The organism is Actinobacillus genomosp. 1 (assembly GCF_029774175.1).
Lineage (GTDB): Bacteria > Pseudomonadota > Gammaproteobacteria > Enterobacterales > Pasteurellaceae > Actinobacillus.
In genome coordinates this window covers 2,088,015-2,203,357 of the sequence record NZ_CP103834.1, presented here as the reverse complement: position 1 = coordinate 2,203,357, position 115,343 = coordinate 2,088,015, and the positions used below count along the sequence as shown (strand labels likewise).

Here is a 115,343-nt window from a genome sequence, read left to right as displayed (position 1 = left end):
TCGATAAACAAAAAACGCTACGATCTATCTTCAAAACTCGTGAAATGATGGAATATAAAATGAATCTGGATAAATACTATTTGAAAATGGATGAACATTTTCTGTATGTGCCTTACTACAATCATCATCGCCGTATTCGTGTGCTGTTGCCGAAAGATTATCACAAAGAAAATTGGCAAACCTATCCGGTATTGTATATGCACGACGGGCAGAATGTGTTTTATAGCAAAGAATCTTATTCCGGCTATTCATGGAAAATTATTCCGACCATTAAAAGTCACCAGGAATTTCCGAAACTGATTATTGTCGGAATTGATAATGCGACGGTACACCGTCTGGACGAATACGCTCCGTGGCGTACCGATGTCGGACATACTCCCGAGGCGCGTAATGCCGGTGGTATGGGAGCGGAATACGGACATTGGGTAGTGAATACGGTAAAGCCGTTTATTGATTCACATTACCGAACCAAACCGCAACGTGAGCATACGCTATTAGCCGGCAGCTCGATGGGTGGCATTATTACCGCCTATATGGGGGCGGCTTATCCGGAGACATTCGGGCATTTGGGCGTATTTTCTTCCGCCTCTTGGTTTAGCGAATCCGCCTTCTTAGATTTTGTCCACCGTCATCCGCTCAATAAAGCAAGCAAAGTGTTTATTCAGGTAGGTACGAATGAAGGCGATGATATGGATGCGCAATACATTTCGAATATGAATCAGGCATATATCAATAGTTCGCTTTATTACTATCAAGCATTACTTCGCACTTATCATCCGATTGATAACATTCGGCTAAAAATTATGGCGAATGAAACCCATCATGAAGTATATTGGGCGAACCATTTTGTAGAGTTCTTAAGCTTTGCATTAATGGGAAGATAACCGACAAATAAAAGTAAACAAGCGGTTGGATTCTGCAAGTTTTTTGCAAATTCCAACCGCTTGTATTTTGGCAAGAAAAGAGTTTAGATAATATTTTGCTCCGCCAATTTAGCTAAGAAATACGGCATCATTTTACGCCATGACGGCCAGTCGTGTTCCACATCATGTCCCCAGTAATCAAACCACGCTTGAATCCCTTTCGCATTAAACGCTTCTTGTAAACGACGGGTGTCTTCCACGTGTTGCTCTTCCCATGCGCCTTGTCCGACCGCAATAATAAAATGATTTTGGCGGTAACGATTTAAGAACCAATCGTCATTTTGCCCCCAAAGCGAATCGATAGACGAATTAAAATAGACGGTCGGATCGCCGTAAAATTCACCGGTAAAGAAACGAGCGTCATAAACGCCGCTCAGTGCAATGGTAGTATCAAACAAATCAGGGTGACGAAGTGCGAAATTGACCGAATGGAATGCCCCCATACTGCAGCCGGTGGCGATCATCGTGCCGTTCCAGTTCGATTCGTGACGGATTAACGGCACTAATTCGTGGACGATATAGCGGTCGTAAGCATTATGCGCCAACGCCATATCGTGTCCGGATTTATGTAACGCCAACCACGATTCGCTATCGTAGGAATCCGGTGTGTAGAACTTGATTAAACCACGATCAATAAATTCACGACAGGCTTCAATCATACCGAAGTTACCGTATTCGTTTTGATTACCTCCCGAGGAAGGAAACACGATAACCGGTTTGCCGGCATGACCATACACATTAAAGTGCATTTCACGACCTAATTCACCACTCCAATGACTTCTTCTTTCAAAATGCATGGTTAGCTCCTTTACTGTTTTTGTTGTGCAAAACGGACAATTTCACGTAACTGTTCCATGGTTTCGGTGCGGACTAAAATTCCGTGCTCACCCATAATTTTGGCAAATACGCCCGGCACGGTTTGTACGCTGATAATATTGTCGGCATATTTATGGCAAACGTCTTCAATACTATTCGTATAATTTTGGTTCGCTTTACGTGAGATATATACGACATTCCACGGGTGGGTAATGTCTGCATAGAATTTGTTTTCCGTCACGATATTGGCGTATTCACGGAACACATCAAAATCATTCGCATAATTCCACATATCGATGGTTAAACCGCCCGGCGGACGGCAGTTGATTTCAAGCGGTAATAATTCGCCGGTTTTTTTCACACGGAAAAACTCAAAGTGGAAGAAACGTTCACGTACTTTAAAGGCTTCCACACAAATTTTGCCTAATTCGACTAATTTCGGTGAGATTTCACGTGGCACGTAATAGAACATATCGCCGTCTTTTTCCACGGTGTCTAATACCGCTTCAGAATATTCAAGGCTGGAGTAGAATACGATATTGCCTTCGTGATCGGTTAAACCGTCAAAGGTCACGATATCGCCGTCAATAAATTCTTCCATAATATATTCAACCTGCGGATTTTGAACGGCGAAGAATTCATTTAACTGCGCTTCGTTACGCACTTTATAAGTGTCTGAAGCACCAACCCCTGAATTCGGTTTAATGATCACCGGGAATTTCAGTTCTTTTGCTAATTGACGTGCGTCCTGCTCGTCTTTAAACACACGGCCTTTCGCTACTTTTAAACCGGCTTTACGAAAGACTTCTTTCATTTGCGCTTTGGTTTTAATCGTGAGCATATCCTCATTTTTATAACCGAACACGTTGAAGTCGGTACGCAATTTAGCATCCAGTTCAAGCCAGTATTCGTTATGCGATTCAACACGGTCGATACGTCCGTATTTGTGAGCGAAATAGGCTACCGCACGATAAACCTGATCGTAATCTTCCATATTATCCACACGATAATATTCGGTTAAATTCGCTTTTAAGGTATCACTGAGTTGCGCATAAGGCGTGTCGGCAATCCCTAACGTATTAATGCCCTTTTCCTTCATTCGGACGGCAAACGTCTCGAAATTGGTCGGAAAGTGCGGTGAGATCATCACAAAGTTGAGTTGTTTTGACATAAATTCATTCCATATATAAGAAAGTTTATTAGAAGTGAGAAAAATTATCGGAACTTTTATAAAGTTGATCAGATTCTAAGCGACTTTTATGCTTTTTGATACTCTTTTATTCATTTATCTAGTAACAAAAAAGCGGTCGGATTCTTTGCAAAATTTGCAAGAAAACCGACCGCTTTATGCCTATCTATTCAAATAATTATTTATTTTCAATCGCAATACTTTTATTGTCCGCAATATGCAGATGCATTTGATTGTACGGAATCTCAATTCCCGCTTTATCAAATTCTAATTTCACCGCTTCGGTAATACCCCAGTAAGCCGTCCAGTAATCACTGGTTTTAACCCAAGGACGTACTACAAGTTGTACGCTATGTGCAGATAATGCACCAACCGCAACCACGAATGCCGGATCTTTTAAGACCAAAGTATCGTTTTCTAAAATACGAGAAACGATATCTTTCGCCTCTTTTAGGCTGGATTCGTATGAAATATCAAAAGTAAAATCAATACGACGCACATCATTTGCCGAATAGTTTACGATGCTGTCCGAGAACACTTTACCGTTTGGAATGAGTACGGTTTTGTTATCGCCGGAACGAAGTTCCAACACTAATAAACCCATTTGCTCAACCGTACCGGTCATACCGCTGGTTTCAATTAAATCGCCTTTGCGGAACGGTTTGAAGATTAATAACATCACGCCCGCCGCAAAATTTTGTAATGAATTTTGTAACGATAGACCAATGGCTAGACCTGCCGCACCGATTAACGCTACTAATGAACTGGTGTTAATGCCTAATTGTGAAAGTGAGGCGATCACCACAATCAATAACAATAAGAAATAGCTGATCGAACTAACGAAACTTTGCAACATTTCGTCTTTGGTTGAAGCTAAAGCCGCTTTGCCTAATAATTTACTGATTAAGCGAGCGAAAAATTTACCGACGACAAAAATAACAATCGCCAATAATACTTTAGTACCGTATGGAATAACCCAATCGTTTAATAAGGTTTGCATATCCATCGTGCTGACTTTATCAATCACTTTGGTAGTTTCCGCCACCACATCAACTGGTGGAGCTGCTTCAGCGGTTTTTTCTGCTGACATTTTACTTTTCCTTTATTTCGTAAGAGAGAGAAATTCCTTAGCTAAATACTAAGGAATCAAAAAATTTGAGGTGCGCATTTTGCACAAAATGCGTACTAATGACAATAGAAATTATGATTAGTGCGGGCTATTTGTAAAATTTTCGATAAATCCGACCGCTTATCTGCTTTGCTTCGAGCGATTATGCTAAAATTAGCACCAATTTTTTATGAAGAAGTAGAACAATGACCACAGAAAAAGTAATCAGTGCCAGCGTACAATTTTTCACGATCAGTGACGATGAAGCCGGACAACGTTTAGATAATTTCCTACTCGCCAAATTGAAAGGCGTACCGAAAAGTTTAATTTATCGTATTGTGCGTAAAGGCGAAGTGCGGGTAAATAAAGGCAGAATCAAACCGGAATACAAACTACAAGAAAACGATATCGTGCGTGTGCCGCCGGTACGTGTTGCCGAGAAGAACGAGGCACCGATTTCGACTAAATTAAATAAAGTTGCCGAGTTAGAACAGCAAATTTTGTATGAAGACGAGGTGATGTTAGTGATTAACAAGCCGTCCGGAATTGCGGTTCACGGTGGGAGCGGATTGAGTTTCGGCGTGATTGAAGCATTACGTGCATTACGCCCACAAGCAAGATTTTTAGAACTGGTTCATCGTATCGACCGTGATACGTCCGGCATTCTGCTCGTGGCGAAAAAGCGTTCCGCATTACGTAATTTACATGAGCAACTGCGTGAAAAAGTGGTACAAAAGGATTATCTCGCTTTAGTGCGTGGACAATGGCAATCGCACGTTAAAGTGATTAGAGCGCCATTGTTGAAAAATGAATTAGCAAGCGGTGAGCGTATTGTTAAAGTAAGCGAAGAAGGCAAACCGTCCGAAACCCGCTTTGCGATTGAAGAACGCTATGCCAATGCAACTTTAGTTAAGGCCTCACCGGTAACCGGTCGTACTCACCAAATTCGTGTACATACTCAATATGCCGGACATCCGATTGCTTTAGACGATAAATACGGCGAAGCGGAATTCGACAGTAAAATGAAAGCGGTCGGTTTACACCGTTTATTTTTACACGCCTATTCAATCCGTTTCGAACACCCGAAAACCGGCGAAGAAATGCTGATTACCGCCCCATTGGATAAAACCCTAAAAGGTGTATTGGCGAAGTTGAGAACCTCTCAAGCCTAGAGATTATTTATACAGAACCTAATACGGGCTACCGTGCTAGGCGAAAGGAATACGGTTATGCAAATTCATTTCAAAAATTATCAAAAAAAAGACCGCTTGTTAGATTTAACTCAGCCGAAAATTATGGGGATTTTAAACTTCACCCCCGATTCTTTTTCCGATTCCGGTAAGTTTTTTAGCTTGGATAAAGCGTTATTCCAAGTGGAAAAAATGTTAAATGAGAGAGCGGATATTATTGATATCGGCGGTGAATCGACCCGTCCTAATGCGGAACTGGTGACACTGGAACAAGAGTTGGAACGTGTCGTACCATTAGTCGAAGCAGTACGTAAACGCTTTGATTGTTTGATTTCAATCGACAGTTCAAAAGCGGAAGTATTTAAACAATCCGCTATTGCAGGAGCGGATATTCTGAATGATATTCGAGCCTTAACCGAGCCGAATGCGCTAGACACTGCTGTTGAATTAGGTTTGCCGGTTTGTTTAATGCATATGCAAGGTAATCCGCAGAATATGCAGCAAAAACCTGAGTATGATGATGTATTGGAAGAAGTCGCGGATTTTCTCAATCAACGCATTTTTGAATGTATCACCGCAGGGATTCCTAAAGAACATATTATCCTCGATCCCGGCTTTGGTTTTGGTAAAAGTGTACAGCATAACTTTACGCTACTTAAGCATTTAAACGCTTTTTCGGATGCCGGTTTTCCGGTGCTTGCCGGTTTATCTCGTAAATCGATGCTGGGTGCGGTAACCGGTAAACCGGTTGAGCAACGTGTAACCGCTTCGGTTGTCGGTGCATTAATTGCCGTGCAAAACGGTGCTAATATTATTCGAGTGCATGATGTGGCGGAAACTGCGGATATGTTGAAAGTATGGCAAGCGGTAACGGAATGTGAATAAATAAAAAAGAGATGTGAGTTAATATTCACATCTCTTTTTGTTTAGCCTTTAGTAAGAATACACTTCGTTTTTCACCGGCTCCCAATTGACTTTAATACGGCCATTCGGTGCTTTCGGTTCTTGGTATGAACTATCTTCCGTTCTCTCGTTAGCTCTGCCCTTTGAAGATGCTTTCATACTCGAGGTGTCTTGTGTTACTTGTTCTATTTCATCAACAGCTTGATATGGTTTGTCTTTTGTTTCTAAGCCTTTTCTTGCCACTTTCTGCGATTTCTTACTAACGCTTTTTTTCGCTTGCTTAGACTGTCCGTCCTCTGCCGATTTCTTTATAACCGACTTTGCCGTTTTTGTCGATTTATTAAATTTTTGATAATCCGCTCTCAGCTCACTACACCACTTTTTTTCAATTTTTACGCTTTTAGAATGTCCTAATTTTGCCAATCTATCCGCTAAATATTGCTGAGACGCAGGATCTTGCATTAACGTTTGATAATGATCTTCACCAATAATCTGACTAAGCGTTCTATTATAAGCCGCCATTTGATAGACAAAGCGATTAGACTCCGACAATCTGTTTTTAGCCGATCCTTTTTTAGGGAATAAACACTGCTCGACTTTATTTTTTTCAATGACCCATTTTTTCACATCCGTGTCTGAGATTTTATACTCAGGCTCGGACGAACCGGACATCTTCGTATCTTTATAACTCCCGCAGGCTGCTAACATCAACGTTAAAGCTAATGTTATACTTTTGAAAGTAAGTTTCTTCATCTTAAGTAATACCCTAAAGAATATTCCGTAAATTATACAAATAAACACGGCGATAGATTATAAATTTTTTTATTTAATAGACATTATTCGGCTAATAATCGAACCGATAATAGATTAGAGTATATAGCACTTTTACCAACAATGCTTGTTTCAACAGAAAAAAAACACTAAAGTAATCTTTTCTATTTATCTAGCAAGGATCTTTTATATGACAATCCAAGTATATGGTATTAAAAATTGTGATACCGTAAAAAAAGCACTTAAATGGCTGACAGATAATAATATAACTCACCAATTGCATGACTACCGAATAGACGGCCTATCTACCGATTTCTTGCAGCATGCGGAAGCCGCTTTCGGCTGGGAAAATCTGGTCAATAAACGCTCAACCACTTGGCGTAATTTAGATGAAGCGGTGAAAAACAATCTGGATCGTACAACGGCATTAAAAGTGTTGTTAGAGCAGCCGACCCTGATTAAACGTCCGATTATCTTGCAAGACGGCATTGCGCTGATTGGTTTTGATGTCAAACAATACGAACAAACGTTCGGTAAATAATTTATTTTTGGAAAATTAGCATATGAAAAACAACATCATCAACCTTGCACAAGATTTAATTCGTCGTCCGTCCATTAGTCCGGCCGATCAAGGCTGCCAACAAGTGATTGCAGAACGTTTGCAGCAATTAGGCTTTACGCTCGAGTGGTTGCCATTCGGCGATACGTTAAATTTATGGGCGAAGCACGGTAATACTCATCCGGTCATTGCATTTGCCGGACATACCGATGTGGTGCCAGTTGGTGATGAAGCGCAATGGGCCTATCCTCCGTTTGAAGCTCGTATTGTGGATAATATGCTTTACGGACGTGGTGCGGCAGATATGAAGGGTTCTCTTTCCGCTCTGGTTGTTGCGGCAGAAGAATTTGTTAAAGCAAATCCGAACCATGCCGGCACGATTGCGTTATTAATTACCTCCGATGAAGAAGCAGCAGCAAAAGACGGTACGGTAAAAGTGGTGGAAACACTGATGGCAAGAGGCGAACCGATTCACTATTGCGTCGTGGGCGAGCCTTCCAGCGGTAAAGTATTGGGTGATGTCATTAAAAACGGCAGACGAGGCTCAATTACCGGTGATCTTTATATCGAGGGTGTACAAGGTCATGTCGCTTATCCGCATTTAGCCGAAAATCCGGTACATACTTCATTGAATTTCTTAACCGAACTAACCGCTTATCAATGGGATAACGGTAACGAATTTTTCCCACCGACAAGTTTGCAAATTGCAAATATCAAAGCGGGAACCGGCAGTAACAATGTGATTCCGGGCGAATTATACGTGCAATTTAACTTACGCTATTGCACAGAAGTCACCGATGACATTATAAAAAACAAAGTGGCGGAAATATTAGCTAAACATCAGTTAAAACACCGTATTAGTTGGAATTTATCCGGTAAACCGTTTTTAGCCGGTAATGGCGAATTGGTCAAAGCGGCGGTACAAGCGGTCGAAAACGTCACAAAAATTACGCCTCGTTTAGATACTAGCGGTGGAACTTCAGACGGTCGTTTTATCGCATTAATGGGCGCAGAAGTTGTCGAGTTCGGACCGTTAAACGCCACCATTCATAAAGTGAATGAATGTGTCAGCGTAGAAGACCTTGGTAAATGTGGAGAGGTGTACTATCAAATCCTCGAATACTTACTCAAAAGTTAATGCTGAGGAAAGATTAAAATGATAGCAAACCTCGAACAAATCCTCACCGGCAAAACACGTGAACATCTTGTGCCGTTGCCGAATCCGTTATCAGATAAACATTTTTTGCAAGCTGAGGCGGTTGATGCCTTTCTTGCATTGCAGCAGGCGGCAAAAGCAGCCGGTTTTAATTTACAGCCTGCCAGTACTTATCGTGATTTCGATCGCCAAATGCTAATTTGGAATGCAAAATTTAATGGCGAACGTAAAGTACATGATGATAACGGCTGTGCGATTGATATGAATAAATTGGACGATTTACACAAAATCCAAGCAATGATGCGCTGGTCGGCAGTACCCGGTTCCAGCCGTCATCATTGGGGGACGGAAATTGATGTTTTTGACCCTGATTTGCTACCAGAAGGGCAACATTTACAGCTTGAGCCTTGGGAATACCAAACCGGCGGTTATTTTGCACCGTTAGCCGAATGGCTTCATCATCATGCCGAGCATTTCGGTTTTTATTTCCCTTTCGACGGCATTCATAATGCGAAAGTAGGCTATGAACCTTGGCATATCAGTTATCGTCCGATTTCCGCCGAATATGAAACGTTGTTCAGCCACGAGATTTTGCAAAAATCGTGGCAAAATGAACCGCTTGCCGGCAAAGCCTGCTTACTTGAACATTTTAACCAGCTATTTAGCTGATTTTTACAATTAATATAATGACAATTCAACTTATCAACGAATCTTCAAATACTGAGAAATTTCAGCAAATTTATGAAAAATGGCAACTGGTTCACGACCAATCCGCCATTCTTGCGCTAGTTTTAACTGACGAGCGTTTAGAGCTGCGTAAACTGGACGAGCCGAAACTCGGTGCGATAGCGGTCAATTTTGTCGATGGCACTATGGCGCACCGCCGTAAATTCGGTGGTGGTCGAGGTGAAGCGGTAGCAAAAGCGGTTGGAATTAAAGGGGACTACTTACCCACGGTGATTGACGCTACCGCAGGACTGGGTAGAGATGCTTTTGTGCTAGCCTCTATCGGTTGCAAAGTGTTATTAGTCGAACGTAATCCGATTGTTGCGGCATTATTGGAAGACGGTTTGGCGAGAGCCTATGCCGATCCGGAAATTGGTAGTTTTATGCAGGAACGAATGATTTTAGCTGATGAGCGTAATATCTCGTTACTGGATGCAGAACAGCAAACCGCCGATGTAGTTTATTTAGATCCGATGTATCCGCATAAACAAAAAAGTGCATTAGTGAAAAAAGAAATGCGAGTATTCCAACATTTAGTTGGTGCCGATTTGGATTCAGATGATTTCTTTGCACCGGCAAAAGCACTGGCCCGCAAAAGAGTGGTAGTCAAACGTCCCGACTACGCGCCTTTTTTGGCGGAACAGAAACCCGACTTTTCGCAAACCACGAAAAATCACCGCTTTGACGTTTATCTTTCGCATTTAAAATCTGCGTAAATTTTTCGCAAAATCCGCCCGCTTATTCTATGAACTTCTAGGCAAATTGTTGTTTTTTTAGTAGGATTACTATCTTTCATTTTTTTAGATCTAACAAGATAAGGTGTTACCGTGCCACAACGTGATTATGCAGCCCGTTCCAATAAAAAAAAGGGCATTAATAAATCGCTTATTTTAGGGATTATTATCTTCTTACTTTTAGCCGGCGGAATCGGATTATGGGTGTTAAAAGAAAACGCACCCGCACCGGCAATTCCGGCCGTTCAGCAAAACCAAGCCGTACCGCCTCAAGGTCCTGCATTACCAAGTCGTCCGGAAGAAGTTTATAGCTATATCCGTGACTTAGAAACACGTGAAGTATTGACCGATAACAGTCAAAAATCACAAGAAAAATTGGCGCAACTTTCGGAAGAACAGAAGCAGCAATTAGAAAATAAATTAAAACAAGAAGAAGCGGCTCGTTTAGCGGCGGAAAAACCGCAAACCGAAGCAACTACGACAGAAACGCCAACAGATACGACAACAACGACCGAACAACAACCTGCGGTAGTCGCATTAACACCGGAAGAACTCGCGGCTAAAAAAGCGGCAGAGCAAAAAGCGGCAAAATTAGCGGAAGAAAAACGTAAGCAAGCAGAACTGAAAAAACAACAAGAGTCAGCCAAAGCACCGGTTGAAACGGCAAAAGCGGTTGAAAGTGCGGCAAGTGCGGAACAACAAGCAAAATTAGCGGCGGAAAAAGCGAAGAAAGCCGAACAAACTAAAATTGTGGCGACAGCAGCCAAACCGTCTGATAAACCTACCGCTCAAGCAGGCAGATTCGGTTTACAATGCGGTGCATTTAAAAACAAAGCGCAAGCTGAAAATATGCAGGCACGTCTGGCAATGGCTGGTTTTAATGCCCGAATTAGCTCGAGTTCCGATTGGAATCGCGTATTTGTCGGGCCGGTCGGCGATAGAGCCGCCGCTTCGAACGCACAATCAAATGCACGTAGTGTGGCGGAATGTGTGATTATTTCGATGTAATTTAAAAAGGCTCGGGTCATCTGATCCGAGCCTTTCTTTTTGATACTTAATTTACTTTTTAATTAAAAAAGTCACCGCCTCTACATAACGTTTAACAAATTCATTGGTTGAAGCGGAATCGGCAAAACCTTCCAGATTAATTTGGTATTGCTCGTTTACGAAAAATGCCGGTACGCCGCGAATTTTAAAATCTTCCGCCAATTGCACTTGCTTATTCACTAAACCGTTTACCGCAAAGCTATTGATACCATTATCAAAATCCGCCGCACTGACGCCGTTTGCGGTAAATACCGCTTTAATATCATCCATTGATTTCATCGCATCTTTTTGCGCCGCTTCAAACAGTGCGGTTTTTACTTTATCTTCCACACCTAACGCCATCGCCAATGCCCATGCGCGAGTTAAGTTCTCTGACTGACGACCTAAGAAATTCACGTGATATTGCACTAATTTCGCATCTTTCGGTAACGCTTGTTTAATTTGGCTTGGAATTTTATAAGTTAATTCGAAATCATAGCAGTGCGGGCAATAGAATGAGAAAAACTCTACTACCTCTTTTTGTGCCGAAGGCGCTTGGCGAACTTGGGTATATTCTTTACCTTCTACCGGATCCGCCGCTACTGCGGTTGAATTAACTGCAAAAAATGCAGAAAGTGCGACTAAAACTGATTTTAATGCCAATTTTTTCATTATTGTTCCTCGAATAAAAAATAAATGCGCCTGTTAGACTCAACTAATCGTTTAAAATTCCGCGAGCACGTAACAATGCCGTTTTGAAATCTTCTTCATAATCTTTTTTAATGCCGGGAATCGGCTCGTGTTTATCCGCATTACGCATTTTTAATTGGTAAATTAACACTTCATCACGTAATGCGGTATAGTTATCCGGCTCACCGACTTCAATCGAAAGTTGTTGTAAAATATCCATCAGATGTAAATCCGGGTTTTTACGCCAATGCTCGCCTAATAACTCAAGTAATTCTTCTAAACGTTTGCATTTCATACTTTGCTTCCTTAAAAATTCTTGTTGAAAAGTGTTCGGAATCATATACTTTTAGCTACACTTTTGCAAAAAACTTGGACCTAAAAATGCTACAAATAGATCAAATTGCCGCAGTAATTTTATCCGGTGGACTTGCTCGCCGTATGAACGGAGCGGAAAAAGGCTTACAGCAATTAAACGGTAAAACATTGATTGCGCACATTGTGGAACGTCTTACGCCGCAAATTACGCAGATTCATTTGAATATCAATCGTTCACAAGCGGAATATCAAACACAGTTCCCGAATTTGCCTTTTTATTGTGATAGTTTGGGCGATTTCCAAGGACCATTAAGCGGAATGCTTTCCGGGTTTGAAAATATTCACAGAGAATACCTGTTATTCGTCCCGTGTGATACGCCGTTCTTACCCAATAATTTAGTGAAAAAACTCTCGGTGGCATTGGCAATCAACCAAGCTCAAATTGCTTATGTGCATGACGGCGAGCGAGCGCATCCTACCGCGGCATTAATTCATCGTTCGGTGGTTACACCGCTTCGTCTTTATCTGGCAAGTGGTGAACGTCGCTTATTCCATTTTTTCCAAACACAAAAAAGTGTTGCTGTGGATTTCTCCGAGCAAAAGTCTGCTTTTCAAAATATGAATACCTTTGCCGATTTGGAAAATATTCGTCTAACGCCTGCAACTACACCGAAATTACTTGGGATTACCGGCTATAGCGGCACAGGTAAAACGACTTTGTTGGAAAAATTAATTCCAAAATTGACCGCTTGTCACATTAGAGTCGGGCTGATTAAACATTCGCATCATAATGTCGAAGTAGATAAACCGGGCAAAGATAGCCACCGCTTGCGTGTAGCAGGTGCGAATCCGACTATGGTTGTCTGTGAGGAACGTTGGGCATTAATGACCGAAACACCTACACAAGCGGTCGATTTTCAGCAATTAATTGCAAAATTTGATCCGAAAGCCGTGGATTTAATTTTGGTGGAAGGCTTTAAACACGAACCGATTGCAAAGATTCAGCTACATCGCCAAGCGATTGAAAAACCGTTACCGGAGCTAGATGAATGGACGATTGCAACTGCGACTGATTACCCGCTGGCACGAGAGAATCGCTTAGATATTAATGACATTGAGCAGATTGCGGATTTTATTCGACAATGGCTGAAAAGCTAAAAGAAAGCGGTAAGATTTACTGAAAATCTTACCGCTTGTTGCTTATTATTTAAGCCCGAGTTTTTTCTCGAGGTAGTGGATATTCGTGCCACCTTTACGGAAGTTTTCGTCTTCCATAATCAGATTGTGTAATGGAATATTGGTTTTAATTCCTTCCACAATCGTTTCTGATAACGCATTTTGCATACGACGGATTGCAATATCACGATCTTCTGCAAAGGTAATCAATTTACCGATCATTGAATCATAATGCGGCGGTACGGTATAACCGGTATAAATGTGAGAATCCCAACGCACACCTAAACCGCCCGGCACGTGTAAACGTGTGATTTTACCCGGAGAAGGTAAGAAGGTATTCGGATCTTCCGCATTGATACGACATTCCATCGCATGACCTTTCACTTTAATGTCTTCTTGTTTGATTGAAATCGGAAGACCTGCCGCCACACGTAATTGCTCTTTTACTAAGTCCACGCCAGTGATCATTTCCGTTACCGGATGCTCTACTTGTAAACGAGTATTCATTTCGATGAAATAAAATTCGCCGTTTTCGAATAGGAATTCGAATGTACCAGCACCACGATAGCCGATTTCACGACACGCGTTCGCACAACGTTCACCGATGAATTTACGTAATTCAGGGGTAATACCCGGTGCCGGTGCTTCTTCCACCACTTTTTGGTGACGGCGTTGCATTGAACAGTCACGTTCCGCTAAATAAACCGCATTACCGTGTGTGTCCGCTAATACTTGGATTTCAATATGGCGTGGATTTTCTAAATATTTTTCCATATACACCATATCGTTATTAAATGCCGCTTTCGCTTCCGCTTTGGTCATTGCGATAGATTCTTCGAGATCTTTCTCGTTATATACCACACGCATACCACGACCGCCGCCACCGCCGGACGCTTTAATAATCACCGGATAACCGATACGTTTTGCAATTTCTTTGTTTTTAGCCGGATCGTTACCTACCGGACCGTCGGAACCCGGTACGCAAGGCACGCCCGCTTTTTTCATTGCATTGATTGCCGATACTTTATCGCCCATTAAACGAATCACGTCCGCAGTAGGACCAATAAAAGTAAAGCCTGAGTTTTCTACTTGTTCGGCAAAATCCGCATTCTCAGATAAGAAGCCGTAACCCGGGTGAATAGCATCTGCATTAGTGACTTCTGCCGCAGCAATGATCATTGGGATATTTAAGTAACTTTTTACTGAAGGAGCCGGGCCGATACAAATCGTTTCGTCCGCTAAAAGTACGTGTTTTAATTCACGGTCAGCCGTTGAGTGAACCGCAACCGTTTTGATACCAAGCTCTTTACACGCACGTAAAATACGTAATGCGATTTCGCCGCGGTTTGCAATGACAACTTTTTCTAACATTGGAGTTTTCCCCTTTTGTCAAGGAAAGAACGGAACACTCGGAAGCCGTTGCAAGCGGTTAATTTTGCCGATTTTTTTACAAAATTCGAGAGAAAACAGACCGCTTGTTCAACTGACAATATTCCGTGTATTCCGTCATTTCCGTGCTGAATAAATTATTCGATGATGATAAGTTTTTGGTCGAATTCAACCGCTTCGCCGTCGTTTACTAAAATCGCTTTAACCACACCGGCTTTGTCTGACTCAATACGGTTCATCATTTTCATTGCTTCTACGATACATAACGCATCACCAACGTTTACGGTTTGACCCACTTCGATAAATGCTTTTGCATCCGGGCTTGGGCTACGATAGAAGGTCCCTACCATCGGTGAAAGCACCGCGTGACCGCTTACTTCTGCTGATGCAGCCGGTGCTGCCGGTGCTGCTTGTGCAACAGGTGCTGCAGGTGCAACTGCGGCTGCTTGAGGTGCTGCTACGTATTGGACTGCCGCTGATGCAGCCGGTTGAGCACGGCTAATACGTACCGTACCTTCTTCTTCAGACACTTCTAATTCAGTGATGCCTGATTCTTCAACTAATTCGATAAGTTTTTTGATTTTGCGAATATCCATAGTGAGATTCCGTTTTTATAGTCAATTAAAAAAGAGAAACTCCGCACAACAATGTGCAGAGTAAAAAATCTTGTCTAGATTACTCCAATTTCGCCAATTTTGCGAATAAAATCTTGCAAAATTGGCGAATTTATCGGGATTTTGCTACTCATCGTAGCAGTTAAAAGGAAACTATTTTAATAGCTCGTCATTCTTTTTATAGTTCCATTTGCTACGAGGTTTATCAATATATTGGAAATATTCATTAGTAAAAGTCCCTTGCGCACAAGTCGTTTTATCACGGCGAGTGTTCACACTTTTCGTACCGATCGCAACATTCAGCGTTTCCGGCCCAGTCATCACAAATACCCCGCCTTCGATACGGCGATTTTCAATATTGCTGATAATAATTTCCAACGTATCTTTTAAGATCGGATGACCTTTCTCACAAGCTAAAAAGAAATTGGTATATTTATCACGACGTTTAATTAGGACTTCCTGATCGTTTTCTTGAATAATTTGGGAGAGAGGGAAAACTAAATGTCCGTCAATATCAATATATACTCCGCCCTCTTGCAATAAAGTAAATACACGCCAGAAATCTGCTTGCGCCGCACCGTCGGTGAGCTTGCTGTAGGCATTAAAAGTTCGCTCATCAGCATTCGCTTTAATATAGGTTTCTCTATCTTCGGTACTAACATAACGATAATCGTAACTCAACGACATTAAACGGTTAAACAGATAATTCGCATAGACCGGCAATGTGACTTTGTTTGAATAATTGGTTTGCCAAATCGTTTTGGTAATTCGAGTATGTTGCTTCGAATGAATTTTTGCCGGACTATATTCCGGAATAGTAAAACGAAGTTTTGGGAAAAGCGCGTGGAACGGATAACTTAATACTTTAACAATATTTCCGAATAGACGTTCTAAACCGTTACAGACCACAATCAACGATTCATATTTAACCGGATTAGCCATTCATCATTTCTCCTAATTGTATTTTTTGTAATTCTGAAATTGCGAAGTCGAGCGCATAATCGTAACCTTTTGCACCTAAACCGCAAATCACGCCTTTTGCTATATCGCTTAGATAAGAATGATGGCGGAAAGGTTCACGGGCGTGCACATTTGAAAGATGGACTTCGATAAATGGAATAGATATCGCTAACAACGCATCACGAATCGCAACACTAGTGTGGGTAAATGCACCCGGATTAATAATAATGAAATCGGTATTTTGAAAGGCTTGATGAATACGATTAATCAGCGGCTCTTCACCGTTTGCTTGGAAGTAATCTAATTCGTAGCCTTGCGCCTGTGCCGATTGTTGTAAATGTTGTTCAATATCTGCAAGAGTCTGCGAGCCGTAAATATGCGGTTCTCGTTTGCCTAACATATTCAAATTAGGACCGTTTAAGAGAAGAATTTTTTTCATATCGATTCCTTACAAGCGGTAAAAAAATCCCCCTCTTTTGCAAAGAGGGGGCGGGAGGATTTAATTACTCTTCGATGGTACGAAGTAATTCGTTGATACCCACTTTACCTAATGTTTTCGCATCAACTTTTTTCACGATAACTGCGCAATATAGGCTGTATTTACCGTCTTTTGACGGAAGGCTACCTGAAACAACCACAGAGCCTGCCGGTACGCGACCGTAGTGGATTTCGCCGGTTTCACGGTCATAAATACGGGTTGATTGACCGATAAATACGCCCATTGAAATAACACAACCGTCTTCTACGATTACGCCTTCAACCACTTCCGAACGTGCGCCGATAAAGCAGTTATCACCGATAATAGTTGGGTTTGCTTGTAACGGCTCTAATACACCGCCGATACCTACGCCACCTGATAAGTGAACGTTTTTACCGATTTGTGCGCATGAACCTACGGTTGCCCAAGTATCAACCATTGTACCTTCGCCCACGTATGCACCGATGTTTACATAAGACGGCATTAATACGCAGTTTTTAGAAATGTATGCACCTTTACGTACGGTTGCAGACGGCACCACACGGAAACCTTCTTGTGCAAAACGTTCTTCAGTGTAATCTGCAAATTTTAAACCTACTTTGTCGTAATATTTGGTTTCCGCACCGTCAATAATTTGGTTGTCATTGATACGGAATGAAAGTAAAACCGCTTTTTTTAACCACTGATGAGTTACCCACTCACCGTCAATTTTTTCCGCTACACGATATTTACCGCTATCTAAACCTTCGATAACTTCTTCAATTGCAGCACGAGTTTCCGCATCAACTGTTTTTGGTGTGATTTCAGCACGACGCTCAAATGCCGCTTCGATAATTGCTTGTAAAGACATTGTTGTGTTCCTTTAATGTGAATGGAAATTATGAGAGAAAATTTGCCTCAATTTTTAACATAAATAGCCGTTTTTTGCTACTAGAAAAAAGGCAATCGGTCGGATTGGCAAAACTTTTTGCAAAAAATCCATTAAATTTAACCGCTTGTACTATTCGTCCCCGCCAAAGGTTTTCCGCCACTCGTTCGGACTGACTTGAAAACGTTGTTTAAAATGTTGACGGAAGCTCACCACGTTTTGAAAGCCGACTTTATCGCTAATTGCTTCAATCGAAAGTTCGCTGCTTTCGAGTAATTCAAGGCTTTTCTGTAAACGTTCGACAATCAACCATTGAGTAAAACTGCTACCTATCATTTTCTGAAAATGGCGAGTGAATGTTCTTCGACTTATATGTGCCATCTCTGCAAGATCATCAATATGATGCGGCTTTTGCAGATTTTGTCGGACATATTGCAATATTTCGTGCAATTTATCATTTTGTGAAGTATCCAATTTTTGCGGTTCGATAAATTGAGCCTGACCGCCTTCTCGATGTGGTGGTGCAACCATAATACGTGCCACATAATTCGCAATTTTTACTCCATAGAATTTACGGATAAGATAAAGACAGCAATCAAGTCCGGCACTTGTTCCGGCAGAAGTAATCAGTCTGTCGTCTTCTACATAAAGCGCATTGGCATCGAGCTTTACTTGCGGAAAACGTTGATGAAAATCCGCTTCGCCGTGCCAATGAGTAGTGGCTCGCTTGCCGTCCAGTAAGCCTGCATAAGCCAACGCATAAGTGCCGTAGCACAACCCGACTAAATATGCCCCACGTTGATAAGCTGAGCGTAATGCTGTTTGTAATACCTCGCTTGGCGGTTCGTTTAAATCCGCCCAACCGGCGATCATCACAATATCCGCTTCCGCTAAATAATCCAAACCTCGCTCCGCCTGCACATTTAGTAAATGACTTTGTACGCTCGCTTCTTCTGCCACCAACGTAATCGAAAATAAATCGTCAGTCGGTAATGCCGTAGTAAATACCACATACGGCACTGAAAACTGAAAAAGATTGAGGTTAGGCTGTAGCACAAGCGCGATTTTTAACGGCATCGGTTTCTCCTTGTAATTTTGACCTAATTCTTTCTATTCTTATGTTAAAAGTCAAATTCAGAGAAGATTTTACACTTTAAGTGCGTAGCCCTCCATTCCCCACTTAATTTCCTTATCCAACCAACTTAAGCTATGATGTGTTGATGATAAATAGTTATAGCGAGCGACTATGAATTTTCTTGCCCATAGTATGATTTCCTTCCAGTTAGACGAAATAATGCCGAATAGCCGTACCTTATTCGGTAATTTTGCCGGTGATTTTTATAAGGGGAGAGTCGAAAATTTAGCGATAGCAAGCCATATTCGAGATGGGATAAGGCTACACCGTTTGATCGACAGCACGACAGATCGGCGAGAAAATTTTCTCAATCCTCTACTTACTGAGGATTTAGGACGATTTAAAGGAATTGTGTCGGATATTGTGATTGACCATTTTATCGCAAAAAATTTTAACCGTTTGTTTGGACAAGAACTGGAAGCGATTGAAACAATGATCTTCGCAAGCATTAGCCGATATCGGCCGATTTTCCCACCAGGTTTCGCTTCGCTGTTTAATTGGTTGGTGCAGAACCGAGCCTTATCTCACTATGCTGATTTTGATTTTCTAACTGATCGAGTATTTACAGGAATGGCGCAACGTGTCACTCGTGGCGAAGTACTGCGCACGGCAGGAAATGTGCTTAAAAAGCATTATGTGGAACTTGAGACGTTGGCAATCCAAGAACTTAGTTACACCAAAGACGAAAGTCTGCGTAAATATATTGCGTTAAATTCGTTGAGTAGTTGAAGTTCCCTGTAAGAAGAAAGATGTCATGCAATGCCATTTGACCTACTTTAAGATTAAATTGACCCGATTCTTGCTTATATTGTCCTAAAAGCCAATTCTTAATTAAATTACTTTTTTGCATAATATTCACACACCGCAACAAGCGGTCGTTTTTCGGAATAATTTTACAAAGGATACAATATGAAACTTAAAGCAACTTTATCGTCATTAACATTAGGTTTATTCGTCGCAAATTCAGCGTCAGCAATGGAATATCAGCACGTTCGTAATGCAACGGCAAAAATCAACTACGCAGGCACAACATTCTTAGTTGATCCGTATTTAGCGACTAAAGGTGCTTATGAGGGTTTTGCCGGTACAGTAAACTTTGAAAAACGTAACCCATTAGTTGATATGAAACAATCAGCGGAAGATGTGATCAAAGGCGTGCAAGCGGTAATCGTTACTCACACTCATGATGACCACTGGGATAAAGCGGCTCAAGAGAAATTACCAAAAGATTTACCGATTTTCGTGCAAAATGCGGACGATGCAAAAATCATTCGTGGTCAAGGCTTTAAAGATGTACGTGTAGTGGGCAACCACACGGAATTTAACGGCGTAAAATTAACGCGTATTAAAGGCGGTCAGCATGGCACGGATGCTATGTATGCCAATCCAATGTTAGCGGAAATGTTAGGCGATGCAATGGGCTTTGTAATGGAAGCGAAAGGCGAGAAAACCACTTATATTGTGGGCGATACTATCTGGAATCAATCGGTGGATAATGCGATTACCGATTTCAAACCGGAAGTGATCGTAATGAATACCGGTCGTGCAGAGATGATCGAGCCAAAAGGTGCGATCATTATGGGTAAAGAAGATGTAGCGAAAATGCGTCAAGTCGCACCGAAAGCAGACATCGTTACTGTGCATATGGATGCGGTAAACCACGCAACAGTCAGCACCAAAGATATGCGTGAATTTGTGAAAGCAAAAGGCTTAAAACAAGTTGCCGTACCGACGGAAGGCGAAACCTTAAAATACTAATTTACGGCGACAAGCGGTTAAATTTCTTTAAAAAACAGTAAATCTAGGGCGGGTCATGTATCCGCCTAATCTACTAACAATGTCATTATTTTGCATAATATTTCTGCAAAATCTCACTCAATAAATTAAATACATATAACACTCGCATCGGCGTGTTTTCTTGTTGCGGACGATAAATAAACATTTTCCAATCCGGAATCTTTAATTCGGGGAACAGCATCACTAATCTTCCCGCTTTTATATGCGGCGCATAATGATATTCCGGTAACATTCCGACCGCCAATCCTTGCAATACCACCGCTAAATTACTGTAACTTTCCGAACTGATAAAATACGGGTCTTTTACCATAAAACTTTGCTTCGGCGTATTAAACCAATGCCACGCTTTACCGGTCTGCGGATTTATCTCTACACATAACGGGAAACGAGTCTGCAGATCATTTAGATCTTGCGGTTGCCCTAATTTAGCCAATAACTTCGGACTTACCACGATCCGTTCCTTGATAGTAGTAATTTCTCGAGTAATCAGATGCGGTTCCATTTGCATACTGATGCGCACGCCAATATCAATTTGTTTTGTAACACTGTTATACAAAGCGGTATCCGGTCGCCAGTCAATATGCAATTGCGGCTGATCCGAAAGCGCTTCCAATAATTCCGCTAAAATCACATCATTATTCGGTAAACGAGGTAAAGTAATCCGTACCGTACCGCGCATAGATTCTTTAAAGTCGGTTTGGAATAACGTTTCAGTCGCTTTTAACCAGACTTGTGCATCCGCCAAAAACACTTTGCCAAAATCGGTTAAAGAAATATTACGGGTATTGCGTTTAAATAACGGTTCGCCTAATTGTTGCTCCAAATCGGCAATCATACGGGTAACCACCTGTGGCGAAATCGCCAAACGATTTGCCGCTTCACGAAAATGTAATGTTTCCGCCGCAATACAAAAGTAACGTACCGCTTCCACCTTATCGAGCATATTTCCTCCCATTTATTCCCTAAACAGGAATTCTTTATTCGTAATTTATTCATTGTATAGGAATAAATCACTTTTTAGAATGTGCCAAATCAATGATTCGATAAGGAGAAACGAATATGCAAAATTTTAATTACTTTACCCCGACCAAAATCGTATTCGGTAAAGACACCGAACAACAAGTCGGTGAATTAATTCAAGCGCAACATTGCAAAAAAGTATTGATTCATTACGGTAGCCAAAGTGCGAAAAAGTCCGGTTTATTGGATCGCATTAAAGCATCATTAGATAACGCAAGTATTGCTTATGTAGAATTGGGCGGTGTAGTACCGAATCCGTTACTGTCTTTGGTTTATCAAGGCATTGAATTATGTAAACGAGAACAGGTGGATTTTATTCTTGCCGTCGGTGGCGGTAGTGTAATTGATTCCGCCAAAGCGATCGCTTACGGTGTGGCGGAAGAAGGCGATGTTTGGGATCTTTTTGACGGTAAACGTCAAGCAACCGCTTGTTTACCGGTAGCTACCGTTTTAACTATTGCGGCGGCAGGTAGTGAAATGAGTAACGGTTCGGTGATTACTAAAGACGAGGGCGGTATCAAACGCGGTTATAGTAATGATTTGTCTCGCCCGAAATTCTCAATTTTAAATCCCGAATTAACCGTAACTTTACCGGACTATCAAACCGCAAGCGGTAATGCAGATATTTTAATGCACACGATGGAGCGTTATTTCACACCGAACGCTACAATGGAAATTACCGATACGATTGCCGAAAGCATTTTAAAAACCGTGATGAAAAATGCCCAAATCTTAGTAAAAGATCCGAAAAATTACCAAGCCAGAGCGGAAATTATGTGGTGCGGAAGCCTATCGCACAACGGTTTGACCGGTTGCGGCGGTGGTAACGGCGATTGGGCAACGCATATGTTGGAACACGAGCTAAGCGGTATGTTTGATGTCACTCACGGTGCCGGTTTAGCTGCGATGTGGGGACACTGGGCAAGATATGTTTACCAAGATATTTTACCTCGCTTTGAACGTTTTGCGACTCAAGTAATGGGCGTTACGCCGGCAACCACCGCAGAACAAACTGCTCTAAAAGGTATTACAGCAATGGAAGATTTCTTCCGCAGTATTAATATGCCGACCAACCTCACCGAACTAGGCATCAATCCAAGTACGGAACAAATTGCCGAAATGGCGCACAAATGCAGTATCGCCTCAAAAGGTAGTATCGGTGCGGCAAAAACTTTATATGAAGCGGATATGGTCGCAATTTATACTGCGGCGAAAGAGGCATAATAAGTATATTCCGTGGTAAAAATGCACTACGGAATATACCGACAACGCGAAATTAATCTTATCGCAAAAAAACCTGAGCCACAGACTGATCCTAACCACGTACGGCTCGTGCGTGGTAAACAAAAATTCCTAACTGGTTAATTTTTAAAAGAAATCCCCCTCTTTAGCAAAGAGGGGTTAGGGGAGATTTGACAGTTGATAGGCATAAAAACCTAATAAGACTTTTTAACTGATTACCCCCTCTCCCTGATTTTTCTTCTAAACAAAGAAAAATCTGTCCCTCTCCCACGAGGGGCGAGGGTGTCCGTACATTCATCGAAAATAAACCACATCGCAGAAACCCTCAGAGCCACAGCGTGGCTCACTCAGCCGTAGGCTGATCCTAACCACGTACGGCTTGCCGTGCGTGGTAAAAAATCCGTACGCTCTGTGGTAAAAACCTAAATCTGCTCGGCGGTATAACTGAGTTTCTCAATCGCTTTAATCATCTGCTCTACCGATACATTCTCATTAGCGATAATTTTGACTTTACGTTCTTTCATATTCGCTTTGGTCGAAACCACTCCGTCAATTGCTCGCAATTCTTTATTAACCAAATAGACACATAATTGGCAGGTCATTTCTTTAACGTAGAAATTCACTTCTTTTTGTACCTGCTGTTCGGTTGTCACATTATTGGTCGATGCAACTTCATTGGCATAAACAAGCGGTGAAATTCCGACATAAAAAAGCAAAGTAAACAGTAATTTTTTCATTCTAATAACCAAGGCAAAATAAAAGGATAGCTAAGGAAAAACAGAATAATCGCAAAGGCAATCCAATACAGAATAATCAAAGTACGGCGAGAACAATATTTAGTACAGATAATTTTCTTGGAAAATATCAGTAACCAAAAGCCGTAACCGAACGCCCCAAGCGAAACAAACAGCAGCGGAAGCTGTAAATACTCATATTCGCTTAACCCGACCAGCCACGGTGAAGAAATACCGAACACCAAATAAACTAGCGGTGCAATACAGCATAATGTCGAACTTACCGCCGCGATCAGCGCAGCGGTAAGTGAGGCAAAAAAACGATTATTTGAGTTCTTTTGAGATAAGCTCATAACCAAACTCTTTTGCATCAAATGAATTGAGCGGATCACCGCCAATTTCTGCATACGGATAACCGAAATTATTAATCGGTGTCAATTCAGGCTGCGGATAAAGATTGAAATCACGCGCATGGTTAAAGCCCATCCAGTTGGCTTCCCAGTTACCGAATAAGTATTTTGAAACCGCTTGCGTATCGGCGTCATTTACCGCTTTTTTCTCAGCTAAACGCATTTTTGCAACGTCTGCAGAATCGACCGGTACCCAACCGAAACCGGCCAAATAAAACTCGGCACGGCAATGTTGTCCGCTATTTTCATTCGCAATACCGTCTTTTGCGCTACCGAAGGCGGTTTTTGAGAATTTTGACATTTTCGGTGCATCACCTAAACGGATACCGAAAATTTCACGCGCCGGAATATCCGAAGCTCGCGCTAGAGCAACAAATACCGAATTAATATCGGTACATTTGCCTTTTAATACACCGGTGGTCAGCATTTTCTCAACATCGCCGTCACCGCAACCTAATACGGAATTATCACGTTCCATATTTTCCACAATCCATTTATGAATCAATTCGGCTTTTTTTAGCGGGTTAGTTTCTTTACCGACAATTTTATCCGCATATTGCTTCACAATGCCGTCTGTTTTAATGTGAGTGGTCGGTTTGAGATACTCTTGTACATCCACCGAATAAATGATTTTTTCCGGCACTTGATAATTAGCCAATGCACCACTCGCCATCGGTTCACGATCTTTGGTTTGTACCACTAATTTCACTTTTAACAAACGTTTTTGCGCTTTTTCGTCCCAATTAGCGAATAGCGTTTTCGCACCGTATTGGTTATTTTCGGTGATATAGGCTTTGTTATAGTTACCTTCAAATTCTATCGATTTTACATCTTGGTAATCATTACTGAACGGTAACGGAACCCATAAATTGGTTTCGCCTTTTGAACCTTGCGGCACGATGAGATCGTAATTTTGATTAAATTCGTAAGTATGAGTGGTAGTGTTATAACTTGGAACTTGGTTAGCAAATGCAGCCGAGCTTGCCAGCAATGTGGCTAATAGCAATTTTTTCATGATGGGTCCTTAAATAAACAAACTTGTTATATTCATTCGGAATGAATGAGACTTGCGAATCATAGACTAAAAACTATCAATAAGGAATAGTCTGATAGAAATTTTCTTTAACAGTAAACAAGCGGTCTGAATTTCGTGAAACTTTGCAAAAATTCAACAAAATTCGACCGCTTATCCTTATGCTTTTTGCTCATTTGAATAATGGATACGCCACAACATTCTGGCATCTAAATTACTGGAAGCGATCATCGTCAAAAATACCGCCGCCCCGAAGAAAAACGCAGCATCACCGACCGAGAAGCTAAGAATCTGTCCTCGTTCTAACAACGACATCATCAATGCCAATACAAATAAATCCAGCATCGACCAACGTCCGACAAAATGTACGTAATGTAAGGCTTTCATTTGCCAGTGAATCGGGTGTTTCCATTTGTAATGAATAGCTAACAGCAGATATAAAATAATCGCCACTTTACTGAACGGCACGGCGATACTGGCAATAAACACGATAGCGGCAACCGTATAACTGCCTAAACCGATAAAAGTTAGTACCCCCGAAAAAAGCGTATCGGCGGAAACCGATCCGGCTAATCCGGTGGCGGAAATCGGTAAAATATTTGCCGGAACCATCATCACCACACCGGCAATTAAGCTCGCCCATACTCGTTGTAGTTTTATATTGTCTGAAATCGCTAAATTACTTTCGCAACGAGGACAACGCTGGCGACCTTTCAAATCGACAATCTGTTCATCAAAGGTATATTCGCAAGTCGGACACAAACTGACGTTACCTTGATGACCGCTTAATAACGTATGGTATTCCGGGTAAAAATCTTCCCACATTCTTTTCGGATTGATTTTAATAAACAATAATGTCGTTAATATCGTCACAATCACAAATGCGCTTAAATGCACGCTAAAGCTGAGAGCGGCATAATCTCTTATTTTAAATGCCGCCACCGCCAGTGCGACCAAATACACGTCCAACATAACCCATTCTTGAATTTTCGCTAGAAAAATCAATGTATAACGAGGCCGCTGTGCTAATAAGCGTTGTAAACGAATGGTTAATACTAATAATGCAAAAGCAATCGGAAAGACAACCGAGCAAAGTAGCACCATAAAGGCGGTATAAGGATAGCCTTCGGTCGCCATTTTCCATACTCCGCCCCATACGGTGGCGTGAATCGGCACACCGAGTAAATCGATACTCATTAACGGGAAAGTCAGTGCAAACGGCAATAAAATTAAAATGGCAAGAGCGATAATCGAACAACGACGCAAACTCCAGCTGTTTGCCGGACGCAACACATCATGGCAATTGGGACAAACCGCCGTTTGAAACGGAATATTTTCCGGTATTTTCACCACCGTTTCACATTCCGGACAACGTTGCAAAGTAATTTGATTTATTCTCATCTATTTATCCTATATTTTCATTACGGCGATATTCTAACATTCATCTTACAAGCGGTCATTTTTTGTCAAAAATTAGCAAAACACATTGCAAATAATGCAATATAAAATCCCGATAATATCAATTTACGCAACATGAAAACGGCGTATAATCGATTGCATAACAAAACAACAATGTGTAAACACAACATCATAAAACAACACACTCAACATCATACATATAAATAAGGAAGCTCAGAATGGCTAACTATTTCAACACATTAAACTTACGTCAAAAATTAGACCAACTCGGTCGTTGTCGTTTTATGGATCGTGAAGAATTTTCAGACGGTTGCAATTTCTTAAAAGGCAAAAAAATCGTTATCGTAGGTTGTGGTGCGCAAGGTTTAAACCAAGGTTTAAATATGCGTGATTCCGGTTTAGATATTAGCTATGCGCTACGTACTGAAGCCATTGCGGAAAAACGTGCGTCATTTACTCGTGCAACCGAAAACGGTTTCAAAGTCGGCACATACCAAGAATTAATTCCAACCGCCGACTTAGTGATCAACTTAACGCCGGATAAACAGCACTCAAAAGTAGTTGCAGATATTATTCCGCTAATGAAACAAGGTTCTGCATTCGGTTACTCACACGGTTTCAACATTGTTGAAGAAGGTGAGCAAATTCGTAAAGACATTACTGTTGTAATGACTGCGCCAAAATGTCCGGGTACGGAAGTGCGTGAAGAATATAAACGTGGTTTCGGTGTACCGACACTTATCGCTGTTCACCCTGAAAATGACCCGAAAGGCGAAGGTATGGCAATTGCGAAAGCGTGGGCATCAGCAACCGGCGGCGACCGTGCAGGCGTATTAGAATCTTCATTCGTAGCGGAAGTTAAATCCGACTTAATGGGCGAACAAACGATCCTTTGCGGTATGTTACAAGCAGGTTCAATCGTATGTTACGACAAATTAGTGGCAGACGGTAAAGATCCGGCATACGCAAGCAAATTAATCCAATACGGTTGGGAAACGATTACCGAAGCGTTAAAACAAGGCGGTATCACCTTAATGATGGACCGTTTATCAAACGCTGCGAAAATCCGTGCTTTTGAATTAAGTGAAGAAATCAAAGTTCAATTGAACGACCTTTACTTAAAACATATGGACGACATCATCAGCGGTGAATTCTCATCAACCATGATGGCAGACTGGGCAAACGGTGATGCAAACTTATTCAAATGGCGTGAAGAAACCGGTAAAACCGCATTCGAAAATTCACCAAAAGCAGACGGCATTAAAATTTCCGAACAAGAATACTTTGATAACGGCGTAGTTATGGTTGCAATGGTGAAAGCGGGTGTAGAAATGGCATTCGATGCAATGGTTGCAAGCGGTATCTACGAAGAATCAGCATACTATGAGTCATTACACGAATTACCGTTAATCGCAAATACGATCGCTCGTAAACGTTTATACGAAATGAACGTGGTAATTTCAGATACGGCAGAATATGGTAACTATTTATTCTCTCACGTTGCAACGCCAATTCTTGCAGAGAAATTAATCCCGATGTTACAAAAAGGTGACTTAGGCGAACCGACTCCAGCTACTGAAATCGACAACGTTTACTTACGTGATATCAACGATGCAATCCGTAATCACCCGGTTGAATTAATCGGTCAAGAGTTACGTGGTTATATGACGGATATGAAGCGTATTTCATCACAAGGTTAATTAAATATTATAAAGAGCCTGCTTTGCAAGAAGCGGGCTTTTTGGTATATATTAGGCATAGTAATATTAAAAACTTCCCTCTTTCCCGAATGTAAAAGACAGGAATGAAAAAATGAATAAATTAAAATTCTCTACGATTTATATGGCGTTAGCCGCCGTAGGTATGGCAGGTTCTGCAACTGCATTGGAATGCAGTGCGACACGTCACTACTCAACAACAGATGAAAATCTAAATCAATGTACAACCGTTTTTAACGGAAGTACAAATAACAATACTTGGCTTTCAACCAGTGATAATTCTCTTTTTATTACAGGCAGTAATTTATCTGTTAATTCAGAAGATGAAGAACAGTACGCAGAATTAATCTATGCGAAAAACGCCAAATTAGCGATTTCAAAAAGCACGCTTTCCGCAAATATCGGAACGGGAGAATTACTGCGTTTACAGGATACGACCGCTAATATTCAAGACAGCACGCTTAATATAAATACTCCGAATCCTGATGATTTTACGGATTTAATTATTGCGGAAAACTCAACGGTTACCATAAATAATTCAACCTTATCAGGTACGGGTGAAACTGCCGCGATCGCTTTCTCCGAGCCTAATAATAAAGTGACTTTGAATAATACGGCCGTAACAACCGATTCGGTATTAAATACTTGGTGGGATACGGATAACAGTACCGAATATGCTGGCTTGGATTTAAGTATCAATGACAGTACGATAAATAATAGTCGTTTTTTCAGTGTGGCAACCGCTTATGATGATGAAGAAGCGATTACTAACATTGAAACCCTAAATATAACTGCAAACAACTCAATATTATCAGGTGTGGTTGCAATGCCTGACAAAGTAAGCGACAGTTCGACTTACAGCCTGACCTTAAATAATTCCTCTTGGACAACCGCACCTCAAGATTATACTGATAGCGAAACTAATCAGACCCAACGCTTTACCAATAAATTAACCAATTTAGCGTTAAATAACGGTAAGGTTAATCTTACAAAAGTAGATGGTTTTCAAACAGTTACATTAGGAAACTTATCCGGCAACGGAGATTTTAGCCTTAATACTGATCTTGCTACACAACAATCGGACAAAATTACCGTAACAGGCTCAGATAGCGGTTCATTCGGTTTAGCCGTGAATGATTCCGGTAATGAACCTCAAGCGCCAAACGGTAAAGTTACGCTGATAGAAACTCAAACCGGTACGGCAAACTTTTCGTTATTAGGACGAGATTATGTAGATGCCGGAGCATATCGTTACCGTTTGGCCAAAGACGGTACAAACTGGATTTTAACCAATACCGAACTGGCTGATCAAACAAAAACAACTTCAAAATCGCAACCGGATCCAGTTGCTCCAATAGCGGGAAATACAACAAGTAATAGCGATGTAAATATTGCTCAAAATTCGGCCGCTTATCTTGCCTTAAGCGAAAAATCTAACGCCCTTGTTTCTCTCAGACAAGCACAGTTATTACAACTTGAACAAAGTATGAACGGTATTCATCAACGTTTAGGTGAGCAAAAAGGTACGGAAACGGGGAATGTCTGGGTAAGAAATCTTAATACACGCAACAAATTCAACCGCACACATACCGCATCAAATAGCCGTACTTCCGGTTTTAATCAGAACTTACATAGCCTTGAAGTCGGTGCTGATTTTGCCGCTTCCGAACGTATTCGTCTTGGCGGTTTTATCGGAAATGCACGTTCAAATGTCGATTTCAATGGAGAGTACGGTTCCGGTAAAGTGAAAAATCAAACTATCGGTATTTACGGAACATTCCTCGCCGATAACGGTTTCTATTGGGATAATATTGCAAAATATGCACGTGTAAAATCTGAATCTTCTACGACAGGTGAACGCCGTTACAACGGATATATGTTATCCGGTGAAATAGGTCGCCACCACAGCTTAGGTAGCGGTTGGACAATTACCCCGCAGCTACAATTAGCATGGTCACATTTATCTGGTGAAACTGACGAAGATAGTATTTCAAGCCTTTACGGACGTGCCGGCGTACGAGTTGCAAAAGCGATTGACTTAACCGATTGGTCACTCCAACCTTATGCCGAAATCAATGGTGTGAAAACAAAAAATAGTGCCGCAAATGTACGCGTAAATCAGCATGAATTGCAAGTAAACGAAGTGGCAAGTAGCCGTTCACGCTTTGAAGGAACATTAGGTCTTAATGCTAAAATAAATAACCACCGTTTAGGTATTGAAGCAAAAACAAGTGACGGTAAACGTTTAAATCAACCGTTTGTTATTCAGGCAACTTATCGTTATCAATGGTAAGAACTATCCGTAATAGTCTATAAATTATAAGTTTAATTTAAATTAAATACAATTATTTAAAGAGAATAAGAATTAATCGCATATATTGTTTTATTATACATAAAAAATATATTTTTCGAATTAATTCCGCATAAAAAACAATCTTAATTATAGGTTTTGTTGTATTTTTCAATTTTTATTTGCTAGAATACAACTGTAATAAAAGCTTAATTATTTTGAGATAGACATAAAATAATTTAATAGCTTTATTCATTATCCCTTTTAGGTTGGGATTTGTCTTTAATAGATGACGATAAATTTAGAGGATCATCAAAATGAAAAAAACATTAGTTGCTTTAACAGTATTATCAGCTGCAGCGGTAGCTCAAGCAGCTCCACAACAAAATACTTTCTACGCTGGTGCGAAAGCAGGTTGGGCATCATTCCACGATGGTATCGAACAATTAGATGCAGCTAAAGGCGGTAAATACGGTATCAACCGTAACTCAGTAACTTACGGTGTATTCGGTGGTTACCAAATTTTAAACCAAGACAAATTAGGTTTAGCGGCTGAATTAGGTTATGACTATTTCGGTCGTGTGCGCGGTTCTGAAAAACCGAACGGTAAAGCGGACAAGAAAACTTTCCGTCACGCAGCACACGGTGCGACAATCGCATTAAAACCTAGCTACGAAGTATTACCTGATTTAGACGTTTACGGTAAAGTAGGTGTTGCATTAGTAAATAACACATACAAAACATTCAACGATGATAAAGAGAAAGTGAAAACTCGTCGCTTCCAAAGTTCTTTAATTTTAGGTGCGGGTGTTGAGTATGCAATTCTTCCTGAATTAGCGGCACGTGTTGAATACCAATGGTTAAACAATGCGGGTAAAGCAAGCTACTCTACATTAAACCGTATGGGTGCAACTGACTACCGTCCGGATATCAGCTCTGTATCTGCAGGTTTATCATATCGTTTCGGTCAAGGCGCAGCACCTGTTGCAGCACCTGCAGTTGAAACTAAAAACTTTGCATTCAGCTCTGACGTATTATTCGCATTCGGTAAATCAAACTTAAAACCGGCTGCAGCAACAGCTTTAGATGCAATGCAAACTGAAATCAATAACGCTGGTTTAGCAAACGCTGCTATCCAAGTTAATGGTTACACAGACCGTATCGGTAAAGAAGCTTCAAACTTAAAACTTTCACAACGTCGTGCTGAAACTGTAGCGAACTACATCGTTTCTAAAGGTGCTCCGGCAGCTAACGTAACTGCAGTAGGTTACGGTGAAGCAAATCCGGTAACCGGCGCAACATGTGACAAAGTTAAAGGTCGTAAAGCATTAATCGCTTGCTTAGCACCGGATCGTCGTGTTGAAGTTCAAGTTCAAGGTACTAAAGAAGTAACTATGTAATTTAGTTAATTTTCTAAAGTTAAATTAGTAACCCTTTTGCTTATTTAAGCAAGAGGGTTATTTTTTTGCTCCATTTTAATTAGTGCTACTCTTCCTGTGTTTATATTTGGGTTTATGATAAACTCCTCATAACTTTTATTCACTTATAGACGAAAATGAAATACAGCTTAACCCCTTTCCATACCTTTCATTTAGCGGCAAATGCAAGCAAAATCGTTGAATTCAGCAGTGCCGAACAATTACTTAACGAATGGCAAACCGCCGTAAACAATCATCAGCCGGTACTGATTTTAGGACAAGGCTCAAATGTGATTTTCTTAGATGATTTTGACGGTTGCGTATTCATCAACAAATTAAAAGGTATTACGCATCACGAAGATGAACAATTCCACTATCTGCACGTGCAAGGCGGTGAAAATTGGCATGGGCTGGTGAAATGGACGCTGGCAAACAATATTGCAGGTCTTGAGAATCTCGCACTCATTCCGGGTGTGGCAGGTTCTGCACCGATTCAAAATATCGGTGCTTACGGGGTTGAATTTGAGCGAGTGTGTGATTTTGTCGAAGTACTGAATTTACGCACCGGCGACATTTTCCGTTTAACCAAACAAGAGTGCCAATTCGGTTATCGTGAAAGTGTGTTTAAACACCAATACAAAGACGAGTTTGCGATTCTCTCGGTCGGAATCAAATTGACAAAAGCATGGCAGCCGGTATTAAGTTATGGCTCATTAACTCAGTTTGATCCGCAAAGCGTAACGCCTCAACAAGTGTTTGACGAAGTGTGTGCGGTACGTTCGGCAAAATTACCGAATCCGGACGAGTTCGGTAATGCCGGTAGTTTCTTTAAAAATCCGGTGATTGATGCTGCAAAATTTGCGCAAATTCAGACCGCTTACCCGAATATTCCAAATTACCCGCAAGCTGACGGCACAGTAAAATTGGCGGCAGGTTGGTTGATTGACCAATGCGAATTGAAAGGCTTTCAAGTAGGTGGCGCGGCGGTACATGAAAAACAAGCGTTGGTACTGATTAATAAGCAAGCGGCAGCTGGTTCAGATGTAGTGGCATTAGCGAAAGAAGTTCGCCGCCGTGTACGTGAAAAATTCGGGGTTGAGCTGCATCCGGAAGTGCGTTTTATGGGCAAAAATGGCGAAGTGAATAGCGAAGAAGTCACGAGATAACTAAAGTTATGAGCAAATTAAACCAATCTCAGATCCAGATGGCATTATTGTGCGGGCAAGCGTTGGTGTTTGATGAAATTGATTCGACAAACGAATATCTACTCAAACATTATCAAACCTTGCCGCAAGGATCGGCTTGTTTGGCGGAGCAACAAACCGCCGGCAGAGGCAGACGTGGGCGCACTTGGTATTCACCGCAAAGTGAAAATGTCTATTTTTCGATTTTATGGCATTACCCGACTGAAGACGCTGCGCATATTTCTTCGCTGAGTTTGGTGGTTTCACTGATTATTGCTGAAAGTTTGCAAGCGCAACAGGTTGAAAATATCCAAATCAAATGGCCGAATGATATTTATTATTGCGGCAAAAAAATGGGCGGGATTCTGATTGAAACTAAAGCGGATCGCAGTGGTATCCATTTAGTAATCGGCATCGGTTTGAATTTGGGAATGACCAAAGTGGATGAAAATATCGTGACCCAAGCGTGGTCTGATTTATCAGGTTATCAGTTTGATCGTAATGCACTGGTGTGTCGCCTCGCTTATGAATTGCAAAAAAATCTTAAAATTTATCCGCTTGTCGGCTTTGAACATTATGCCGAGCGTTGGCAAATGTTTGATATCTTTCGTGATCAGCCGGTAAAACTAGTTACGGAAGGCAGTGAAATTCACGGTATTTCACGAGGGATCAATCAACAAGGCGAATTATTGCTCGAACAAAACGGTACAATTACGCCGTTCGGTATCGGTGAAATGTCTTTAAGAGCGGAATAATACGCTTGCTTTCATAAGCTCTCTTTACTTTTATAAAGCAAAGAGAGCTTTTTCATTTCTGTGATCTGCACCACACTTTCACAAAAAATTTACATCTAATTATATCCTTATTAACAATTTTGATTTAAAATCTAAATGCTAATTATTTCTATTTTAATTAAAACAGTATAAGGAAGTATCTATGATTATTTCATCAGCCAATGACTATCGTGAAGCGGCGCGTCGCCGCGTTCCCCCGTTTATGTTTCATTATGCGGACGGCGGCTCATTCGCAGAACGTACGCTGGAACGTAATGTTACGGATCTTGCCGATCTCGCGTTACGTCAGCGTGTATTGAAAGATATGTCGAAGCTTGATACCGAAATCGAATTATTTGGTGAAAAGCTTGCAATGCCGGCGGTGCTTGCACCGGTAGGCGCTTGCGGTATGTATGCTCGCCGCGGTGAAGTACAGGCGGCACAAGCGGCGGAAAATAAAGGGATTCCGTTCACGCTTTCGACTGTCTCAATTTGTCCGATTGAAGAAGTGACTGCTTCTATTAAACGCCCGATGTGGTTCCAACTTTATGTGTTAAAAGACCGTGGTTTTATGAAACACGTATTAGAGCGTGCCAAAGCGGCCGGTTGTTCAACCTTAGTGTTTACTGTAGATATGCCGACACCGGGCGCACGTTATCGTGATCGCCATTCGGGTATGAGCGGCGATTACAAAGAAATCCGCCGTGCATTACAAGCAGTAACTCACCCGTTCTGGGCGTGGGATGTCGGTATTAAAGGTAAACCGCATACGCTCGGTAACGTTTCGGCTTATACCGGTAAAGCGGTGGGCTTAGATGATTATGTAGTGTGGTTAGGCGAGAACTTCGACCCGTCGATTTCGTGGAAAGATTTGGAATGGATTCGTGATTTCTGGGACGGTCCGATGGTGATCAAAGGCATTTTAGATCCGGAAGATGCGAAAGATGCGGTACGGTTCGGTGCGGACGGTATTGTAGTTTCAAATCACGGCGGTCGCCAGCTAGACGGGGCATTATCCAGCGCAAGAGCCTTACCTTCGATTGCGGATGCGGTGAAAGGAGATATTAAAATTCTTGCCGACTCAGGCATTCGTAACGGCTTAGATATTGTACGTATGCTCGCATTAGGTGCGGACGCTACTATGCTCGGACGTGCGTTTGTGTACGCTCTCGGCGCAGCAGGCAAAGCCGGTGTGGAAAATATGTTGGATATCTTCAAGAAAGAAATGCACGTGGCAATGACTCTTACCAGCAACCAGAAAATCAGCGACATCACCCGTGATGCGTTAGTGGATTTAAGTAAGCTGTAATATTGTTACTGATATAAATAAAGCGGTTAAATTTGCACATTCTTATGCAAAATTAACCGCTTGTTTCTTTATAAAACCCGTTAAATCATAAATTCAATCAATTCGTTTTGTACAAAGAAATTAAGTAATAACGGTTGGAAATAGACTTCATCGCCTACGCTAAATTGCTCTTGTCCAAATTGAGCATAACTGACGGATATTTCTATCGGTTCGTGATTTTTATGTAACACCTCTAAAAATACCGTAGGACCTGCGGTATGTACTCGAGAAATAACGCCTTTTAGCGAATTTTCTTTATGCGTTTTGCTAATGGCGATTTCGTGCGGTCGCACATACACCACCACATCATCGGCGGCATAGCATTGCTCAATTGGCTTGTTAAACGTATCAATATGTAATACACCGGCTAAAATATAACCGTGTAAAATATTCACATCCCCTAGAAAATTTGCTACAAACGCACTTTTGGGCTGTTTATAAACCTGTTCCGGCGTGCCGATTTGTTCAATTTGCCCTTTATTCATCAAAATAATCTTATCCGATACTTCCAATGCCTCATCTTGATCATGAGTGACAAAAATACTGGTGAGATTAATCTCATGATGAAAATCACGTAGCCAACGACGCAAATCTTTACGCACTTTCGCATCTAAAGCACCGAACGGTTCGTCTAACAATAACACTTTCGGTTCAGTCGCAATGGCTCTTGCCAAAGCAACTCGCTGACGCTGTCCGCCGGAAAGCTGATCGGGATAGCGCCCACCGATATGTTCCAGCTGAATTAACTCCAAGAGATTTTTAACTTTTGCTTGGATTTCAGCCTCCGACAAGCGTTCTTGTTTCGGCTTCATTCGCAAACCAAAGGCAATATTGTCGGCAATTGTCATATGACGAAACAAAGCGTAATGTTGAAACACAAAACCGATATCCCGTTCTTTTGCCGAAAGTTGGGTAACATCGCAATCATCAAACAAAATTTGACCGCTTGTTGCAGTTTCCAATCCGGCAATAATACGTAGTAAAGTAGTTTTCCCACAGCCTGAAGGCCCGAGTAAAGCGGTCAATTCGCCGTTTTGAATGGTAAAATCAATATTATTGAGTGCTTGGAATTGATTGAATGTTTTATTAATTTGTTTAACGCTAATTGCCATATCTGCCCCACTATCGTGCTAATTTCGCTTCCGTCCATTGACGAAGAAATAATAAAATTAAAGATAAACCGAGTAATAAAATCGCAACCGAAAATGCCGCCACGATATTGTATTCGTTGTATAAAATCTCAATTTGCAGCGGTAAGGTATTGGTTAATCCGCGAATATGCCCGGATACTACTGAAACCGCCCCAAATTCGCCTAATGCACGTGCGGTACAAAGCACCACGCCGTGTAATAACGCCCATTTGATATTCGGTAAAGTGACGTGATAGAAAATTTGCCAGCCGTTTGCACCTAATACTGCCGCCGCTTCTTCTTCGGTAGTGCCTTGTGCTTCCATAATTGGAATCAGTTCTCGCGCGACAAAAGGTACGGAGACAAATAAGGTAGCTAAAATAATGCCCGGAATCGCATAAACAATTTGAAAATCGACCGCTTGTAAGTGCGGATACAGCCAACTCTGTGCGCCGAATAACAACACGTAAATTAAGCCTGCCACCACCGGTGAAATCGAAAAAGGTAGATCAATGAGTGTTAATAAAAATTGTCTGCCTTTAAATTGATATTTAGTCACCGCCCAAGCGGCGGCAAGCCCGAAAATCACATTAAGCGGTACGGCAATAGCGGCGGCTAACAAGGTAAGTTTTAGGGCGGCAAGCGTATCTTGTTCGCAGATCGCCACAAGGAAAAAATCTATCCCCTTAGCCAAGCCTTGTGAAATAACAACTAATAACGGTAACAGTAAGAAAACAACGAATAAAATCATTGCTACGCTAATCAAGAGCGTTTCGGTAAGCGGTCGTTTTTTGAGTAAACTTTGCATATTCCTTCCCTTTTATTTTGCTGTTCGTTTAGCAAAGTAACGCTGAATCAGGTTGATCACAAAAATTAGTACAAATGAGATGATCAGCATTAATGCACCAATAGTTGCCGCACCGACATAATCGTATTGATCCAGTTTTGACATAATCACTAGCGGTAAAATTTCGGTTCTGAACGGCAAATTACCGGAAATAAATACCACCGAACCGTATTCGCCGATGCCGCGTGCAAATGCCAAGGTAAAACCGGTAATCCATGCCGGTAAAATTGCCGGAAAAATCACATAGCGAAAAGTTTGGAAAGTATTTGCACCCAAAATTGAGGCAGCTTCTTCCACATCTTTCGGTAAATCTTCCAGCACCGGTTGTAGCGTACGAACGACAAAAGGTAAGGTCACAAATAATAACGCTAAGGTAATACCTAATGAGCTATACGCAATTTTGGTTTCAAAAAATTGCCCGATAATACCGTTGCGAGCGTAAATCGCCGTAAGAGCAATACCTGCTACCGCTGTCGGCAAGGCAAACGGCATATCAATAAAGGTATCCATCAAACGCTTGCCCCAAAATTGATAGCGAACTAACACCCAAGCAAGCAATAAACCGATAAAACTATTGATGAGTGCGGCACTTAGTGCTGTTTTAAAAGATAAACCTAGTGCAAGTAACAACTGCTTACTGCTAATCAGTTTAAGAAATTGTTCGGCTGAAATTTGAGCGGAAAAGATAAATAGACCAGCTAACGGAATCAGTACGACAAGACTTAAGAAGGTCAGCGTGTAGCCTAACGAAAGATTAAAACCGGGAATAATTCGAGTTTGCTGCATAACATTTCCTTAGCCTATTTATTGATAAATTTTTTCTAAAATTTGATCGAAGATCGCACCGTCGTCGAAAAATTTCGGTTGAATCAATTCCCAACCGCCGCCAAAAACTTCGTGCATTTTTAACAGGGTCAAAGCAGGAAATTGTTGGCGAAATTCCGCTAAAATTTGACCGCTTGCAGGGCGATAATAATGTTTGGCAATCAGGCGTTGTGCCGCTTCGCTATATAAATATTGCAGATAAGCCTCCGCTTGTTTACGTGTACCTTTTTTATCCACCACTTTATCCACCACGGCAACCGGTGGCTCGGCAATAATCGAAACTTTTGGGGTGACTATTTCAAACTGATCACCGCCTTCTTCCTGTAAGGCGAGATAAGCCTCATTTTCCCAAGCAAGTAAGACATCGCCTAAACCTCGTTGGATAAAGCTCATCGTCGCCCCTCTCGCTCCGGTATCTAACACAGGCACTTGCTTATACAACTGGCTTACAAAATCCAATGCTTGCTGTTCCGTGCCAAAATGCTGTTTTGCATACGCCCAAGCCGCTAGAAAATTCCATCTTGCTCCGCCGGACGTTTTTGGGTTCGGGGTAATCACTTCAATACTCGGATCTCGTACTAAATCCTGCCAGTCGTATATCCGTTTAGGATTCCCTTTACGCACTAAAAACACAATGGTTGAGTGATACGGTAAGCTACGTTCAGCTAAACGTCGTTGCCAATTCGGATCAATAAGATCTTGATGTTTATTCAACGCATCAATATCGCCGGCTAATGCCAAGCTGACAACATCCGCTTGTAAGCCGTCAATCACCGCACGAGCTTGTTTGCCGGATCCGCCGTGTGATGTTTTTATCGTGATCTGCTCACCGCTTTGTTGTTGCCAATAGTCGGCAAACAGGCGGTTATATTGTTTGTAAAACTCACGGGTCGGATCATAAGAAACGTTTAATAACTCAACCGCATAAGCCTGTACTGATAACATTAAGCAAGCGGTTAAAAAATGGAATTTTTTTACAATCTTCATAATAAATCCTCATATTGGTTAAAAATCTAACCGCTCAAGTCACTTTAGCAAAGAACCGAAACTTTATTTATATAGCCATATGGAATAAAAATAGTAAAAAACATCACAAATTACTTGTTTTAAAACAAAAGACCTTAGATCAAGCCTCTAAAACTGCGATTTATTCCAAAAGACTATAATCTATATCCTGTTATTATTTTTCAGAATAACGAATTTCTCTTATAACTTAATAAAACAAATCGTGGCTTGTTTTAAGCGAGTGGGGGAAAAATGAATTACTTACCAATTTTTGTAGATTTAAAAAACCGACCGGTATTGGTTGTTGGCGGCGGACATATTGCCGTACGTAAAATTGATGCCTTATTAAAAGCCGGTGCATCAGTCAAAGTGGTTGCGGAAAAGCTCCATTCATCACTTCAATCATTAACAGATGAGGGAAAAGTGGAATGGATTGCGAAAACATTTGAAGCGAATCAAGTAACTAATAGCTATTTAGTGATTGCTGCAACCGATGATAATGCATTAAATCAACTTGTGTTTGAAACCGCTGAAAGCCAACAACGTTTAGTCAATGTGGTGGATGACCAACCTCGTTGTAGCTATATTTTTCCTTCAATTATCGACCGTTCTCCGGTGCAAATTGCGATTTCAAGCGGCGGTGCAGCACCGGTATTAATTCGTTTGTTACGTGAAAAACTAGAAGCATTAATTCCACATAATTTAGGTGCAATGGCAGATATTGCGACCCGTTGGCGTAGTGCAGTCAAAACCCAATTCCCACAATTAACCCAACGTCGCCGTTTCTGGGAAAAATTATTTACCCATCAAAGTTTTCAGCGTCTGACTGAAAATCATCAAATTGAACAAGCGGAAGCGTTAGTAGAAGCCGAATTACGCAACAATAATCCGGTTTTAGGCGAAGTTTCGTTAGTTGGAGCTGGACCGGGCGATGCCGGATTACTTACCTTAAAAGGCCTACAAACGATTCAACAGGCGGATGTGGTGTTATATGACGCTCTGGTTTCCGAGGCAATTTTAGAATTGGTTCGCCGTGATGCGGATAAAGTATTTGTCGGTAAACGTGCCGGTAAACACAGCGTTAAACAAGATGATACCAATCAGTTACTGGTGAAATATGCCAAACAAGGCAAACGTGTGGTGCGTTTGAAAGGTGGTGATCCGTTTGTGTTTGGGCGTGGCGGAGAAGAATTGGAAGTGCTTAAAGCAGAAAATATTCCGTTTAGTGTCGTGCCGGGCATTACTGCCGCATTAGGAGCAACCGCTTATGCAGGGATTCCGCTCACACATCGTGATTATGCACAGACCGCAATGTTTATTACCGGTCATTTGAAGCCGGACGGTAGTCAACTTAAATGGGAAACGATTGCTCAAGGCAACCAAACATTGGTGGTTTATATGGGGACGATTAAAGCTGCCGAGTTATCCACAGAATTACAAAAACACGGTAAACCGTCCGATACACCGGTGGCAATTATCAGTAACGGTACGTTGCCAAATCAGCAAGTACAAACCGGTGTGCTAAGCGAATTGGCAGAACTTGCCGAAAAAGCCCCGACACCGGCATTGATTGTGATTGGCGAAGTGGTGAAATTACAAAAAGAACTCGAATGGTTCGGCAAAGAAGCGGTGCAATTCGTTTCTACCCAAGAAACGCTATGGAAACACGCGGCATAACGGAGAGAATCATATGAATTTTTTTAATCCGACATTATGGGAAATCCCAACGCCGTCCGAAGCGGATTTTGCAAATCTTAGCCAAAAAGAAACCGCTTTATACGAGCGTATTCGGCAGATTAGCCAACAACATCACAATGTGAAATTCGCCAGCAGTTTAGCGGTGGAAGATATGCTGATTACCGATGTTATAGCCAAAAGCCAAGCAAACATTACCGTTTTTACTTTAGAAACAGGGCGTTTGAATTCGGAAACTTTAGCGCTGGTCGATAAGGTGAAAACGAATTACCCGGATTTAAATTTCCAACTTTATTATCCCGATACGCAAAAAGCGGCGGAATATGATCAGCAAAAAGGTAAATTCGCTTTTTACGAAAGTGTGGAATTACGCCGTGAATGTTGTTTTATCCGCAAAATCGAACCGCTTAATCGAGCCTTACAAGATGCGGATGCGTGGCTAACCGGGCAACGCCGAGAACAATCAGTCACTCGCACCGAACTTGCTTTGCACGAACAGGATATCGGCCGAGGCATTGATAAATATAACCCGATTTTTGATTGGTCCGAATTAGAGGTTTTGGCGTATATCTTAAAACATCAAATTCCTTATAACGAACTGTATAAACAAGGTTTCCCAAGTATTGGCTGCGAGCCTTGTACCCGTCCGGTAAAAGCCGGAGAAGATATCCGAGCCGGTCGTTGGTGGTGGGAAAACAAAGACAGTAAAGAGTGTGGATTACATAAATAAAAGGATCTGAAAATATGACAACACAAAATAATATTGAAAACGGGCATTTAGATTGGCTTGAGGCAGAATCAATTTACATTATTCGTGAAGTAGTAGCGGAATGTAGTAATCCGGCATTACTGTTTTCCGGCGGTAAAGACTCAGTAGTATTACTTGCTTTAGCTCGTAAAGCCTTTCAGTTGGAAGGTAGAGAACTCGTTTTACCCTTCCCATTAGTGCATATCGATACGGGACATAATTATCCCGAAGTGATTCAGTTCCGTGACGAACAAGTGAAAAAATTAAATGCGAAATTAGTCGTCGGTCACGTTGAAGATTCTATCGCTAAAGGTACGGTAGTGTTACGCAAAGAAAGCGATTCTCGTAATGCGGCACAAGCGGTCACTTTATTGGAAACGATTGAAGCAAACGGTTTTGATGCCTTAATGGGCGGCGCAAGACGAGATGAAGAAAAAGCCCGTGCCAAAGAACGGATTTTCTCGTTCCGTGATGAGTTTGGTCAATGGGATCCAAAGGCACAACGTCCGGAATTATGGTCGCTTTATAATGCTAAATTACATAAAGGCGAAAATATGCGTGTGTTCCCGATTTCAAACTGGACAGAACTCGATATTTGGCAATATATCGAACGAGAAAAACTCGAATTACCGTCGATTTATTATGCACATGAGCGTGAAGTAGTAGAACGCAACGGCTTACTCGTGCCGGTTACTCCACTAACGCCAAAACAAGCGAATGAAGAAAGTAAAATGGTATCTGTGCGTTTCCGTACCGTGGGCGATATTAGTTGCACCTGCCCTGTGGCAAGTACCGCTGCAACACCAGCAGATATTATTAAAGAAACTGCAGTCGCCGAGATCTCAGAACGATCCGCCACCCGAATGGATGACCGAGCCAGCGAAGCGGCAATGGAACAACGTAAAAAACAAGGTTACTTCTAAATACTCAATTTGCCCCAGCAGGGCAACACTATGCGTAACCTAGTACGGTTTTGCCGTGCTAGGAATAAAAGGATAATAAATTATGAGCAATTTAAACCAATATGCACCACTTCGTTTCATTACCGCCGGTAGCGTAGATGACGGTAAAAGTACATTAATCGGGCGTTTACTTTATGACAGCAAAGCGTTATTAAGCGACCAGTTATTAAGTTTAAATAAATCTAAAAATGCCGGTGAGGTCATTGATTTTTCGATTCTGACAGACGGCTTAGAAGCAGAACGTGAGCAAGGCATCACGATTGATGTGGCGTACCGTTATTTTTCTACCGCAAAACGCAAATTTATTATTGCCGACACACCGGGGCATGAACAATATACCCGTAATATGGTGACCGGTGCTTCAACTGCTAATGCTGCCGTAGTATTAATTGATGCTTCGCAATTGGATTTTAACCAAGCGGAACTGGAATTGTTACCGCAAACAAAACGCCATTCGGCAATCTTAAAACATTTAAATACGCCCTATATTTTAGTGGCGGTAAACAAAATGGATTTGCTGGATTTTGATGTTGAAAAATTTGAAGCAATTACGACCGCTTACCGCAAGTTAGCCGATCAACTTGGCATTCAACAGGTGCAGTTTGTACCGGTTTCTGCTTTGCAAGGCGACAATATCGTGCATAAAAGCGAACGTACGCCTTGGTATGACGGAGAGCCGTTACTCACCATTTTAGAAAACTTACCGAGCAACGAGAATTTATCGGAACAAACAGAAGATTTTCATTTTCCGGTGCAGCTAGTCAGCCGTTTAGATCAAGACAAAGCGGACGATTTCCGAGGTTATCAAGGCAGAATTGAGGCAGGTTCGGTGAGTGTTGGCGATACGATTCGAATTGAACCGAACGGCTACACCTCGACCGTATCGGAAATTATTAGCCCGAATGGTATCGTGCAAAAAGCGGTAGCCGGTGAGCAAGTAACGATTCGTTTGGCGGATGATATTGATATTTCGCGCGGCGATACTTTTGTTGCACAACATTCGCCTGTAACGGCAACCAAGCGCTTAACTGCCACTGTATGTTGGTTTGACCAACGTGCGTTAAATCCGGCACGTAAATATTTACTGAAACACACCACGCAAACCGTGTTTGCTAAAGTTACCGCAGTTGATCACGTGCTTGATGTAAAAACCTTGAGCAATTCCAGCGAAGCGGACAGCTTGAAATTAAACGATATTGGTGAGTTACAACTCAGCTTACAAAAGCCGATTACTGCGACCACTTATGCAGAAAATGTGGCGACCGGATCATTTATTTTAATTGATGAAGCGACTTATCACACGGTAGCGGCAGGGATGATTCTTGCCACCGAATAAGGTTCACCTTAAGAACAAGCGGTCTAAATTTGCTAAAAGTTTGCAAATTTAGACCGCTTTTTTATGCTTGTAAACGACATAAATACATAGCAAAATCTTTATTAATATTCCTAAAATGAATAAGAATCTCAAGTTTTATCTTAGCTAACCATAAATTCTTTTATAAATTGCAATCTAACCGCTCATTTAACATTTTATATTCCATTCCGCTCTAAACTATTCCCTGTTAGTATTTTTAAGAATAATAAAATCCCTTTATAAATATACTATTGAACTATTTTTTAAACGTGGGGATTTTATATGAGCGTTGAAAATAAAGGGGAATTACCTTTATCCGCTGAAACCGTACAAGTTTTAGCAAATTTAGATCATTTACAACTGGCGTGGTTGTCCGGCTATGCGTGGGCAAAAGCACAAGGCACAACTTACATTGGTGAAAATTTTGCAAAAAATTTGTCAAATTTGACCGCTTTAGTGTCGGCAGAACCGCTTAAAGTGGCTGTTCTTTCCGCTTCTCAAACAGGCAATGCGAAATCCGTTGCCGATAAACTTGCCGAACGCTTAACCGCTGAAGGGGTAAATGTGACTCGTGCCTCATTAAAGGACTACAAGGCGAAAAATATTGCCGATGAGAAGCTCGTATTATTAGTCACCTCAACACAAGGTGAAGGCGAAGCGCCGGAAGAAGGCGTGTTGCTATTAAAACTACTCAATGGTAAAAAAGCACCGAAATTAGACCGCTTGCAATTTGCCGTATTAGGTTTAGGCGATTCTTCTTATCCGAATTTCTGCCAAGCCGGCAAAGACTTTGATCAGCGTTTTTATGATTTAGGTGCAACACGCTTATTCGATCGTGTGGATGCCGATTTAGACTTCCAAGCGACCGCCGAACAGTGGATCAATGAGATTGTCGAAATCATTAAAGCCAAAAACAACGAAGGTGTAACGACTAATTTAACATCAACAACATCTCAAGGCTCCATAGTAACCAATCAATCAAAATACAATAAAGCAAATCCATTTCCGGCAACGCTCATAACCAATCAACGTATCACGGCAAAAGATGCGGAAAAAGATGTTCGCCATTTGGAATTTGATTTAAGCGGTTCCGGTTTAAGTTACCAATCCGGCGATGTTCTGGGTGTTTACTTTGAAAATGATCCGGTGTTAGTCAATGAAATCCTAACCGCTCTCGGCTTATCCGCAGAAGAACAAGTGACTCTGCAAGATCAAACGCTACCGTTATCTACTGCTTTACAAACGCAATTTGAATTAACGCAAAACACAGCGGCTTTCGTCAAACATTATGCGGCTCTCGCTAATCATACCGAACTCAATGCGATTATAGCGGACAGCGAACAATTGCAAAATTTTGTGCAAAATACACCGCTTGTCGATGTACTTAATCGTTATCCGGCAATACTTTCTGCTGAGCAATTTATTGCTTTACTGCGCCCGATTACCCCTCGCCTATATTCGATTTCTTCCGCACAAGCTGAAGTCGGTGAAGAAGTACATCTCAGCGTTGGCGTTGTTCGCTATGAATATAATGGCAAAGCACGTGCCGGCGGTGCATCAAGTTATTTAGCCGATCGTGTGGAAGAAGACGGACAAGTGCGAATTTTTGTTGAACATAACGACAATTTCAAATTACCGCAAGATTCCTCAAAACCAATCATTATGATCGGTTCCGGTACCGGTATTGCACCGTTCAGATCTTTTGTGCAACAACGTGCTGCTGATGAAGCGGAAGGTAAAAACTGGTTGATTTTCGGTAATCAACATTTCGCCTCCGATTTCCTCTATCAAACTGAATGGCAACAATTTGCTAAAGACGGCTTCCTGCATAAATACAGTTTTGCATGGTCACGAGATCAGGAGCAAAAAATTTATGTACAAGACAAAATCCGTGAAGAAGCCGAGACATTATGGCAATGGCTACAGCAAGGGGCTTATCTCTATGTGTGCGGCGATGCAAGCCGTATGGCGAAGGATGTAAATCAAGCGTTATTAGATGTGATTGCACAGCAAGGCAATCTGAATACGGATGAAGCGGAAGAATACTTAGATAACTTACGTGAAGAAAAACGTTATCAACGTGATGTTTATTAAAAATTAGTGGAATTTAGGAGTGAGAAAATGAGTGATAAAAAAACCAAAGGCTTAGAGTGGCAAGAAAAACCATTGTCTGACAACGAGCGTTTAAAAACCGACAGTAATTTCTTACGTGGCACGATTTTAGAGGATTTAAAAGACGGCTTAACCGGCGGTTTCAAAGGCGATAATTTCCAACTGATTCGCTTTCACGGTATGTATGAACAAGATGACCGTGATATTCGTGCCGAGCGTTTAGAAGAAAAACTCGAGCCGTTAAAATTTATGTTACTACGCTGCCGCTTACCCGGCGGTATTATCAAACCTTATCAATGGATTGAGATTGATAAATTCGCTCGCGAACACACCCGCTACCAATCCATTCGCTTGACCAATCGCCAAACATTCCAATATCACGGCGTACCAAAAGGCAAATTACAGCCGATGCACCGTTTGTTACACAGCATCGGTTTGGATTCAATTGCGACCGCTGCCGATATGAACCGTAACGTACTTTGTACTTCAAATCCGATTGAAAGCGAATTACATCAACAAGCTTATGAGTTTGCGAAAAAGATTTCGGAACACCTCTTGCCTCGTTCTCGTGGCTATTTAGATGTTTGGGTCGATGGTAAAAAGGTCGAAAGCTCGGACGATTTACTTAAAATCGAAGATGAACCGATTCTCGGTAAAACCTTCCTACCGCGTAAATTCAAAACCGCTGTTGCTATTCCACCGCTGAACGATGTGGATGTGTATGCCAACGATTTAAACTTTATTGCGATTCAAGATGAAAACGGACAGCTATGTGGCTTTAATGTATTAGTCGGCGGAGGATTATCCTTCGAACATGGTAATACTAAAACTTACCCGAATGTAGCTTATTCACTCGGCTTTGTTCCGTTGGAACACACGCTTGCCGCTGCAGAAGGCGTGGTAAAAACCCAACGAGACTTCGGTAACCGCTCCGACCGTAAAAATGCACGTGTGCGTTATACCGTACAAAATATGACACTTGATGGCTTTAGAGCGGAAGTAGAGCGTTGTATGAATATCAAATTCGAACCGACACGTCCGTATGAATTTACTGAACGTGGAGACCGTATAGGCTGGGTTAAAGGTATCGACAATAACTGGCATTTAACCTTGTTTATCGAAAGTGGTCGTATTACCGACCGAGCGGACAAACCTTTAATGACAGGCGTGTTAGAACTCGCTAAAGTACATAAAGGTGATTTTCGTATCACGGCTAATCAAAATTTGATCGTGGCAAACGTTGCGGAACAAGATAAAGCACAAATTGAAGCAATTGCTCGCCAATACGGATTAATCCAAGAAATCTCAAAATTACGTGAAAACGCAATGTCTTGCGTATCCTTACCAACTTGCCCACTTGCAATGGCGGAAGCAGAACGCGTATTACCGGATTTTATTACTGAGCTTGATAAAGTTCTGAGTAAACACCATGTTGCCGATGAAAGTATTATTACTCGTATCACCGGCTGCCCAAATGGCTGTGGACGAGCAATGCTGGCGGAAATCGGCTTAGTCGGCAAAGCGATTGGACGTTATAACCTACATATCGGCGGCGATCGTGCAGGTTTACGTATTCCTCGCTTATATAAAGAAAATATTACTTTACCGGAAATCGTCAATGAAATTGACCAATTGGTCGCCCGTTGGGCAACCGAACGTCAAACCAATGAAGCTTTCGGCGATTTTGTCATTCGCTCTAATATCATTGCCCCGGTTGTCAATACTCACATTGATTTCTGGGATGCAACGAAAATTATTCCAACAAAACAACAATAATCTAAAGCTAGTGGCATAACAAGCCACCTTGCGGTCAATCTGTAAAGTAGGGCAGATTGACCGCTTTTTTATTTTAACGTTTATTCTAATATCCCATCGATTTTCACAGCCGGCAAGCAACGATTTATAAGCACAATTATAGTGAATAGCTAACGGCTACAATATCTATAATCTCCGAATACAATTTAAAATGATTTAATTGATTTAAGTAATAGTAATTACCAAATTGATAATTATATTTCCGATGTAAAGGCAACCAAGTATGCCGAAACAGCATATTTAAAATATCTTAGTTTCCTAAATCCCCACCTTGGCAATTATACTGTTCGATGCATTCCATTAACTTCTGCTGTAAGTCAGGAATTTCTCGGCATTTTTATTATTTGATAACAATATGCCTGAATTAAAGAAAGTAAGGATATCTGTCTAATATCGAATACTTAAAGTAACAGTTACTCAAAATATAATCTTCAACAGTATATGGAATCGTTTTTCCCAACAAGCGGTCAAATATCCCTTATTTGTTGCAAGCCCAATAAAAAATCATACACATATGTATAAAACAGTTCGGGCTAAATCGAGGAATAAATAACGAGAGAATAAAGAAAAAAGGCAGAAAGAAATGAACCAATAAAAGGAATGAAACAATGAAAAAATAAAGTCTCGGAAAAGCAAAAACCCTGTAGTTATCTCTAACCACAGGGTTTCTTTTCGCTCTCGCGCTAATTTCAATCTGGCGATGCCCTACTCTCACATGGGGAAACCCCACACTACCATCGGCGTTACTGCGTTTTACTTCTGAGTTCGGAATGGAGTCAGGTAGAGCCACAGCACTCTGGTCGCCAGAATATTCTGTTGATGTCTTTTGTCTTCTTTATCTGTCTTTTTCTTTGTTCTTTATTTGTCTTTTTATTGACATCTTAAATTCGAAACAAGCTGTTCACTGATTTTTTAGTCTTTCGTTCTTTGTTTAGTTTCTTAACTTCACGCCCAAAAACACTTGAGCGTTGTATAGTTAAGCCTCTCGGGCAATTAGTATGTGTTAGCTCAACGTATCACTACGCTTACACACCACACCTATCTACGTCGTAGTCTCCAACAACCCTTACAGTCTTATAGACTGGGAGAACTCATCTTGAGGCAAGTTTCGTGCTTAGATGCTTTCAGCACTTATCTCTTCCGCATGTAGCTACCCAGCAATGCCTCTGGCGAGACAACTGGAACACCAGTGATGCGTCCACTCCGGTCCTCTCGTACTAGGAGCAGCCCCTCTCAATTCTCCAACGCCCACGGCAGATAGGGACCGAACTGTCTCACGACGTTCTAAACCCAGCTCGCGTACCACTTTAAATGGCGAACAGCCATACCCTTGGGACCTACTTCAGCCCCAGGATGTGATGAGCCGACATCGAGGTGCCAAACACCGCCGTCGATATGAACTCTTGGGCGGTATCAGCCTGTTATCCCCGGAGTACCTTTTATCCGTTGAGCGATGGCCCTTCCATTCAGAACCACCGGATCACTATGACCTGCTTTCGCACCTGCTCGACTTGTCTGTCTCGCAGTTAAGCTTGCTTATACCATTGCACTAACCTCACGATGTCCGACCGTGATTAGCAAACCTTCGTGCTCCTCCGTTACGCTTTGGGAGGAGACCGCCCCAGTCAAACTACCCACCAGACACTGTCCGAGACCGCGTTCCGCAATCTTCGTTAGAACATCAAACGTTAAAGGGTGGTATTTCAAGGACGCCTCCACAATCACTGGCGTGACTGCTTCAAAGGCTCCCACCTATCCTACACATCAAAATTCAATGTTCAGTGTCAAGCTATAGTAAAGGTTCACGGGGTCTTTCCGTCTAGCCGCGGGTACACCGCATCTTCACGGCGATTTCAATTTCACTGAGTCTCGGGTGGAGACAGCCTGGCCATCATTATGCCATTCGTGCAGGTCGGAACTTACCCGACAAGGAATTTCGCTACCTTAGGACCGTTATAGTTACGGCCGCCGTTTACTGGGGCTTCGATCAGGAGCTTCTCTTGCGATAACACCATCAATTAACCTTCCAGCACCGGGCAGGCATCACACCCTATACGTCCACTTTCGTGTTTGCAGAGTGCTGTGTTTTTAATAAACAGTTGCAGCCAGCTGGTATCTTCGACCGGTTCAACCTTCGTGAGTAAATCACTACAATCTACGCCGGCGCACCTTCTCCCGAAGTTACGGTGCTATTTTGCCTAGTTCCTTCACCCGAGTTCTCTCAAGCGCCTGAGTATTCTCTACCTGACCACCTGTGTCGGTTTATAGTACGGTTTAGATAAACCTGAAGCTTAGTGGCTTTTCCTGGAAGCGTGGTATCGGTAACTTCATCTCCGTAGAGACTCGTCATCACTTCTCGGTGTTATGTACATCCGGATTTGCCTAAATGTACCACCTACCGGCTTAAACAGACATCCAACAGTCTGATTACCTAACCTTCTCCGTCCCCACATCGCAGTTTATCCAAGTACGGGAATATTAACCCGTTTCCCATCGACTACGCTTTTCAGCCTCGCCTTAGGGGCCGACTCACCCTGCCCCGATTAACGTTGGACAGGAACCCTTGGTCTTCCGGCGAACGAGTTTTTCACTCGTTTTGTCGTTACTTATGTCAGCATTCGCACTTCTGATACGTCCACCAAACTTCTCAATTCAGCTTCATCCGCTTACAGAACGCTCCCCTACCCAACAATGTTTCCATTGATGCCGCAGCTTCGGTGACTAGTTTTAGCCCCGTTACATCTTCCGCGCAGGCCGACTCGACTAGTGAGCTATTACGCTTTCTTTAAATGGTGGCTGCTTCTAAGCCAACATCCTAGCTGTCTAAGCCTTCCCACTTCGTTTCCCACTTAACTAGTACTTTGGGACCTTAGCTGGCGGTCTGGGTTGTTTCCCTCTCCACGACGGACGTTAGCACCCGCCGTGTGTCTCCTGAGTATCACTCTTCGGTATTCGCAGTTTGCATCGGGTTGGTAATCCGGGATGGACCCCTAGCCGAAACAGTGCTCTACCCCCGAAGGTGTCCGCTCAAGGCTCTACCTAAATAGATTTCGGGGAGAACCAGCTATCTCCCGGTTTGATTGGCCTTTCACCCCCAGCCACAAGTCATCCGCTAATTTTTCAACATTAGTCGGTTCGGTCCTCCAATTAGTGTTACCCAATCTTCAACCTGCCCATGGCTAGATCACCGGGTTTCGGGTCTATACCTTGCAACTCTTCGCCCAGTTAAGACTCGGTTTCCCTTCGGCTCCCTTATTCAGTTAACCTCGCTACAAAATATAAGTCGCTGACCCATTATACAAAAGGTACGCAGTCACAAGATTTCTCTCGCTCCCACTGCTTGTACGTACACGGTTTCAGGTTCTATTTCACTCCCCTCACTGGGGTTCTTTTCGCCTTTCCTTCACAGTACTGGTTCACTATCGGTCAATCAGGAGTATTTAGCCTTGGAGGATGGTCCCCCCTTCTTCAAACAGGATTTCTCGTGTCCCGCCCTACTTATCGTTAGCTTAGTACCATCGTAATGTTTTCGGATACGGGATTATCACCCTCTACGATTGAGCTTCCCAGCTCATTCTCCTAACAAAACGATTATCACTAACAGGCTCTTCCGCTTTCGCTCGCCGCTACTTACAGAATCTCGGTTGATTTCTTTTCCTCGGGGTACTTAGATGTTTCAGTTCTCCCGGTTTGCCTTATTAAGCTATGGATTCACTTAATAATACTAGATTCTTCATCTAGTGGGTTTCCCCATTCGGATATCTTGGATTAAACGCTTCTTATCAACTCATCCAAGCTTTTCGCAGATTAGCACGTCCTTCTTCGCCTCTGATTGCCAAGGCATCCACCGTGTACGCTTAGTCACTTAACTATACAACCTCAAATGTTCTTGTTCTTTCAAACTTTTACATTTAACGTGTTGATTAATTCAACTAAACACTTGACTGCTTTTGTTCAGTCAAGATTTTTTTACTACTCAGACTTTCAATCTATTCGTTAGCACTTTCGCTTTAACGAACTTGAAAAATCTCTCAGTTTTTCAGCTTGTTTCCAATTTTTTAAAGAACAATTCAGACAACAAAAGTCATCTTTAAATGGCGTCCCCACGGGGATTCGAACCCCGGTTACCGCCGTGAAAGGGCGATGTCCTAGGCCTCTAGACGATGGGGACAACATTTAAAGATGCTCTCCACTTTGCCATTTGAGCGCAATATTTTACGTTAAATACCGTTATCTTTCAATAACTTTTCATCTCATCTAACCTAAACGCTCATTCATTCATCAAACAATCTGTGTGAGCACTCGCTGTCGCTTAATTCTTGGTAAGGAGGTGATCCAACCGCAGGTTCCCCTACGGTTACCTTGTTACGACTTCACCCCAGTCATGAATCATACCGTGGTAAACGCCCCCCTTGCGGTTAAGCTATCTACTTCTGGTACAACCCACTCCCATGGTGTGACGGGCGGTGTGTACAAGGCCCGGGAACGTATTCACCGCAACATTCTGATTTGCGATTACTAGCGATTCCGACTTCATGGAGTCGAGTTGCAGACTCCAATCCGGACTTAGACGTACTTTGTGAGATTTGCTCCATGTCGCCATATTGCTTCCCTCTGTATACGCCATTGTAGCACGTGTGTAGCCCTACTCGTAAGGGCCATGATGACTTGACGTCATCCCCACCTTCCTCCAGTTTATCACTGGCAGTCTCCTTTGAGTTCCCGGCCGAACCGCTGGCAACAAAGGATAAGGGTTGCGCTCGTTGCGGGACTTAACCCAACATTTCACAACACGAGCTGACGACAGCCATGCAGCACCTGTCTCAGAGCTCCCGAAGGCACTCCCGTATCTCTACAGGATTCTCTGGATGTCAAGAGTAGGTAAGGTTCTTCGCGTTGCATCGAATTAAACCACATGCTCCACCGCTTGTGCGGGCCCCCGTCAATTCATTTGAGTTTTAACCTTGCGGCCGTACTCCCCAGGCGGTCGATTTATCACGTTAGCTTCGGGCACCAGTCTCAAAGACCAATCCCCAAATCGACAGCGTTTACAGCGTGGACTACCAGGGTATCTAATCCTGTTTGCTCCCCACGCTTTCGCACATGAGCGTCAGTACATTCCCAAGGGGCTGCCTTCGCCTTCGGTATTCCTCCACATCTCTACGCATTTCACCGCTACACGTGGAATTCTACCCCTCCCTAAAGTACTCTAGTTGACCAGTATGAAATGCAATTCCCAGGTTAAGCCCGGGGCTTTCACATCTCACTTAATCAACCGCCTGCGTGCCCTTTACGCCCAGTTATTCCGATTAACGCTCGCACCCTCCGTATTACCGCGGCTGCTGGCACGGAGTTAGCCGGTGCTTCTTCTGTGACTAACGTCAATTGAATGTTCTATTAAAACATCCACCTTCCTCATCACCGAAAGAACTTTACAACCCGAAGGCCTTCTTCATTCACGCGGCATGGCTGCATCAGGGTTCCCCCCATTGTGCAATATTCCCCACTGCTGCCTCCCGTAGGAGTCTGGACCGTGTCTCAGTTCCAGTGTGGCTGGTCATCCTCTCAGACCAGCTAGAGATCGTCGGCTTGGTAGGCCTTTACCCCACCAACTACCTAATCCCACTTGGGCTCATCTCATGGCATGTGGCCCGAAGGTCCCACACTTTAATCCTAAGATATTACGCGGTATTAGCTACAGTTTCCCGTAGTTATCCCCCTCCATAAGCCAGATTCCCAAGCATTACTCACCCGTCCGCCACTCGTCACCCAAGAAGCAAGCTCCTTTGTGCTACCGTTCGACTTGCATGTGTTAAGCCTGCCGCCAGCGTTCAATCTGAGCCATGATCAAACTCTTCAATTCAAAAAGTTTAATCGCTCAATATACTGCTTAGCTAAGTTCACTTCCCTTACCTAACCAAGTTAAGTAAAAAGAAAAATATGAATTTCTAGTTTAAGCACCTATTAAGACTTCAAGTTTTAAATAATTTTTTAAAATCAAGTCAATCAACAAGTGCCCACACAGATTGTCTGATATATTGTTAAAGAGCAAAAAAGAACGACGCACTGCATTTACTTCTCGTTCACAACAGCGCGTCGTTGTGTGAGGTGCATTATAGAGAAATTCACATTCCTTGCAAGTACTTTTTTCATATTTTTTATCAAATGTTGTGTTTTTCACCACTTTCATGTAATCAAAAAACAATAACATATTGATTTATAAAGAATTTATTTTTACAAAAAATTCAGCAATTCTAACCGCCTGAAACCCCATTGCTGCATAATTACTTCTCTTTTAAAGAACTCTTCATCCATTTTCGTACAAAAGGCGATATTTTCCTTGTTTTGTTCCGGTTTCTCCAGTGCAGATTCGCTAAGTAAAGCACTTACTCTATTGGCTATGCCGTTACCCGGATCAATAAAGTATTTCACATTCGGCAATAATTGCTGTAATTCCGGTTTTACCAGCGGAAAGTGTGTACAACCTAAAATCACGGTATCAAGTGTCGGATGCGTTTGCCATTCAGCGATTACTTCTCTCAATCGTTCTTGATCAACCTGTCCGGTTCGAATTTTTTCTTCCACCAATTCTACTAATGCGGTACTTCCGATCTTTTCAACAACACAGTCTTTCGCATACTTTTCGATAAGTTCCGCCACATAAGGACGTTCCACCGTACCTTTAGTCGCAAGTAATCCGATAGTTTTTGTTTGTGAAATAGCTGCTGCCGGTTTGATCGCCGGTACGGTACCGACAATCGGAAATGCAAATTTTTCTCTTAAAGCCGGTAACACCACCGTACTCGCGGTATTACAAGCGACTACAACCATATCAAGCGGGTATTTTTCTGCAATTTTTTGCACAATTTTAACCGCTTGTTCAATCAAGACGTTTTCAGGGCGTTCGGAGTAAGGAAAATAAGCATTGTCGAAACAATAAAGATAATGCGCATTCGGTAAGATTTGGCGAATAGCATCATAAATGGTAAGCCCCCCCATTCCCGAATCATATAAAAGGATTGTTGGTTTCATATTATAAAAAGAAAGAAAATATTAATTGGAATGCTACTCTCTTATTTTGGGCTATTCAAGCATTCTATTGTTTAGAGATAAGGAAAATCCGCTAAGAACAATTCATAAATTTCTAAAGGATAACCTTTTAATAAATAGCATGCTCTACGCATATACATTCTGCTATGTTCATCAAATTGCCATTCAAGCGAAATCCGTTCCGGTTTCTGTGGGAAAAGCCATAAGCCGATAGCTTGATCGCCGAGTGTCGGTAGATCCTGCGCTACATTATCTATCGTTGCTTGCGGTACTAAAGTTTGGGCAAAAATCCAAGGCTGATCTTCTTCTTTTAATAATACTTCCCGTAACCAATACTTAGAATAGTTTTCAGATGCCTTTGTAACCCATTTTTGTTGGGTAATTTCAACGTTGAATTGCCGGCTAACTCGTAATAATTTTTGCGTTAGCGATCCTTGATGTAGAATCCATTCTTGTTGGGTTCTACTAAGCGGCTCTTTTTCTGAACACCAATGATTTTGCGCTAAGATTTGACGATATTGTTGCAACATAAAGATAAAAAAAGCGGTTAGATTGTAAATTATTCTAACAATCCGACCGCTTGTTGTGAACTTTAATTCATTAAGCCAATTTAGCCAGTTTTCCCGCTGCTTCAACCACCACCGCAATCGCCGTTTGTTCGGTTGTGTGAATTGTCGCTTCATTCGGAATCTCTTGTTGCGTACGGTTTACAATTACCCCTGAAACCATACCGGCACGTAAACCCAGTGCGGAACACATCGTAAATAATGTGGCAGACTCCATTTCAAAGTTCATTACATCTAGATCTTGCCATTGTTTTAATGAACCTTGGAAATGACGATAAACTTTACCGCTATAAGTGTCATAACGCTCTTGACCCGGGTAGAAAGTATCGGATGAAGCGGTAATACCAACATAAGGCGTTACCCCTTGATTTTTTGCCGCAGCGTAAAGTTCGTTAGTACATTCAAAGTTTGCTACTGCCGGATATTCCAACGGTGCAAAATGACGGCTCGCTCCGTCTAAACGTACCGCACCGGTCGTCACCAATACGTCACCGACATTAATATGCGGTTGAATAGCACCGGTTGTACCGATACGTAAGAAAGTACGAACGCCAAGTTGTGCTAACTCTTCCACACAAATTGAAACAGACGGACCGCCGATACCGGTTGAACAAACGACAATCGGTTCTCCGCCGACATAACCTAACCAAGACGTAAATTCACGAGTTGAAACGAGAAATTCAGGATTCTGCATTTTTTGGGCAATACGCTCGCTACGAGCCGGATCACCGGGAACAATTGCTACTTTTGCGCCTTTTAACATGGCTTTAGTTAAACCTAAATGGAATACTTCGGACATACGTATCTCCTTTATTTGGACACTAATAAAATATAAAACTTAACGCTATTCAATCACGAAAGCTCAAGATAAGCGATTGTTTTTAATAAAAAATTTGCAAATTTGTGAAGCGGATCAAATGAAAACGTTTGCGTTTTTTGCTCACAAGCGGTCAAATTTCCGTTATTTTTTACAATATCGACGCTAGGCTAAGGCTTGATCCCTCTTAAAATCGGGTTTTGCATCGAAATTAAGGTTTCGGTAGATTGAATTTCATCAATCAGCTGAATTTTTGTCGCCAATACACGATGTAATTCCTCAATCGTATGTGTCATTACCTTAATAAAAATCGAATAATTTCCCGTGGTATAGTAAGCCTCGACCACTTCTTCAAACTCATTCAATTTAGCAATCACTTTTTCGTAATCTTTCGCCGATTTCAAAATAATGCCGATAAAGCAACAAACATCATAGCCGAGTTTACGCTCATTAATACGGATTTTAGTCCCTTCGATAATTCCCGATTGACGCATTTTTTCCACTCGAACATGAATGGTTCCCGCACTTACACCGAAATTCTTCGCCATTTCCGCATAAGGCGTACGAGCATCTTCTACCAATGCACGTAAAATAAGCTGATCTAACCGGTCAATTTGATATTTTGTGTGCAAAATTCATACTCCATTTTTGATTTATTAATGATTCCATAAAATTTAACATAAATAATTAGATAAAATCCAATAGAAAAAGATTTTTATTTGATGAATATTGCATTTTTTACGAATTATATTAAATTACATTCATCTCAACGAATCATGAGAACAAATTACTCTATTTATAAGGAATAAGATAATGAAAAAGACATTCATTTTACAGCAACAAGAAATCAGCTTTGTTAAAAACACCTTTACCCAATACTTAATTGATAAATTAGGTATTATCGAAGTACAAGGTCCTATCCTTAGTCAAGTGGGTAACGGTATGCAAGATAATCTTTCCGGTATCGAAAAAGCGGTTCAAGTCAATGTAAAATGTATTCCGGGTGCAACATTTGAAGTGGTTCACTCACTCGCAAAATGGAAACGTCACACTTTAGCTCGTTTCGGTTTCAAAGAAGGCGAAGGCTTATTCGTACATATGAAAGCATTACGTCCGGACGAAGATTCTCTTGATCCGACACACTCTGTTTATGTCGATCAATGGGACTGGGAAAAAGTGATTCCTGAAGGCCGTCGTAACTTTGATTTCTTAAAAGAAACCGTAAATGAAATTTATAAAGCGATTCGTTTAACCGAATTAGCCGTGGAAGCACGTTTTGATATTCCGTCAATCCTACCGAAACAAATTACCTTCGTACACAGTGAAGAATTAGTACAACGTTATCCGAATATGACCGGTAAAGAACGTGAAAACGCGATTTGTAAAGAACACGGTGCGGTATTCTTAATCGGTATCGGCGGTAAATTGTCCGACGGCAAACCGCATGATGGTCGCGCACCGGACTACGATGACTGGACAACCGAATCTGAAAACGGTTACAAAGGTTTAAACGGTGATATTTTAGTATGGAATGAACAACTTGGTACAGCATTTGAGCTTTCATCAATGGGTATCCGTGTTGATGAAAAAGCACTTCGTTTACAAGTTGAATTAACCGGTGACCAAGATCGTTTAGAAATGGATTGGCATAAAGATTTATTAGCGGGTCGCTTGCCGCTTTCAATCGGCGGTGGTATCGGACAATCCCGTTTAGTGATGTTCTTACTTCGTAAGGCACATATCGGTGAAGTTCAATCGAGCGTATGGCCGAAAGCAATGTTAGAAAAATATAAAAACATTCTGTAACCGAAAATTAAGAGCCGATTGCCAGTGCATTCGGCTCTTTTCTTATGGAGGGGTTAATTTGATAGTTTTAGTAATTCCAATGTTATTTGCATTATAAGCAGTTAATTGATCTAATTCATGTTGAGATAGAGAGTGAAAACCTTCAGCCATATCAATATATGTTGCTAGCCTAGTATTTACTGTTTTATGAGCATCGGGAGTAAGAATATCTAAAATACAGAAATAATTATCTTCAAAAAAATGCCGAACATAAATAATAAAATTATCACAGCATCTATTATATCCATTTCGATTTCGCCATGTGCTTAGACTCCAATCTTTAGCATATAAAGCGATATGTATTTTATGTAGTTGGCTATCTTTGGCTCGAGGATTTTCTTCGAATCTACCAGCATGTCCTAAAAAATCGGGATATTTTCCCGTATCATGATACAAAGCTAAACCGATGGCTATTTTATCTAGATAAGGAAGATGTAGTAGGTTTGGATGAATAGATACAATTGCTGACATTCTTAACTCTCTCTATTTATAGCGAGAGCCTGCATTAATTCATTTACTTGAGTATCAGATAAAGAAATATCTTTTATGGTTACAACATCAACACCGTTAATATTTTCTTTGATACGTTGTAAAGAATTCTCAAAGTTATTTTTGGCGTTAGAAAAAGATCTAAAACTTAATTTATATTCAGAGTTAGAGAGGATTTGCGTTTTATATTCATTTTTCAACATATAAAATGAAAAATTGATAAGTTGGTTAATTAATACTAAATGATTAAATTCTTTTATATTAACTTTATCTAAATTAGCATTAATCGCTTGGCTAATATTTTCTATCTCTTTCGATAATTCTTTAACGTTTAAGAAAACAAAATTAATATTATTTTTTTGAGAGGATAATATTCTTATATTTTCAATAGATTGAGTGACATTATCTAATGAAGACATATCTAATACACCAAAACTACTAAGTGCAATAGCCACTGCAGTTTTGGCAGTTCTATTTAGTTTTTGGTGGAATTTCATTTTAAATAACCTATTAAAAGTATACAAATTTGGTGGAGCTGGGGGGATTTGAACCCCCGTCCGAAATTACTCCATCTTCAGCACTACACGTTTAGTCTGGTCTTTAATTTCACTTACCTCCAGCGGACAGACACGCAAGAAATAAGCTAGTTTGATTCAATTTAGTGTTTCGATCCTCAAACGGCGGCGTCCACACGATCTCGTTTTGGGTGACTTATCGTTGCCCTCGTCTTACGAGCGGAAGCTGAGGCGATAAGGCTATGAGCAGGTTATTAAGCTGCTAAAGCGTATTGTTCGTCGTTTGCGACTATTTTTTTGCGGTTTGTTTACGAGGCCTACCGCACCTCGACGTGCACCTTGGACTTCGCTAATCCCGTCGAATCCAGAATCAGCCCCAAAATTCTTACAATTCTAATGGAAAGCGGTCGGTTTTGCAAAAAATTTTGTAAATTTAACCGCTTATAAAAATAATTTGTGGCGTAGCTCAAAGATTTAAACTTTTTATTTTGACAAACAAATAAACTTCGATTTATTGTCATTCGAACAAATTTTCTACTTTCCTTCTTAAGGAGTCAATTATGGCTTTCGACTATCAACAAAAAGAGCCGGAAAAGTTCGCTACCTTTCTCAAACGCCAAAAAATGATTTTTATTGTGGCGTTTCTCGGTTATGTCTGTGCTTATTTGGTACGTAACAATTTTAAATTAATGTCTAAATCCATTATGGTCACAAACGGTTGGGAGAAAGCGGATATTGCAATGTTACTTTCCTGTTTGACTATTTCCTACGGTTTGGCGAAATTCTATATGGGCGCATTGGGCGACCGTGTTGATTTACGTAAATTGTTTGCGATTTGTTTAGGTGCCAGTGCGATCATTTGTATTACGATTGGTTTTTACCATACTTCAATTCTTACCCTTGCAGTCTTATTAGTACTTTGCGGTGTAGTTCAAGGCGCTTTAGCGCCTGCATCACAAAATATGATTGCAAATTATTATCCGAATAAAACCCGTGGGGCGGCAATTGCTGGTTGGAATATTTCACAGAATATGGGGTCTGCGTTATTACCGATGATGATTGCGATGATGACGACCATGGGATTTGTCGTTCCTTCAACCGGTAATGTGTTAATGGCATTCTTAGTACCGGCAGTTTTAGTTTTATTATTTGCGGTATTTTGTTGGAAATTCGGCGGTGATGCACCGGAAAAAGAAGGTTTGGATTCACTTCGAACAATGTATGGTGATGCCGGTGAATCTAATGTCGCTTCCGAAGAAGAAAAACATAATTTGGGTTATTGGCAACTGATTGGTAAATACGTATTCCTCAACCCTGCATTATTATTAGTCGCAGCGGTAAATGTGGCACTGTATTTTGTTCGCTTCGGAATTGAAGACTGGATGCCGATTTATTTACACGAAGTAGCGAAAATGGGCGATGCGGAATCTCATATGGCAATTTCAATCCTTGAATGGGTTGCAATTCCGGGGTCATTAGTATTTGCGTGGTTAGCGGTTAAATATCCGAATAAAATGGCAAAAATGGGGGCTATCGGCTTATTTATTATGGCAGGTATTGTCTTTGCTTATGAATATGTTACCGCAAGCGGTGCGCCGAACTATCCGTTATTGCTGGTAATTTGCGGTATTTTAGGCGCATTGATTTATGGTCCGCAGTTAATCGTTAATATTCTCACCATTAATTTCGTGCCGTTAAATGTTGCGGGAACGGCAATCGGCTTTGTCGGTGTAACAGCCTATTTAATCGGTAATATGGGCGCAAACTGGATTATGCCGATTATGGCGGATAATTTTGGTTGGTTCTGGTCTTATGTAGTGATTGCCGCGCTTTCCGCCTTCTCTGCCATAGGATATTTAATTTTGGCTAAACATGAAGAAAAAACCATTAAAGCCTAAATGATCTGCACCCCAAAAGTTGGACTAAACCTCCAACGGATTAAGGTGCAGATTTTTTATGACTAAATATAACCCACTATTCAAACAACAAGTCATCGAGTTTTATCTTCAAAATGACAAAAACTATTCATTCACTCAACGACATTTTCAATTATCCAAGAAAAACCTTAACTCGGTGGATTGCTCAATTTAATCATAACGGAATTAATGGGTTAGCGGTAATGGCTAAGAAGCAAAAATATTCCCCCGAATTCAAATTAACCGTCATACAAGCGGTCAAAAAAGGACAATTTTCTGCGGAAAGAGCCTCCCTTCATTTTGGCATTGCTAATTCAGGTTCGATTAGCCAATGGTTGCACACCTTTGAAGAACAAGGTATAAACGGTTTATTACCCAAACCTAAAGGTCGTCCGACAATGAAACCCAAATACCCGAAAATGCCTCCTCCACCTAAAACTGAAGAAGAACGTCTGCGTTATCGTATTTTAGAGCTGGAAGCGGAGGTAGCTTACCTAAAAAAGTTGCGGGAGTTCAACCAACAAAAAATGCGGCAAAAACAGCCATCGTGAAAACGTTGCGGGTGGATTTTCCCTTAGAAATCCTCCTCCCTTTGATAGGTTTAAAACGCAGTACTTTCTTTTATCACTTACCGCCTAAAATCGATAAAAATGCTGTGATGAGGCAGAAAGTGATTGAGATTTATCAGGATAATGATGGCAATTATGGCTATCGTCGTATTACATTAAAGTTACGTGATTTTTTGGGTGCGATTAACCATAAGCGTGTTCAAGCGATAATGCAACAGCTTGATTTAAAGGGAAAATGTAAGCAGAGGAAATATCGTTCTTACAAAGGTGAAGTGGGTAAAATTACCGAGAATGTATTGCAACAAGATTTTCACGCAACAGCGCCAAATGAAAAGCTCGTCACGGATATCACTGAGTTTAAATGTGCGGAAGGCAAGCTCTATTTATCGCCCATTAAGGACTTGTTTAATGGTGAAATTATTGCTCATGATTTAGCAAGAAGTCCGAACTTTGAGCAAGTGATGCGGATGCTAAAGCAAGCGGTCGCAAAACTGCCTAAGGACGCTAAACCGATTTTACATTCCGACCAAGGCTGGCAATATCAGATGGCTGACTATCAAGACATGCTGAGAAAACATCATATTAAACAAAGTATGTCGAGAAAAGGAAATTGCTTGGATAATGGGGCAATGGAAAGTTTCTTTGGGCGATTGAAAACGGAATGTTACTTTGGTAAGCGATTTGACACTTTCGAACAACTTGAGAAAGTGATTCACGAGTACATTCATTATTATAACAATGAGCGTATTCAAGTGAAATTAAAAGGACTCAGCCCTGTACAATACAGAACTCAGTCTTTAAATTAAACAGTCTAACTTTTTGGGGTCAGATCAAAATTCATTCCTTGCTAAATGTTAAAAAGCCGAGTCATGATAAATTGAACTCGGCTTTTTTATTTGAATCTAATCTGCTCGTAAGAAAAACAGACGAGAAAGTTCTAACGCTGTTATAATGTAAAATTAAATAGTTAGCCAGAGAGATAGCATGAAGAAATTTGATGAACATGAAATTGAAGATGCGGAGATTATTGAACCGGATGAAGTAGAAGTTCTGGACGATGATAATCAACCGACTGAAGCAATGCATCCTGCTTTAGTACAAGGCGGAATGCCGGTACCGCAAGGTAATCTCGACAGCTATATTCGTATGGCAAATCAATATCCGATTTTAACCGCTGAGCAAGAAAAAGAATTAGCCGAGCGTTATTACTATGATGAAGATGTTGAAGCGGCAAAACAGTTAATTTTATCGCATATGCGTTTTGTAATTCATATCGCTAGAGGCTATTTGGGATATGGTTTACCGCTTGCTGATTTAATCCAAGAAGGCAATATCGGTTTAATGAAAGCGGTAAAACGCTTTGATCCGAATGTTGGTGTACGACTGGTTTCTTTTGCAGTACATTGGGTAAAAGCGGAAATTCATGAATACGTATTAAAAAACTGGCGTATCGTAAAAGTGGCGACAACTAAAGCACAACGTAAGCTCTTTTTCAATTTACGTAAAAATAAAAACCGCTTAGCTTGGTTCAATGAGGAGGAAATCCAAAAAGTCGCTGAAGATTTAGGTGTTTCTCCTGAAGAAGTACGTGAAATGGAATCTCGTATGACAGGACAAGACTTAGGGTTCGATTTACCGGTTGGCGAAGATGACGATGAAGCCTACACACCGTCAATGTATTTAGAAGATAACAGTTCTAACTTTGCCGATGATTTGGAAGACGACCAATATAACGGACAAGCTACGGCACAATTAGCCTATGCACTTTCGATACTAGATGAACGTAGCCAAGACATTATCAAAACCCGTTGGTTAGATGAAGAAAAAGCGACCTTACAAGATTTAGCCGACAAATACGGTATCTCCGCCGAACGTGTCCGCCAGCTCGAAAATGCGGCATTGAAGAAAATCAAAGATGCGATAACCTTTGAATAGCTTGATTTTGAAAAAATAATAAGCGGTCATTTTTACCGAATTTTTAGTAAAAATGACCGCTTATTTTTTATGCTGACTAAATAAATTCTTTTATCGGGCAATTAATCCTATCACTTCAGATAAGCTAACAACTGATTTCCTGCATATTTCCAAGCGACAATAACCGCAACCATTATCCCGATGGTAATCGGTCCTAGAGTCAAACCTTTTACAGACCAATAATAATGAACGGCGGCCGCCACAATCGCAACGTAAGCGAATTGGTGCACGCTAAACCATTTTTTACCTAACGCCTGTTTAATAAACGGAATAGACGTTACGGACATTGCCAATAGAATAACAAATGCAATCGCACCTAGGATAAGATAAGGTCGTTGGACGACTTCACTTAAAAATAAAGAAAAATCCAAACCAAGTTCTAACACTAAATAACCGCATACATGCAGTAATGCCCACACAAATGCCCACAGTCCAAGCGGGCGGCGTAAAATCTGATATTGGTTTTTATTCAATATTTGGAGCAAAATACCTAATAAAAACATCACACAGAAAATAATAATGGCGGTATAGCCTAGAAAATGAATCAAATCTTTACTTGGATCGGCACCGAGAATTTCGGGATCGTCACTTGATAAAACAAAACCGACCCATATCAGCGGTACAACACAAGCTAGATGAATTATTGTTCTTAATATCGATAACATTAGAAGTTTACCTTCAAATCCAAACCTTTATAAAGGTGAGCAACCTCTTTCTCATAACCGTTAAACATCAAAGTATCCTGACGTTTTACCGCAAGTAATCCTCCGCTACCGATGACACGCTCGGATGCTTGTGACCAACGAGGATGATCTACGTTAGGATTCACGTTAGCGTAAAAGCCGTATTCATGCGGTGCAAGTTTTTCCCAAGTGGTGCGAGGACGAGTTTCCGAGAAGGTAATTTTCACAATAGATTTAATACTTTTGAAACCGTATTTCCACGGTACAACCAAGCGAATCGGCGCACCGTTTTGCGGCGGTAGCATTTTTCCATATAGCCCGACCGAAAGTAAGGTAAGCGGATTCATCGCTTCTTCAAGAGTTAATGCCTCTACATACGGATAATCAATACCGCCACCGAAAAATTTATTTTTCTGCCCCGGCATTTGCTCAGGATCATGCAGAGTATGGAAGATGACAAATTTTGCTTTACCGGTCGGCTTTGCCATTTCAACTAAACGCGCTAACTCAAAGCCAATCCACGGAATTACCATTGACCACGCTTCAACACAGCGGAAACGATAGATACGCTCCTCTAACGGAAAAGTATTAAACAATTGTGTGTGGTTAAGCACAAAAGGATTTTCCACTTCACCGGCAATCTCTAATGACCAAGGATCTGTTTTGAAGTCTTTTGCAAATTTGGCAGGCGACGCTTTATCTACGCCAAATTCGTAGAAATTGTTATAGCCGGTTACTTTATTTTCCGGAGTAAGTAATAAATCGCTCTTCGGTGCGTCTTTAAAATTAAGAGCTTTCAGCTGGTCGGATTTCTCTGCGGTAAGTCCAATATTCGGTAAACCGAGTGCCGCCGCACCAAGCCCCATTGCTTTAATAATTTTGCGACGTTGATTGAAAATAGTTTCAGGGGTAACGTCATAAGCGGTTAATCTGTTCATAATCATCTCCTTTATGTATAATCCTTTGTCTTAGAAATATAAAAATAATTACATAAAAATAAATTTATTTAAGATAAAGGAAAAATAATGTCAGAAATTGAACAATTAAGCTCCATTACACCGCAACGAATCGAAGAAATTCGTTTACAAATGGTTAAATTCGCCACTTTACAATTAAAAGATCCAGATTTAGCGGAAGATGTCGTACAAGAATCGCTTGCCAGCGCATATAAGAACGCTCATTCGTTCCGAGGACAAGCGGCACTAAAAACTTGGATTTTTGCTATTTTAAAAAATAAAATTATTGATTTAATTAAATATAGAAAACGGACGGTTAATGTTTCGGACTTAATTGAAGAAGAAAGTCCCAATCAATTTTTCGATCATACCGGATATTGGTCATCCGACACTTATGAGCCTAAAGAATGGGAAGATGTCGGACAAATTACTTATAAGAAAGAATTTTGGGCGATCTTCGACATTTGTTTAAATAAGTTGCCCGCACAACAGGCACGTGTTTTTATGATGCGCGAACATTTAGATATGGGGAGCGAACAAATTTGCTTAGAATGTGAAATTAGTACCGCTAATTTACATGTTATTTTGCATAGAGCTAGGCTACAGCTACAGGCTTGTTTAGCAAAAAATTGGTTTGAAGGAGAAAAATAATAATGAATTGTGAGCATGCCTCAGAATTAATTTCACTTAGCTGCGAAAAAAAACTTAAAGTTAAAGAGAGTGTCCAGCTTCAAGTTCATTTATGGCTTTGCCCGAAATGTCGCTATTTTAAACAAAATAACGACAAATTACGTAAAATGCTACACGAATACTGCCAGCAAGATAAAGATAATTTAAAGTAAATTTCCTGCAAAAAAGACCGCTTGCCTTAAAACAAGCGGTCTTTTTTCCTTTATTTTTTATAAATTATGCTTTCACATTTTCTTTTAAGAAAGCTAAAAGCTGATCTTTGGCAATCATTTGTTTCTCACCAGTACGGCGGTTTTTGTATTCAATTTCACCGGTTGCAAGATTTTTCTCACCGATAACGACCATATGCGGTACACCGATTAATTCCATATCGGCAAACATCACACCCGGACGCTCTTTACGATCATCGAAAATCACATCCACACCTTGAGCTTTTAAGCTGCGATACAATTCTTCCGAGAATTGTTGCACGCTTTCCGATTTATGCATATTCATCGGCACGATTGCTACGGTGAACGGTGCGATTTCATCTGACGGCCAAATAATACCGCGATCATCGTGGTGCTGTTCGATTGCTGCTGCAACCACACGTGTTACACCGATACCATAGCAACCCATGGTCATCACAAGCGGTTTACCATCTTCACCTTGAACGGTCGCTTTCATTGCTTCCGAGTATTTGGTACCAAGTTGGAAAATATGACCAACTTCAATACCACGTTTAATTTGTAACACACCTTTACCGTCCGGGCTTGGATCGCCTTCTACCACGTTACGTAAATCCGCCACTTCCGGCATTGCCGCATCACGTTCCCAGTTCACATTGAAATAATGTTTCCCGTCAATGTTTGCACCACAACCAAAATCTGACATAACCGCTACTGAACGGTCGATAATCGCCGGAATATTCAGATTTACCACACCAAGTGAACCCACGCCCGCACCGATTTTCGCTTTGATTTCCGCTTCATCTGCAAATTCAAGCGGATCAGCCACTAACGGATGTTTTTGTGCTTTGATTTCGTTTAATTCATGGTCACCACGCAACACTAATGCTACAAGCGGTTGTTCTTCGGTTGCGCCTTTTACGATTAAAGTTTTTACCGTTTTTTCAACCGGTAAATTGAATTGCTCAACTAATTCGTTAATCGTTTTCGCATTCGGCGTATCGACTAATTGCATTTCTGCCGTCGGTGCTTGACGTTCGCCTACGGCTACCGCTTCCGCTAATTCGATATTCGCTGCGAAATCCGATTCGGTTGAGAACACCACATCGTCTTCACCGCTTGATGCTAACACTTGGAATTCGTGTGAAGCCGAACCACCGATTGAACCCGTATCCGCTTGCACCGCACGGAAATCTAAGCCTAAGCGAGTGAAAATATTGCTGTACACTTGGTACATCACATCATAAGTTTCTTGTAATGACGCTTTATCCACGTGGAAAGAATACGCATCTTTCATCACGAACTCACGTGAACGCATCACACCGAAACGCGGACGCACTTCATCACGGAATTTAGTTTGGATTTGGTATAAATTTAACGGAAGTTGTTTGTAAGACGACACTTCACGGCGAACTAAGTCGGTGATTACTTCTTCGTGAGTCGGGCCTAACACGAAATCACGGCTACCACGATCAACAAAACGCAATAATTCCGCACCGTAATCGTTCCAACGACCTGATTCTTGCCATAATTCCGCCGGTTGCACCACAGGCATTAACACCTCGATAGCACCACCTTTATTCATTTCTTCACGAATAATGTTTTCTACTTTTTTCAACACCTTGATTCCGCTCGGCAACCAGTTATATAAACCTGAAGCCATCGGACGAATCATACCGGCACGTAGCATTAATTGATGGCTCACCACCTGTGCATCGTTCGGCGTTTCTTTAAGGGTCGAAAATAAATACTGACTTGTACGCATTGTTATTCCTATTTTTATTTTAAATATCGAAAAATGGGATCTATTTTAAAACAAAAGCGGTCGGATTTTCACAGAATTTTGCAATTTGCAAAAAATTTCTTAAATCCGACCGCTTAATACAGAAAAATTACAGATGAGGGAATTGTTTACAGTTATATTTTATTTAGACTTAATAAGTATTTTGTCGTGTTGATTTAAAATCCACAATATAGACATTTTTAATACCAATCAGGAACTTAACCTGATATTTGCCATTTAAAATTGAAATTTCTTTCTTTTTACGTAAGGTATATACATCCGCTGTATAGCTCAATTTATCTACCTCACTTTTTATGGCATCATAAAACTGCTCGGCAATAAGTAAATTTTGTGATTTTTCTAGAATGTAACTCACCTGATTAAATAGTTTCTTTTCTGCAACATCATACCAAATGATATTGTAATCAAATTTCATTATTTTTCTTCCAAGCCCAATGCTTTTCGTAAGTTTTCCATTACTTGATCGTGAGTTTTTGTTGGCACTAAACCATTCTCTAATTTATACAATAAATCCAATTCATCATCGGTATAGAAACGCTGTTTTTGTTCTTTTTCTAAGAAAAAATCTTGCGGTAATGTTGTTGCCATAAAATACTCCTTTTCTCGTCATTTGCGGTATATCGCCTTTTAAGTATTTGGCGAAATTTACAGCACATCTTATCTAGCCAGTATAAGCCAGTCAATACCCACCTATTTATAACGGTACGAGTGAGGACTCTCGTACCATCATTTTCCTTTAACTTGCAAAAAATTAATGAAAACAGACCGCTTGATTTGTACATAAAAACAGTATTTGTTATATTAACCCAATCGAAAACAAGCGGTCGGATTTAACCAAAATTTTACTATGAGCGAACAATTACTAGACGGTGTGCCACTTACCGCCCTTTCCGGGGTGGGTGCGGCGATTGCGGAAAAACTTAGCCGAATCGGCATTAATAACGTGCAAGATCTGTTATTTCATTTGCCTTATCGCTATGAAGATCGTACTCGAATTACACCGATTATCGATGTGCGTCCGGAAAGTTTTTCAACTATCGAAGGCATCGTGCAACTTACCGAAGTGCAATTCGGTCGCCGCCCGATTTTGTCCACCGTACTTTCTGACGGCACCAGTAAAATTACGCTGAAATTCTTCAATTTTAATGCGGGAATGAAAAACAGCCTGACCGCCGGCACACGTGTAAAAGCTTTTGGCGAAATCAAACGTGGGCGTTTTATGGCGGAAATTCATCACCCCGAATATCAAATTATTCGCAATAATCAACCGCTTGAACTTGCCGAAACTTTAACGCCGATTTACTCCACCACAGAAGGTTTAAAGCAAAATTCGTTACGTAAACTCACCGAGCAAGCATTAGCGTTATTAGATAAAATCAAAGTCGGTGAACTGTTGCCGGACGAATACAATCCGCATAAATACAGCTTAAAAGAAGCGTTGCAATTATTACACCGCCCGCCACCGGATATTTCTGCCGAACAGTTGGAAAAAGGTGAGCATCCGGCACAAAAACGGCTGATTTTTGAAGAATTACTGGCGCACAACTTAGCAATGCAGCAAGTACGAGTCGGAGTCAATCAGCTTACTGCTACACCGCTATGTTATCAAACCGATCTCAAAAGTCGCTTTTTGGCGAGCTTGCCGTTTAAACCGACCAACGCCCAAAGCCGTGTGACGGCGGATATCGAGCAAGATTTAGCCAAATCCTCACCAATGATGCGATTAGTACAAGGCGATGTCGGATCGGGCAAAACTTTAGTTGCTGCGCTTGCCGCCCTGCTTGCGATTGATAACGGTAAACAAGTGGCATTAATGGCACCGACTGAAATCCTCGCTGAACAGCACGCCAATAACTTTGCCAACTGGCTACGCCCGTTCGGTATTGAGGTCGGCTGGCTTGCCGGTAAAGTAAAAGGCAAAGCTCGCACCGCACAACGGGAAGCAATTAAAAACGGCGAGGTGCAGATGATTATCGGCACGCACGCCCTCTTCCAAGAAAGTGTGGAGTTTCATAACCTCGCATTAGTGATTATTGATGAACAACACCGTTTCGGTGTACATCAACGCTTAACCCTACGTGAAAAAGGGGCAAAAGACGGCATTTATCCGCACCAGCTGATTATGACAGCTACACCAATTCCTCGTACTTTAGCGATGACGGTCTATGCTGATCTGGATACTTCGATTATTGATGAGCTACCACCGGGGAGAACACCAATTACCACTGTGGCGATTTCAGAAGATAGACGAGATGAAATCGTCCGTCGTGTGTACGCCGCCTGTAAAAATGAAAAACGCCAAGCCTATTGGGTTTGTACATTAATTGATGAATCGGAAGTCTTGGAAGCACAAGCAGCGGCAGCGATTGCCGAAGATTTACAACGAGCGTTACCGGACTTACGTATCGGCTTGGTACACGGACGCATGAAACCGCAAGAAAAGCAAGAAATTATGGCTGAATTTAAAGCGGCAAATATTGATTTATTGGTTGCCACAACGGTAATTGAAGTCGGCGTTGATGTGCCGAATGCCAGCCTAATGATTATCGAGAACTCCGAACGTTTAGGACTTGCTCAACTACATCAGTTACGTGGACGTGTCGGACGTGGGGCAACCGCTTCGCATTGCGTATTACTTTATAAACCGCCGCTTGGCAAAATTTCGAGTAAACGCTTACAAGTGTTGCGTGACAGTCAAGACGGTTTCTATATTGCCGAGAAGGATTTAGAAATTCGTGGCACGGGTGAAATTCTCGGCACCAAACAAACCGGTATGGCGGAATTTAAAGTAGCGAATTTAATGCGAGATCGCAAAATGATTCCACTAGTACAAAACTATGCCAAGCAAATTATTCAGCAAAATCCACCGCTTGCAGAAGCGCTGATTCACCGCTGGCTTGGCGAGCGTACCGAATATAGTAATGCTTAACCACAGGCGGTTTGATTGATAGGATTTTTTGCAAGAAAAGCCGTATTTCGGACCGCTTGTTTTGCTTATTGAAAGCTAATTGAGCTTATAAATATCCCCTCCGGCAATATACATTTCCCTAAATTCCAATATTTGTTATCTTGATTTTGCAAGGGATAAACCCGTAAATCATCTTCCTTTAGGTTGACCACTTTCAGCAATCGTTCCAATACCTCATCTAGTCCCTTTTTTGTTCCCTCAAACAAGAATAAGCTATATTGTAACGGCATCGCAAATTGAATAACCGTGCGATAAGCCTGTTGTAAACGTTTTTCATTACCAATATCGTAACCAATTAAATATTGCATTTTTTCCTCACGATAAAACCTGTCTAAAATAATTGTCTTCAAAATGTTGAGATTCTATAGGCGATATTTCAACCTGAATATCTTTTCTTTGTTGCGGTTTATAACCAAGCTCATACTCCCTAATCATTTTTACTAATTCAGAGCATTGGGCATTAAGTGACTTACGAAATTTTTCTGCAACCTTTTCAAACTCACTATAAAATAAAATCCGTTGTTCTTTATTAATATGACATCCTTCAATATTATGAATCGTAAAATCTTGTGCTGAAAAAACTGCTTGTTGAAACGCATCTAATAACCATTCATCAAATTGTGGACGTAACACTTCCATCACATCACAAGCAAGTGATTCTCGACCATAATCTAAACTGTGATAAAAGCCGACATAAGGCTCTAAGCCGACACCATAAAGTGCTAAAACCGCTTCAGAATGTAATAAGGTATAGCCTAGTGATAACATTGCATTAAAAGGATCGCGTGGAGGGCGGCGGTTACGTCCGTTAAAATTTAAATCACGAGGTAGTAATAACGCCAAAGCTGAAAAATAGATAGTAGCAGCTTTTCCTTCAATACCTCGTAAAGCGGAGATTGAGTGCTGTTCAACAATTTGAGCCATTATTTGCTCAAACTCACTTAATAAGGTTTTTACATCTGTATAAATTTTGGCAAAACGGACTAAAATGGCTTTTTGAGAAAGTAGCTTTAAAGAAACGATATATTTAGCGACTTGTAGGGAAAAGGCAGGATCTTGCGAGAGTCGGAATTGTTTAATACGTCTTTCCGCATCATTATGTGGTTGTGGCATAAATAACATAGGAATATTCTTTCTGCCTTGTAAAAAGATCACGCCTATCTTTTTCTCGCCCAATTTTGCCAGTAATGATGCCTGTAGAGAAATATCCCCTTTTATATATAATCTATCTAATGGAGCAAGTGGTATAGTTGCAATTCGCTCTCCCTGTTCATAACCAATCAATACTTCTCCGTCCAATTTTAATTCCGTACAGCGTCTGTCAATATATAAAGTTGCCATCTTTCTTTCCCCCTAGACAATTAAAAACGGCTGATCCAAAGTGAGTAATTTTGCCGTGCCGAATAACATCGGTTTAGTATCTTTCGGTAATTGGAAAATCAGCAATCGATCCGCCGAACAATCCATCAGCTCAGATAGCTGTTGCTTAAATTGCAATAATTCCTTGGCAGTTAACCAACATTCATAAAATGACTTTTGTCCACCTATGGCATAAGCGGAAAGTGTTTTATGGATACGGTAACGCCGTTTCGAACAAGCAATATCGTATGCCACTAAATAACGAATACGTGGTTGCCCCATATATTTTCCTTATCAATCAAGGATAATCATTTTAAGAATAGCAAATCGCCAGTTTTCACTGGCTGTGGTTTTTATATAAAGCATCTAAGAATTGCAAAATAAATTCCATAACCTCTCCCTTATCCATAAATATTTAATGTTGCGTAGTATAGGGAAAAATGTTTATGAAACACCAATATACAAATTTGTATCACTCAAAAGTCCCTTTTAAACAGGGCGAAATCTTTCGATACATCGCAACGGACTGGACACCAGCTCCGGAAGAGTCTTAATTCCTTTGAGGCAGGGCGAAATCTTTCGATACGGACATTACAAGACATGGGTGTCAGTGATTTCAGTCTTAATCCCTTTGAGGCAGGGCGAAATCTTTCGATATGCGATTCGCTTACTGGCAAAGATTTATGCGGACGTCTTAATCCCTTTTAGGCAGGGCGAAATCTTTCGATGTAAAGCGTTAAATATTAACGGCTTATCTTATAAAAGTCTTAATCCCTTTTAGGCAGGGCGAAATCTTTCGATTATTACTGGTTCTCAAGATAGCAAAGGTAGATTAGTCTTAATCCCTTTTAGGCAGGGCGAAATCTTTCGATCGTAAAATGCTTTTAGCAATGATGAGTTAAAAGGAATGTCTTAATCCCTTTTAGGCAGGGCGAAATCTTTCGATATGAATGGTGTTGTTGGATACCAGGTATTCAATCCGTCTTAATCCCTTTTAGGCAGGGCGAAATCTTTCGATAAAAAAATATTCAGATTTAAATTTAAAACTTCTGTCTTAATCCCTTTTAGGCAGGGCGAAATCTTTCGATATAACAATAGTTATTATATAAGTGACGATAAGTTGTGTCTTAATCCCTTTTAGGCAGGGCGAAATCTTTCGATTGATGAATTTAGAGCCAGTCTAAGACGCCGTGAAGAGTCTTAATCCCTTTTAGGCAGGGCGAAATCTTTCGATAACAAAAAATCGACGAAGCGAATGCTAAAATTCGGTCTTAATCCCTTTTAGGCAGGGCGAAATCTTTCGATGAAAATATCACAGAAGAACTAGAAAAAGAATTCTTCGTCTTAATCCCTTTTAGGCAGGGCGAAATCTTTCGATCTGACTTTATCTATAAATTAAGAGATAATGATTAGTCTTAATCCCTTTTAGGCAGGGCGAAATCTTTCGATATTAAGACGACTCTTAAGAACATCTCTATAATGAAATGTCTTAATCCCTTTTAGGCAGGGCGAAATCTTTCGATATAACGGATGATGAAACTGCCGAGTGGAAATTAGCGTCTTAATCCCTTTTAGGCAGGGCGAAATCTTTCGATTTAAATCACCTTTGAAAGACTGTGCGTTTTTATGTCTTAATCCCTTTTAGGCAGGGCGAAATCTTTCGATAGCACATATTGAAAAATCGCTTTACTATTCAATATGTTATAAGTCAATTTAGGTATATCCCTTATGTAAGTAAACGTAAACCAAAAAATGTCTATTTAATACTCAAAAATATGATTAAAGATTCATTAGACTACTATCGTAGATATAGTGTAAATATACTATAATTTATAATTAGTATCAAATCCTATGGGCTAATCTTTTTATAAAGAAAGAGTTGTTTACCTAAGCCTTTAATTTACTTGTTAAATTACATCACTTACAAAATCCCCAATATTTTTCAACCATAACAAAAGAGCTTAGAAAGTTTCATTTCTAAGCTCTATTAATGCCAGTTAACGGACTGGCAGCCGTTATTCCTTAATTAAACCATTCTTTCATCTTTATTTTTGCCTGTCGTATATGCACCTGATGAGTATAAATTGCAACCGAAGTTAATGCCGCTGTAAGTGCTGTAAGGTCATCACTAAAACCCACAACAGGAATGGTGTCCGGAATCACATCTATCGGTAAAATAAAGTATCCGAGAGCAGACCAAATAATTGTTTTAGCTTTCAATGGCGTATTTTTATCATTAACTACATAATAGAGGATTAATACTTTTTCTATCACTTCTCGCCCTGCCTCCATAGCATAATTACAAATTTTGGACCATAAATCAGCGTTTGAATAATCTTGTTTTGGCATATGACGTTTTAATTGATATTGATGATTTGCATTTTGTTTATTTACTAATTTTGACATGTTATTTTCCTTCTCTATATGTAATTAAATTTATCTTTTTCTCATTTTAAGTTAGGGGAAGCGTAAGCGACGACATCCCCATATGTTCATTTAAACTTTAATCCAAGAAGCCCAATTCATCAGCAATCATATAACCAGTTACACCTACAACAACGCCGACCGTTAATCCCTTCCAAAAACCTGAGGTCTGTTGTGTTCTTGATGGCTGATGACGGAAATGCGGATTACGTTGGTTATGATTCACTGTGCTTCTACCCTCTTGATGCGTTTTATTATTTCGATTTGTTTGTTTCATTTGATCACCTCTTGATTTTTTGTACGCTGCATTATTTGGATTTAATTGGTTAGAACGATTATCTTTTGCCTTTTTATAAGCTATATTATTTGGATTAAGTTGGTTTGCGTGATGGTCTCTTGCCTGTTTATACTGTTTACTATTTGGATTCATTTGGTTTGCACGGTTATTCATTGCTGCTTTATTTAATTTTTTCATATTTTTTCCTTTTCTTTTGTTAATTTAATCATGCGTTTAGGTTCGCCAACATCTCTTTTATTGTCAGATAGCAACTTACTTTAGAATCGCATCGGCGGTAAAAAAACAAGATTGTCGTAAAAATTTTCTGCTTTAATCATCTTTTTGTCCTCGTTGTTAATATGGTTGAGAATATTACGCTCTTTCCTACCGCTTTTAGCATTTTGCAAATTTGTTCCTTGGTTAATTTGGAGGTATCAACCACACCTGCTTCCGCTATTCCTCAAAAATATTTTCAAGGGCTTCCGCTAATGCCGCTAAAAATAAATCTTCTAGCATTGCTATCTCCTTATTGTTTGTTGAAATTAGTTTATAAAATTTTTTACGCATTAATGTGAATTAAAAATTTGTACATTTAGCTGTTTGCAATTTATTTGTTACATCACACTGCTTGATTGATGTGAGGTATTATAGAGAAATGGGAAAAGAGTGGAGGGAAATGCAAATTTGTAAGAGATATAATTAAAAATTTCTAAAAACACATAAAAATAATCAAAAAGTTGCGGCTGAAATTCTTTTTTGCAAAAATACGACATTCAAAATTAAAAAGAGAAGTCGAAATGGAAATGCAAGACCCGATTGGTGCATTATGGTTAATTCAAGAATATGACATACCGCTGTTTTTACCTTTAATCGTAAAAAGTGGTATTGCTTCCCGCCGAGTGACCGAAAAAATCAGCGAAACCGGCTTTCGGATCGAACTGTATCAAGAAAAAGCTCGCCCAGAGGCGACTTTAATCTCTCATTTACAATTTCATCTTAAACACGAAATCATCAATTTAGAATTTTTAGCCCGTTTCTTTAAGAAAGTAGGTTGTAAAGAAATTCAGCAATGGATAAATGATGAACCTACCGGTCAATATGCTCGCCGAGCGGCATTTCTTTATGAATGGCTGACGGAAGAAAAGTTACAAGTGCCTGAAAATATTGGCGGAAATTATGTCGATGTTCTCAATGATCAATGGGTCGTGACTGCAAGTCCCAATCAAGTTGAAAAAAACAGTCGTTGGCGAGTAAATAATAATTTAGCCGGAACGGCTGATTTCTGCCCTATCCTATTGAAAAATGATGCTTTTTTACAGAGTGTCGAACTTAATATCTCCGTATTGCTTAATGAGTTAATTGCCGAGTTTGGCGAGGACTTACTGATGAGATCTTCGGTATGGCTTACATTACGAGAAAGTAAAGCAAGCTTTACTATTGAAGGGGAAGGTAATCAAACTGATAGAATAGCTCGTTTTGCGGATGTTATTGCCCGTAATACGGGAAAAGGAGATTTACCGTTAACGCAGGAAGCTCTCGCTCGTTTACAGCAGGAAATCTTAGGGAATCAAACAGTAATTAATCATTATGGCATCCGTCAATCGCCCGTTTTTGTTGGACAAACTTATCGATTTAAGGAAATCGTGCATTATATTGCTCCGCCTTATGAATATTTACCTCAAAAACTGCGAGGTATCTTACAGTTTTGGCAAAAAACCATTGGACAATCTGCCATTATGCGAAGTGCTGTTGTTTCATTCGGCTTTGTGTATTTACACCCTTTGGCGGATGGTAATGGGCGTGTACACCGCTTTTTATTCAATGACACATTAAAACGAGATGGTGTTTTACCGGATAACGTTATTTTGCCGATTTCCGGTGTTATCGCAGAATCTGCCGCCGAGCGTTTGCATTATGCGAATATGCTTGATGAAATCTCTAAACCGTTAATGGAAAATTTATATGGTTTATATTCATTTTCAAAAGAACACTATACCTATGCGGATGGAATTAAATCCAATTTATGTTTTAATGAGAATCAACTCGCTGAACCCTTATGGCGTTATCCGGACTTAACTAAACACGTTATTTATTTAGCAGGTTTAATCCAAAAAGTGATTGAAAGCGATATGAGAGAAGAATCGAAATATCTGCAACAACACGAACAAGCAAGAGAAGCGGTCAAAAATATTGTCGATATGCCAAATCATTATATTGATCGTATTATTCGCAGTATTTTGCAAAATAATGGTGTGGTGGGTAATAAACTCGTTAAAGAATTTCCATTCTTGGCAGATAAAACTGTCGAGGACAAGCTCGTGAAACAGATTGCCAGCATTTTCCAAACATAAAAATAAAGGCTTAGAAAGTTTCATTTCTAAGCTCTATTAATGCCAGTTAACGGACTGGCAGCCGTTATTCCTTAATTAAACCATTCTTTCATCTTTATTTTTGCCTGTCGTATATGCACCTGATGAGTATAAATTGCAACCGAAGTTAATGCCGCTGTAAGTGCTGTAAGGTCATCACTAAAACCCACAACAGGAATGGTGTCCGGAATCACATCTATCGGTAAAATAAAGTATCCGAGAGCAGACCAAATAATTGTTTTAGCTTTCAATGGCGTATTTTTATCATTAACTACATAATAGAGGATTAATACTTTTTCTATCACTTCTCGCCCTGCCTCCATAGCATAATTACAAATTTTGGACCATAAATCAGCGTTTGAATAATCTTGTTTTGGCATATGACGTTTTAATTGATATTGATGATTTGCATTTTGTTTATTTACTAATTTTGACATGTTATTTTCCTTCTCTATATGTAATTAAATTTATCTTTTTCTCATTTTAAGTTAGGGGAAGCGTAAGCGACGACATCCCCATATGTTCATTTAAACTTTAATCCAAGAAGCCCAATTCATCAGCAACCATATAACCAGTTACACCTACAACAACGCCGACCGTTAATCCCTCCCAAAAACCTGAGGTCTGTTGTGTTCTTGATGGCTGATGACGGAAATGCGGATTACGTTGGTTATGATTCACTGTGCTTCTACCCTCTTGATGCGTTTTATTATTTCGATTTGTTTGTTTCATTTGATCACCTCTTGATTTTTTGTACGCTGCATTATTTGGATTTAATTGGTTAGAACGATTATCTTTTGCCTTTTTATAAGCTATATTATTTGGATTAAGTTGGTTTGCGTGATGGTCTCTTGCCTGTTTATACTGTTTACTATTTGGGTTCATTTGGTTTGCACGGTTATTCATTGCTGCTTTATTTAATTTTTTCATATTTTTTCCTTTTCTTTTGTTAATTTAATCATGCGTTTAAGTTCGCCAACATTTCTTTTATTGTCAGATAACAGCTTGCTTTAAAATCGCATATACTTGATAAATTCGGTTGCTATAAATACAAATCAACTCTCTAACATAATCTTCTACTTATGTTACTGTGTTGAAGCCATTTTATAAAATTTCATCTGTGAGTGGCCAAATAGCAAATTTGCACTTTATTTGTTACTTCACACTGTTTGCTTGATGTGGTGCATTATAGAGAAATGGAAAAAGGATAGCGGGAAATGCAAATTTGTATGAAAAAGAAAACCGCCCGAAGGCGGTTTGATTAGAGGAGATTTAAACGTTTTAATTCAGGTTCGATTTCTGAAATATCTACGTCTTCAACGTCAAGATGATAGCAATAGTTTTTAGAATAAGGAATATAACGAGATTTTCCCCCTTTTCCTATAGAAAACGCTTTTTTAACATCATTGCTAATGCTTGTACGGGAATCTCGAATCATATCGCTAAATCTTGAATAAGCACTATTAAATTCACTAATTAAATCTTCAGCGGTTTTGATAATTTTAGTATCTGGTAATATCTCAATAGAACTTGATGCTAAATATGTATAAATCTTAGCATAGATTTCTGTGAGTTCAGATAATACTTTTGGATCATTAATATCAAATTTTTTTCCTTTGATACGAGAAATAACTAAACTTAAAAGAAAAGCATATCCCCTAGGAGACAATTGCACTTCTGATGTTCCAAATTGAACCTGTCTCAGTTCAATCTCATATAAGAAAGTCAATTTCGGCTCTTTTAATAATTCCTGAGCATTTTTTACTGATTGGCTATAACTCACCTTATTATCTTTCAGATCTTCAGGCACACCTAACCCCAATCTTACCCATGGAATTTCTGCCAACATAATGTTGGCTTGGGAAGCATCGAGTTCTTTACCGTCACGATTAATAATAAGATGTTGCTGTGGCTTACGGTAATAGAAATTCGGCAAGGTTTCAAATTGCTCATCAACTAAAACATGTGAAAGGCTATCTTGTTCTCGTCCGTAAAGTGATAAGGCATAACCCATAAAAAAGCCCATGGTTTTCCGTCCACCCGCAATGGAAACATGCAACTGACTTTCTTCATCTTGGCATAATGTCCCTACTAATTTTACAATATTGTCTGCAGCAAATTCATTTTCCTGTGGTGTGCGAATATCGGGCAATTTTTCACCGCTTGTATCTTCAATGATATGAATACAGCTTTCATCAAAATGAATTTGAGTAAAGCCGTAGTGTGAGCCATAGTCATCAATAAACTCTTGCAATGCCCCTTTGCGTTCTTTACGTCCACCTTCAATACCAAGCAAAGCTGAAAGTAATTTATTTTTACCTTGAATAGTAGTGATCACTTGAATTTCAGTTGGGATAAAGTTTTTTTCCGTAACCAAAGCATAGAGTGTTTCTGTGACTACCGCTGGCGACATTCCTGTTACTGAGAGTAAAATGCGTTTATTGTAGGTTTTCACTATCTAGCCCCTATCCATTTAGCAATCTGTTTATCAAAATCTTTTACTTCAAAGCCTGAAATAATATGAACACCAGCGGCCTTCGCTCGTTGTTTCACGACATGAGGAACTTTCTCATAGCTAAGCAAACAAGTTTTTGTCATTGAGCCACCATATTTTTTTAATGCTTCTAATTTATAAATAATTTTTGCTCCTGTATCAGATGAAATCTGCCCTGATTTACATTCAATGATATGAAGTTTATCTTTTGCAATAAATACAACATCTAATTCATTTTTATTAAAATCATCATTTTGATATTCATTACCGTAGATATCATTACTTACATTCAAACCACATTGCATATCCTTTACATCATTATTTTCTTTTAGTTTGCTGTATGCAAATTCCTCAAACCAGCCTCCATTTGTGAAAAATTTTTCTGAGTGGCTTTTATAATCAATAGTTTTACCATTAAATTTAATAACCCCATTATTTTTATCTGCCACCGATAATTGATTTAGCAATTTAATAAAATTTGCATCCTGCAAATCTTCTTTTTCTAGCTCAGATTTAAAGTTTTTCACTCGATTGCCATACCAATTCAATTTATAAACATAAGAACTAAATGAGTTATACCCATTAATAAATGCTGAAACCATAGCATTCAAACGAGCTCGATTTATTTTAGTAAATGTTGGATTTGATTTAATACCATAAGCTGTCAAATATGTTTGTAATGTAATTTTAGAATTTAAACTAATATCAGGAAGATATGTTCCATCTTTTAATTGATAAAGAAAAGATATCCGATTAGATTTAGCCTCAAGGTAAAATACAGCTTTATGATATTTTCTGAATATATTATTAGCTGCGATGACCATAGATTTAGTACCACCGGTAGCATTAAGAGCAATATTTTCATCTTTATATTCTTTACAAATATGAGAAAATTCTTCCTCTAAATACTTAAAGTTAGAAACATTTTTTATATATCTATTTATTACTGAGATCCCTTGTGCCTCAAAAACAAAATTTAGAGCATTAGCTTCATCAATCATATCCTCAGAAATAATAAAAATAGCCTGTTTAGGTTTAAAATCAGTATCTAAAATAGGTAATAAGTTTGCTGCTGCTTGCCCGGAAATTAAACAAACGTGAATATCATATTTTTGCATAAATAGCCCTTATAATTTTTGAATATAAAATGGTTCAATTGAACAACCCTGTTTTACTAGTTGCTCGCAGGTTAATTCTGTACCCCGTTGTTCACGAATAACATTAACCGATAAAAAATAAAATTTTGCCCCTTTTTGGCAAATTTCAGCCGCTAAATGGATCGGTAAAGTGCCGATAACAACGTCATCAGCTTGGATCTCTGCAACATTAAGATGTTGTTCAAAGTGATCAATATGGATTGCTTGTTGCTTAATCCAATCAATTGCTCCTTGATGTCTTGAAATAAACCATACCGCCATTTTTAGTCCTCCGAATGAAAAGAAATAAGTATAGCAAGCGGTAAAATAAGTAGTGAAAATTACAAATTTGTAATCTGATATTTACCCAACCCAAAAGTGGCATTTTTACCACAATGTAACCACTGTCCAATATATAAAAGTTGTGCCAATTCAGTAGATAAGCTATTAAACTGCCAACTGCCTATTACGCCACCTAATTTCATTCGCTGATCTTGGCGAGATGAATACCTTGTCCAATCTTGCCAACGGAGATTTTTATTTTCTTTTACTTGCGAAATATCATATTTAATTTGCTCGAAATTTAAATTTAATAGCTGGAAATGAAATTCGCTTAATAACGAAATACGTTTTGCCAATGAAATAAAAAATCGTTCGGCATTGATTTGATCTTCTCTCAATGGTTTTCCGTTTTCTTGTAAGCGTAGTGGTGTTTCGATTTGAATAGATAATGTTTCAGGAAATGCTATCGGGATAAAAATTTTTTTATCATATTCAATAATATTATCGTTAACCAAAATCGTTTCACAGGCGGTCTGATTTTGATTGCATTTTTCAATACCAATTAAACTCGCTTTTCCTTTTTCCTTACCGATACCATATTCAAAAGCACGTTTAAAGGCGAAAGCAATCAGAGGAAGTTGTTCGATCAATCTGCCAAATAACACAAGTGAAAATGTTAATATTTCTCCAGTATGATATAAATGTTCACCCCACTTAGGTGGCTCAATAATATAACCATTCGGTACTTGGCTGAATTTTTGTAGCTCGTGAGATTCTGGTGCCGGTGTTTCAAAAATATTGGTATAAGGACAACTGCGATAAAGCGGGCAACCCTTACAATCAGATTGCTTAGTCATACAAGCAATTTTACGTAGTGCTCTCCCAAAAGCACCACGTAAAGTTGAGCCTGCGTATTCAGGTAATAAAATAGGTTCGGTTACCTTAAAATAAAATTGATAACGAACGATGGGAAATTGAATTAAAGTCATTATGAAACCAGTTTATTGATCCACTTTTTAATCGTTTTTTCAGTATCTTTCTTTTTAAAATCAATTTTTGACCTTAAAAGATCAACGGTAATTTTTTCACACACGAATTGCCTATCTTGAATCTGCCAAGAAAGAGCTTGTTCAAATAACTTTTGGGCTTCTTTTAATAAAGGAGATCCCGTATTATCTGCTTGTCTTTCTCTCGTGTTTTCAACCTTCTCAACAAAATCGATAATTATTTTTTGATTTTCATTGAGAGAATTTAACATCGCAATTTTAGCTAATTCTGCTTCTTTTTCAGCTTGCAATTTTGCTTCTGCTTCTGCTTTTAATTTCGCTTGTTTGACTTTTTGCTCTTCACGTTTTACTAAAATAGCTGAGCGATCAAAACTGGATTTAGGCTGTGTATTGCACCAAGCTTTTAACTCACTATTTTCTTCTTGAGGATCATATTCTAATAATGCCCACCCAAAAGGTAATAAATCTGTTTGTTGGCGATCATTTGAGCCAGCAAGCCAAATAGTTGTTGGACTATCTTTAAAATTCGGTGGTGTCCCTTTTGCCCCCATAATTTTAATTTGAGCAATGCCCTTACCTTGATAGGTTTTACTATCTGCCCCATTTTTTCCTAATCTAATTAAAGCCACTTTTGGATTATTCAGTAAATTTTCTAATGACTTTAAATAATTTGGAGTACTTAAATGACGAGATTTTAATAACTCTACTTCCTCTTTAAAAATTGGAAGATAGAAATCTCTTAATGCTTTGAAATAATCAGTAATATTTTGCTTATTTTCAGGATTTGCCATTAATGTTAATTCACTACAATAAGCACGATATTGTCCCGCTGAAATACACTCTCGGCGTAATGCCATTGCTCGACCTTCTCCACCTGTTTTAGAAGGCTTTTTCTTAAAGTTTAATGCATAAAAAATCTTACTTTCAGTATCAACAATTGGTAAAAAATCACCAAATTTTACTGTTCTTAATTGACTATTTTCAAATTCACCAAGATAGGCTTTTAATAGCTTTCCATTATCTCTTATGCCTACTTTAGGATTGTGTTTTTCTTGGTGTGCTTTATCCAATAATGCGGTTGCTAAAGCCCCTTTGAAGCTTGATCCCGGAATATAAGGTAACTGTTTAAAAGGCTGGTAAGCAGTACGTTCAATAGCAAACTGGTTTACGACTATTTTATTACTATTATTTTCACGCTGTGCAACTTTTCCTATTTTTTCTCGATAATTCTTAGCTAATCCTTCTGATACATCAGTAAAATAATATGCGGAAGCGATAGCTTGTTCTCTTAGATTTAAAAAAAAGCGTTGAATCGCAAGTAAGTCTAAATTAGTAATGAAATTTAATAATTCTGTGCGTTGTTGATCATTTAAACTCAAATTACTTGGTTCAAAGTGAAATAACGTATTTTCATCTATTACATAATTCGTCGGCACAAAATCTTCCCCACATCCAATATGAATTGGACTGAGCGGGGTTAAATAAACCTTGTGTGTTTGCATAAATTTATTCATTTGGGAACTCCACACATAATGGTATAACAGGGGCATAACCTTGATGAATTGCATTAGGTTGAGCAAAAGAAACCCCGCCTAAGCCATTACCTAAAAACAACCGTTCTTGATACTCATTTGGGGTAAAGATTGCAGCTGGTTTTGCTAAAATAATCGGCTTTTTAAATGGATTTTCACTTAATGCTTGTACACCGCCATGGCGACCAAAACGGGTAGTAATTTGGTAGAAGCAACGTGTTTTATCCAACCCTAAATTTTTCGGCGCACAATTTGCCAACGTTAAATAGCAATTTGCATTTTTTTGGCTAAATTCGATCGCTTGATCTAATGCTACACTAAATTTGCCCAGTCCAATTGACGCATCTCGTCCAAAGCCAAATTGTCCGACATCTTGCAATACTTGCAGTACATTATCTATACTGAAACGCTGCTCATCTAATACTACATAAAGATCAAATACCTGATTTTGGGCATACCAAGTTACATTAGTAGCATAGGGGGCAAAAATATCCTCTCCTGTTGTACCTGTTTTACGATCAATCGTATTATGATATTGATCTTGGTTTTCTTTTTTGAATTCTAACTGTGCATTAATTGCAAATTCTTGCCAAAATGCCACCGCTTGTTGTTGCGTATCTTCAAATTTGACCCATTGAACCTTTTTTAATTTTTTACGGTCATTTTTATGCTCGTCACTAGTTTTCCAAAACTTAGAAGGTAAAGTCGGCAATGGTAAATAACCTTTCGGGAAAGCATCAGACACCACCATAAACGGCTTTTGTTCGGTATAACCCTCAAGCAACTGTGTTAAACGAGTCTGTCCAAAGCGGTTTGCAATCGCCCAACAAAGCTGTCCAAATAGACTATCTCCTACCAAAGGCGTACCAAATGCACTTTGTGGAGTAAGTGTAAAACGATAAAGTTTCATCTCGCCCCCTTATTTGAATGGCTCAATCTCAGCTAAATTCACGTTTTGTCCGCCAACAGTTAAATCTTCAAATTTTACTTTACCGTAACCACGAGAACCTGAACCGCCAAGACTGTCCAACTCAAGCAAACGCAAGCCTTTTAATACAAGATCGAGTAAATCTTTGCTATCTCCTTCAAATTTACGCACTGTCAATTTGAAATCAAATTCGGCTCCTGCAGGCACTCGCTCCGTTTGGCGAGGGTTACCTGCCGTCGCAGTAATACGGTCTATAGTGTTTTCGCTTTTTGCTTCGGTTAAAAGTTGATTATCTTCACGAATTGCTTTCTCCCAATCTGCATTTAAGGCACAATCCCAAAAGGCTAATCGAGATACACCGATTTCCTCCACTTCACTCTCAGCATTTTTTGTATCTCCGCTGATGCCAAATAAACGTAAGATATTTTTAATAGATTCTTTATCTTTGGCATTTTCCATATCTTTTAAACTTAGCGGTTCTTTTTTGACCTCGCCGGAACGCCACTCTAATAATGTACGGATTTTTCCTTTGAGACTTGAGCCAGGAATATAAGGTGATTGTGTAATCGGATGTTTAATCACAGAATTATCAATCCCACCAATATGCATTTCGCTATCGCCCGCACCAATATGTAAACCGGTTTGTAATACTAATTTTGCTTTAATTTCTACGATGTCAGTTAATTTCATTTTGGATTCCTATCTAATTAGTTTTTTTCTTCAAGTTTGCAAAAGCCCATTACTGCTTCCATAAATAATTTCGCATCACGTAATGTATCAACTGAATTAATTTCATCAATACAGTCATTAAAGATGTTAAGGAAATTATTATCAACGTGTTTACGCCCATTTGCATAAGCAACTTTAGCTTTTAACATTTTAATAAAAGGTAATAACTCCTTAAATTTAGCTTCCCTTTCATTTGCTTTTTTAAGAAATTGTACTCTCTCATTCCACATCGCTAATTCATCATAAAATTTACGAAGTTGGGTTGTTTTATTTGCATTTGCATTAGATTTAATTTTCTGAGCTGCAGCTTGTGCAATATCAGAAAAAATCTCATCTGGTCTTCCAGTTCCAAATTTAATATTCATAATTTTTCCTTATCGATTTTGGTAGAAATAATTAGTTAATGGAATTGCAAAATTAATTTTAAATTTGTCAATGCCGTTCTTGCCTAATGAAATCGTAAGTTCATCTAAGGCTTTATTACGTTTGTCTTTTGGTAATTTATCAACCACGTAACGTGCCGTACGGTAATAAAAACGGCTTCGCCATATTGAACTTTCAATATTTTTATTATCATTAGCTAATTCACATAAGCGAATTAACGAATAAAGATAAGAGGTTGAAACTTTATATTCTTCCGCCAAGCGGTGAATTTCTTGCTCTAAATGACAAAGATTATTCCACTCTGCCCATTTCACAGTGCGGTTGAAAATGGTCACGGCATTCTTATCGTTATCAATCCCTTTTGCTTTTTCCAACGCCTCTTCAGCTAAATCCCCCAAGCGAGGCACAGGTAAACCGACTTTGCTCATTACCATTCCTACCGAAAAGTGAATTTTCGGGTTTTCCGCTACATAGCGAGCAAAGTTTTTTTGCATTGCAAAAGCGACTTTTTGAGTAGAATACCAAGATCCAATCAAGAAAAAGTCATCACCACCAGCAAATACGGTGTACATATTTGGGCTATTTTCCGCACAATAAGCTGGTAGCCATAGGCTGAAAAATTGGTTCATTTGGCGAGAAAGGCTTGCCATTTTTGCAATATTTGGTGGTGTAATGCCTTTTTGGAAAATTGTCCCGAGATTATCCACATCACCTTTTAATGTCATCAATGCCACCTGTCCTTTTCCATCTTGGTGATTTTGCTCGGCAATTTTATCAAACGTCACAATTTTCCCGTCGTCAAACGGCACATAGGCATTGATGTAACGACGAGCATAGCCTTGCCACATTGTGTCTTGAGTATTTCTCGGCAAAGAGAAATCCCAGAATCGATAAATCTGATTCGCTTTTACAAATTTACCAAATTCACCTGTATCAGGATCTTCTTCGGTAAATAGAATACGATAATCAAAAATATCTAGTTTTAATGGTACAGTTTTGTCTGACTTATAAAAGTTTGTGTCTTTATTACAAATAATAATGCGATCTTTTTTCGCTAACATTTCACCAATTTTAATTTGATCGGCACTGACCAACGAATAGTCACTTCCTTGCTCTGCTGGGAAATAACTATTCATTTTGCATACACCGTTTAGATAGCTTACCTCTTGCACATTGGCTGTCGTATTCGTTAAATCAAGACGTTGCAATTTTTGCACTTCCAACGCTTCAAAAAGTGATTTAACTAAGTTTTCGTATTTATCTTGGCGGAAGTTTTCTTGTGTCGCAGACTGCACCGCAATCCCTAGGCCAATCAAGCCATAAGTTTGCTCAATAAACCATGCGTTAAGTTCATCTTGTACAACTTCAATTGCATTTTTCACAGCTTGCGTATTTGGGGCGATAATTAAAAATTTTCCTGCCGCATTCATCATTTGAGAAGTCGTTGGCAAACCGCAGGCTTTCAGGATTTTTAACGCAGCTAATTCTGTGAATAAGGATACTTGGAACGACCGCCCACGTAGGATTTTCGCCGCTTGCTTATTCGATTCACTGCCGTCGGAGAAAATAAAATCCTGAATACCAAAGAAATCGCCTTGAATTAGTAAAATAGGCTGTTTTTGATCCAAATGCGGATCTGAAAGTGCAACTACAAACGCAGCTACTGCTTTACTAAAATCGTAAAGTGAAATTTCATCGCTATAAGGGCAAGCAATTTGGCTGGTAAAGCATTGTAAGGCGGTATCCAAATGATCTAGCCATAAATCAGGATTACTTTGGTGGGAAGCCGGAATCTTGTTAATTTGTTTAGAAAGTTCCTCTAAATGTGTTTTAAGTGTTCGAGGCTGTTGTTCTTTACTTGGGAAAATACTTACCGGTGCAAGCTGAGAAAAGCTATAAGAGAAATGCTTTGGATTTGTTTCACGTTCAATTCCCTCGAAGAGACTAAATAATTTTCCGTTATATTCTTTTGTCTTAGGTTTATTGCCTAATACCATTTCCTCAGCTTGTTGCAATAACGATAGTTCAATTGCTTGGAACTGCATAGGAAAAATAGGATACGTTAATTTTTGTTTTTCAAAAATTATCGTCAAATAGTGATATAACACTGAAAAAGCTAGGTTGGTTGGATTTATCATAATCACTCCAATGTAATTAACTAAACTGAAGCGATTATAGAATAAAACCTATTTTTTTCCTATTTATACAATTTTGTGTTTCAATTTTTTCCTATATTTTCTGAAATTTTTGCAAATTAAACCGCTTGCATTGTAAGCAGATACGAATTTCTGTATAATCTCTCGTCTTTTTATAAACGAAATTCGCAAAAACTCTGGAGTAACAAAATGGCTCGTGTAACCGTACAAGAAGCAGCAGATAAAATCGGCAACCGTTTCGACTTAATTTTGACCGCGGCACGCCGTGCAAGACAATTACAACTTCACGTTCGTGAACCGCTTGTGCCTGAAGAAAACGATAAACCGACCGTTATCGCATTACGTGAAATCGAAAAAGGTTTAATCAACGGCCAAATCATGGATCAACTGGAAAACAGCGATGCGATCCAACAAGAAGTTGCCGAACAAGAAGCGATCTCTTTCTTAGCAGACGTACAAGCTAACGCTTAAGATCAATTTTATTCAAAATTTAGATGGATAATTGAAAATAAATAGTAGTACTATCTATTGTCAATTATCCATTTTTAATTATGTTGAGGTGTACCGTGTATCTTTTTCAACCGTTAGATAGCATTATTCAAGGCTATTTACCTGCTGATAAAATCGAGCTGGTAAAACGTGCCTTTGTGATTGCGCGTGATGCGCACGAGGGGCAAACTCGCTCCAGCGGGGAGCCTTACATAACGCATCCGGTAGCAGTCGCATCCATTATTGCGGAAATGAAACTCGACCATGAGGCGGTCATGGCGGCATTGTTACACGATGTGATTGAAGATACGCCTTATACGGAAGAGCAGCTTGCCGCCGAATTCGGTTCGAGTGTAGCGGAAATCGTGCAAGGTGTTTCTAAGCTGGATAAATTAAAATTTCGTACCCGCCAAGAAGCGCAAGTCGAAAACTTCCGCAAAATGATTTTGGCGATGACCAAAGACATTCGAGTGGTGTTAATCAAGCTGGCCGACCGCACTCATAATATGCGTACGCTCGGTGCGTTACGTCCGGACAAACGTCGCCGCATTGCGAAAGAAACGCTTGAAATTTACAGTCCGTTAGCCCATCGCTTAGGTATTGAACATCTTAAAAACGAATTGGAAGATCTTTGCTTCCAAGCAATGCACCCTCATCGTTATCGTGTGTTACGTATGGCGATTGATATGGCGCGCGGTACTCGCCAAGACCTTATTTCGACAATTTCCCACGAAATTCAATCACGTTTAGATGAAGCCGGTATTCAAGGTCGAGTTTACGGTCGAGAAAAGCACCTCTACTCACTCTATGAAAAAATGCGTCAGCGTGATCAGCATTTCCATTCCATTTTAGATATTTATGCGTTTAGAGTGGTGGTGGGAAATGTTGATCATTGTTACCGTGCATTAGGGCAAATGCACGCACTCTATAAACCGCGCCCGTATAAAATCCGTGATTATATTGCCGTACCGAAAACCAACGGCTATCAATCTTTACACACGTCAATGATTGGGCATAAAGGCGTGCCGATTGAAGTACAAATTCGTACCGAAGATATGGACTTAATGGCGGAACTCGGCGTGGCGGCTCATTGGCGTTATACCGAAGATCAAGCAACCGCAACCAGCGTACAGCAAAAAGCGCAACAATGGTTGCGTAGCATCGTCGAACTGCAACAAAGTGCCGGCAACTCGAATGAATTTATCGAGAACGTGAAATCCGATTTCTTCTCGGATGATATTTACGTATTCACCCCGAAAGGACGTATTGTCGAATTACCGGCAAATGCGACCGCTATCGATTTTGCCTATGCGGTACATTCCGATATCGGTGATCGTTGCGTCGGTGCGATTGTCGATCGCAATCCGTATCCGATTTCACAACCGTTACAATCCGGTCAAACCGTTGAAATCATTACCAAGCAAGGTAAACGACCGAGTCCGGCTTGGTTAAATTTTGCCGTCAGTTCCCGAGCCAAATCCAAAATTCGTGCGGCACTTAAACACCTTGACATTGCCGATGAAACGTCACAAGAGCCGGAAAAACCGGATCATTTAGATGTCGATATCGAACTGGAAATTAAAGATCAACCGGGCGTATTGGCAAGTTTAACCAATGCGATTGCCTCAATGAACAGCAATATCGGCACAGTAGAAAGTCGCCCGAACGGTACCGGCAATTATCAGGTTAAAATGCGTATTTCCGTCACGGATAATGCACACCTCTACGTGGTGATTCAAAAACTGACCAAAGTAAACGGCGTTGTTCGAGTGGCAAAAGCCTAATCATTTTAAAGATAAGCGGTAGATTTTTGTAAATTTTTTACAAAATTTGACCGCTTATTTTCTCGTTAATCCCTAGTAATTCGGCTATAATTGCCCGAATTTTTTATACACATTAAAAGGAACTCCAATGTTATATCCAAGCGAAGAATTTCTTTATGCACCAATTACGTGGGTAGATCATAGCGAAGGCTATACCGATATTCGTTACCACAAATCAACCGACGGTATTGCAAAAATTACCATCAATCGTCCTGAAGTACGTAACGCATTCCGTCCTCAAACGGTTAAAGAAATGATCCACGCTTTCGCCGATGCTCGCTTTGACGAAAAAATCGGGGTTATCGTATTAACCGGTGAAGGCGAATACGCATTCTGTGCCGGCGGCGACCAAAAAATTCGCGGTGACTACGGCGGTTATAAAGACGATAGCGGCGTACACCACTTAAACGTGTTACAGTTCCAACGTGATATTCGTACCTGCCCGAAACCGGTTGTGGCAATGGTGGCAGGCTATGCGGTTGGCGGCGGCCACGTATTACATATGATGTGTGACTTAACGATTGCGGCGGATAACGCAAAATTCGGTCAGACCGGCCCGAAAGTGGGTTCATTTGACGGCGGTTGGGGTGCAAGCTATATGGCGCGTATCGTCGGTCAGAAAAAAGCACGTGAAATCTGGTTCTTATGCCGTATGTACGATGCGCAAGAAGCATTAAATATGGGCTTAGTGAATACCGTTGTGCCTTATGCGGATCTTGAAAAAGAAACCGTGCGTTGGTGCCGTGAAATGTTACAAAACAGCCCGATTGCATTACGTTGCTTAAAAGCGGCATTAAATGCGGACTGTGACGGTCAAGCGGGTCTGCAAGAATTAGCCGGCAACGCAACGATGTTGTTCTATATGACGGAAGAAGGTCAAGAAGGTCGTAACGCTTTCAACGAAAAACGAGAGCCTGACTTCAGCAAATTTAAACGTAATCCGTAATTACACCTTCTATTGCCTCCCCATAACGGGGAGGTTCTAACAAGCGGTCCGATTCGCTGACTTTTTTGCAAAGAATTTTCTATGTCAAATACCCAAACCGAACCTCAAACGCCAGAACAAGAAAATACAACATTAAAGAAAAAATCCTTCTTGATTCCGACTTGCCTTAAATTAGGGCTTGTCGGCACTTGCTTCGCCGCATTTTACGGGATTTATCTCGACGGGCGTATTCGAGCAAAAATGGACGGGCAAGTTTGGCAATTACCGGCGGAAGTTTATAGCCGTATTGAAAGTATCAGCGTGGAAGATAAGTTATCGTTGGAAGCAACTAAACAAGCGTTGTTGGATAACGGTTACCGCCAAGTTTCTCAAATTGCCACACCGGGCGATTTCAAAATTGAGAACAATACGCTTGTGTTGTTGCGCCGCGCATTCCCGTTTCCTGAAACACCGGAAGCACAACGTATTTTACGTTTACGTTTCGATAACGACAAACTGACTCATATCGAAGACTTAGTTCAGCGTAAATTAATTAACGAGTTTCGACTCGACCCGAAATTAATCGCAATGCTGCATTCGGATAATGATGAAGAACGCCAAGCGTTGCGTTTGCAACAATATCCGTATTTTCTCATCCAAGCGTTAATTCTGACCGAAGATAAACGTTTCTATCAGCACGACGGTATCAGCCCGTTAGGTATTGCGCGGGCGTTAATGGCGAACTATCAAGCCGGCAGAACGGTACAAGGTGCGAGTACACTTACTCAACAGTTAGTTAAGAACCTGTTTTTAACCAGCGAAAAAACCATCGTGCGTAAAGTGAATGAAGCGTTAATGTCGCTTATTTTAGATTTTCGCTACGACAAAAACCGTATTCTTGAAACCTACTTAAACGAAATCTATTTAGGTCAAAACGGTAGTTATCAAGTACATGGCTTTGCATTAGCAAGTCAATTCTATTTCGGTCGTCCGATTCAAGAAATTACACCGTCACAAATGGCGTTATTAGTCGGTATGGTCAAAGGACCTTCCCTCTACAATCCGTGGCGTCATCCGGAAGCCGCACTTGAACGCCGTAATGTAGTATTAAAATTATTGCTGGAAAATCAAGCAATTACCCAGCCCGAATACGAATTATTGGTAAAACAACCGCTTGGCGTAAAAGAAAAAGGTACGATTTATCGCCAACAACCGGCATTTATGCAAGCGTTGAATCTTGATCTTAAAGCGGAACTCGGCGAAAACAAATATGCGCAACTATCCGGTGCGAAAATTTTCACGACCTTAGATCGTAAACAGCAGCGTTCTGCCGAACAAGCGGTAATCAACGGATTAGAAAAACTCGAGGAATCGGATAGTAAAATCAGAGATTTACAATCCGCTATCGTAGTGGCGGAATATAAAACCGGTAAAGTTCGTGCGATTGTCGGCGACCGCTTAACGCAGTTTGCCGGTTTTAACCGTGCGATTCAGACTAAACGTCAAATCGGTTCGTTGGTGAAGCCTTCGATTTATGCAATCGCACTTTCTGATCCGAAGAATTTCCGTTTAAATACGCCGATTCAGAACCAACCGATCACCATCTATACCAAAGGTTCTCCACCGTGGACGCCGAAAAACTATGACAAACGTTTTAGCGGTTCGGTAATGCTCATGGATGCGTTAGTGCGCTCGTTAAATATTCCGACCGTCAATATCGGTATGAAAGTCGGTTTAAAGAAAGTGATTGCAAAGCAAAAAGAAATGGGTTGGGACAAAGCGGATATTCCGGCTTACCCTTCTATGCTGTTAGGTTCGTATTCCATTTCACCGTATGATGTGACGAAATCGTATCAAGTGTTAGCAAATAACGGTTTAAAAACACCGCTTACGACCATTGAGGCGATTATGTCACACGACGGTAGCCCGCTCTATCAGCGCAATCTTGAAGAAGTCAGCCAACAAATCTTACCGCAGGAAGCTACGATTCAGACCTTGTATGCAATGCAACAGGTCGTAGAACGAGGTACGGCTCGCAGCTTACAAAACGAATTCGCCCATTTACGTTTAGCCGGCAAAACCGGGACGACCAATAATGCGCGCGACACTTGGTTTGTTGGGGTGGACGGTGAAAACGTCACTACTGTATGGCTAGGTAAGGATAACAATACCGATACCAATTTAACCGGTTCAAGCGGTGCATTATTCGTCTATAAACAATACTTAGAACGTGCTTTACCGACTGCGTTTAAATTGCCGAAAGCGAAAAGCATGCAATGGGTGGGTATCAACGGCTACGGTACAATCAACTGCGATCCGAATCGCCAAATTCCAATGTGGCGTGATCGAGGTCAGCACTACTGCACCAATGCGGGTAATGTTGTCGAAGCGACTAAACCGACCGTATTAGAAGCGATTTCATTAGATAAAACCAAAACGGAAAATACTAAAGCCGATGTGGCTGAAGATCAACAGGCCTTGCCGGTAGAAGAAGTCGCACCGACCGAATAAACAAGCGGTCGAAAAAGGTGGAATGTTTACAAAATCCAAATTAAAAAACGCATATTCGATAATGATTGAATATGCGTTTTTGTTTAAGTGAATCCCAAATCAAATTAACGTTGGCGTGCTTTAAAACGCGGATTGCTTTTACAAATTACGTAAAGTTTGCCTTTACGACGTACGATTTGGCAATCCGGATGGCGTGTTTTCGCCGTTTTTAACGAGTTTAAAATTTTCATCAATAATATCCTTATTTCTTCGCGGCTAGACCAGCCATACCTTTAAAGCGTTCATTAAATTTACTTGCTCGACCTTCCGTATTCACTTCACGACGTTTACCCGTATAAACAGGATGTGATGCGGATGACGTATCTAACGGGTAAAACGGATATTCTTTGCCGTCTTCCCAAACCATAGTTTTTGTTGTTGCCGCACAAGAACGAATAATCCAGCCCATTTGTACCGACCCGTCATAAAATAATACTTCACGATAATTTTCAGGGTGAATCCCTTTTTTCATTTTAAAATCCTCCAGAGGCTTCATTTATTTCCATAAATAAAAAGTGGATATATACTATCCGATAATCTTTTTTATTTCTATAATTTTTTTATGGTTTTTATATTATTGATTATATTTTGCACATTTGTAAATAAAATTTTGCGATCCAGATCGCCTTTTCTTTGTTAATTTTATGGTAGTCTATAACAATAAATTTCTAGTTATATTTATAAGGAAGCATTATGGCTCGACAACCGTTTCTTATCGCCCCGTCTATCCTGTCTGCGGATTTGGCTCGATTAGGAGAAGACGTTGCGGAAGTACTAAAAGCAGGCGGCGATATTATTCATTTTGATGTTATGGATAATCATTTTGTGCCGAATCTGACTTTTGGACCCGCTATCTGTAAAGCATTACGTGATTACGGTATTACGGCGGAAATTGACGTACATCTTATGGTAAAACCGGTCGAACGTTTAATCCCGGACTTCGCCAAAGCCGGCGCAAATTACATTACTTTCCATCCTGAAGCGACCGATCATATTGATCGTACCTTACAAATGATCCGAGATCTCGGTTGTAAATCTGGTTTAGTTTTCAACCCCGCCACGCCGCTCAGTTATTTAGATTATGTGATGGATAAGGTGGATATGATCTTGTTGATGGGGGTAAACCCCGGTTTCGGCGGACAAAAATTTATTCCGGCAACTTTAGAAAAATTGCAAGAAGCGCGTCGTCGTATTGATAAAAGCGGTTACCCGATTCGCTTAGAAATTGACGGCGGCGTAAAAATAGACAACATTGCCGAGATTGCCGCTGCCGGTGCAGATACCTTTGTTGCCGGCTCTGCGATTTTTGATCAACCGAATTACAAAGCGGTGATTGATCAAATGCGTCAAGAATTGGCACAGCTATAACAAAATCGGTTATTTTCGCAAAAAATTAGTGAAAATATACCGCTTTTAGCCGATAAATTACCGAGCGAATAACAATCAGCTATGGATAAACCCTATACATAATGTTAGAATATCCATCGCTTTTCGCTGTCATAAGCGAACTATTTATACTTGTGTGGGAAAACGGCTGGTTTGACCTTTCTTAAAAAGCGTTGAATTTAGCATTTTTTTCTCTACACTATTTAACTCTCGCATTTAGGCGAATTTCACATAGGAAAAACAAAATGAGCATTGAAGAACGCGTAAAAAAAATTATCGTTGATCAATTAGGTGTTAAAGCTGAAGACGTTAAACCAGAAGCTTCATTCATTGAAGATTTAGGTGCGGACTCTTTAGACACAGTTGAATTAGTGATGGCTTTAGAAGAAGAATTCGATATCGAAATCCCGGATGAAGAAGCTGAAAAAATCACAACAGTTCAATCAGCGATTGACTACGTGACAAAAGCTAACGCATAATTTCAAAGATGAGGCGGTTTATTAACCGCCTTATTTTTTATCCCGAATCGCCATACTTTCTTCTGTAGTATAAAGCGCACTGTTCAAAAATACGCAAAATCGTTTACAAACCATTCAAACAAGATAAATTTGCCAAAAAGCACTTGACCATTTTGTTTAAATCCGTATTATATGCGCCTGTTACGCAACGTTAAGGGTCGTTAGCTCAGTCGGTAGAGCAGCGGACTTTTAATCCGTTGGTCGAAGGTTCGAATCCTTCACGACCCACCATTTAACTTGCAACGCCTTCTAAAGGGTCGTTAGCTCAGTCGGTAGAGCAGCGGACTTTTAATCCGTTGGTCGAAGGTTCGAATCCTTCACGACCCACCACTTTAGAACTTTCCAAATCAGTCAAATCTGAAATGGGTCGTTAGCTCAGTCGGTAGAGCAGCGGACTTTTAATCCGTTGGTCGAAGGTTCGAATCCTTCACGACCCACCATTTATATTCCCTTACAAATTTTCTTGAAAAAAGCACCGCTTGTTCTCTGTTTATAGTGTAAAATTCATCACGTTTTTATAGCAATTATTCAACAGATTATTTACAGCGAATTTTATTTAATGATTAAAAAACTTCTTATTGCTTTAGGCTTATGCGGTCTAATTGCTGCCGGCGGTGCAATTTACGGTTATCAAAAACTCTCCGGTCTTGCCGAGCATCCACTTACCGCAAAAGCGGATCAATTCTTTATCTTAGAGAAAGGCACATCACGCCAAAAGCTGGCACAATTATTGGAAGAACAAGGTATTGTTAATCATGATGATGTTAGCCTACTCCCCTATCTTATTCGTTTTAAACCGGAACTGAGTAAATTTAAAGCGGGGACTTACTCACTTAACGGACTGAAGACGGTTGAAGACTTACTGAAACATTTAAGTTCCGGCAAAGAAGTCCAACTTAACGTACAATTTATCGAGGGTAAAACCTTTAAGGTTTGGCGCGAACAACTGGCGAAAGCAAGTTATATGCAACACACGCTAACCGGAAAATCCGAAGCGGAAATCGCTCAACTGCTTGGTATTGCCCATGAGAAACTCGAAGGCTGGATTGCCCCGGATACTTACAGCTATGTGCCGAATTCAAGCGATTTGGAATTACTGAAACGAGCTTATCAAAAGCAACAAAAAGCATTGGATAACGCTTGGCAAAATCGTGCGGAAAATCTACCGCTTGCAAACCCGTATGAAATGCTGATTTTGGCTTCTATCGTGGAAAAAGAAACCGCAGTTGCGAGTGAACGCCCACAAGTAGCATCTGTATTTATCAACCGTCTCAGATTAAAAATGAAATTGCAAACCGACCCGACCGTAATTTACGGTATGGGCGATCGGTATAACGGTAATATTCGTAAAAAAGATTTAGAAGAAGCAACGCCTTATAATACTTATGTAATTGACGGCTTACCACCAACACCAATTGCAATGCCGAGCGAAGCGGCATTAAAAGCGGTTTCGCAACCGGATAACACGCCGTATCTCTATTTTGTAGCAGACGGTAGCGGTGGGCATAAATTTAGCAAAAATCTAGACCAACACAACCAAGCGGTTCGTGACTGGATCAAAATCGAACGAAACAAAAAACTTGAGAAGAAATAAGAAATGCGTGGAAAATTTATTGTTCTGGAAGGTTTAGAAGGTGCAGGCAAAACCACTGCACATCAAGTAATTTTAGCTCAGCTGGAAAAAGCGGGTAAAAGCGTAGTACAAACACGCGAACCCGGCGGTACGCCGCTTGCGGAAAAACTACGCCATTTAATCAAACACGAAACCGAAGAAGCGGTTAGTGACAAAGCCGAATTACTGATGTTGTATGCGGCACGTATTCAATTAGTCGAAAACGTGATTAAACCGGCATTAGCAGAAGGAAAATGGGTGTTGGGCGATCGTCACGATATGTCTTCGCAGGCTTATCAAGGTGGTGGACGCCAAATTGATCGTCACTTACTCGAAACTTTGAAAGAAACCGTGCTAGGTAACTTTGAACCGGATCTAACCATTTACCTTGATATCGACCCTGCGGTCGGTCTAGCGCGTGCTAGAGGTCGCGGCGAATTGGATCGTATTGAACAGCAAAGCCTTGATTTCTTTTATCGCACACGCCAACGTTATTTGGAACTGACACAAAATAACGAGAAAGCGATAATTATCAATGCGGAACAACCGATTGAAAAAGTAGCGGCAGATATTCAACAAGCGGTCGAAAACTTCTTAAACATTGCAAAATAAATATGCTATATCCTTGGCTTCAACCCACTTATCAACAACTGACGGAATCCTTTTTACACGGGCGTGGTCATCACGCCCTGTTATTTAAAACCGATTCTGGTTTAGGGACGGAAACGCTGATTCGTCATTTTGCGCATTGGCTGCTCTGCCAAAATCCGCACGGAGAACAGGCTTGCCAACAGTGTAAAAGTTGTTTATTGACCGCTGCCGGAAACCATCCTGATTTCCATATCTTAGAACCGATTGACAGTAAAGATATCGGGATTGACCAAGTACGTGAAACCAATGCCAAATTGCAAAACTTCTCGCAACAAGGCGGCAATGCGGTGGTATATATCCGAGGTTCAGAACGTTTAACCGAAGCCAGTAGCAATGCGCTCTTAAAAACGCTCGAAGAACCGCATAACAGCGTGTATTTTCTGCTTGAAGCACCGTTGCAGGGTGCAATGCTCCCGACCATTCAAAGCCGCTGCCAAACCTGGTTAATTCATCCGCCGGAAACGAATATTGTGTTAGATTGGTTGCAAGCAAACTGTAGCGGAGTTGATTTTGCCTCTTGTGAAATTGCGATGCGTTTGTGTCATCAACGTCCGCTGATTTGCAAAACTTTTTTAGAAAATGACCGCTTACAAGCCCGTAAAACCTTTTTGCAAACCTTTTGGCGTTTCTTTAAAAGCCGAGATGTGTTGCTACTCTTCACCGCATTCGATAAAGAAAAGGAATTGGTATTGCAGCAATTAGAATGGTTGGATAGCTTTTTTGCCGATGCGTTAAAAGCCAAAATGGATATCGCAATCGGTTGGACAAACCCCGATTTACAAGCCGGTATTCTGCCGTTTAGCCAACAACTCTCCGCCCAAGCATTGCTAAAGGCTCACCAAATTCTGCAACAAACCCGCCAAGACTTACAGCAAGTGAATGCGGTGAATTTAGAATTGATGTTATTAGATTGTTTAACTAAACTTATTTTAGAGGTATTTGAATAATGGACAAGATCTTTGTAGAAACAGAAAACGATATTTATCAGAATGTCATTAATTTTCCCCAATCATCAGATGAAATTAGAATTCTATTAGGGGATAATCCAAAATATTTTCTCTATACTGAAATAGATAAAAAGTATTATTTTGCAGTTTCAAAATTCTCTGCTTTTAAAAACAATACTTTTTCGATATATCGAGATAATCTCTACTATTGTAATAATGGTAAAACAACAAGAGAATTAATTAGTAAAGTATTAAATAGAGAATGGAAAGCAGGTCGTAATCTTGATAAGGAAATTATTGAGCAATTTAAACAATGGATTAAGGATAATACTAATCTAAAATCGGTATTAAATAATATTGATGAAATTCATTTTTTAGAAGTTAATGCTCAAGAAGAATTAATTAAGCCAAAACATATCGTTACATCATTTGATGGTAAAAGTTATAAAAGAAAAATTTCAAAACATGATTTCTCAAAGTTACTTGAGAAAAGAGCTTTAATCGGCAATATTGGCGAAGAAATCGCATATCAATATGAAAAACAACGCAATCCTAATGCTAAGATAAAACGATGTTATTTAGATGATGTTGGAGCTGGTTACGATTTATATTCTAAATCAGAAGATGGAGAACGATTTATAGAAGTTAAATCTAATTTAATCTCTAAAAATAACGTATTTTACCTTTCAAAAAATGAATGGGATGTTTTAGAAAGTAAAGGGGATAATGCTTTCATTTATTTGATTAGACTAACTGATTTAGAAAACAAGCAAGGAGAAATTGAGGAAATTCAAAATCCTATTTCCTATATAAAGTCTATCAACTATACGAAAGAAATTACATACAAAGTAAAAATAAAATAAAATTTGAGATAAGGCGATAACAATTTATCGCCTTTCGTTTACTTATCTTCTAGAAACTGCTATTGTGTGAATAATTCACACAAAAAGGAAAAATTATGGCGAGAACAACCAGTGTTACTTTAGGCGAGCCGTTAAATGATTTCGTTAATCAAATGGTAGAAAGTGGACGTTACGGTTCAACAAGTGAAGTGGTACGTACTGCCTTACGTTTGTTAGAAGAAAAAGAGCAATATCTCGTACAATTACGTCATGCTATTCAAGAAGGTATTGATAGTGGCGAATGTAATGATTCTTTTGATGAAATTGTTACACAAGCAAGAGGTAGCGCTAATGTATAAGTTTTCGGTAAAAGCTAAGCAAGATCTAACTGCTATTACCCACTATACAACAGAACAATTTGGACATAAGCAATCAGATGAATACTTACACCATCTAAAAAAGACACTAGAGAATATCACTTCCTTTCCTCAAATGGGTATTTCTCGAAGTGAAATTGGTTTAAATATTTTTAGTTTTGTTTGCCAATCTCATACTATTTATTATCAAATTAAATCAAACTATATTTTAGTGGTTCGTATTCTAAACAATAGAATGGATCATAAACATTATATGTAGGAAAAAACATTGAAAGACTTATTTATTATCGACTCACATTGTCATTTAGATGCCTTAGATTATGAAACTCGTCATAAAAATGTGGACGAAGTAATCGAAAATGCTAAAGCACGTGGCGTTCATCACTTTATTTCAATTTGTACTACTGTCGGGCGTTTTGAGGCGATGAAAGCCTTAACTGCGCATCGTGATGATGTCTCGTTATCTTGTGGCGTGCATCCGTTAAATGTGGAAGACGAGCCGTTTGATTACGAAAAATTACTTGCCTTTGCACAAGATGAAAAAGTGGTAGCGATTGGCGAAACCGGTTTAGATTACCACTACACGCCGGAAACGAAAGCGTTACAACAATCGCTGTTTTCACAACAAATTGAAATTGCCAATAAAGTAAATAAACCGTTAATTATCCATACCCGTTCGGCTCGTCAAGATACAATGGATATGCTGATTGCCGGCAATGCTGAAAAATGTGGCGGCGTGTTACACTGCTTTACCGAAGATTGGGAGATGGCAAAACGAGCGTTGGATATCGGTTTCTATATTTCGATTTCAGGGATTATTACCTTCCGTAATGCGGAAGAACTACGTGATGTAGTACGTAAAGTGCCACTCGATCGTTTATTAGTCGAAACCGATTCGCCTTATCTTGCACCGATCCCGTACCGTGGTAAGCCGAATCAGCCGGCTTACGTGCGTGAAACTTGTGAGTATCTTGCCGCACTAAAAGGCGTTTCAACGGAAGAATTAGCTCGCATTACTACCGAAAATGTGCAAAACTTATTCAAGATTAAACTCTAATCTATTAAAGTTAAAGGTTAAATAAAGGAACTCGAATGAAAGCGATTTTAAAATATTTTCTGATTCTCGTATCACTCTCATTTTTTATTGTGTTGGGCGGTGCGGTCAATTATGCGATGCCAAGCTATGAAACAACCACCGTAACAGGAATGGAAGTTCGCCGTATGGATAAAGACGGTATCATCAGTAAATCGAATCCGGCGGACGGTGAAGTGCGAGACGTGTATTTCCTATTTACCGAGCATCCGGAAACGAAAAAAGTGATGGTGTATCGTAACGAAGATACCGGTTGGGGCTTACCGCCTTATTTCAAATTCGGTTCTGCCGATATTCAAGCCAAAGCACAAGCGTATGCGAATGAAAAACAACTGGTGCAAATTAAATATTACGGCTGGCGAATCAACTTCTTAAATGAGTTTAGAAATATCGTTTCGATTAAGCCGTTATCGGAAGGCGAAAGCAGCTCAATGCCGATTTTCAGTTATATTCTCTACAGCGTATTAGCACTACTTTTCTTCCTCTCCGTTCAATTTATTCGTGGAATCTTCCGTAACGAATAAGCTATTCCAAGCGGTTCAATTTTGCTAGAATTTTGCAAATTGAACCGTTTTTTATTGCGAGCGAAATGATTTATTTTATTGCAGACCTACACCTCAACGAAGCACAACCTCAGATCACTGAACACTTTTTGCAATTTATGCAACAAAAAGCACCGCTTGCGGAAAGCGTGTATATCCTAGGTGATTTCTTTGATTTCTGGATTGGCGACGACGAACAATCCGAGCTTATCAACCAAGTGAAAAACGCCCTAAAAACCCTCACTACAAGCGGTGTAAAATGTTATTTTATTTGCGGAAACCGTGACTTCTTATTAGGTAAACGCTTCGCGCAAGAAACCGGTATTGAAATTCTGCCCGATTATTATCTGCTCAATTTATACGGCAATAAGACGCTGATTTGCCATGGCGATACGCTTTGCATTGATGATGTAAAATACCAACAATTCCGCCGTAAAGTACATCAAAAATGGCTGCAGTGGCTCTTTTTACGTTTACCGCTCTCATTACGCATCCGTATTGCGCAGAAAATTCGTGTTAAAAGTAAACAAGATAAACAATCTAAACCCGCCGACATTATGGACGTAAATCCGGCATTTACCGCCGAAACGGTAAAACGCTTCGCTGCCACTTACCTGATTCACGGTCACACCCACCGCCAAGCAGTGCATTCCGAAGCGGAATTTACCCGCATTGTCCTCGGTGACTGGAAAGCGGATTACGCTTCCGTTTTAAAATTTGATGAACAGGGATTTGAGTTTGTATGATAGATGTGATTATTCCTTGCTATAACGCCGAACAGACGTTAGTACGAGCGGTACAGAGTGCGTTAAACCAACCGGAATTAGGTATGTTATGGCTGGTTGATGATGCCTCAACCGATAATACGCTCGCATTAGCTCAACATCTGCAAGCGCAAGTACCGCATAAAATTCGTGTCGAATCAATGCCGAAAAACGGCGGTGTCGCTAAAGCTAGAAACTGGGGTGCATTACAAAGCGAAGCCGACTTTATTGCGTTTTTAGATGCGGATGATGCCTACGAAGATCATGCCCTGCAAATTGCCGAAGGGATTTTTACTTTTCGACCGGAAGCCGCCGTCGTCCGATTGACACTTAAACCGATAGAATTCCCCGAACGTTATACCGCTCACGCTAACTTTGAATATGCTTGGCAACATATGCGAATGACCTGCGGCGGGAATACCGTCTTTCGCCGTTCATTTTTTCTCGCTTGCGGCGGCTTTCCGCAACATCAGTTGTTTCGAGAATTAGGTGGTGAAGACGGAGCTTTGGGCATTGCCACGACTAAAATCAGTATGGTCGCAACCGCATTTAACGATGCCGGTGTTTTACATTACTACCACGAAGGGATGTATGCGGAACGTTTACTGGATGCGATTTTATTTAATCAACATCCGGCGGAGGTTACTCAAGAAAAAATGCTGCAAGCCGAAGCCGTGACCGAAAAGATCTGCCAACAAGTTCAACAGTTACAAGAATGCCTCACGACTAAAAAAATCGGGATAAAGCCTTTGAATATTCAGTGGAATTAGTTGAAAAATAGATAAAATCCGTCTAACATCTCTAATTGAGATTAATTATCAACTGTAATTACTATGAAACTTTTCTATATCATCACAGGATTCTTATGTATCGGACTTGGCATTTTAGGCGCAATTCTGCCGGGCTTACCGACTACGCCGTTTTTATTGCTTGCGCTTTTTTGCTTCGGAAAAAGTTCGCCTCGCTTACAACAATGGTTTATGCGCACTAAAATGTATCAAAAATATTTAAAGGAATATGATGAAAAACGTGCGATGACTATGAAGCAAAAAGTCACGATTTTGTTAATTTCCGCCCCGTTTTGCCTTGTTTCCTTTTTCGCATTACCGAATATTTGGGGCAAATTAACCTTAATTGCCGTTATCATCTGTCAATATTGGTACTTTTTCTGCAAAATCGCCACTATTCCGCCGGAAACAAACAATAGCCGCTCAAATGCTTAATCGAGATAAGATTCTTTAGTCTTCTTGCTTTTTACGTCTTGCTCTAGGATGAGTCGCATCATAAATCTTAGCAAGATGTTGGAAATCCAAATGCGTATAAATTTGAGTGGTAGAAAGATTGCTATGCCCGAGTAATTCTTGTACCGCACGCAAATCTCCGCTGGCCTCTAGCATATGAGTTGCAAACGAATGGCGTAATTTATGCGGATGCAAATGACTTTCCAATCCTTGTTTCTCGCCCCACTTTTGCATTACCAGTTGAATCGAACGGTGCGATAAACGCCCTCCCCGCTTATTCAGAAACACCGCATTATCTTGCGGTTTAAATTGTGATCTTACCTCCAACCAGTGATGTAATGCTTCAAGTGCTTTGGAACCAATAGGTACAATACGCTCTTTATTCCCTTTACCCAATAAACGCACTTCCCGTCCGGCTAAATCCATATCGCCTAAATCAAGCCCTTGTAACTCCGATAGACGCAAGCCGGAGCTGTACATCAATTCCATCATCGCCAGATCACGCAAGTCACTCGGCTCATGGCTATCGCTGGTTAATAGTTGCCCGACTTGTTCCGCATCAATATTCTTCGGTAAACGCTTACCTGCTTTCGGAGCTTTAATCCCAACCGCCGGATTGACCGACATCTGCTCTTGTCGAATTAAATAATTAAACCATTGACGTAACGCAACCAAACGTAAAGCGATACTCTTTGCCCCTAAGCCCTGCTTATTACTTTGCGAGATAATCCAACGCACCGTCGCACTATTCACCTCTTGCCATGTGCTAATACCGGCTTGACTAAGCATATCGCTCACCGCTAAAAGCTGACGCTGATAATTACTCAATGTATGTTGGCTGGCTTGTTTTTCGATACGTAAGTAATCCCAATAGGGCTTAGTTTGCAGATAGAGCGTATTTTGTGAATTAATCATAACGATGACACGTCGAAAGGAAGTAAACGAGAAAGGAAAACAAGCGGTCAAATTTGCAAAATTTTTTGCAAAAACAACCGCTTAATTCAATTACGCCAAATTAAGCTGACCGATACGTACGCCGACATTACCTAACGCCACCGGACTTAGATAATCGCCTAAAAATTCAAAAAGTTCGTTTACATCGGTGAAGCTACGCTGAATTTTGATATTTTCTTCTACTTTGCGGGTAAATTCATATTCTACTTGCGCACCGTTAATTTTTGCTTCCAAGGTAATAAGTACCGTTTCAAAGAAGTGATTCACGTTACCTTCTTCGCCCGGATCACTGACACGCACATTCCAATGATTGCTGAATAAAACTTCGGTTTTTGACATTGTGTTTTTCCTCTTATAAAAATACCCCCTCTTTAGTAAAGAGGGGGATTGGGGGAGATTTTAATTATTGTAAAACGGAAATATCCGCTACTTGCAAAAACAAGTTACGTAAATTATTTAGAATTGCCTGACGGTTACGGCGAAGATTTGCATCTTCTGCGTTTACCATCACTTTTTCAAAGAAGTTATCCACCGTTTCACGTAAACTCGCTAAGCGATCAAGTGCGGTTTGATATTCTCCGTTTGCAAATGCCGGAGCTAATTCCGTTTGTAAGCTAATTACTTGTTCTGCAAGCGCTTTTTCTTCCGCTTCAACTAATAGTGAACGGTCGATTTCGGTTGAAATTTCACCTTCCACTTTCGCTAAAATATTGCTTACGCGTTTATTCGCCGCTGCTAATGCTTCTGCTGAATCTAAAGTACGGAAATGCGACACCGCACGTACACGAGCGTCAAAGTCCGCTGGACGAGTTGGACGGCGAGCTAATACCGCCTGGATAACGTCCACCGCAATACCTTCGTCTTGATACCACGCACGGAAACGACCAAGCATAAAGTCCACTACATCTTCAACTACATTTGCGTTTGTTAATTTATCGCCAAACAATGCCGCTGATTTACGCACCAAATCTTCTAAATCAAGCGGTAAATTTTTCTCCACGATAATACGGAGCGAACCTAATGCCGCACGACGTAGTGCGAATGGGTCGGCGCTGCCTTTTGGTGCTTGACCGATACCGAAAATCCCCGTGAGCGTGTCGAATTTATCCGCTAATGCTACTGAACAAGCGACTAATGATTTCGGCAATTCATCGCCTGCGAAACGTGGCATATACTGCTCGTTCAACGCTACTGCCACTTCTTCATCTTCGCCGTCGTGGCGAGCGTAGTGCATACCCATCACGCCTTGTGTATCGGTAAACTCAAACACCATATTGGTCATCAAGTCGCATTTAGAAAGTAAGCCCGCACGTTCCGCTTTCGCTTTGTCCGCACCGATTTGCACAGCGATTTCGCCCGCTAACGCTTCGATACGAGCGGTTTTATCACGTAACGTACCTAATTGTTGTTGGAACAACACGGTTTCAAGGCGTGGTAAACGGTCTTCCAAACGTTGTTTTAAGTCGGTTTTGAAGAAGAATTCCGCATCGGTTAAACGTGGACGAACCACTTTTTCATTACCTTCGATGATTGCTGTTGGATCTTCCGGGTTGATGTTCGACACAAAGATAAAGTGCGGTAATAATTTGCCATCTTTATCATAGATCGGGAAGTATTTTTGGTCGCCTTTCATTGTATAAACCAAGGCTTCCGCAGGCACGGCAAGGAAACGCTCTTCAAATTTTGCGGTTAATACGTTCGGGAATTCTACTAATGAAGTCACTTCATCTAATAAGTCTTCTTCGATGTCTGCCACACCACCTAAAGCGGTCGCTTTTTCTTGCGATTTTGCAAGAATCAACGCTTTACGCTCGTTGAAGTCTGCAATAACCGAACCTTTTTCACGTAATGCTGTAAGGTATTCATCTGCGTGTGAAATGGTAAATTCACGCTCGCCTAAGAAACGGTGTCCACGCACTACGTTGGCGATTTTCACACCTAAAATTTCACCTTCGATTAGCTCACCACCAAAGAATAAAGTAACCGTATGCACAGGGCGCACGAATTGCTCGGTTTTATTGCCCCAACGCATCATTTTTGGAATCGGTAAATTCGCTAAAGAACGAGAAATAATGTCCACCAATAAATTTTTAGTCGGCTGACCTTCAATCACCGCACGGTGAACTAACCATTCGCCTTTATCGGTTGCAATACGATCCGCCTGCTCAACGGTAATGCCACAGCCTCTCGCCCAGCCTTCCGCTGCTTTGGTCGGCTTGCCGTCTACATCAAACGCCGCCGACACAGCAGGACCACGTTTCTCAATTTCTTTGCTTGGTTGAGCTGTCGCCAAACCTAACACCTTCACCGCCAAACGGCGTGGTGCAGCAAACCATTCCACTTTCTCGAATGATAAACCCGCTTGGTTTAATTCGTTTTCTACATTCTCCGCAAATGCGGTCGCTAATTTTTTGAGTGCCTTCGGTGGCAACTCTTCAGTGCCGATCTCGGCGAGGAAGTTTTGTGTTGTCATTGTTTATCTCTTAAAATTTTATATAAGTTCGTTTTTTTGAATTCTGTCAAATTCCTCACACTAACATGTAAGGTTAGGCATTGCATGGTTGCACAGCAACCTAATTTGTCGCAGAGCGACAACATTATGCTTAACCTAGTACGTAAGTGCTAGAGTGCAAAAGTTAATCGTTCTCTCGCACTCTCAACTTCGTTTTCACTTTTGCCAAATCTTCCCACTTGCATTCTTCGCTTTCGGGCAGTAAAAATCCACAATGTAATTTAGCAATGGCTTTTGTCGATTAAACCGAAAACCCAAAAGCTGATCTCGGTTTATCCGTTGCCACAATTTCCGCTCTGCGTCCGTTTGATCAGAACGCAATTTTTGCGAAAGTGGTTTTAGTGACTTTGAGTAGGGTTGCATTTAGCCCTTTCTCGCATAATTTAATCATCAGGAGGTTGCCCCTCGTGGGCTTGCCACTCACAAGCGGTTATTCTTAAATCGGTAAATACCGCTTTAAATGAGGAATCTTCAGGGCTGCAGGCATAAACACCGAAGTGGATTTTTCCTGTGGCGTTTGCCATATGGCAAATTCGCATTTGGCTGAAATTCACGCCGTCTGGCGAACATTCAATACGGAAATCTTGCTCCCTACGGCTCAAACGATACCACATTGTTTTTACACTTGCGGGAATTTCTGTGGTTGCCCAATCGGAATAACCTTGATTGGTTACCACCGAACCTAAATGCTGAAAATCGCCATTTTCATATTCCACCGAGGCTTTGAGCCAGTTTTCGCTATCGAGATACATCACCACACCGCATTGGTCAAAGCGGTGTTGGCTACCCGAAAAATCCGTTTTTACCACAAAAGAAAAGTACTGATCTTCCGTATCAATTTGTAACATTGGGGCATTATTATTTTTGAAATGATAATAAGTTTTCTGCCACAAATCGGTGTGCGGTTCGGTGGTGATTTCGATTTTTTCTTCAGTTATGAAATAAGATTTCGGCTTATTCCACCACTTAAATTGGCTGATCTCAAACTGCATTTTCCGGCTCATTTGCAAAATCTCCGAGAAATTTCACCGCTTGTTATGATGCGTTAGCAACGCACCCTACATTATTTTTTACAACCCGGGAAACCAAGTACCTCACGGCTTGCATAATAAGCTTCTGCTACACCTTTAGTTAAGGTGCGAATGCGTAAGATGTAGCGTTGGCGTTCAGTTACCGAAATCGCTTTGCGAGCGTCTAGCATATTGAAGCTGTGTGCTGCTTTTAAAATACGTTCGTAAGCCGGTAATGGTAACGGTTTTTCGAGTGCCAATAATTCGGTCGCTTCTTTTTCGTATTGTTCAAACGCTTTGAATAAGAAATCCACGTCTGCGTATTCAAAGTTGTAGGTAGATTGCTCTACTTCATTTTGGTGGAACACGTCGCCGTAAGTGGTTTTACCGAGCGGACCGTCTGACCATACGAGATCGTACACGCTGTCCACGCCTTGAATATACATCGCCAAGCGCTCTAAACCGTAGGTCACTTCACCCGTTACTGGCTTACACTCTAAACCGCCCACTTGTTGGAAGTAAGTAAATTGGGTCACTTCCATACCGTTTAACCACACTTCCCAGCCTAAGCCCCACGCACCTAAAGTTGGGTTTTCCCAGTTATCTTCCACGAAACGAATATCGTGTTGAGTCGGGTCGAAACCTAACATTTTGAGTGAGCCTAAATAGAGTTCTTGAATGTTATCCGGAGACGGTTTGATTACCACTTGGAATTGGTAGTAGTGTTGTAAACGGTTCGGGTTTTCGCCGTAACGACCGTCAGTCGGGCGGCGTGAAGGTTGAACGTAAGCGAACGCCATTGGCTCAGGGCCTAAGGCACGAAGTGCGGTCATTGGGTGAGAAGTACCTGCACCCACTTCCATATCAAACGGTTGAACAATGGTGCAACCTACGTTTGCCCAGTAATCTTGTAGGGCTAAAATCATACCTTGGAATGTTTTTACATTAAATTTTGTTGTCATTTTGCGATTCCTAAAAAATTCGTTCAAAAATACTAGTTATTATAGCCTGTAAGCGGTTGGATTTTGGAAATTTTTTGCAAATTTCTTTCTTAATAAGAATAGTTATTATTTTATGACTTATATCAATATAGCTTTAACGTTATATTTGCTAAACTAGTCTAATAATTAAACATTATTCTCCGAGGTTTTTATGAAATCTGTTTGGCTGCTTGGCGTAAGTTTGCTGACATTTTGTTCTGTAAGTTTCGCCCAAAATTCAACCGCTTACACGCCCTCCGAATTAGCCCTTTTCGCTGACGAATCACTCAAGCAATCCATTGGACAGCTTGAAGCCGGTGTGCCGATTAAACTATTGCAATCCAAACAAGACGCTTCACAAATCGAATTGGAAATGTGGCGTAAAAACAAAGGAGTGGGGCGTATTTGGTACAACCAATTTGCGAAACAAATTACCGATGCGGTAATGGATAAAAGTTTTATGCAAAATAACCCGACGTTTGAAGTGCTTGAGAAGAAAGAAGATCCGCTTACCGGTTTAGTATGGCAGAAAGTCAAATTACAAGCGTGGGTAAAAAATTCTAAATTCACCAATAGTCTGACAGATTTTTGGGCGAATGCGGAACAAACCTTTAAGACCGAATGTAGCGTCTGCCACAAACAACGTGATACCAAAATGCACGATGCGAATGAATGGGTTGCCGTATTTAACGGTATGGTCGGCTTTACCGACATGGACGAGCCGACCCGTAAACAAGTGCTACGCTATTTGCAAATGCATGCCTCAGACAGCCAACCGAAAGCCGCTAAATAAGGAGTTTGTATGTCATCATCACTTTCAACTTCACGCCGTCAATTCTTAAAAAATATGTCGCTGATGGCGACTTCTATGGCAATGCCGAATTTCCTTGTGCCAAGAGCAAATGCCGAAGCTTCACAAGCGGTCGAAAACGGTTGGAAAATTACCGGTGCGCAATGGGGTGCGGTACGAGCAAAAATTGAAAACGGTCGCATTGCCGAAATTAAGCCGTTCGAACTGGATAAACACCCGACCGAAATGATCAACGGCATCAAAGACTTGGTGTACGGTGAAGCACGTATTCGTTATCCAATGGTGCGCTTGGATTGGCTCAAAAACCGTCACAACAGCAACAGAACACAACGTGGCGATAACCGTTTTGTACGTGTCAGTTGGGACGAAGCGCTTGACCTGTTCTATGAAGAACTTGAGCGTATTCAGCAAAATTACGGCCCTTGGGCATTACATACCGCCAATGTCGGCTGGCGTTCTTCCGGTCAATTCCATAGCTGCGGTAACCATATGATCCGTGCGATTGCGATGCACGGCTCGAGCGTCGGTACCGTAGGCGATTACTCCACCGGTGCAGGGCAAACCATTTTGCCTTATGTGTTAGGTTCAACCGAAGTGTATTCACAAGGGACATCATGGGAAGTCATCCTTAAAGAAACCGAGAACTTAATTTTCTGGGCAAGCGATCCGGTCAAAAACTTACAAGTCGGCTGGAACTGCGAAACGCACGAATCTTACGGCTACTTAGAACAGCTTAAACAGAAAGTGGCGGAACAAAAAATCAATGTGATTAGCATTGATCCGGTGAAAAGCAAAACGCAAAACTTCCTTGGTTGTAAACAGCTTTATATCAATCCGCAAGCGGACGTGCCGTTTATGTTGGCGATTGCTCACACCTTATATCGTGAGAATTTATACGATAAAGCGTTTATTGATATGTACACGCTCGGTTTTGAGCAATTTGTGCCTTACTTACTTGGCGAAACCGAAGACAAAATTGAGAAAACCGCCGAATGGGCGGCACCGATTTGCGGCATTGAAGCGGAAGAAATCCGCAAATTTGCCCGTATGTTAGCCGGCAAACGTACCCAACTGATTTTCGGTTGGGCGATTCAACGCCAACAACACGGTGAACAGCCTTACTGGATGGGTGCGGTTTTAGCCGCGATGCTCGGACAAATCGGGCTTGCCGGCGGTGGTATCAGTTATGCACACCATTACAGTTCTATCGGCGTATCCAGTTCCGGGGCGGCAATGCCGGGGGCATTCCCATCTACTCTGGATAAGGATCAAGTCGCTAAATATACCAATAAAGATTACCAAGGCTATAGTGAGGTGATTCCAGTCGCTCGTACTACCGATTCTTTACTTCACTCAGGCGAAACCATTGATTACAACGGCAGAAAAATTACCTATGCGCCGTATAAAATGGCGATTTTCTCCGGTTGTAACCAATGGAGCCGCCAATCCGATTTGAATAAGATGAAACGCGCCTTCCAAAAATTGGAAACCGTGGTATCGATTAACTATAGCTGGACGGCAACTTGTCGTTTCTCCGATATTGTTTTACCGGCTTGTACGCCGTTTGAACGTAACGATATTGATGCCTACGGTTCTTACAGCAACCGAGGCGTTTTGGCGATGCAAAAATTGATTGAGCCGTTATATGAATCTCGCCCTGATTTTGAAATTTTCAAAGACTTATGTCGTCGCTTCGGCAAAGAAAAAGAATATTGCCGAGGTATGGACGAAATGGCGTGGTTAGAACGTCTATACAAAGATTGTCGCAATGCAAACCGTGGCAAATTTGCGATGCCGCCTTTCGCTGAATTTTGGCAAAAAGGCTATGTGCTGTTCCCAGAAGGCAAACCTTGGGTACGTCACGCCGATTTCCGTGAAGATCCGGAATTACACGCACTCGGCACACCTTCCGGCTTTATTGAAATCTTTAGCCGTAAAATTGCGAGTTTCGGCTATGCCGACTGTAAAGGCCACCCGATGTGGTTTGAAAAAGCGGAACGTTCGCACGGTGGGCCGAAATCGGATAAATATCCGTTCTGGCTACAATCCGTGCATCCGGATAAACGCTTACATTCACAATTGTGTGAAGCCAAATCGTTACGTGAAACCTACAGCGTGCAAGGACGAGAACCGTTTTATATGAATCCGCAAGATGCGGCAAAATTAGGCATTAAAGACGGCGATTTAGTACGTGTCTATAACGAACGTGGGCAAGTGTTAGTGGGTGCGGTGTTATCCGATAACTTCCCAAGCGGTGTCGTACGTTTACAAGAAGGAGCGTGGTTCTCACCGCTTGATGAAAGCGTGGGAGCGATTGATACTTACGGCTGCCCGAATACGCTAACACTCGATATTGGTGCTTCAAGTTTATCGCAAGCGACTTCTGTCAGTACCTGTTTAGTGAATGTGGAAAAATGGCAAGGCGATACACCGGCAGCGAACGGTTTCAGCGGCCCGACAGAGGTAGCTCGTTAATGGCAACGCAATTACTCAGTTCGGAAGAACGACTATTCTGTTACCGCTGGTTCCATTCGTTACTCGCCAAAGAGCTATCGGAACCGCAGCTACACGCATTACAAGCGGGTCAATTTGCCTCATTTTTTGCATTTCTTGCCGAGCTTGGTTTTCAACCACAAGTTACCGACTTGCAAAATGAATTGGCAAAATTGACCGCTTACGATTCACCTCACTTAGAACTGGCGGCGGATTTTGCGCAATGCTTTTTATTGGAGGGCAAATTAAGTGCGCTGCCGTACACCTCTTACTATTTGGATGAACGAGAACTCAGCGAAAATCTTGCGGTAATGGATCAATGGCTAACGAAATTTCAGCTTAAAATCAATCGATTACATAATGAACCGAGCGATCATCTCTGTATTTATTTAGAAGTGTTGATCAAACTGATTGAAACGGAACAGCCGGTTCAGGTTCAGCAACAATTTATCCGACAGCAATTACTCGGCTGGCTACCGCAATGGACGGAGAAAACCGCCCAAATTCACAGTAGTACCGCGTTTTATCAAATAATTAGTAATTTGTTGCTTGGTTTTCTACAACAAGATATTGCTTAACCATAAAGCTTAATGGGCGCTAATTTAGCATCCGTTAAGCGGTCAAATTTATGTTATTTTTTGCATGAGTACTTGTGCAAATCGTGCCGCTGCTTGCGGATCCGTATGCAGGTACAATGCCGGTTCGATCAATTCCAATTCATTCAGCAAAAATCGATCACCAATAATCGTACCGTCCACCCGTGCATAGATTGGCATTTCAGGCAATTTCATCAAAACATCTCGTGCTTGTCGAATAATATTTTGTGGAGGAACTGTCGGTAAAATTGCCACGCCATAAGCTGAATTTGCCCGCCATTCGCCTTTGGGCGGTTGGCGTCTTACCGCATGGCTAAATTCACCGGCAAAGAAAATCAAACTGGTTTCGCCATTCTCCGCCACTTCCTTAATATAGGGTTGTAACACGATTTGTTGTCCTAAATAGGGGCTAAAATCCGGTATCGCTTGATCCGCTTGCCATTTGATGACCGCATTACCACTCTGCCCGATCGCCGGTTTGATCACCACAGCTTGTCCGTTTTGGTGGTACGGCTGACAAGCGGTCTGAATTAGGGCGAGATCCGCCAATAATAGTTGGCTTGGAATCACATCTACGCCCATTTGCTGTAAATCCAGTAAATAGCTTTTGTGCATATTCCAATCCATTAACCAAACAGGATTTGCAAATTTTTGCCCGAATTCGACCGCTTGTTGCAGCCATTGGCGGAAGCGTTTCGGCTGTTGGGCGTAGTCCCACGCACAAAGCGGTAAGATAACATCAGCTTGCGGCTGATTTTGCCAGCAATCCACTTTGACTTGCAGTCCGTTAGCCTGTAATAAGCGAACCAGCGGTTGTAAATTCTCGGGAAGATTGGGGTAAGTTTGGCAGGTAGTAATGGCTATCGAATGTGACATAATAGGCTCAAAAAAGGCAAGTGAGCCAAAGCCCGCTTGCCACTAAATTGACGGGTTATTTTAACTTAATAAAAAATGTGCCTTGCGGTACAACCGGCAGATATTGACGGTGGAAATCCAAATAGGTTTTCTCCGGATCAATATCTTTAAACCGTTCAGGATAAAGCGTTTTCGCCATAAATTGCGCACTGGCTAAGTCGGTAATCGAACGAGACGCAGTGTGATAAATGCCGTACACATTGCCTTTTTTCACCGCTGGTACGTTCGACCAACCGGCTCGCTGAGTAAAACCGGCAAGGCGTTTTTGTGCATCCGCTTCACTGATATTAATCCCCATTGCCATAATTTCGGCATTTTTATCGGTACCCATTTCCGTACCGGAAATAATCACCACCTCTGGATTAGACGCTAAGAATTGCTCCGGATTAATCGGCCCCCAGTTTTCAATAAACGGTGCGGCAATATTGTCGCCACCAACCGTATTCGCAATCGCTCCCCACATATTTTTACCGAAAGTGAAGCTATATTCCGCCGGACCTTTGTTACCGAATTCAACGTAAATTTTCGGTGGTTTTTGACCGCTTGCCGCTACACGTTTTTGAATCTCTTTAATACCTTGTTCATATTCGCTTGCGATCTGATTTGCACGTGTTTCCGTACCGGCTAGTTGCCCGAAAAGTTGGATACTTTTCGTGTGTTTCTCTACGGTTTGCGCATTGAAGTCCACCACGACAATCGGAATACCGGCTTGCTCGATACGAGGAATATCGGCGGCGATCGTTTGATATTGCCAATCGGCTAACACCAATACATCCGGTTTTAACGCTAAGGTTTTTTCCAACGAGAAGGTACCGGCATTGATGTTACCGATATCCGCCATTTCTGCTAAATTGGGTAACGCTTTACTAAACAATGCCCAGCTACCGGGGTTAAATTTTTCCCAAAACTCACGTGAAATACCGACGACATGTTTAAAATTCTCCGAACCGGTTGCGGCAATATAGTCCGGATAATAAAAACCGAGTACCACACGTTTCGCCGGTACATCAACTTTCACTTGACGATCCAATACGTCTTGTAACACTTTTACTTCCGCTTGCGCTGAAATGCCGGCGAACAATAACGTACTGGCAATAAGCCGTTTAAAATACTGCTTTTTCATCGTAATCCTTATTTCACTTGATCGAGATATTCAAACAAACGTCCTTTATTCTCTGTGGTACGCTTTTCGATTTTCTCTATTTCTTTAGTTGCATTTTCTAAATTAGTCGGTTTACCTACCTGAATAATACCGCTCATATTCATCGTACGATGCGGAGGACAAACATACACATAAACCCCTTCATGCGTTAAGGCCAGAGTAAATTTTTCATTCTCTTTTGAAAGGAATTTTTCCGCTCCTTCCGGTATCGCTCGACTTTGTACCCAGTGTCCTTTATGAGTCGGAATAAAGGTCACCGTATCACCGACTTCCGCCTTAACAAAACCCGGTTCAAATACCATACCGCCGTCTTTACCGCTATCTAACATTTTAACTTCGTGATCTGCAGCCAATACACTGCCGGAAAAAACGAGCAAGCTCGCTAATAATACTTTTTTCATAATCTGCTCCTAATGCAACTGACGTAACGGGCGAATCACAGGCTGTCCGGTACAATCA

The 115,343-nt window shown here is 40.7% G+C and carries 110 protein-coding genes, 4 tRNA genes, 3 rRNA genes, 1 other RNA gene, 2 pseudogenes and 1 CRISPR repeat array (1 of these 121 only partly in view); of the genes and pseudogenes, 55 read left to right on the top strand and 65 right to left on the bottom strand.

The window, feature by feature from the left end; translation table 11 throughout:
* Positions 1-59 precede the first annotated feature (59 nt).
* On the top strand, positions 60-884 hold the full coding sequence (locus NYR63_RS10440) for an alpha/beta hydrolase (protein ID WP_279457442.1): 825 nt from the start codon (positions 60-62) through the stop codon (positions 882-884).
* Between the two features lie 83 nt (positions 885-967).
* Here NYR63_RS10440 and NYR63_RS10435 read toward each other — a convergent pair whose 3' ends face one another.
* The 3 genes from NYR63_RS10435 to NYR63_RS10425 all read right to left on the bottom strand — a co-directional run bounded on the left by NYR63_RS10435 (position 968) and on the right by NYR63_RS10425 (position 4,018).
* Positions 968-1,720 (bottom strand): esterase family protein, encoded by a 753-nt coding sequence (locus tag NYR63_RS10435; protein ID WP_279457440.1) that lies wholly within the window; start codon positions 1,718-1,720, stop codon positions 968-970.
* A gap of 11 nt (positions 1,721-1,731) precedes the next feature.
* Complete coding sequence (locus NYR63_RS10430; protein WP_279457439.1) at positions 1,732-2,910, bottom strand: ATP-grasp domain-containing protein; 1,179 nt, start codon at positions 2,908-2,910, stop codon at positions 1,732-1,734.
* A 196-nt stretch (positions 2,911-3,106) separates the two neighbouring features.
* Complete coding sequence (locus NYR63_RS10425) at positions 3,107-4,018, bottom strand: mechanosensitive ion channel family protein (RefSeq protein WP_279457438.1); 912 nt, start codon at positions 4,016-4,018, stop codon at positions 3,107-3,109.
* 224 nt (positions 4,019-4,242) lie between these two features.
* On the opposite strand from NYR63_RS10425, the gene rluC reads away from it, so the two are divergent.
* Both rluC and folP read left to right on the top strand, forming a co-directional pair.
* Positions 4,243-5,208 (top strand): 23S rRNA pseudouridine(955/2504/2580) synthase RluC, encoded by a 966-nt coding sequence (gene rluC, locus NYR63_RS10420; RefSeq protein WP_279457437.1) that lies wholly within the window; start codon positions 4,243-4,245, stop codon positions 5,206-5,208.
* Positions 5,209-5,265: 57 nt separating this feature from the next.
* The gene (gene folP / locus NYR63_RS10415) at positions 5,266-6,111 is read left to right on the top strand and encodes a dihydropteroate synthase (RefSeq protein WP_279457436.1); all 846 of its coding nucleotides are present in this window, start codon (positions 5,266-5,268) and stop codon (positions 6,109-6,111) included.
* Positions 6,112-6,159: 48 nt separating this feature from the next.
* On the opposite strand, the gene NYR63_RS10410 is transcribed toward folP, so the two are convergent.
* Complete coding sequence (locus tag NYR63_RS10410) at positions 6,160-6,882, bottom strand: DUF5358 family protein (protein WP_279457435.1); 723 nt, start codon at positions 6,880-6,882, stop codon at positions 6,160-6,162.
* A gap of 208 nt (positions 6,883-7,090) precedes the next feature.
* On the opposite strand from NYR63_RS10410, the gene NYR63_RS10405 reads away from it, so the two are divergent.
* The 5 genes from NYR63_RS10405 (at position 7,091) to ftsN (ending at position 11,083) form a co-directional block, all read left to right on the top strand.
* Entirely contained in the window at positions 7,091-7,441 is a 351-nt protein-coding gene (locus NYR63_RS10405; protein ID WP_279457434.1) for an ArsC family reductase, read from the top strand.
* 22 nt (positions 7,442-7,463) lie between these two features.
* Positions 7,464-8,597 (top strand): succinyl-diaminopimelate desuccinylase, encoded by a 1,134-nt coding sequence (gene dapE, locus NYR63_RS10400; RefSeq protein ID WP_279457433.1) that lies wholly within the window; start codon positions 7,464-7,466, stop codon positions 8,595-8,597.
* Positions 8,598-8,615: 18 nt separating this feature from the next.
* The gene (locus NYR63_RS10395; RefSeq protein ID WP_279457432.1) at positions 8,616-9,284 is read left to right on the top strand and encodes a M15 family metallopeptidase; all 669 of its coding nucleotides are present in this window, start codon (positions 8,616-8,618) and stop codon (positions 9,282-9,284) included.
* Between the two features lie 17 nt (positions 9,285-9,301).
* Positions 9,302-10,057, top strand: coding sequence for a class I SAM-dependent methyltransferase (locus NYR63_RS10390; RefSeq protein WP_279457431.1), 756 nt, complete (start codon positions 9,302-9,304; stop codon positions 10,055-10,057).
* A gap of 111 nt (positions 10,058-10,168) precedes the next feature.
* The gene (gene ftsN / locus NYR63_RS10385; protein ID WP_279457430.1) at positions 10,169-11,083 is read left to right on the top strand and encodes a cell division protein FtsN; all 915 of its coding nucleotides are present in this window, start codon (positions 10,169-10,171) and stop codon (positions 11,081-11,083) included.
* Positions 11,084-11,134: 51 nt separating this feature from the next.
* Here ftsN and dsbA read toward each other — a convergent pair whose 3' ends face one another.
* The gene (gene dsbA, locus NYR63_RS10380; protein WP_279457429.1) at positions 11,135-11,773 is read right to left on the bottom strand and encodes a thiol:disulfide interchange protein DsbA; all 639 of its coding nucleotides are present in this window, start codon (positions 11,771-11,773) and stop codon (positions 11,135-11,137) included.
* Positions 11,774-11,816: 43 nt separating this feature from the next.
* Entirely contained in the window at positions 11,817-12,086 is a 270-nt protein-coding gene (locus NYR63_RS10375; RefSeq protein WP_279457428.1) for a YihD family protein, read from the bottom strand.
* Between the two features lie 86 nt (positions 12,087-12,172).
* Between NYR63_RS10375 and mobA the strand changes: the two genes are divergently transcribed.
* Positions 12,173-13,264, top strand: a complete 1,092-nt coding sequence (gene mobA / locus NYR63_RS10370) for a molybdenum cofactor guanylyltransferase MobA (RefSeq protein WP_279457427.1) — start codon at positions 12,173-12,175, stop codon at positions 13,262-13,264.
* A 45-nt stretch (positions 13,265-13,309) separates the two neighbouring features.
* On the opposite strand, the gene accC is transcribed toward mobA, so the two are convergent.
* The 6 genes from accC to NYR63_RS10340 form a co-directional block, all read right to left on the bottom strand.
* Positions 13,310-14,653, bottom strand: coding sequence for an acetyl-CoA carboxylase biotin carboxylase subunit (gene accC, locus NYR63_RS10365; protein WP_005616248.1), 1,344 nt, complete (start codon positions 14,651-14,653; stop codon positions 13,310-13,312).
* 155 nt (positions 14,654-14,808) lie between these two features.
* The gene (gene accB / locus NYR63_RS10360) at positions 14,809-15,267 is read right to left on the bottom strand and encodes an acetyl-CoA carboxylase biotin carboxyl carrier protein (RefSeq protein WP_279457426.1); all 459 of its coding nucleotides are present in this window, start codon (positions 15,265-15,267) and stop codon (positions 14,809-14,811) included.
* Between the two features lie 171 nt (positions 15,268-15,438).
* Complete coding sequence (locus tag NYR63_RS10355) at positions 15,439-16,227, bottom strand: glycosyltransferase family 32 protein (RefSeq protein WP_237610373.1); 789 nt, start codon at positions 16,225-16,227, stop codon at positions 15,439-15,441.
* On the bottom strand, positions 16,220-16,684 hold the full coding sequence (gene aroQ, locus NYR63_RS10350; RefSeq protein ID WP_279457425.1) for a type II 3-dehydroquinate dehydratase: 465 nt from the start codon (positions 16,682-16,684) through the stop codon (positions 16,220-16,222). The genes NYR63_RS10355 and aroQ overlap by 8 nt, the downstream gene beginning before the upstream one ends.
* Positions 16,685-16,748: 64 nt before the next feature.
* A complete protein-coding gene (dapD, locus tag NYR63_RS10345) occupies positions 16,749-17,573 on the bottom strand; it encodes a 2,3,4,5-tetrahydropyridine-2,6-dicarboxylate N-succinyltransferase (protein ID WP_237610371.1) in 825 nt (274 codons plus the stop codon).
* A 150-nt stretch (positions 17,574-17,723) separates the two neighbouring features.
* Positions 17,724-18,668, bottom strand: coding sequence for a GlxA family transcriptional regulator (locus NYR63_RS10340; protein WP_279457424.1), 945 nt, complete (start codon positions 18,666-18,668; stop codon positions 17,724-17,726).
* Between the two features lie 217 nt (positions 18,669-18,885).
* Between NYR63_RS10340 and NYR63_RS10335 the strand changes: the two genes are divergently transcribed.
* Together NYR63_RS10335 and NYR63_RS10330 are read left to right on the top strand one after the other, a co-directional pair.
* Complete coding sequence (locus NYR63_RS10335; protein WP_279458555.1) at positions 18,886-19,455, top strand: ACP phosphodiesterase; 570 nt, start codon at positions 18,886-18,888, stop codon at positions 19,453-19,455.
* Between the two features lie 180 nt (positions 19,456-19,635).
* Positions 19,636-20,484, top strand: coding sequence for an MBL fold metallo-hydrolase (locus NYR63_RS10330; protein ID WP_279457423.1), 849 nt, complete (start codon positions 19,636-19,638; stop codon positions 20,482-20,484).
* An 85-nt stretch (positions 20,485-20,569) separates the two neighbouring features.
* Here the strand turns inward: NYR63_RS10330 and NYR63_RS10325 are convergent, their stop codons facing one another.
* The gene (locus tag NYR63_RS10325) at positions 20,570-21,466 is read right to left on the bottom strand and encodes a LysR family transcriptional regulator (RefSeq protein WP_279457422.1); all 897 of its coding nucleotides are present in this window, start codon (positions 21,464-21,466) and stop codon (positions 20,570-20,572) included.
* A 116-nt stretch (positions 21,467-21,582) separates the two neighbouring features.
* On the opposite strand from NYR63_RS10325, the gene NYR63_RS10320 reads away from it, so the two are divergent.
* Positions 21,583-22,767, top strand: coding sequence for an iron-containing alcohol dehydrogenase (locus NYR63_RS10320; protein ID WP_279457421.1), 1,185 nt, complete (start codon positions 21,583-21,585; stop codon positions 22,765-22,767).
* A gap of 440 nt (positions 22,768-23,207) precedes the next feature.
* Here NYR63_RS10320 and NYR63_RS10315 read toward each other — a convergent pair whose 3' ends face one another.
* From NYR63_RS10315 to NYR63_RS10300, 4 genes are all read right to left on the bottom strand, one after another.
* Positions 23,208-23,522: a heavy-metal-associated domain-containing protein gene (locus tag NYR63_RS10315; protein WP_279457420.1), complete on the bottom strand. Its 315-nt coding sequence runs from the start codon at positions 23,520-23,522 to the stop codon at positions 23,208-23,210.
* On the bottom strand, positions 23,519-23,872 hold the full coding sequence (locus tag NYR63_RS10310; protein ID WP_279457419.1) for a mercuric transporter MerT family protein: 354 nt from the start codon (positions 23,870-23,872) through the stop codon (positions 23,519-23,521). The genes NYR63_RS10315 and NYR63_RS10310 overlap by 4 nt, the downstream gene beginning before the upstream one ends.
* Positions 23,844-24,944 (bottom strand): transglutaminase-like domain-containing protein, encoded by a 1,101-nt coding sequence (locus NYR63_RS10305; RefSeq protein ID WP_279457418.1) that lies wholly within the window; start codon positions 24,942-24,944, stop codon positions 23,844-23,846. Before NYR63_RS10305 ends, NYR63_RS10310 begins: the two co-directional genes overlap by 29 nt.
* Positions 24,945-25,121: 177 nt before the next feature.
* A complete protein-coding gene (locus tag NYR63_RS10300; protein ID WP_279457417.1) occupies positions 25,122-26,363 on the bottom strand; it encodes a paraquat-inducible protein A in 1,242 nt (413 codons plus the stop codon).
* Between the two features lie 236 nt (positions 26,364-26,599).
* On the opposite strand from NYR63_RS10300, the gene ilvC reads away from it, so the two are divergent.
* From ilvC to lldD, 6 genes are all read left to right on the top strand, one after another.
* A complete protein-coding gene (ilvC, locus tag NYR63_RS10295; RefSeq protein ID WP_279457416.1) occupies positions 26,600-28,081 on the top strand; it encodes a ketol-acid reductoisomerase in 1,482 nt (493 codons plus the stop codon).
* 112 nt (positions 28,082-28,193) lie between these two features.
* Complete coding sequence (locus tag NYR63_RS10290) at positions 28,194-30,392, top strand: autotransporter outer membrane beta-barrel domain-containing protein (RefSeq protein ID WP_279457415.1); 2,199 nt, start codon at positions 28,194-28,196, stop codon at positions 30,390-30,392.
* Positions 30,393-30,706: 314 nt separating this feature from the next.
* Entirely contained in the window at positions 30,707-31,789 is a 1,083-nt protein-coding gene (ompA, locus tag NYR63_RS10285) for a porin OmpA (protein WP_279457414.1), read from the top strand.
* A 155-nt stretch (positions 31,790-31,944) separates the two neighbouring features.
* The gene (gene murB / locus NYR63_RS10280; RefSeq protein WP_279457413.1) at positions 31,945-32,973 is read left to right on the top strand and encodes a UDP-N-acetylmuramate dehydrogenase; all 1,029 of its coding nucleotides are present in this window, start codon (positions 31,945-31,947) and stop codon (positions 32,971-32,973) included.
* Positions 32,974-32,981: 8 nt separating this feature from the next.
* Positions 32,982-33,746 (top strand): biotin--[acetyl-CoA-carboxylase] ligase, encoded by a 765-nt coding sequence (locus NYR63_RS10275; RefSeq protein ID WP_279457412.1) that lies wholly within the window; start codon positions 32,982-32,984, stop codon positions 33,744-33,746.
* 181 nt (positions 33,747-33,927) lie between these two features.
* Entirely contained in the window at positions 33,928-35,073 is a 1,146-nt protein-coding gene (gene lldD, locus NYR63_RS10270) for an FMN-dependent L-lactate dehydrogenase LldD (protein WP_279457411.1), read from the top strand.
* Between the two features lie 80 nt (positions 35,074-35,153).
* On the opposite strand, the gene NYR63_RS10265 is transcribed toward lldD, so the two are convergent.
* The 4 genes from NYR63_RS10265 to NYR63_RS10250 are packed head-to-tail and all read right to left on the bottom strand — an operon-like array spanning position 35,154 to position 38,901.
* Positions 35,154-36,224 (bottom strand): sulfate/molybdate ABC transporter ATP-binding protein, encoded by a 1,071-nt coding sequence (locus tag NYR63_RS10265; RefSeq protein ID WP_279457410.1) that lies wholly within the window; start codon positions 36,222-36,224, stop codon positions 35,154-35,156.
* Positions 36,225-36,234: 10 nt separating this feature from the next.
* Positions 36,235-37,050 carry a sulfate ABC transporter permease subunit CysW gene (gene cysW / locus NYR63_RS10260; protein ID WP_279457409.1) on the bottom strand — a complete coding sequence of 272 codons (816 nt, stop codon included), beginning with the start codon at positions 37,048-37,050 and terminating at the stop codon, positions 36,235-36,237.
* 12 nt (positions 37,051-37,062) lie between these two features.
* Positions 37,063-37,875, bottom strand: coding sequence for a sulfate ABC transporter permease subunit CysT (cysT, locus tag NYR63_RS10255; protein WP_279457408.1), 813 nt, complete (start codon positions 37,873-37,875; stop codon positions 37,063-37,065).
* An 18-nt stretch (positions 37,876-37,893) separates the two neighbouring features.
* On the bottom strand, positions 37,894-38,901 hold the full coding sequence (locus NYR63_RS10250) for a sulfate ABC transporter substrate-binding protein (protein ID WP_279457407.1): 1,008 nt from the start codon (positions 38,899-38,901) through the stop codon (positions 37,894-37,896).
* A gap of 270 nt (positions 38,902-39,171) precedes the next feature.
* On the opposite strand from NYR63_RS10250, the gene cysG reads away from it, so the two are divergent.
* The 6 genes from cysG (at position 39,172) to cysI (ending at position 47,566) form a co-directional block, all read left to right on the top strand.
* Positions 39,172-40,596, top strand: a complete 1,425-nt coding sequence (gene cysG, locus NYR63_RS10245; RefSeq protein ID WP_279457406.1) for a siroheme synthase CysG — start codon at positions 39,172-39,174, stop codon at positions 40,594-40,596.
* A gap of 13 nt (positions 40,597-40,609) precedes the next feature.
* Positions 40,610-41,344 carry a phosphoadenylyl-sulfate reductase gene (locus tag NYR63_RS10240; RefSeq protein ID WP_279457405.1) on the top strand — a complete coding sequence of 245 codons (735 nt, stop codon included), beginning with the start codon at positions 40,610-40,612 and terminating at the stop codon, positions 41,342-41,344.
* A 14-nt stretch (positions 41,345-41,358) separates the two neighbouring features.
* The gene (gene cysD, locus NYR63_RS10235) at positions 41,359-42,285 is read left to right on the top strand and encodes a sulfate adenylyltransferase subunit CysD (RefSeq protein WP_279457404.1); all 927 of its coding nucleotides are present in this window, start codon (positions 41,359-41,361) and stop codon (positions 42,283-42,285) included.
* Between the two features lie 82 nt (positions 42,286-42,367).
* Positions 42,368-43,660, top strand: coding sequence for a sulfate adenylyltransferase subunit 1 (locus tag NYR63_RS10230; RefSeq protein ID WP_279457403.1), 1,293 nt, complete (start codon positions 42,368-42,370; stop codon positions 43,658-43,660).
* A gap of 300 nt (positions 43,661-43,960) precedes the next feature.
* Positions 43,961-45,772 carry an assimilatory sulfite reductase (NADPH) flavoprotein subunit gene (locus NYR63_RS10225; RefSeq protein WP_279457402.1) on the top strand — a complete coding sequence of 604 codons (1,812 nt, stop codon included), beginning with the start codon at positions 43,961-43,963 and terminating at the stop codon, positions 45,770-45,772.
* A 27-nt stretch (positions 45,773-45,799) separates the two neighbouring features.
* Complete coding sequence (gene cysI, locus NYR63_RS10220) at positions 45,800-47,566, top strand: assimilatory sulfite reductase (NADPH) hemoprotein subunit (RefSeq protein WP_279457400.1); 1,767 nt, start codon at positions 45,800-45,802, stop codon at positions 47,564-47,566.
* Positions 47,567-48,297: 731 nt separating this feature from the next.
* Here the strand turns inward: cysI and rrf are convergent.
* From rrf to asnC, 8 genes are all read right to left on the bottom strand, one after another.
* A 5S ribosomal RNA gene (gene rrf, locus NYR63_RS10215) occupies positions 48,298-48,413 on the bottom strand.
* Between the two features lie 164 nt (positions 48,414-48,577).
* A 23S ribosomal RNA gene (locus tag NYR63_RS10210) occupies positions 48,578-51,476 on the bottom strand.
* Between the two features lie 224 nt (positions 51,477-51,700).
* A tRNA-Glu gene (locus NYR63_RS10205) sits at positions 51,701-51,776 on the bottom strand.
* Positions 51,777-51,928: 152 nt separating this feature from the next.
* Positions 51,929-53,468: ribosomal RNA gene (locus tag NYR63_RS10200) — 16S ribosomal RNA — on the bottom strand.
* The 16S, 23S and 5S rRNA genes sit together here with 1 tRNA gene alongside, the layout of an rRNA operon.
* A gap of 371 nt (positions 53,469-53,839) precedes the next feature.
* Positions 53,840-54,637: a glutamate racemase gene (gene murI / locus NYR63_RS10195; RefSeq protein WP_279457399.1), complete on the bottom strand. Its 798-nt coding sequence runs from the start codon at positions 54,635-54,637 to the stop codon at positions 53,840-53,842.
* 71 nt (positions 54,638-54,708) lie between these two features.
* Positions 54,709-55,191: a chorismate--pyruvate lyase family protein gene (locus NYR63_RS10190; protein ID WP_279458554.1), complete on the bottom strand. Its 483-nt coding sequence runs from the start codon at positions 55,189-55,191 to the stop codon at positions 54,709-54,711.
* A gap of 64 nt (positions 55,192-55,255) precedes the next feature.
* Complete coding sequence (udp, locus tag NYR63_RS10185) at positions 55,256-56,020, bottom strand: uridine phosphorylase (protein WP_279457398.1); 765 nt, start codon at positions 56,018-56,020, stop codon at positions 55,256-55,258.
* Positions 56,021-56,208: 188 nt separating this feature from the next.
* Entirely contained in the window at positions 56,209-56,670 is a 462-nt protein-coding gene (gene asnC / locus NYR63_RS10180) for a transcriptional regulator AsnC (protein WP_005599463.1), read from the bottom strand.
* A gap of 181 nt (positions 56,671-56,851) precedes the next feature.
* Between asnC and asnA the strand changes: the two genes are divergently transcribed.
* Positions 56,852-57,844, top strand: a complete 993-nt coding sequence (gene asnA, locus NYR63_RS10175; protein ID WP_005602692.1) for an aspartate--ammonia ligase — start codon at positions 56,852-56,854, stop codon at positions 57,842-57,844.
* Between the two features lie 42 nt (positions 57,845-57,886).
* Here asnA and NYR63_RS10170 read toward each other — a convergent pair whose 3' ends face one another.
* The 3 genes from NYR63_RS10170 to ssrA form a co-directional block, all read right to left on the bottom strand.
* Positions 57,887-58,354, bottom strand: coding sequence for a type II toxin-antitoxin system YafO family toxin (locus tag NYR63_RS10170; protein ID WP_279457397.1), 468 nt, complete (start codon positions 58,352-58,354; stop codon positions 57,887-57,889).
* A gap of 2 nt (positions 58,355-58,356) precedes the next feature.
* Positions 58,357-58,869, bottom strand: coding sequence for a hypothetical protein (locus NYR63_RS10165; RefSeq protein ID WP_279457396.1), 513 nt, complete (start codon positions 58,867-58,869; stop codon positions 58,357-58,359).
* 30 nt (positions 58,870-58,899) lie between these two features.
* Positions 58,900-59,265: a transfer-messenger RNA gene (ssrA, locus tag NYR63_RS10160) on the bottom strand.
* 182 nt (positions 59,266-59,447) lie between these two features.
* On the opposite strand from ssrA, the gene NYR63_RS10155 reads away from it, so the two are divergent.
* The 3 genes and pseudogenes from NYR63_RS10155 to rpoH all read left to right on the top strand — a co-directional run bounded on the left by NYR63_RS10155 (position 59,448) and on the right by rpoH (position 63,307).
* Complete coding sequence (locus NYR63_RS10155; protein ID WP_279457395.1) at positions 59,448-60,785, top strand: MFS transporter; 1,338 nt, start codon at positions 59,448-59,450, stop codon at positions 60,783-60,785.
* Between the two features lie 58 nt (positions 60,786-60,843).
* Positions 60,844-62,178: pseudogene (locus tag NYR63_RS10150) on the top strand (IS3 family transposase).
* Positions 62,179-62,356: 178 nt separating this feature from the next.
* A complete protein-coding gene (gene rpoH / locus NYR63_RS10145; protein WP_279457394.1) occupies positions 62,357-63,307 on the top strand; it encodes an RNA polymerase sigma factor RpoH in 951 nt (316 codons plus the stop codon).
* 110 nt (positions 63,308-63,417) lie between these two features.
* Here the strand turns inward: rpoH and NYR63_RS10140 are convergent, their stop codons facing one another.
* Positions 63,418-64,011, bottom strand: a complete 594-nt coding sequence (locus NYR63_RS10140; protein WP_279457393.1) for a protein-methionine-sulfoxide reductase heme-binding subunit MsrQ — start codon at positions 64,009-64,011, stop codon at positions 63,418-63,420.
* Complete coding sequence (msrP, locus tag NYR63_RS10135; RefSeq protein ID WP_279457391.1) at positions 64,011-64,967, bottom strand: protein-methionine-sulfoxide reductase catalytic subunit MsrP; 957 nt, start codon at positions 64,965-64,967, stop codon at positions 64,011-64,013. The genes NYR63_RS10140 and msrP overlap by 1 nt, the downstream gene beginning before the upstream one ends.
* Before the next feature lie 87 nt (positions 64,968-65,054).
* Between msrP and NYR63_RS10130 the strand changes: the two genes are divergently transcribed.
* Together NYR63_RS10130 and NYR63_RS10125 are read left to right on the top strand one after the other, a co-directional pair.
* Positions 65,055-65,636 (top strand): sigma-70 family RNA polymerase sigma factor, encoded by a 582-nt coding sequence (locus NYR63_RS10130; protein ID WP_279457390.1) that lies wholly within the window; start codon positions 65,055-65,057, stop codon positions 65,634-65,636.
* A 2-nt stretch (positions 65,637-65,638) separates the two neighbouring features.
* Positions 65,639-65,827 (top strand): zf-HC2 domain-containing protein, encoded by a 189-nt coding sequence (locus NYR63_RS10125; protein ID WP_279457389.1) that lies wholly within the window; start codon positions 65,639-65,641, stop codon positions 65,825-65,827.
* Positions 65,828-65,891: 64 nt separating this feature from the next.
* On the opposite strand, the gene proS is transcribed toward NYR63_RS10125, so the two are convergent.
* The 3 genes from proS to NYR63_RS10110 all read right to left on the bottom strand — a co-directional run bounded on the left by proS (position 65,892) and on the right by NYR63_RS10110 (position 68,234).
* On the bottom strand, positions 65,892-67,607 hold the full coding sequence (proS, locus tag NYR63_RS10120) for a proline--tRNA ligase (protein WP_279457388.1): 1,716 nt from the start codon (positions 67,605-67,607) through the stop codon (positions 65,892-65,894).
* A 169-nt stretch (positions 67,608-67,776) separates the two neighbouring features.
* Positions 67,777-68,061: a type II toxin-antitoxin system RelE/ParE family toxin gene (locus NYR63_RS10115; RefSeq protein WP_279457387.1), complete on the bottom strand. Its 285-nt coding sequence runs from the start codon at positions 68,059-68,061 to the stop codon at positions 67,777-67,779.
* On the bottom strand, positions 68,061-68,234 hold the full coding sequence (locus tag NYR63_RS10110; RefSeq protein WP_279457386.1) for a hypothetical protein: 174 nt from the start codon (positions 68,232-68,234) through the stop codon (positions 68,061-68,063). The genes NYR63_RS10115 and NYR63_RS10110 overlap by 1 nt, the downstream gene beginning before the upstream one ends.
* 259 nt (positions 68,235-68,493) lie before the next feature.
* Here NYR63_RS10110 and recG point away from each other — a divergent pair, with 259 nt between their 5' ends.
* Positions 68,494-70,575 (top strand): ATP-dependent DNA helicase RecG, encoded by a 2,082-nt coding sequence (recG, locus tag NYR63_RS10105; RefSeq protein ID WP_279457385.1) that lies wholly within the window; start codon positions 68,494-68,496, stop codon positions 70,573-70,575.
* A gap of 65 nt (positions 70,576-70,640) precedes the next feature.
* Here recG and cas2 (NYR63_RS10100) read toward each other — a convergent pair whose 3' ends face one another.
* The 5 genes from cas2 (NYR63_RS10100) to NYR63_RS10080 all read right to left on the bottom strand — a co-directional run bounded on the left by cas2 (NYR63_RS10100) (position 70,641) and on the right by NYR63_RS10080 (position 74,872).
* Positions 70,641-70,922: a CRISPR-associated endonuclease Cas2 gene (gene cas2, locus NYR63_RS10100; RefSeq protein ID WP_279457384.1), complete on the bottom strand. Its 282-nt coding sequence runs from the start codon at positions 70,920-70,922 to the stop codon at positions 70,641-70,643.
* A 7-nt stretch (positions 70,923-70,929) separates the two neighbouring features.
* Positions 70,930-71,955: a CRISPR-associated endonuclease Cas1 gene (gene cas1, locus NYR63_RS10095; RefSeq protein ID WP_279457383.1), complete on the bottom strand. Its 1,026-nt coding sequence runs from the start codon at positions 71,953-71,955 to the stop codon at positions 70,930-70,932.
* A 12-nt stretch (positions 71,956-71,967) separates the two neighbouring features.
* Positions 71,968-72,255 (bottom strand): CRISPR-associated endonuclease Cas2, encoded by a 288-nt coding sequence (cas2, locus tag NYR63_RS10090; protein WP_279457382.1) that lies wholly within the window; start codon positions 72,253-72,255, stop codon positions 71,968-71,970.
* 265 nt (positions 72,256-72,520) lie between these two features.
* A CRISPR array of direct repeats spans positions 72,521-73,638; the repeat unit is 37 nt; unit sequence GTCTTAATCCCTTTTAGGCAGGGCGAAATCTTTCGAT.
* A 357-nt stretch (positions 73,639-73,995) separates the two neighbouring features.
* Entirely contained in the window at positions 73,996-74,379 is a 384-nt protein-coding gene (locus tag NYR63_RS10085; RefSeq protein WP_279457379.1) for a YkvA family protein, read from the bottom strand.
* 97 nt (positions 74,380-74,476) lie between these two features.
* On the bottom strand, positions 74,477-74,872 hold the full coding sequence (locus NYR63_RS10080) for a hypothetical protein (RefSeq protein WP_279457381.1): 396 nt from the start codon (positions 74,870-74,872) through the stop codon (positions 74,477-74,479).
* A 599-nt stretch (positions 74,873-75,471) separates the two neighbouring features.
* Here NYR63_RS10080 and NYR63_RS10075 point away from each other — a divergent pair.
* Complete coding sequence (locus NYR63_RS10075) at positions 75,472-77,025, top strand: Fic family protein (protein WP_279457380.1); 1,554 nt, start codon at positions 75,472-75,474, stop codon at positions 77,023-77,025.
* A gap of 71 nt (positions 77,026-77,096) precedes the next feature.
* Here the strand turns inward: NYR63_RS10075 and NYR63_RS10070 are convergent, their stop codons facing one another.
* From NYR63_RS10070 to cas10, 11 genes are all read right to left on the bottom strand, one after another.
* Positions 77,097-77,480, bottom strand: coding sequence for a YkvA family protein (locus NYR63_RS10070; RefSeq protein WP_279457379.1), 384 nt, complete (start codon positions 77,478-77,480; stop codon positions 77,097-77,099).
* 97 nt (positions 77,481-77,577) lie between these two features.
* Positions 77,578-77,973, bottom strand: a complete 396-nt coding sequence (locus NYR63_RS10065; protein WP_279457378.1) for a hypothetical protein — start codon at positions 77,971-77,973, stop codon at positions 77,578-77,580.
* 331 nt (positions 77,974-78,304) lie between these two features.
* Positions 78,305-79,498, bottom strand: a complete 1,194-nt coding sequence (gene csm6, locus NYR63_RS10060; RefSeq protein WP_279457377.1) for a CRISPR-associated ring nuclease Csm6 — start codon at positions 79,496-79,498, stop codon at positions 78,305-78,307.
* Complete coding sequence (locus NYR63_RS10055) at positions 79,498-80,655, bottom strand: Card1-like endonuclease domain-containing protein (RefSeq protein ID WP_279457376.1); 1,158 nt, start codon at positions 80,653-80,655, stop codon at positions 79,498-79,500. The genes csm6 and NYR63_RS10055 overlap by 1 nt, the downstream gene beginning before the upstream one ends.
* Positions 80,656-80,664: 9 nt before the next feature.
* The gene (gene csx16 / locus NYR63_RS10050; protein ID WP_279457375.1) at positions 80,665-80,955 is read right to left on the bottom strand and encodes a CRISPR-associated protein Csx16; all 291 of its coding nucleotides are present in this window, start codon (positions 80,953-80,955) and stop codon (positions 80,665-80,667) included.
* A 59-nt stretch (positions 80,956-81,014) separates the two neighbouring features.
* The gene (cas6, locus tag NYR63_RS10045; protein WP_279457374.1) at positions 81,015-81,944 is read right to left on the bottom strand and encodes a CRISPR system precrRNA processing endoribonuclease RAMP protein Cas6; all 930 of its coding nucleotides are present in this window, start codon (positions 81,942-81,944) and stop codon (positions 81,015-81,017) included.
* The gene (locus tag NYR63_RS10040) at positions 81,944-83,476 is read right to left on the bottom strand and encodes an RAMP superfamily CRISPR-associated protein (protein ID WP_279457373.1); all 1,533 of its coding nucleotides are present in this window, start codon (positions 83,474-83,476) and stop codon (positions 81,944-81,946) included. Before NYR63_RS10040 ends, cas6 begins: the two co-directional genes overlap by 1 nt.
* Complete coding sequence (gene csm4, locus NYR63_RS10035; RefSeq protein ID WP_279457372.1) at positions 83,469-84,404, bottom strand: type III-A CRISPR-associated RAMP protein Csm4; 936 nt, start codon at positions 84,402-84,404, stop codon at positions 83,469-83,471. Before csm4 ends, NYR63_RS10040 begins: the two co-directional genes overlap by 8 nt.
* Before the next feature lie 9 nt (positions 84,405-84,413).
* Entirely contained in the window at positions 84,414-85,112 is a 699-nt protein-coding gene (gene csm3 / locus NYR63_RS10030; protein WP_279457371.1) for a type III-A CRISPR-associated RAMP protein Csm3, read from the bottom strand.
* 17 nt (positions 85,113-85,129) lie between these two features.
* Positions 85,130-85,516, bottom strand: coding sequence for a type III-A CRISPR-associated protein Csm2 (gene csm2, locus NYR63_RS10025; protein ID WP_279457370.1), 387 nt, complete (start codon positions 85,514-85,516; stop codon positions 85,130-85,132).
* 9 nt (positions 85,517-85,525) lie between these two features.
* Positions 85,526-87,673 carry a type III-A CRISPR-associated protein Cas10/Csm1 gene (cas10, locus tag NYR63_RS10020; RefSeq protein WP_279457369.1) on the bottom strand — a complete coding sequence of 716 codons (2,148 nt, stop codon included), beginning with the start codon at positions 87,671-87,673 and terminating at the stop codon, positions 85,526-85,528.
* A gap of 207 nt (positions 87,674-87,880) precedes the next feature.
* On the opposite strand from cas10, the gene rpoZ reads away from it, so the two are divergent.
* The 4 genes from rpoZ (at position 87,881) to mrcB (ending at position 93,439) form a co-directional block, all read left to right on the top strand.
* On the top strand, positions 87,881-88,162 hold the full coding sequence (gene rpoZ / locus NYR63_RS10015) for a DNA-directed RNA polymerase subunit omega (RefSeq protein WP_005609261.1): 282 nt from the start codon (positions 87,881-87,883) through the stop codon (positions 88,160-88,162).
* Between the two features lie 95 nt (positions 88,163-88,257).
* Positions 88,258-89,964: a RelA/SpoT family protein gene (locus NYR63_RS10010; RefSeq protein ID WP_279457368.1), complete on the top strand. Its 1,707-nt coding sequence runs from the start codon at positions 88,258-88,260 to the stop codon at positions 89,962-89,964.
* Positions 89,965-90,091: 127 nt separating this feature from the next.
* The gene (menB, locus tag NYR63_RS10005; RefSeq protein WP_005599432.1) at positions 90,092-90,949 is read left to right on the top strand and encodes a 1,4-dihydroxy-2-naphthoyl-CoA synthase; all 858 of its coding nucleotides are present in this window, start codon (positions 90,092-90,094) and stop codon (positions 90,947-90,949) included.
* 81 nt (positions 90,950-91,030) lie between these two features.
* A complete protein-coding gene (gene mrcB / locus NYR63_RS10000; RefSeq protein ID WP_279457367.1) occupies positions 91,031-93,439 on the top strand; it encodes a penicillin-binding protein 1B in 2,409 nt (802 codons plus the stop codon).
* Positions 93,440-93,543: 104 nt separating this feature from the next.
* Here mrcB and ykgO read toward each other — a convergent pair whose 3' ends face one another.
* Together ykgO and NYR63_RS09990 are read right to left on the bottom strand one after the other, a co-directional pair.
* Positions 93,544-93,669: a type B 50S ribosomal protein L36 gene (gene ykgO / locus NYR63_RS09995; protein ID WP_005599425.1), complete on the bottom strand. Its 126-nt coding sequence runs from the start codon at positions 93,667-93,669 to the stop codon at positions 93,544-93,546.
* Between the two features lie 11 nt (positions 93,670-93,680).
* Positions 93,681-93,950 carry a type B 50S ribosomal protein L31 gene (locus NYR63_RS09990; RefSeq protein ID WP_005599422.1) on the bottom strand — a complete coding sequence of 90 codons (270 nt, stop codon included), beginning with the start codon at positions 93,948-93,950 and terminating at the stop codon, positions 93,681-93,683.
* A 221-nt stretch (positions 93,951-94,171) separates the two neighbouring features.
* Between NYR63_RS09990 and rpe the strand changes: the two genes are divergently transcribed.
* From rpe to NYR63_RS09910, 16 genes are all read left to right on the top strand, one after another.
* Positions 94,172-94,846, top strand: coding sequence for a ribulose-phosphate 3-epimerase (gene rpe, locus NYR63_RS09985; RefSeq protein ID WP_279457366.1), 675 nt, complete (start codon positions 94,172-94,174; stop codon positions 94,844-94,846).
* A gap of 263 nt (positions 94,847-95,109) precedes the next feature.
* Positions 95,110-95,343 (top strand): acyl carrier protein, encoded by a 234-nt coding sequence (gene acpP / locus NYR63_RS09980; protein WP_005599419.1) that lies wholly within the window; start codon positions 95,110-95,112, stop codon positions 95,341-95,343.
* 194 nt (positions 95,344-95,537) lie between these two features.
* Positions 95,538-95,613: transfer RNA gene (locus tag NYR63_RS09975), tRNA-Lys, on the top strand.
* Positions 95,614-95,636: 23 nt separating this feature from the next.
* Positions 95,637-95,712, top strand: a tRNA-Lys gene (locus NYR63_RS09970).
* A gap of 34 nt (positions 95,713-95,746) precedes the next feature.
* A tRNA-Lys gene (locus NYR63_RS09965) sits at positions 95,747-95,822 on the top strand.
* A 119-nt stretch (positions 95,823-95,941) separates the two neighbouring features.
* Positions 95,942-96,976, top strand: a complete 1,035-nt coding sequence (gene mltG, locus NYR63_RS09960) for an endolytic transglycosylase MltG (RefSeq protein ID WP_279457365.1) — start codon at positions 95,942-95,944, stop codon at positions 96,974-96,976.
* A 3-nt stretch (positions 96,977-96,979) separates the two neighbouring features.
* On the top strand, positions 96,980-97,606 hold the full coding sequence (tmk, locus tag NYR63_RS09955) for a dTMP kinase (protein ID WP_279457364.1): 627 nt from the start codon (positions 96,980-96,982) through the stop codon (positions 97,604-97,606).
* A gap of 2 nt (positions 97,607-97,608) precedes the next feature.
* Positions 97,609-98,592, top strand: a complete 984-nt coding sequence (locus NYR63_RS09950) for a DNA polymerase III subunit delta' (RefSeq protein WP_279457363.1) — start codon at positions 97,609-97,611, stop codon at positions 98,590-98,592.
* The gene (locus NYR63_RS09945) at positions 98,592-99,455 is read left to right on the top strand and encodes a DUF3883 domain-containing protein (protein WP_279457362.1); all 864 of its coding nucleotides are present in this window, start codon (positions 98,592-98,594) and stop codon (positions 99,453-99,455) included. The genes NYR63_RS09950 and NYR63_RS09945 overlap by 1 nt, the downstream gene beginning before the upstream one ends.
* A gap of 95 nt (positions 99,456-99,550) precedes the next feature.
* Positions 99,551-99,793: a type II toxin-antitoxin system ParD family antitoxin gene (locus tag NYR63_RS09940; RefSeq protein WP_279457361.1), complete on the top strand. Its 243-nt coding sequence runs from the start codon at positions 99,551-99,553 to the stop codon at positions 99,791-99,793.
* Positions 99,786-100,070 (top strand): type II toxin-antitoxin system RelE/ParE family toxin, encoded by a 285-nt coding sequence (locus tag NYR63_RS09935; protein WP_279457360.1) that lies wholly within the window; start codon positions 99,786-99,788, stop codon positions 100,068-100,070. The genes NYR63_RS09940 and NYR63_RS09935 overlap by 8 nt, the downstream gene beginning before the upstream one ends.
* Before the next feature lie 9 nt (positions 100,071-100,079).
* A complete protein-coding gene (locus NYR63_RS09930) occupies positions 100,080-100,868 on the top strand; it encodes a TatD family hydrolase (protein ID WP_279457359.1) in 789 nt (262 codons plus the stop codon).
* Positions 100,869-100,903: 35 nt separating this feature from the next.
* Positions 100,904-101,428 (top strand): DUF1523 family protein, encoded by a 525-nt coding sequence (locus NYR63_RS09925; RefSeq protein ID WP_279457358.1) that lies wholly within the window; start codon positions 100,904-100,906, stop codon positions 101,426-101,428.
* A gap of 65 nt (positions 101,429-101,493) precedes the next feature.
* Complete coding sequence (gene lpxH / locus NYR63_RS09920; protein ID WP_431831762.1) at positions 101,494-102,192, top strand: UDP-2,3-diacylglucosamine diphosphatase; 699 nt, start codon at positions 101,494-101,496, stop codon at positions 102,190-102,192.
* Positions 102,189-102,980 carry a glycosyltransferase family 2 protein gene (locus NYR63_RS09915; protein ID WP_279457356.1) on the top strand — a complete coding sequence of 264 codons (792 nt, stop codon included), beginning with the start codon at positions 102,189-102,191 and terminating at the stop codon, positions 102,978-102,980. Before lpxH ends, NYR63_RS09915 begins: the two co-directional genes overlap by 4 nt.
* Positions 102,981-103,043: 63 nt before the next feature.
* Complete coding sequence (locus NYR63_RS09910; RefSeq protein ID WP_279457355.1) at positions 103,044-103,433, top strand: YbaN family protein; 390 nt, start codon at positions 103,044-103,046, stop codon at positions 103,431-103,433.
* 15 nt (positions 103,434-103,448) lie between these two features.
* Here NYR63_RS09910 and xerC read toward each other — a convergent pair whose 3' ends face one another.
* The 6 genes and pseudogenes from xerC to glyQ all read right to left on the bottom strand — a co-directional run bounded on the left by xerC (position 103,449) and on the right by glyQ (position 108,889).
* Positions 103,449-104,366: a tyrosine recombinase XerC gene (gene xerC / locus NYR63_RS09905; RefSeq protein ID WP_279457354.1), complete on the bottom strand. Its 918-nt coding sequence runs from the start codon at positions 104,364-104,366 to the stop codon at positions 103,449-103,451.
* A gap of 90 nt (positions 104,367-104,456) precedes the next feature.
* Positions 104,457-104,744 (bottom strand): DUF5377 family protein, encoded by a 288-nt coding sequence (locus NYR63_RS09900; RefSeq protein ID WP_126375403.1) that lies wholly within the window; start codon positions 104,742-104,744, stop codon positions 104,457-104,459.
* A 64-nt stretch (positions 104,745-104,808) separates the two neighbouring features.
* Positions 104,809-106,878: a glycine--tRNA ligase subunit beta gene (gene glyS / locus NYR63_RS09895; protein WP_279457353.1), complete on the bottom strand. Its 2,070-nt coding sequence runs from the start codon at positions 106,876-106,878 to the stop codon at positions 104,809-104,811.
* 225 nt (positions 106,879-107,103) lie between these two features.
* Positions 107,104-107,280 (bottom strand): annotated as a pseudogene (locus NYR63_RS09890) (endonuclease domain-containing protein); the annotation flags it as partial.
* Positions 107,281-107,300: 20 nt separating this feature from the next.
* Positions 107,301-107,921: a DUF1349 domain-containing protein gene (locus tag NYR63_RS09885; protein ID WP_279457352.1), complete on the bottom strand. Its 621-nt coding sequence runs from the start codon at positions 107,919-107,921 to the stop codon at positions 107,301-107,303.
* A 59-nt stretch (positions 107,922-107,980) separates the two neighbouring features.
* Positions 107,981-108,889, bottom strand: coding sequence for a glycine--tRNA ligase subunit alpha (gene glyQ, locus NYR63_RS09880; RefSeq protein WP_275218268.1), 909 nt, complete (start codon positions 108,887-108,889; stop codon positions 107,981-107,983).
* Positions 108,890-109,079: 190 nt separating this feature from the next.
* Here glyQ and NYR63_RS09875 point away from each other — a divergent pair, with 190 nt between their 5' ends.
* Genes NYR63_RS09875 through torD form a run of 3 tightly spaced genes read left to right on the top strand, consistent with a single transcriptional unit; the run spans position 109,080 to position 112,789 of the window.
* Positions 109,080-109,700, top strand: coding sequence for a pentahemic C cytochrome (locus tag NYR63_RS09875; protein WP_279457351.1), 621 nt, complete (start codon positions 109,080-109,082; stop codon positions 109,698-109,700).
* 9 nt (positions 109,701-109,709) lie between these two features.
* On the top strand, positions 109,710-112,193 hold the full coding sequence (torA, locus tag NYR63_RS09870) for a trimethylamine-N-oxide reductase TorA (RefSeq protein ID WP_279457350.1): 2,484 nt from the start codon (positions 109,710-109,712) through the stop codon (positions 112,191-112,193).
* Positions 112,193-112,789 carry a molecular chaperone TorD gene (gene torD, locus NYR63_RS09865; RefSeq protein WP_279457349.1) on the top strand — a complete coding sequence of 199 codons (597 nt, stop codon included), beginning with the start codon at positions 112,193-112,195 and terminating at the stop codon, positions 112,787-112,789. Before torA ends, torD begins: the two co-directional genes overlap by 1 nt.
* 48 nt (positions 112,790-112,837) lie before the next feature.
* Here the strand turns inward: torD and NYR63_RS09860 are convergent, their stop codons facing one another.
* The 4 genes in view from NYR63_RS09860 to NYR63_RS09845 are tightly spaced (at most 55 nt apart) and all read right to left on the bottom strand, a layout consistent with a single transcriptional unit that may run on beyond the window.
* Positions 112,838-113,683: an ATP-grasp domain-containing protein gene (locus tag NYR63_RS09860; RefSeq protein ID WP_279457348.1), complete on the bottom strand. Its 846-nt coding sequence runs from the start codon at positions 113,681-113,683 to the stop codon at positions 112,838-112,840.
* Between the two features lie 55 nt (positions 113,684-113,738).
* Positions 113,739-114,845: an ABC transporter substrate-binding protein gene (locus NYR63_RS09855; RefSeq protein ID WP_279457347.1), complete on the bottom strand. Its 1,107-nt coding sequence runs from the start codon at positions 114,843-114,845 to the stop codon at positions 113,739-113,741.
* Between the two features lie 8 nt (positions 114,846-114,853).
* Positions 114,854-115,285 (bottom strand): pseudoazurin, encoded by a 432-nt coding sequence (locus NYR63_RS09850; protein WP_279457346.1) that lies wholly within the window; start codon positions 115,283-115,285, stop codon positions 114,854-114,856.
* Positions 115,286-115,294: 9 nt separating this feature from the next.
* Positions 115,295-115,343: the 3' end of an ABC transporter ATP-binding protein gene (locus NYR63_RS09845; protein WP_279457345.1), read on the bottom strand. 719 nt of this gene lie beyond the right edge of the window; 49 of the gene's 768 nt are visible here — the last part of the coding sequence; the start codon falls outside the window, past its right edge; the stop codon is at positions 115,295-115,297.

What these genes read in the sequence shown, in the direction of transcription:
- NYR63_RS10440 (WP_279457442.1), top strand. Translation starts at nt 60, where the DNA reads ATGAATCTGGATAAATACTATTTGAAAATGGATGAACATTTTCTGTAT.
- NYR63_RS10435 (WP_279457440.1), bottom strand. Translation starts at nt 1,720, where the DNA reads ATGCATTTTGAAAGAAGAAGTCATTGGAGTGGTGAATTAGGTCGTGAA.
- NYR63_RS10430 (WP_279457439.1), bottom strand. Translation starts at nt 2,910, where the DNA reads ATGTCAAAACAACTCAACTTTGTGATGATCTCACCGCACTTTCCGACC.
- NYR63_RS10425 (WP_279457438.1), bottom strand. Translation starts at nt 4,018, where the DNA reads ATGTCAGCAGAAAAAACCGCTGAAGCAGCTCCACCAGTTGATGTGGTG.
- rluC (WP_279457437.1), top strand. Translation starts at nt 4,243, where the DNA reads ATGACCACAGAAAAAGTAATCAGTGCCAGCGTACAATTTTTCACGATC.
- folP (WP_279457436.1), top strand. Translation starts at nt 5,266, where the DNA reads ATGCAAATTCATTTCAAAAATTATCAAAAAAAAGACCGCTTGTTAGAT.
- NYR63_RS10410 (WP_279457435.1), bottom strand. Translation starts at nt 6,882, where the DNA reads ATGAAGAAACTTACTTTCAAAAGTATAACATTAGCTTTAACGTTGATG.
- NYR63_RS10405 (WP_279457434.1), top strand. Translation starts at nt 7,091, where the DNA reads ATGACAATCCAAGTATATGGTATTAAAAATTGTGATACCGTAAAAAAA.
- dapE (WP_279457433.1), top strand. Translation starts at nt 7,464, where the DNA reads ATGAAAAACAACATCATCAACCTTGCACAAGATTTAATTCGTCGTCCG.
- NYR63_RS10395 (WP_279457432.1), top strand. Translation starts at nt 8,616, where the DNA reads ATGATAGCAAACCTCGAACAAATCCTCACCGGCAAAACACGTGAACAT.
- NYR63_RS10390 (WP_279457431.1), top strand. Translation starts at nt 9,302, where the DNA reads ATGACAATTCAACTTATCAACGAATCTTCAAATACTGAGAAATTTCAG.
- dsbA (WP_279457429.1), bottom strand. Translation starts at nt 11,773, where the DNA reads ATGAAAAAATTGGCATTAAAATCAGTTTTAGTCGCACTTTCTGCATTT.
- NYR63_RS10375 (WP_279457428.1), bottom strand. Translation starts at nt 12,086, where the DNA reads ATGAAATGCAAACGTTTAGAAGAATTACTTGAGTTATTAGGCGAGCAT.
- mobA (WP_279457427.1), top strand. Translation starts at nt 12,173, where the DNA reads ATGCTACAAATAGATCAAATTGCCGCAGTAATTTTATCCGGTGGACTT.
- accC (WP_005616248.1), bottom strand. Translation starts at nt 14,653, where the DNA reads ATGTTAGAAAAAGTTGTCATTGCAAACCGCGGCGAAATCGCATTACGT.
- accB (WP_279457426.1), bottom strand. Translation starts at nt 15,267, where the DNA reads ATGGATATTCGCAAAATCAAAAAACTTATCGAATTAGTTGAAGAATCA.
- NYR63_RS10355 (WP_237610373.1), bottom strand. Translation starts at nt 16,227, where the DNA reads ATGGCTAATCCGGTTAAATATGAATCGTTGATTGTGGTCTGTAACGGT.
- aroQ (WP_279457425.1), bottom strand. Translation starts at nt 16,684, where the DNA reads ATGAAAAAAATTCTTCTCTTAAACGGTCCTAATTTGAATATGTTAGGC.
- dapD (WP_237610371.1), bottom strand. Translation starts at nt 17,573, where the DNA reads ATGTCTTTACAAGCAATTATCGAAGCGGCATTTGAGCGTCGTGCTGAA.
- NYR63_RS10340 (WP_279457424.1), bottom strand. Translation starts at nt 18,668, where the DNA reads ATGCCGTTAAAAATCGCGCTTGTGCTACAGCCTAACCTCAATCTTTTT.
- NYR63_RS10335 (WP_279458555.1), top strand. Translation starts at nt 18,886, where the DNA reads ATGCCGAATAGCCGTACCTTATTCGGTAATTTTGCCGGTGATTTTTAT.
- NYR63_RS10330 (WP_279457423.1), top strand. Translation starts at nt 19,636, where the DNA reads ATGAAACTTAAAGCAACTTTATCGTCATTAACATTAGGTTTATTCGTC.
- NYR63_RS10325 (WP_279457422.1), bottom strand. Translation starts at nt 21,466, where the DNA reads ATGCTCGATAAGGTGGAAGCGGTACGTTACTTTTGTATTGCGGCGGAA.
- NYR63_RS10320 (WP_279457421.1), top strand. Translation starts at nt 21,583, where the DNA reads ATGCAAAATTTTAATTACTTTACCCCGACCAAAATCGTATTCGGTAAA.
- NYR63_RS10315 (WP_279457420.1), bottom strand. Translation starts at nt 23,522, where the DNA reads ATGAAAAAATTACTGTTTACTTTGCTTTTTTATGTCGGAATTTCACCG.
- NYR63_RS10310 (WP_279457419.1), bottom strand. Translation starts at nt 23,872, where the DNA reads ATGAGCTTATCTCAAAAGAACTCAAATAATCGTTTTTTTGCCTCACTT.
- NYR63_RS10305 (WP_279457418.1), bottom strand. Translation starts at nt 24,944, where the DNA reads ATGAAAAAATTGCTATTAGCCACATTGCTGGCAAGCTCGGCTGCATTT.
- NYR63_RS10300 (WP_279457417.1), bottom strand. Translation starts at nt 26,363, where the DNA reads ATGAGAATAAATCAAATTACTTTGCAACGTTGTCCGGAATGTGAAACG.
- ilvC (WP_279457416.1), top strand. Translation starts at nt 26,600, where the DNA reads ATGGCTAACTATTTCAACACATTAAACTTACGTCAAAAATTAGACCAA.
- NYR63_RS10290 (WP_279457415.1), top strand. Translation starts at nt 28,194, where the DNA reads ATGAATAAATTAAAATTCTCTACGATTTATATGGCGTTAGCCGCCGTA.
- ompA (WP_279457414.1), top strand. Translation starts at nt 30,707, where the DNA reads ATGAAAAAAACATTAGTTGCTTTAACAGTATTATCAGCTGCAGCGGTA.
- murB (WP_279457413.1), top strand. Translation starts at nt 31,945, where the DNA reads ATGAAATACAGCTTAACCCCTTTCCATACCTTTCATTTAGCGGCAAAT.
- NYR63_RS10275 (WP_279457412.1), top strand. Translation starts at nt 32,982, where the DNA reads ATGAGCAAATTAAACCAATCTCAGATCCAGATGGCATTATTGTGCGGG.
- lldD (WP_279457411.1), top strand. Translation starts at nt 33,928, where the DNA reads ATGATTATTTCATCAGCCAATGACTATCGTGAAGCGGCGCGTCGCCGC.
- NYR63_RS10265 (WP_279457410.1), bottom strand. Translation starts at nt 36,224, where the DNA reads ATGGCAATTAGCGTTAAACAAATTAATAAAACATTCAATCAATTCCAA.
- cysW (WP_279457409.1), bottom strand. Translation starts at nt 37,050, where the DNA reads ATGCAAAGTTTACTCAAAAAACGACCGCTTACCGAAACGCTCTTGATT.
- cysT (WP_279457408.1), bottom strand. Translation starts at nt 37,875, where the DNA reads ATGCAGCAAACTCGAATTATTCCCGGTTTTAATCTTTCGTTAGGCTAC.
- NYR63_RS10250 (WP_279457407.1), bottom strand. Translation starts at nt 38,901, where the DNA reads ATGAAGATTGTAAAAAAATTCCATTTTTTAACCGCTTGCTTAATGTTA.
- cysG (WP_279457406.1), top strand. Translation starts at nt 39,172, where the DNA reads ATGAATTACTTACCAATTTTTGTAGATTTAAAAAACCGACCGGTATTG.
- NYR63_RS10240 (WP_279457405.1), top strand. Translation starts at nt 40,610, where the DNA reads ATGAATTTTTTTAATCCGACATTATGGGAAATCCCAACGCCGTCCGAA.
- cysD (WP_279457404.1), top strand. Translation starts at nt 41,359, where the DNA reads ATGACAACACAAAATAATATTGAAAACGGGCATTTAGATTGGCTTGAG.
- NYR63_RS10230 (WP_279457403.1), top strand. Translation starts at nt 42,368, where the DNA reads ATGAGCAATTTAAACCAATATGCACCACTTCGTTTCATTACCGCCGGT.
- NYR63_RS10225 (WP_279457402.1), top strand. Translation starts at nt 43,961, where the DNA reads ATGAGCGTTGAAAATAAAGGGGAATTACCTTTATCCGCTGAAACCGTA.
- cysI (WP_279457400.1), top strand. Translation starts at nt 45,800, where the DNA reads ATGAGTGATAAAAAAACCAAAGGCTTAGAGTGGCAAGAAAAACCATTG.
- murI (WP_279457399.1), bottom strand. Translation starts at nt 54,637, where the DNA reads ATGAAACCAACAATCCTTTTATATGATTCGGGAATGGGGGGGCTTACC.
- udp (WP_279457398.1), bottom strand. Translation starts at nt 56,020, where the DNA reads ATGTCCGAAGTATTCCATTTAGGTTTAACTAAAGCCATGTTAAAAGGC.
- asnA (WP_005602692.1), top strand. Translation starts at nt 56,852, where the DNA reads ATGAAAAAGACATTCATTTTACAGCAACAAGAAATCAGCTTTGTTAAA.
- NYR63_RS10170 (WP_279457397.1), bottom strand. Translation starts at nt 58,354, where the DNA reads ATGTCAGCAATTGTATCTATTCATCCAAACCTACTACATCTTCCTTAT.
- NYR63_RS10165 (WP_279457396.1), bottom strand. Translation starts at nt 58,869, where the DNA reads ATGAAATTCCACCAAAAACTAAATAGAACTGCCAAAACTGCAGTGGCT.
- NYR63_RS10155 (WP_279457395.1), top strand. Translation starts at nt 59,448, where the DNA reads ATGGCTTTCGACTATCAACAAAAAGAGCCGGAAAAGTTCGCTACCTTT.
- rpoH (WP_279457394.1), top strand. Translation starts at nt 62,357, where the DNA reads ATGAAGAAATTTGATGAACATGAAATTGAAGATGCGGAGATTATTGAA.
- NYR63_RS10140 (WP_279457393.1), bottom strand. Translation starts at nt 64,011, where the DNA reads ATGTTATCGATATTAAGAACAATAATTCATCTAGCTTGTGTTGTACCG.
- msrP (WP_279457391.1), bottom strand. Translation starts at nt 64,967, where the DNA reads ATGAACAGATTAACCGCTTATGACGTTACCCCTGAAACTATTTTCAAT.
- NYR63_RS10130 (WP_279457390.1), top strand. Translation starts at nt 65,055, where the DNA reads ATGTCAGAAATTGAACAATTAAGCTCCATTACACCGCAACGAATCGAA.
- NYR63_RS10125 (WP_279457389.1), top strand. Translation starts at nt 65,639, where the DNA reads ATGAATTGTGAGCATGCCTCAGAATTAATTTCACTTAGCTGCGAAAAA.
- proS (WP_279457388.1), bottom strand. Translation starts at nt 67,607, where the DNA reads ATGCGTACAAGTCAGTATTTATTTTCGACCCTTAAAGAAACGCCGAAC.
- NYR63_RS10115 (WP_279457387.1), bottom strand. Translation starts at nt 68,061, where the DNA reads ATGAAATTTGATTACAATATCATTTGGTATGATGTTGCAGAAAAGAAA.
- NYR63_RS10110 (WP_279457386.1), bottom strand. Translation starts at nt 68,234, where the DNA reads ATGGCAACAACATTACCGCAAGATTTTTTCTTAGAAAAAGAACAAAAA.
- recG (WP_279457385.1), top strand. Translation starts at nt 68,494, where the DNA reads ATGAGCGAACAATTACTAGACGGTGTGCCACTTACCGCCCTTTCCGGG.
- cas2 (WP_279457384.1), bottom strand. Translation starts at nt 70,922, where the DNA reads ATGCAATATTTAATTGGTTACGATATTGGTAATGAAAAACGTTTACAA.
- cas1 (WP_279457383.1), bottom strand. Translation starts at nt 71,955, where the DNA reads ATGGCAACTTTATATATTGACAGACGCTGTACGGAATTAAAATTGGAC.
- cas2 (WP_279457382.1), bottom strand. Translation starts at nt 72,255, where the DNA reads ATGGGGCAACCACGTATTCGTTATTTAGTGGCATACGATATTGCTTGT.
- NYR63_RS10085 (WP_279457379.1), bottom strand. Translation starts at nt 74,379, where the DNA reads ATGTCAAAATTAGTAAATAAACAAAATGCAAATCATCAATATCAATTA.
- NYR63_RS10080 (WP_279457381.1), bottom strand. Translation starts at nt 74,872, where the DNA reads ATGAAAAAATTAAATAAAGCAGCAATGAATAACCGTGCAAACCAAATG.
- NYR63_RS10075 (WP_279457380.1), top strand. Translation starts at nt 75,472, where the DNA reads ATGGAAATGCAAGACCCGATTGGTGCATTATGGTTAATTCAAGAATAT.
- NYR63_RS10070 (WP_279457379.1), bottom strand. Translation starts at nt 77,480, where the DNA reads ATGTCAAAATTAGTAAATAAACAAAATGCAAATCATCAATATCAATTA.
- NYR63_RS10065 (WP_279457378.1), bottom strand. Translation starts at nt 77,973, where the DNA reads ATGAAAAAATTAAATAAAGCAGCAATGAATAACCGTGCAAACCAAATG.
- NYR63_RS10055 (WP_279457376.1), bottom strand. Translation starts at nt 80,655, where the DNA reads ATGCAAAAATATGATATTCACGTTTGTTTAATTTCCGGGCAAGCAGCA.
- csx16 (WP_279457375.1), bottom strand. Translation starts at nt 80,955, where the DNA reads ATGGCGGTATGGTTTATTTCAAGACATCAAGGAGCAATTGATTGGATT.
- cas6 (WP_279457374.1), bottom strand. Translation starts at nt 81,944, where the DNA reads ATGACTTTAATTCAATTTCCCATCGTTCGTTATCAATTTTATTTTAAG.
- NYR63_RS10040 (WP_279457373.1), bottom strand. Translation starts at nt 83,476, where the DNA reads ATGAATAAATTTATGCAAACACACAAGGTTTATTTAACCCCGCTCAGT.
- csm4 (WP_279457372.1), bottom strand. Translation starts at nt 84,404, where the DNA reads ATGAAACTTTATCGTTTTACACTTACTCCACAAAGTGCATTTGGTACG.
- csm3 (WP_279457371.1), bottom strand. Translation starts at nt 85,112, where the DNA reads ATGAAATTAACTGACATCGTAGAAATTAAAGCAAAATTAGTATTACAA.
- csm2 (WP_279457370.1), bottom strand. Translation starts at nt 85,516, where the DNA reads ATGAATATTAAATTTGGAACTGGAAGACCAGATGAGATTTTTTCTGAT.
- cas10 (WP_279457369.1), bottom strand. Translation starts at nt 87,673, where the DNA reads ATGATAAATCCAACCAACCTAGCTTTTTCAGTGTTATATCACTATTTG.
- rpoZ (WP_005609261.1), top strand. Translation starts at nt 87,881, where the DNA reads ATGGCTCGTGTAACCGTACAAGAAGCAGCAGATAAAATCGGCAACCGT.
- menB (WP_005599432.1), top strand. Translation starts at nt 90,092, where the DNA reads ATGTTATATCCAAGCGAAGAATTTCTTTATGCACCAATTACGTGGGTA.
- mrcB (WP_279457367.1), top strand. Translation starts at nt 91,031, where the DNA reads ATGTCAAATACCCAAACCGAACCTCAAACGCCAGAACAAGAAAATACA.
- ykgO (WP_005599425.1), bottom strand. Translation starts at nt 93,669, where the DNA reads ATGAAAATTTTAAACTCGTTAAAAACGGCGAAAACACGCCATCCGGAT.
- NYR63_RS09990 (WP_005599422.1), bottom strand. Translation starts at nt 93,950, where the DNA reads ATGAAAAAAGGGATTCACCCTGAAAATTATCGTGAAGTATTATTTTAT.
- rpe (WP_279457366.1), top strand. Translation starts at nt 94,172, where the DNA reads ATGGCTCGACAACCGTTTCTTATCGCCCCGTCTATCCTGTCTGCGGAT.
- acpP (WP_005599419.1), top strand. Translation starts at nt 95,110, where the DNA reads ATGAGCATTGAAGAACGCGTAAAAAAAATTATCGTTGATCAATTAGGT.
- mltG (WP_279457365.1), top strand. Translation starts at nt 95,942, where the DNA reads ATGATTAAAAAACTTCTTATTGCTTTAGGCTTATGCGGTCTAATTGCT.
- tmk (WP_279457364.1), top strand. Translation starts at nt 96,980, where the DNA reads ATGCGTGGAAAATTTATTGTTCTGGAAGGTTTAGAAGGTGCAGGCAAA.
- NYR63_RS09950 (WP_279457363.1), top strand. Translation starts at nt 97,609, where the DNA reads ATGCTATATCCTTGGCTTCAACCCACTTATCAACAACTGACGGAATCC.
- NYR63_RS09945 (WP_279457362.1), top strand. Translation starts at nt 98,592, where the DNA reads ATGGACAAGATCTTTGTAGAAACAGAAAACGATATTTATCAGAATGTC.
- NYR63_RS09940 (WP_279457361.1), top strand. Translation starts at nt 99,551, where the DNA reads ATGGCGAGAACAACCAGTGTTACTTTAGGCGAGCCGTTAAATGATTTC.
- NYR63_RS09935 (WP_279457360.1), top strand. Translation starts at nt 99,786, where the DNA reads ATGTATAAGTTTTCGGTAAAAGCTAAGCAAGATCTAACTGCTATTACC.
- NYR63_RS09925 (WP_279457358.1), top strand. Translation starts at nt 100,904, where the DNA reads ATGAAAGCGATTTTAAAATATTTTCTGATTCTCGTATCACTCTCATTT.
- lpxH (WP_431831762.1), top strand. Translation starts at nt 101,494, where the DNA reads ATGATTTATTTTATTGCAGACCTACACCTCAACGAAGCACAACCTCAG.
- NYR63_RS09915 (WP_279457356.1), top strand. Translation starts at nt 102,189, where the DNA reads ATGATAGATGTGATTATTCCTTGCTATAACGCCGAACAGACGTTAGTA.
- NYR63_RS09910 (WP_279457355.1), top strand. Translation starts at nt 103,044, where the DNA reads ATGAAACTTTTCTATATCATCACAGGATTCTTATGTATCGGACTTGGC.
- xerC (WP_279457354.1), bottom strand. Translation starts at nt 104,366, where the DNA reads ATGATTAATTCACAAAATACGCTCTATCTGCAAACTAAGCCCTATTGG.
- NYR63_RS09900 (WP_126375403.1), bottom strand. Translation starts at nt 104,744, where the DNA reads ATGTCAAAAACCGAAGTTTTATTCAGCAATCATTGGAATGTGCGTGTC.
- glyS (WP_279457353.1), bottom strand. Translation starts at nt 106,878, where the DNA reads ATGACAACACAAAACTTCCTCGCCGAGATCGGCACTGAAGAGTTGCCA.
- NYR63_RS09885 (WP_279457352.1), bottom strand. Translation starts at nt 107,921, where the DNA reads ATGAGCCGGAAAATGCAGTTTGAGATCAGCCAATTTAAGTGGTGGAAT.
- glyQ (WP_275218268.1), bottom strand. Translation starts at nt 108,889, where the DNA reads ATGACAACAAAATTTAATGTAAAAACATTCCAAGGTATGATTTTAGCC.
- NYR63_RS09875 (WP_279457351.1), top strand. Translation starts at nt 109,080, where the DNA reads ATGAAATCTGTTTGGCTGCTTGGCGTAAGTTTGCTGACATTTTGTTCT.
- torA (WP_279457350.1), top strand. Translation starts at nt 109,710, where the DNA reads ATGTCATCATCACTTTCAACTTCACGCCGTCAATTCTTAAAAAATATG.
- torD (WP_279457349.1), top strand. Translation starts at nt 112,193, where the DNA reads ATGGCAACGCAATTACTCAGTTCGGAAGAACGACTATTCTGTTACCGC.
- NYR63_RS09860 (WP_279457348.1), bottom strand. Translation starts at nt 113,683, where the DNA reads ATGTCACATTCGATAGCCATTACTACCTGCCAAACTTACCCCAATCTT.
- NYR63_RS09855 (WP_279457347.1), bottom strand. Translation starts at nt 114,845, where the DNA reads ATGAAAAAGCAGTATTTTAAACGGCTTATTGCCAGTACGTTATTGTTC.
- NYR63_RS09850 (WP_279457346.1), bottom strand. Translation starts at nt 115,285, where the DNA reads ATGAAAAAAGTATTATTAGCGAGCTTGCTCGTTTTTTCCGGCAGTGTA.